Below are 111,085 nucleotides of genomic sequence, written 5' to 3'. Positions count from 1 at the left end.
CCGTGGCCCGCATGACGATGCGGCAAATGACGGAAGCGGAGCTTACGGCCTATCTCGACGCCGCCGGCGCTGCCGTGACCACCAGCGTTGGCGCCTACCAGCTCGAGGGTCTCGGCATCCATCTGTTCGAGCGCATCGAGGGCGACCATTTCACCATTCTCGGCCTGCCGCTACTGCCGCTGCTTGCGTTCCTGCGCCGCGAGAGGCTAGTTGCGGTGTGAACGACAGACAGGCTGGGCGCTGATGCGGATCCTGGGATTGACCGGCTCGATCGGGATGGGCAAATCCACCACCGCGAAATTGTTCGCGGAGGCTGGTGTTCCCGTCTACGACGCCGATGCCGCAGTTCATCATTTGTATGAGGGCGAAGCGGCTCCCGCGATCGAGGCTGCCTTCCCCGGCACGACCATCAACGGCAAGGTCGACCGGTCCAAACTGTCCGCGCGCGTGGTGCACGATCCGGCCGCGATCAAGAAGCTCGAGCAGATCGTTCATCCGATGCTCGGCGCCTCCCGGCAAAAATTCTTTGCCGATGCGGAAGCGGCCAAGGTCCCCGTCGTGGTCCTGGACATTCCCCTCCTGTTCGAGACGGGTGGCGAGAAACGGGTCGACGCCGTGGTCGTGGTCTCGACCTCGCCGGAACTTCAGCGCCAGCGGGTGCTGGCGCGGGGAACGATGGACGAAGCAAAACTCGATGCCATCATCGCCAAGCAGATGCCCGACGCCGAAAAGCGCAAGCGCGCCGATTTCGTAGTGGATACGTCACACGGACTTGAGCCGGTGCGGGCGCAAATCAAGCACATCCTGGCCGAGGTCGTTAAGATGCCGCAGCGGCGAGCCTGATTCGCCGATTTTACACGGCCATCTCGATCATGCGCGAAATCGTTCTCGATACCGAAACCACCGGCCTCGATCCGCTCCGCGGCGATCGCCTGGTCGAAATCGGCTGTGTCGAGATCTTCAATCGCATGCCGACCGGACAGACCTTCCACCGCTACATGAACCCTGAAAGGGACATGCCGGCCGAGGCCTTTGCAGTGCACGGGCTGTCGGCCGAATTTCTGGCGACCAAGCCGCTGTTCCACGAGATCGTCGACGAGTTTCTGGAATTCATCGGCGATGCGCCGCTGGTGATCCACAACGCCTCGTTCGACATTAGCTTCATCAACGCCGAGCTCGACCGGATCAAGCGCGCAGCGATCCCGCGCGAGCGGCTGGTGGACACGCTGCTGCTGGCACGGCGCAAGCATCCCGGCGTGTCCAACCGGCTCGACGATCTCTGCTCGCGTTACGCGATCGACAATTCACACCGCACCAAGCACGGTGCGTTGCTCGATGCCGAGCTTCTGGCCGAGGTCTATGTCGACCTGGTCGGGGCGCGGCAGTCGCAGTTGCTGCTGGCCTCGGAAACCGAGGAAATTCGCGTCAGTGCAAGTGGCGAAGCGCCGCGGCGACAGCGCCTGGTGCCGCTCGCGCCGCGGGTTTCTGCTGCCGAACGCGAGGCCCATCGCACCTTCATCGCAACGCTCGGCGACAAGGCGATCTGGAACGAGTACCTGCCCGCTCCAGTTGCCGTGGCGGCCGGTCAGGCCTGACCGGCTTGGCCCTGAGCGGCCATCTGCCGCTCCATGTTCTGACGATACAGACCGACGAAGTCGACCGGATCTAGCATCAGCGGTGGGAACCCGCCGTCGCGGACCGCGGTCGCGATGATCTCGCGGGCGAACGGGAACAGCAGGCGCGGGCACTCGATCATGACCAGCGGATGCAAATTCTCCTTCGGCACATTGGCGATCCGGAACACGCCGGCATAGGCGAGCTCGAACGAGAACATCACCTTGCTCGCGGCCTCGGCCTTGCCCTCGACCGACAACGTCACCTCGAACTCATGTTCGCTGAGATTGTTGGCGCTGACATTGATCTGGATGTTGATCTGCGGCGGCTGGCTCTGCTGCTGGAGCGAGCTCGGCGCGTTCGGATTTTCGAACGAGAGGTCCTTGGTATATTGCGCCAGCACGTTGAGCTGGGGAGCCTGGGCCGCCTCGGGAGGGGTGCCGTTACCGTTGGTCATGAAAGTCTCTCCTTACCCGATTTGGGCTGAATTTCGCGGCGGTTGGCTAACATAGGGCCGCCTCATTCCACAAGGACGAACGACCCCCAGGTGAGGGATCGGAGTCGCGCCCGCAACTGTGACGTTCACCCCGATCTTTTGCGCGAAATTGCGCCCTAAACGATTGAAGAAGCGCGATTTCCGGGCAGGATCGGGTTTCCCCTTGGGCATAAAACGCGCTACACTCGGCACTGTGCCAAAAGGCGCCATTGGCCGGGCAAGATTTCGTGCCTACATCCCAGGGACCAGACGCGCGGACCTGAAATGGTGATGTAGACTTGCCGTTCCCCTATGGAACGGTCTACTGGCCGGATCGATTTTTCCCGGCAAGGACCTCTGATAAAGAGACCCTCGGAAAAGACCAGAAAGCGAATACGACGTGGACATCTACACCATCATCTTCCTGGCGCTGGCGGTCTTCATCTTTCTGCGGCTGCGCAGTGTGCTGGGGCAGCGCACCGGCAGCGAACGGCCGCCGTTCGACCGCAACGCGCTCCAAGGTGCCCAGGACAAGAACGTCGTGACCATGCCGGGCAAGGTGATCGACCAGGCCCCGCTGGCGCCGACGGCCGAGCCGACCCCGCCCACCGACCGCTGGAAGGGCCTGGCCGAGCCGGGCACCCCGCTCGCGCAGGGTCTCGACGCCATCGTCGACAAGGATTCCACCTTCGACCCACGCCATTTCATCTCGGGTGCCCGTGGCGCCTATGAGATGATCGTGCTGGCCTTCGCCAATGGCGACCGCCGCGCGCTGCGCGATTTGTTGTCGTCGGAAGTCTATGAGAGCTTCGAGGCCGCGATCAAGGAGCGCGAGAAGAACGAGCAGAAGACCGAGACGCGTTTCGTCTCGATCGACAAGGCCGAGCTCGTCGGCGCCGAGCTGCGCGACCGCACCGCCCAGCTCACCGTGCGCTTCGTCTCGCAGATGATCTCGGTCACCCGCGACAAGGCCGGCAACATCGTCGACGGCAGCGCCGACACGGTCGCCGACATCACCGACATCTGGACTTTCGCCCGCGACACCTCCTCTCGCGATCCGAACTGGAAGCTGGTTGGTACCGGAAGCGCGAATTAAGATCTTCTTGAAGACCAGCGCGACGGCGCTTTGCGCAGGTGTCGTCGTGCTGTCGTCGTTTTCGCTCGGCGCCGAGGCGGCGCGGCGCCACTACCGCAGTCACCACCGTCATCTTCCAACATTGCCTGCGGCCCCGCCGCGCGCCTTGCCCTATCCGCAGCTTTCGCTGCCGTTCGAGATTCCCGGCGCGCAATATCTGCCGCTGGCCTGGGCGGACGTGAAGGGCTGGAGCGACGATAATCATCTCGCCGCCTACAAGACCTTCCGCGCGAGCTGCCGTTCGATCAACACGCAGACCGGCGCGTCCGAGCCGAAAGCCGAAGCCAAAGCACTCGGCGCTTCGCTGAGTGAGCCCTGCCGGGTCGCCAAATCGCTCGAACTCACCGACGACGCCAGAGCCAAGACCTTCTTCGAGCAGAATTTTGCGCCGCTGCGCATCTCCCGTCTCGGTGAGCCCGACGGCTTCGTCACCGGCTATTACGAGCCCGTGCTCGAGGGATCGCGCACCCAGACCGACGTTTACAACGTTCCGGTCTATCGCCGGCCCTCCAACCTGTTCGTGCGTGGCTACAAGCAGGACTCGGTCAGCCTGCCCAACAAGGGCCCGGTCTATCGCAAGATCGGTCGCCGCAAGCTGGTGCCCTATTACGACCGCGGCGAGATCGAGGACGGCAAGATCGCCGGCCGCGGGCTGGAGATCGCCTGGCTCAAGGACCCGACCGATCTCTTGTTCGCACAGATCCAGGGTTCGGCACGGATCAAGTTCGACGACGGCGGCACGGTCCGGCTCAATTACGACGCCTATAACGGCTATCCTTACACGGCGGTAGGTCGCATCCTGATCGAGCGCGGCATCATTCCGAAGGAGGAGATGTCGATGCAGAAGATCAGGGAATGGATGGCGCAGAATCCGGATGGGGCCGAGGAATTGCGTCGCCAGAACCGCGCCTACATCTTCTTCCGCGAGGTCAATCTCTCCGACAAGGAGGAGGCGGTGGGCGCGCAAGGGATTCCGTTGACGGCCGGCCGCTCGATCGCGGTCGACAAATCGCTGCACGTCTACGGCACGCCGTTCTTCATCGAGGGCGAGCTGCCGATCGAGTCCGAACGCGCCAAGACGCCGTTCCACCGGCTGATGATCGCCCAGGACACCGGCTCGGCCATCATTGGACCTGCGCGCGCCGACCTTTATTTTGGCGCGGGCGCGGATGCCGGCCGCGTCTCCGGGCGGTTGCGCCATCCCATGCAATTCGTGATGCTGGTGCCGAAGAGCCTCGATCCCAGTGTGCGCGGCGCGCGATTGCCGGTGCCGGATCCGCGGCCGTCGGAAAAGATCGCAAAGCTGTTTCCGCAGCCCGATCCGGCGAAGCCCGCCTCTCCTGCTGCTGAGGCGACGGTCGACAAAAACGAAACGGTCGCCACTGCCGGTTCCGTCCCGCTACCGGTGCCGCGTCCGGCGATCGAGCCCGTTCGCGAACCGCAGCGGCCGGTGAAGAATCGCTCGCATCGGCAGCAATGAAGCGATCATCCCGTCCGCCCGTGCTGGAGCCCCGCCCCGTGCCGCGTCGCCGCGCCCTGAGCGAGGAGGAGCGCGAGCTGTGGGAGCTCGTTGCAAAGCAGGTGAAGCCGCTGAGGAAGCTTCGGGCGCCGAAGGCGCCCGCCGCGCCGCGCGCTGAATCCTCGCTTGCCGCCGAGGCGGCCAGACCTGCGTCAGCGTCAAGGCCGGTCGCGGCTGTCCCGGCGCCGCGCGTGGCAAAACCGTCCGTGCCGCCCTTGGCGCCGCTCGGCAAGCGCGAGCGCGCAAAGCTGTCGCGCGGACGACGCGAGATCGAGGCGCGGCTCGACCTGCATGGCATGACCCAGACGCGTGCCCATCGTGCGCTGACCGGCTTCCTGCACCGCGCCCATCACGACGGCCTGACCTTCGTCCTGGTCATCACCGGCAAGGGCCGCAGCGGCGGCGAAAGCGGCGTGCTCCGTCGCCAGGTGCCTGAATGGCTGAGCCTGCCGGAATTCCGCGCCTTCGTCGTCGGCTTCGAGGAGGCCCATATCGGGCACGGCGGCGAAGGTGCGCTGTATGTGCGAATTCGGCGGGCGAGGCACTAAACCTCTCCCGCTCGCAGCGGGAGCGGGAGCGCAGCTCCTAAAACGGCCGGATGATTCCGACGCGCGGGATCAACGTGATGATCAAACCGAAGATGTTGGTGTTGCGATCCTCCGCCTGAATCGGCGGCGCCTTCCGTGCGGCGGGCAGCATCTTCACCGCATGCAGGATCAGGAACATGCAGACCGCCCAGTTCGAGATCCAGCGCGAATAGTCGAACACCATGGCGAACATCACGAGATAAGCGAGACTGACGCCGATCAGCGCCGCGATCACGAGACGGCGATGCGTTTCGCTGGCGAGCGCGTTGATCAGGTTCGCAAAGAAGCGCCATAACGGCGTGTGCAGCCAGATCAAAAGTGCGAAGACCGGCACGCCGAGGATGTTGTGCGGCAGCCGGCCCCAGGTGTCGGCAACCTCCTTCGCCAGCGGCTGATACCAGATGTAGCTGAATTGCAGCAGGTCGGTGCGGGATGGATCGGCCATCCGGCTCTTGAGATGGGTGACGAATTCCGCCTCCGGGATCGGCATCGTTCCCAGAAATTGCGCCGCGAAGAACAATCCGGAGACGACCGCGAAGGCGGCGACACCGAACGCGACGTTGGTGCGACGGCAGCCGCAAGCCAGGTAATGTCTGATCACGACGATGGTGATGATCGTCGGCACATACATCAAGAGATGGATGTGGTGGATCAGGACGAGCATGATCGAGAACAGCGCAGCCGTCGCCACGAACAGCAATGAGCCCGCCGGCATCAGCAGCAGGACGATCGCCAGCGCACAGCCATAGATGTCGAAATGGCCGAGCGTATGCATGAAGTTCTTGAGGAAGAACGGCGAGCCCGCAGTGAAGACGAACAACGGCAGCGTCCTCGCGGTGAAGCCGAACGTGTTCTGGAACAGTCTTGCGTAAAGGCCCAGCGTTACCAGCCACGTCGCGCCGCCGAGCGCGAACACCAGCCATACCGGTACCTTCGCCGTGAACAGCGCGACGATCGCCCCGATCAGCGCGCGCTTGATGAAGCCGAAATGGTAGTCGACGAGAAGGTGGATATAGGGGACGTAAGGCGGCAGCTGGATCTTGTGGACGAACACGCCGACGAGGACGGCGGCGTTGATCGCGAGCAGCAGACGCCAGGGGTTTTGCAGGACGCTAGCGCGCATATGGCACTCGACGCGCGTCAATCTCCGCGGTCCCTCCGGACAAGCGCGCATAGCGAGCGCTGATCCCGGGCCCAAAACCACAGAAGGTCGTTTGAGCCGAAATCGGAGTCGCCATCTGTTTCAACAAGGACCGCCGGGGGTAATGGGTCCTGGCCCTCGCCAGGACGACAGCGGGATAGATAGCCGACCCCGACCGAATTACAAAATGAACCGGCTCAAATCCGCATTTTTGGCGAGGTCGCCGACGTGCTTCTGCACGTAATCGGCGTCGACCCGGACCGTCTCGCCATTGCGGTCGGGAGCGGTGAAGGAGATCTCGTCCAGCACCCGCTCCATCACGGTCTGGAGCCGCCGCGCGCCGATGTTCTCGACGGTGGAATTGACGGCGACCGCGACGTCGGCCAGCGCATCGATCGCGCTGTCGGTGATGTCGAGCGTCACGCCTTCGGTCAGCATCAAGGCGACATATTGCTTGATCAGCGAGGCTTCGGGCTCGGTCAGTATCCGGCGCATGTCGTCGCGGGTCAGCGCCTGCAATTCGACGCGGATCGGCAACCGGCCCTGCAACTCCGGCAACAGGTCGGACGGCTTTGCGACATGGAAGGCGCCGGAGGCGATGAACAGGATGTGGTCGGTCTTGACCGCGCCGTGCTTGGTCGAGACCGAGGTGCCCTCGATCAGCGGCAAGAGATCGCGCTGCACGCCCTCGCGCGAGACGTCGCCGCCGACGCGGCCGTCGCGCGCGCAGATCTTGTCGATCTCGTCCAGGAACACGATGCCGTTGTTCTCGACCGCGCTGATCGCCTCCAGCGTGAGCTGCTCGGTGTCCAAGAGCTTGTCGGATTCCTCGTTGACGAGAATTTCATGCGAGCCCTCCACCGTCAGCCGTCGCGTCTTGCTGCGGCCGCCCAGCTTGCCAAAGATGTCGCCGATCGAGATCGCGCCCATCTGCGCGCCCGGCATGCCGGGGATCTCGAACATCGGCATGCCGCCGCCGGACGACTGCGTCTCGATCTCGATTTCCTTGTCATTGAGCTCGCCGGCACGCAGCTTCTTGCGGAACGACTCCCGCGTCGCGGAAGAGGCATTGGCGCCGACCAGTGCATCGAGCACGCGCTCCTCGGCCGCGAGCTGCGCCCGCGCATGCACGTCCTTGCGCTTGCGCTCGCGCACCTGGACGATCGCGACCTCGACGAGATCGCGCACGATCTGCTCGACGTCGCGGCCGACATAGCCGACTTCGGTGAACTTGGTCGCTTCCACCTTCAGGAAGGGTGCATTCGCGAGCTTGGCGAGCCGCCGCGCGATTTCCGTCTTGCCGACGCCGGTGGGGCCGATCATCAGGATGTTTTTCGGCAGCACCTCCTCGCGCAAGGAGCCTTCGAGCTGCTGTCGCCGCCAGCGGTTGCGAAGCGCGATCGAGACGGCGCGCTTGGCATCGGCCTGGCCGACGATGAAACGGTCGAGTTCAGAAACGATTTCGCGGGGGGAGAAGTCTGTCATGGCACCTTAGCTAGGGTCAGATTCAGGCCGGGACAAGCCGCTTTTTTCAGCCATCAGATGATCGGCGGGCCGGATTGCCATTGCTTCACGGCCTCGATCGGATGGATCAGCATCAGAATATTCAGCGTCAGATTGTCGCGAATGTGGAGCGCCAGCATGATCTCGAAGGCGAGCCCGATCGCCACCGTTGCCGGCACCGGCAGCAGGCGTGCGGCGAGGAAGCCCAGCACCATGAACAGCGTGTCAGAGACCGAATTGACGATGCTGTCGCCGTAATAGTCCAGCGAAATCGTACCGGCACGGTAGCGTTCGATGATGAATGGCGAGTTCTCGACGATTTCCCAGGCGCCTTCGATCAGCATGGCGATGATCAGCCGCGCCGGCCATGACAAAGGCAGCGCGGGCAGCCGCGCGAACAGCAGCCAGGTCAGGCCGTAGAACAGGAAGCCGTGCAGGACGTGGGAGAAGCTGTACCAGTCGGCGACCTGTTGCGAATTCTCCGAGCTGTTCACCACGCCATGCCACAACTTCACATAGCCGCAGGTGCAGATCGGCACGCGCCCCGCCGCGAACAGGATGGAGGCCTGCAACGCCACCAGCAACAGCGCGATGCCGAGCCAGGCTTGCGGGGGTACGGCGAGCTTGCTCCGTTGCGTGTTCGCCAGCGTCACGGTTGACGCACCATCAACAGCGCCGGTCCGTCCGGCGTCTCGACCATGCGGTCGCGGACGAAGCCGGCCTTCGCATAGGCGCGTACCGCGCGTGCGTTGAGCGGATCAGGATCGGTCACGATCCGCGGCAGACCGGCGCGCAGCTGCGCGTCGACGAATTGGCGAATGAAGGCCGAGCCATGGCCGCGCGCGATCATGTCGCTTTCGCCGATGAACTGGTCGATCCCACGCGTGCCCTCCGGTTGCGGCCCAAAGCCCGTATTCCAGGCCGTCAGCCGGTAACACTGAAGATAGCCGAAGGGCTTGCCGTCGGCCAACACGATGAACTGGTCCATCGCCGGCTCGTCAAGATCGCCGCTGACCAGCTCAAGCTGCTCGTCCGGATCGCCCCACCATTCCCGCACATGCGCTTCGCCCAGCCACCGCCGGATCAGCGGCAGATCGGCCGTTGTCATCGAGCGGAAGGCGTAGGTGGGCGTCATCTAGCAGCCGCGGTGGCATTGCGCTCCCTCTCCCGCTTGCGGGAGAGGGTCGGGGAGAGGGTGCTTCCGCAATGGGACAATCCCCCAGAGGAGAGAGCCCCCACCCGGCGCTTCGCGCCGACCTCCCCCGCAAGCGGGAGAGGTTGCACCGAGCATCCGGACAAGCCTTCGGACAAATGACACTCCGCCTACCCGCTCGCGAGGCTCTCGATCGTCACATTCCGGTTGGTGTAGACGCAGATGTCGGCAGCGATGTCGAGGGAGCGGCGGACGATGGTCTCGGCGTCCTTATCGGTGTCGAGCAGGGCGCGGGCCGCCGCGAGTGCATAATTACCGCCGGAGCCGATCGCCATCACGCCGGCCTCAGGCTCGAGCACGTCGCCGGTGCCGGTCAGGACCAGGGAGACGTCCTTGTCGGCCACGATCATCATGGCCTCCAGCCGCCGCAGGTAACGGTCGGTGCGCCAGTCCTTGGCGAGCTCGACCGCGGCCCGGGTCAGCTGCCCCGGATATTGCTCCAGCTTGCTCTCCAGCCGCTCAAAGAGCGTGAAGGCGTCGGCGGTGGCGCCGGCAAAGCCGCCGATGACGTCGCCCTTGCCGAGCTTGCGGACCTTCTTGGCGTTGGACTTGATCACGGTCTGGCCGATCGAGACCTGGCCGTCGCCGCCAACCACCACCTTGCCGCCCTTGCGGACCGTCAAAATCGTGGTGCCGTGCCAGCTAGGGGAGCTGTTCTGGGAATCCTGCATGAATGACCCTCGTTGTCGGCCTGATTTAGGCGGTCGGGGCCAAAGGGACAACCGGCGGACAACCGGCGCACAACGGCCGCTCCGGGCCTAATTCGCTCACCATAGGCAGAAGTAGAGGCCCGGCGAGCCGTTCCCGCAGTAGCGAAGGCGTCATTTGGCTGGTAAAAGACCGGCGTTTTCGGCCCCGAACAGCATGATTTGGAAAAGCGGATATCGCTTTTCCGACCGAGATCATGCTGAAATGAAAGCGAAAGCCTTCAATGCGCACCGCGACGATCAAGCGCAAGACCAAGGAAACCGACATCGAGGTCACCGTGAACCTCGATGGCACCGGCGTGGCCAATATCGCGACCGGCATCGGCTTTTTCGACCATATGCTCGATCTCCTCGCCCGCCATTCCCGCATCGACCTCACGATCAAGGCGGTAGGCGACCTGCACATTGATCATCACCATACCACCGAAGACACCGGCATTGCGCTCGGCCAGGCGGCCAAGCAGGCGCTCGGCAACATGGCGGGTATCACCCGCTATGCCAGCGTGCACATGCCCATGGACGAGACGCTGTCGCGCGTGGTCATCGACATCTCGGGCCGCCCGTTCCTGGTGTTCAAGGCCCACTTTCCCCGCGACAAGATCGGCGAGTTCGACACCGAGCTGGTGCGCGAGTGGTTCCAGGCCTTCGCCATCAACGCCGGCGTGACTCTCCACGTCGAGACCCTATATGGCGATAACAGCCACCATATCGCCGAGTCCTGCTTCAAGGGTCTGGCGCGGGCGCTGCGCACCGCTGTCGCGATCGATCCGAAGGCTGTGGGCGAGATCCCGTCCACCAAGGGCTCGCTCGGCGGCTGACATCTTCGGCCGGCGGCACGCGCCGCTTGCGGTATCACTGAATTTAGAGAACGGGGCATCACCATGCCTGTCTACACAGTTCATGCTCCCTCCCCTGCCGGAGCCGATTTGCGCGCGACCGACAAGTTCGTCTTCGTGCGCGACGGCTTCCACTTTTGGGCGATGATCTTCGGCCCGCTCTGGCTGCTGTGGAATCGGCTGTGGCTGGCGCTGATCGGCTGGGTGATCTTCGTGGCCGCGTTCAATGCGGGGCTGTCCAGCCTGGGTGTTGGACGCAGCTCGATCTTCTTCGCCAATATCATCGTCGCGCTGCTGATGGGCTTCGAGGCCTCGAGCCTGCGCCGCTGGACTCTCTCACGCGGCAAATGGCGGCAGCTCGACGTCGTGATTGCCGACAAGGAAGACACTGCCGAGCATCGCTTCTTCGAACGTTGGAGCCAGAAGCAGCACGGCATCGTCAACGATCAATGGGCCGTCGATCGCGGCGGCCCGCCGCCGACCCGTAGCGTGCCGGGTCAGCAATTCTCGAACCCGCCGCCGTTGCCGGCGGGCGGCATCATTGGGTTGTTTCCAGAACCGGGAGGGTCAAGATGAGCGTCGCCATCATCGATTACGGTTCGGGCAATCTGCATTCCGCCGCCAAGGCCTTCGAACGTGCCGCGCGCAGCCTGGAGGACCCGCAAAAGGTATTCGTTACCAGCGATCCGGACCAGGCCTACAGCGCCGACCGTCTGGTGCTGCCGGGCGTCGGCGCTTTCGCCGATTGCCGGCGCGGACTTGACGCCGTCAACGGCATGGTTGAGGCCATCACCGAAGCGGTGCGCGTCAAGGCGCGGCCGTTCTTCGGCATCTGCGTCGGCATGCAATTGATGGCGAGCCGCGGCAAGGAGCACGTCACGACGGAGGGGCTGAATTGGATCGGCGGCGACGTCGAGAAGATCACGCCGCGCGACGAAAACCTGAAGATCCCGCACATGGGCTGGAACACGCTCGAGGTGCTGCGCGAGCATCCGGTGCTGAACAAGCTGCCGCTTGGCCCCAAGGGCCAGCACGCCTATTTCGTGCACTCCTATCACCTCAACCCCGCCAACGAGGCGGACGTGCTGGCGCGCGCCGACTATGGCGGGCCCGTCACCGCGATCGTCGCGAAGGACACCGCGATCGGCACGCAATTCCACCCCGAGAAGAGCCAGCGGTTCGGGCTGGCCCTGATCTCGAACTTTTTGCGATGGAAACCGTGATGAATTCGACGGCTTTCACCTCGTCATTGCGAGCGAAGCGAAGCAATCCAGCGTCTTTGCGCGGCGGCAGTCTGGATTGCTTCGCTGCGCTCGCAATGACGGAGTGCATAGCTGACAGGTCCGTTCCTACGATGGGGACGGGAGCAGGTGCAACATGATTCTCTTCCCCGCGATCGATCTCAAGAACGGCCAGTGCGTGCGTCTCGAGCAAGGCGACATGGCGCGCGCCACCGTATTCAATCTCGATCCCGCGGCGCAGGCGCAGAGCTTCGCCGCGCAGGGCTTTGAGTATCTCCACGTCGTCGATCTCGACGGCGCCTTTGCCGGCAAGCCGGTCAATGCGCAGGCCGTCGAGGTGATGCTGAAGACGATCAAGATTCCGGTGCAGCTCGGCGGCGGCATTCGCGATCTCGCGACGGTTGAAGCCTGGCTCGGCAAGGGCATCACCCGCGTCATCATCGGCACCGCCGCGGTGCGCGACCCTGAATTGGTGAAGGCGGCGGCGAAGCAATTCCCCAGCCGCGTCGCGGTCGGGTTAGACGCCCGCGACGGCAAGGTCGCTGTCGAAGGCTGGGCCGAGACCTCGCAGGTCACAGTGCTGGAGATCGCGCAGCGGTTCGAGGACGCCGGCGTTGCCGCCATCATCTTCACCGACATCGCACGCGACGGTCTGCTCAAGGGCCTGAATCTGGACGCGACCATTGCGCTGGCGGACGCGATTTCGATTCCGGTGATCGCCTCCGGCGGCCTTGCTTCGATCGAGGACGTCAAGGCGATGCTGACGCCGCGCGCCAAGAAGCTCGCCGGCGCGATCGCAGGCCGCGCGCTCTATGATGGCCGGCTTGATCCCGCCGCCGCCCTCGCTTTGATCCGTAACGCGCGCTAGGAGGCATCCAATGTTCAAGGTGCGCGTGATCCCCTGCCTCGACGTCAAGGACGGAAGGGTCGTCAAGGGCGTGAATTTCGTCGATTTGCGCGATGCCGGCGACCCTGTCGAGGCCGCAATCGCCTATGATGCCGCTGGGGCCGACGAGCTTACCTTCCTCGACATCACTGCGACCCATGAGAACCGCGGCATCATGCTTGATGTGGTCCGGCGCACGGCAGAAGCCTGCTTCATGCCTGTCACCGTCGGCGGCGGCGTGCGTGAGGTCAACGACATCAAGACGCTGCTGCGCGCCGGCGCCGACAAGGTCTCGATCAATAGCGCCGCGGTATCACGGCGGGAGTTCGTCAAGGAAGCGGCCGAAAAATTCGGCGAGCAATGCGTGGTGGTGGCGATCGATGCCAAGCGCGTCAAGCGTCCGGGCGGCGACCGCTGGGAGATCTTCACCCATGGCGGGCGCAATTCGACCGGCATCGATGCCATCGAATATGCCCAGGAAGTGGTCTCGCTCGGCGCCGGCGAGATCCTGCTCACCTCGATGGATCGCGACGGCACCAGGCAGGGCTTTGACATTCCGCTGACCCGCGCGATCGCCGACAGCGTCTCCGTTCCGGTGATTGCCTCGGGCGGCGTCGGCAATCTTGACCATCTCGTCGACGGTATCCGCGACGGGCACGCCACCGCCGTGCTGGCGGCCTCGATCTTCCACTTCGGGGAATTCACCATCCGCGAAGCCAAGGAGCATATGGCACGGCGCGGGCTGCCCATGCGCCTCGATGCCTGACGACTCCCGTTCGTAAAAGTGCTACACGAGCCGTGTGGGACGGCTCGTTCGGCCGTATCGCGTTTTCCGAGTATTCCGTATGCCGCGTTTCACGATCCATGATCTGGCCGAGACCATCGATGCCCGCGCGGCCGCCGGTGGCGAGGCCTCCTATACCCGCAAGCTTCTGGACAAGGGCGCCGAGCATTGCGCCAAGAAGTTCGGTGAGGAGGCAGTCGAAACCGTAATCGCAGCAGTCGAAAACGATCGCGCGCATCTGATCGCCGAGAGCGCCGATCTGCTCTACCATTTCCTTGTGCTGCTCAAGGCCCGCGGCGTAAAGCTGGAGGAGGTCGAGGCCGCGCTGGACAAGCGGACGTCGATGTCAGGGTTGGAAGAAAAGGCGTCGCGCAAGAGCGGCAACTAGCCGAGGTGGAAAGATCGCGTCATGGATATCCGCGCACCCGAGCAGCAGTATAATCCGTACCGCGTCTATACGCGCGAAGAATGGGCGCGCCTGCGCGACGACACGCCGATGACGCTGGAGCCGGGCGAGTTCGACCGGCTGCGCTCGCTGCACGACCGCCTCGACCTCCAGGAGGTCGAGGACATTTACCTGCCGCTGTCGCGCCTGCTCTCGATCTACGTCGATGCGATGCAGCGCCTGTATTACGCCGAGCGGCAATTCCTCAACATCCGCGACCGCAAGGTGCCCTATATCATCGGCGTTGCCGGCTCGGTCGCGGTGGGCAAATCCACCACGGCCCGCGTGCTCCAGGCCCTCTTGGCGCGCTGGTCGCCGCGCCCGAAGGTCGAGCTGATCACCACCGACGGGTTTCTCTACCCCAACGCGGTGCTCGATCGGCAGGGCATCATGCAGAAGAAGGGTTTTCCCGAGAGCTACGACCTGCCACTGCTGCTCAGCTTCCTCTCCGACATCAAGTCCGGACGTCGTCATGTGCGCGCGCCGGTCTATTCGCATCTGACCTACGACATCGTGCCGAACCAGTGGGCCGAGATCGACCAGCCCGACATCCTGATCGTCGAAGGCGTCAACGTGCTGCAGACGGGCAAGCTGCCGCGCGACGGCAAGGCGGTGCCTGTGGTCTCCGACTTCTTCGATTTCTCGGTCTATATCGACGCCGACGAGGCGGCGCTGCGGCAATGGTACATCAAGCGCTTCCTGGCGCTGCGCGACACCGCCTTCACCAACCCGAAATCCTACTTCAACCGCTACGCGCTGTTGTCGGATGAGGAAGCCACCGCCACCGCGATCGCGATCTGGGAGCGCACCAATCTCGCCAATCTCGAGGACAACATCCTGCCGACCCGGCCCCGCGCGACGCTGATCCTGAAGAAGGGCGCCGACCACACGGTGGAGAGCGTGGCGCTCAGGCGGCTGTAATCGCGCCGGTGAACATGGCCCCCCTGGCTGGTTGGGCTGAGTGTCTTTTGTTGCAGACCTAAAATCGGTATTCCGCTATGCCTTCAAGAACGGCGGAGAGGCACTATGGTTGATCGTCTCAGAAGCGCTGCGGAGCAGCTTGAAGCTCCGATCTGCCCGGACTGCCACATCGAGATGAAGTGGTTTCGCTCCGAACTGCTGGCGGACGAGCCGACGCCGATCATCGCGCATCTTTTCGTGTGCCCACATTGCAAGCGCGCGGCAAAAGCGGACACCATCTTCAAAGCCGACCGAGCGCCGCCTGATAAGCTCACTGCGCCGCGTTTTCTTTCGCATGCCGACGGACTGAGTCCCGCCCGACGGCACGGGGCATGCTCGGCTCCCGACCTGGCCGTTACCCTAGCTGGCACGCCGCCGCTGGTTGGCTCACTTGCCTACCTTCGTATTCCAGTCCGCTAGCCTGATGCGCCCCGCAAAGATGGCGGGGCCGGAGCTGCTGGCCTTGTAGACGAAGGCTTCGCCTTCCTGCACGTCGCCGGCCTCCTTGCCGAAGGCATCGGCGATGTTCGTCTTATGGGTGATCAGGAACGTGTTGGTGCTGGCCTTCGGCGGCGTATCGACGAGATGACGCACGGCTTGGCCCGCCTTTGCATTTGCACCCGTCGGGTTGGCCATTCCCGACGCACTGGCGTTGCTGCTGTCCGTTAGCGCATCGACCGGCTTGACCTCGCGGCCGGAGATCAGCTTGCCCGCCTCGACCGCGCGGTTCAGCCGGCTGGTGTAGACCTCGCCGATCGGAATCGCGAGATCCTTGACCGCTGTCCCGATCTGACGCGCCATGTCCCTGCCCTTTTCACTGAGCTGGCGCTGCGCGCTCATGTCGTCGAATTTGAAAGGGTAGACGTCCTTTTGGCTGTCATCGGTGGCGGTGTGCCGAAACACCAGCACGTAGCCGCCTTGCTTGAGCGATGTGATGAGTTCCGGCGTATCGGCCGCGGTGTGTCGGGAAATTCCAGCGATAAGGACAATGAGTGCGAGGCGGCAAGCACGTTCATGCGCAAAGTCCCCTATTGCAAAACGTCCCCTCGGGGATGGTGACGCGCAACGAGGCCGATTTCAATTATCGACTGCCGGTCGGGCCGAGGTTTTCGTGAAATTCTGGATCAGACACTCAGGTGGCGGGACGCGGCCAGCCCCGCCAGCGCCTGATCCAGCTTCTCGCGGTCGAGCGGCTTGATCAGGAATCCATTCATGCCTGCCTCGAAGCAAGCGTAGCGGTCCTCGACCAGCGTATTGGCGGTGAGCGCCAGGATCGGCATGCGCTGGCGACCCATGGCCGCCTCATGCGCGCGAATGCGCTTTGTCGTCTCAATGCCGTCGAGCTGCGGCATCTGGATATCCATCAGCACGAGATCATAGGGCGTGCCGGCCGATGAGGCGGCGAGCCAGGATTCCAGCGCCGCCTCGCCGTGGATAGCGATGACGACGCGGTGGCCGAGTTTCGTCAGCAGCGAGCGCATCAACAGCGCATTGATCTCGTTGTCCTCGGCAACGAGGATCGACAGCCCTTTCGCCGGCGTTGCAGTTTTGGATTCGGCCAATGGCTGCGGTGCGAGCTCGGGCGAGGCGACCTCCGGCGTCAGCGAAAGGCGTGTCGCGAGCGAGGCGGCGCGCAGCGGCTTCACCAGGAATCCGGTGAAGGCCGGGGACAGTTCCTCATGGCGCGAGCTCGAGGTCAGCAGCACCAGGCGCTGCATCGCATGCGCCCGCGCGGTTTCGCCGAGATGGTCGGAAGCGGCGGGACCGATCGCGCGATCGACCAGCATGGCGTGCCATGAACGCTCCGGCAGCAGCGCTTGAGCCACGGCGGCGTCCGCCACCATGCAGGTCTGACCGCCCCAGCGCTCCAGGCGCCGTGCGATCAGCGACGCCTCGATGCCCTCGGCGACGAGGAGAATCGGCTTGCCGGCGAGTTCGGGGCAGGCGAATGCCGTCTGTCCGCTACCTGCTTGTGACGGGGCTAGCGGCACCGCGACCTCGAAGGTCGACCCCCTGCCCGGTTCGCTCTCGAGCGTGATCCGGCCGCCCATGCGCTTGACGATGCGCTCGCTGATGGACAGGCCGAGTCCGGTGCCGCCATAGGTGCGCGCGACGCGCTCGTCCGCCTGCTCGAACTCCCGGAAGATGCGCGATTGCGCTTCCGGCGCGATGCCGATGCCGGTGTCGCGGACCAGGAAGCTGATCTCGTTCGGCCGGATGCCGGGCTCGACGATCAGCGCGACGCCGCCGCTCGCGGTGAACTTGATGGCGTTGCCGGCGAGGTTGAGCAGCACCTGGCGCAGCCGCGCGGCGTCCCCCACCACCTCGAGCGGCAGGCGCTCGTCGATATAGGACGCGATCTCGAGAGTCTTGGCCTGCGCACGCGGCGCCAGAAGCTCGGTGATCTCCTCGACCAGCGTGGACAAGGCGAACGGACGCTGCTCGAGATCGAGCTTGCCGGCTTCGATCTTGGAATAATCGAGCAGCTCCTCGATCAGCGCCATCAGTGCTTCGCCCGAAGTTTTCACCGCCCTGGCGTAGGTCGTCTGCTCCGGCGTCAGCGTGGTGTCGAGCAAGAGGCTGCCCATGCCGATGATGCCGTTGAGGGGCGTGCGGATTTCGTGCGAGGCCATCGCGAGGAAACGCGACTTCGCGCGGTTGGCGGCATCGGCCTGATCGCGCGCGTCGGACAAAGCGCGCTCGGTCTCGGTGCGGTCGGTGACGTCGCGCCCGACGCTCTGCAATTCGGCGGGCTGGCCGGCATCGCGGCGCACATAGCCCTCGCGCCAGGCGATCCAGCGCGCACCGAGCGGGGTTGCGATTTTCTGGTCGTGAACGCGCGTGCCGCTGCTCTCGCGCGCGCTGTCGCCCTGCTCCAGCACGTCGAAGTCGAAGCGTGTGCCGACCAGCGCGCTCCGGGCCTGTCCGGCCAGCGCGCAATAGGCGTCATTGGCAAAGGTGATGCGGCCGCTCGTGTCGCGCAGCACGATCAGGTCGCCCTGCTGCTCGAACAGGCTGCGGGCGCGCTCTTCGGCTTCCTTGAGCTCCCAATTGCGGTCGATCAGCGCCTCGTTGTGGGCGGCGAGCGAACGCAGCCGCTTGTTGACGAAGCGCAGCCGCATGCTCAGCGTCGCAAGACCAAGGCACGCCAGCGCGAACAGGAAGCTCGCGCCGATCGCAAAGGCGTTGGGATCGTAGCCGGAATTCTCGGACCGGCTGCCGGAGACGAAGCCATAGGCGGCGCCGAACGTCGCCGAGAAGATCATGAAGGAGCGGAGCGCGAAGGCGATACGGGGATGCTGTCGCCTGAAGCGGCGCATGCGCACCTTGATCCGGAACGTCCGACCCATCGCCACCGACCCTTGTCCGAAACCCCGTGCCCGCCGTGTGCGACGATGTCGCGTCGACCTTGCGAACAGCTTGAGGCTTTGGCGCCGCCTCCAAACAGGGTTGACGAGGTGTTAACGCTTCAGAGCATGATCCGCAAAAGTGTGCAGCGATTTTCCAAAAAGGTCATGCGCAAACAAGAAGCTAAAGCGCGATCGTGATCTCACCGCGGTTTAGAGTGAGGCGGCCTGCAGGCGGCCATGGCCGCCGCGGGCGCCGACGATCAGCGCCGCGGCCTCGCGCTGCGAGAACGTCTTCGAGCGCACATAGATGCGGTAATCGGCCGGCCCTTCGGTGGAGAGATAGATTACCTGGCCGCCGTCGACGGGCTGCGCGGCGATTGAGACCAGGCGTGTCCACGGATTGCCCTGGCAGGATTCCGATTCCGAGCCGAGGCCGTCGTCGACCACCGCGAAGTCCGCAGCGTCCGCATTGTCGGTGACCTGGACCCGTACCGTGGCCTGCGCGGGATCATCGGTGAAGGCGACATGCACGCCGGCGGTCCAGAACAGGGAGGTGAGCTCGACCGAGGACTCGCCCAGGGCAATGCAGGGATGCGAGACCGATCCGATCTCGCCGCGGGCGAACACCGCCGCCGCCAACAGGGGAACAACCGAGGCCAGGATCTTGAAACGCAACATGACACTCTACTCGCCCGCCCCTCGGGAACTCGAGTTGGAAACACATGGGGCTTATGGTTTGCAGAGCGTAAAGGAAACTCGTTACCGCCGGGTTGATGCGCGTGTGCTTCACGCCATCTGCCGCACATCCTCCGCGAGTGCGCGGTAGGATAGCGCTTCGGCGAGGTGCAGCCGGCCGATCTTGTCCGCGTTGTCGAGATCGGCCAGTGTGCGCGCGACCCGCAGCACGCGGTGATAGCCGCGCGCCGACAGCCGCATGGTCTCCGCCGCGTCCCGCAATAGCTTGGCGCCTTGCGCATCCGGTTTTGCGATCTCTTCGAGGACCGAGGCCGGCGCCTCGGCATTGGTACGGACGTTCGGCAGGCCGGCATCCGCATAACGCGCAAGCTGGATGTCGCGTGCCGCCGCCACGCGCGCGGCGACTTCGGCGGAGCCTTCCGCCGGCGGCGGCAGAATCAAATCGGCCGCGGTCACCGCCGGCACCTCGATGCGCAGATCGATGCGATCCATCAACGGACCGGAGATGCGCGCCTGGTAGTCGCCGGTGCAGCGGTCGATGCGGCCGCGCTTGCAGGCATAGCCCGGCTCGAACGCGTTGCCGCAGCGGCACGGATTCATCGCGGCCACCAGCATGAAGCGGGCAGGGTAGGTGACGCGATGATTGGCGCGCGACACCGCGACCTCGCCGTTCTCCAGGGGCTGGCGCAGCGAATCCAGCACGCGCGGATCGAACTCCGGCAGCTCGTCGAGGAACAGCACACCCTGATGCGCCAGCGAGATCTCGCCGGGTTTGGCGCGCACGCCGCCACCGGTGAGCGCGGCCATGCTGGCGGAATGATGCGGCGAGCGGAACGGCCGCCGCGCGGTCAGCGCGCCGCCCTCGATCTCGCCGGCGACGGACGCGATCATCGAGACTTCGAGCAGTTCGCCGGGCGACAGCGGCGGCAGGATCGAGGGCAGGCGCGCCGCCAGCATCGATTTGCCGGCGCCGGGCGCGCCGATCATCAGCAGGTGATGTCCGCCCGCGGCTGCGATCTCCAGCGCCCGCTTGGCGCTCTCCTGGCCCTTGATATCGCGCAGGTCGAGGGACGAGGCGGCGGCCTCATGCACCTTCGGTGAGGGCCGCGACAGCACCTGCGTGCCCTTGAAATGGTTGGCGATCTGAATGAGTGATTGTGCGGCCATGATCTGGATGTCCGGGCTCGCCCAGGCCGCCTCCGAGCCGCAGGCTGCCGGGCAGATCAGGCCCTCCTCGCGCGCATTGGCGCCGATCGCGGCGGGCAGGACACCTGCGACCGGCGCGATCGATCCGTCGAGGCCGAGCTCGCCGAGAACTGTGAAGCCGGTCAGTGCATCGGGCGGGATCGCGCCGATCGCCGCCATCAGCCCGAGCGCGATCGGCAGGTCGTAATGGCTGCCCTCCTTGGGCAGGTCGGCCGGGGCCAGATTGACGATGATCCGCCGCGCCGGCAGCGCCAGCCCCGAGGCGATCAGAGCCGAACGGACCCGCTCGCGTGCCTCCGACACCGCCTTGTCCGGCAGGCCGACGATGGCGAAGGCCGGCAGCCCCGGGGCGACCTGCACCTGCACGTCGACCGCACGGGCCTCAATCCCCTCAAAGGCGACGGTAGAAACCCGCTGAACCATGCTCGAACCAGCCTGCCCTTTCGCGCAATTAGGGGTAGCAGAGCCTAGCGCCTTTCGCAAGAACAATACGGGAACATGCCCTAGGACCGAGAAAATCCTACCCGATCGTAAACGTGAAGCGGACACTACACCTCGAATGCGAGCGGCTCTCCTCAGCACATTCCAACGAATGTCCGCTACTCCTACCCTTGCGGGATGGGCCGTGGTCTAACGGGTGAAGAATTCAAATGCTTGCAAATCGCCGGAGAAGCGAACGTCGGGTATGCAGCCGGCTCGCCAAAATCCACTTTGGCGCGGGCTCGCTGCCGCGCGACTGCACGATCACGGATATCTCGGATGGCGGCGTGAAAGTGGTGGCGGAATTCCTGGAAGTGCCGCCGCAATTCACCATCATCTTCGCGCCCGATTATTCCCGCCAATGCCGCCTGCGCTGGCGCATCGGCTGCGAGTTCGGCGCGGAGTTCGTCGATTAGGCCTTAATGGCCGCGCCTCCTTAACGGGGCTTTAGCGTTAATGGGTAAGCATCTCTGATCAGTCGCCGAGTGATCAGAGTATGTCCAAGCGTCCGTCTCCCGCCTCTCCTTCGGCGAAATTCCTGCTTCCCGCGTTGATGGTGCTTGTCCTCGCCGGCTGCCAGACCAATGGCATCGAGGATGTCACCGGCGCGCTCGGCGTTAGATCTGAAGCCAGTGTGAAGGCCGACGCCAAGCCGGACATGGACACCTTGCGCGAACGCTATCGCGCCAAGCCCGGTGATCCCGGCGTTGTGCTCGCCTATGGCAAGGCGCTGCGCGAGAGCGGCCAGCGGGCGCAGGCGGTCGCGGTGATGGAGCAGGCCGTGCTCGGCCATCCCAGCAACAAGGCATTGCTCGCCGGCTATGGCCGCGCGCTCGCCGACAACGGCAATTTCCAGCAGGCCTTCGACGTCCTCGGCCGAGCGCATACGCCCGAGGATCCGGACTGGCGCATCCTGTCGGCGCAAGGCGCGGCGCTCGATCAGCTCGGCCGCAATGAGGAGGCGCAGCAATATTATGCGACCGCCTTGAAGATCGTGCCCGACGAGCCGCAGGTTTTGTCCAATCTCGGCCTGTCTTACATGCTCCAGAATAATCTGCCGCGGGCGGAGGAAACGATGCGCCGCGCGCATGAGCGCAATCCCGCCGATTCCCGCGTGCGCGCCAATCTCGCGCTGGTGCTGGGGCTGGAAGGAAAGCAAGCCGAGGCCGAGGCCATCGTGAAGGCCGACCTGCCGCCGGACCAGGCGGCGGCAAAGGTCACGGCGCTGCGGCAATTGCTGGCGAAGAAGCAGCAGCGGGCGGACAAATAGCTCGCGCCGTTTGGATTCTCGTTTTTGGCGCGCTTTCTTGACGCGAACCGGGATCCGTCGCTCGAAAACGCTTGCCGCCCCTACGACGCCTTGCGATGCGGGGCGGATCCGCGGCCCGACCTGCCCTTCAGCTTCTTCAGCAGCGGGCCGAGCAGCGAGCGCTTCGGCTTCTTCACCTCGCCGCGGCCGGCGAGGCGGTTGGCCATGTTCTGGAACAGAAGGGTGGTGCGGTGGCTCTTGGAGACCTCCGCGATCATCTGGCCGTTGTTGGCGGCGGTCGAGAACAGCTTCGAATCGAACGGGATCACCGCGAGCGGCTGGCTCTCCATGGTCTTGGCGAAAGCTTTGACCTCGATCTCCGCGCGCTTGTGCATGCCGACCTGGTTGAGACAATACAGCGGCGGCCGGTCGTTCGGGCGCGCCGCCTTGAGCACGCTCAGCATGTTCTTGGTGTTGCGCAAATTGGCGAGATCGGGCTCGGCCACGATCACGATGTCGTCGGCGTTGACCAGCGCCCGCCGCGTCCAGCCCGACCATTGGTGGGGTACGTCGAGCACGATGCAGGGCGTGGTCATGCGCAGCGTGTCGAACACCGCATCAAAAGCTTCGGCGCCGAAATCGTAGACGCGGTCGAGCGTCGCGGGGGCGGCCAGCAGGCTGAGGCGCTCGGTGCATTTGGCAAGCAGGCGCTCCATCAGCGCCGTGTCCGGCCGGTCCTGCGATAGCACCGCGTTGGCGATGCCCTGCAGCGGATCCTGATTGTAGTCGAGGCTCGCAGTACCGAAGGCGAGGTCGAGATCGATCACGACGGAATCGAGCGCGAGGTCGCGGGCGATGGTCCAGGCCACATTGTGCGCGACGGTGGACGCGCCGACGCCGCCCTTGGCGCCGACCACCGCGATGACGCGGCCGGTGATGATGGCTTCGGATGCCGAGAACAGGCTACAGATCGAGCGGACGACGTCGAGGGTTTCGACTGGCCCGACCACGTAGTCGTTGACGCCGCGGCGGACCAGCTCGCGATAGGGCGCGGTGTCGTTGGGATTGCCGATCACCACGACGCGGGTGCCGGGGTCGCAGACGCCGGCGAGGTCGTCGAGCCCCTCCAGGATGTCACGCGTGCCGTCGGATTCGATCACGATCACGTTCGGCGTCGGCATCGTTTCATAGACTTCGATTGCCGCAGCGAGACCACCGTCCCTGGCAGTGAGATGCGCCTTGGCGAGCCGCCGATCCTCCCCCGCCGCGGTCACCGCGGCGAGCGTCTGCTCGGTCTCGCAAAAAGCCTGCACCGAGATGCGAGGAACCGGTGCAATGTGTTCGTCGGGGTGCCGCGGATCGTCCGCTTCTTCGTCGTGGATGCCAGTCATTTGCCGGTGTCGCTGAGTTTGGCCTTGTCGGCCTCGGGATAGGAGGTCGCGGTCGTCGAGCCCTTGCGATAGCGGTCGAAGGCGATGTCGCGCCGTGCGGTGTAGGCGGGCGTCTCGGCGCGCGGCTGCTCGAGGTCGGCCGGATTGTCGATCATGGCCGCGAGGTTGCGCTGGCTGGCGCAGCCCAGATTGAAATACGGCCGGTTCTCATTGTAGCCGGGGTCGAGGATGTTCGGACCAACGTCTTCCGGCCACAACCCGCAGGGTCCGGCCACTGCGCTGAGTTTGGAATAGCTCAGCCGGATCGTCGGCAGGAGGCCGGGGTCTTCGGGACGATAGGGATGCTGGAGGATGGCGCGCGAGGGCACGTCGCCGGATGCGAGCACGGAACGGATTTCTCGATAAGTCGCCGCCGCGGCACGCGAATTCGCGGTGTCGACGGGCACGTCGACGACGACGGAGCCGGTGCCTTCGCGCATCCAGTCCCGGGCAATGCCTGCGACATCCGCGTGCTGCGCGGCCGAGAGGCCGCCGCGCGCCTTGCCGACGAAGATCACGATCGAGCGCCTACCCTCCTGCACCGCGATCGGGTGGCGCTGGCGATAGTCGGTCGGCACTGTCTGAGTGACGATTTCACCGGTGGTGTTGCACGCGCCCAGCATGACGGACAGCCCCGTCAGCACCAGCGCGACGCTCAAAGGGCGGCGTCGGTCGGCTATCGTCCTCGTCATCGCTTGATTCCCCTCTTGCCCCGTTTCTGCTCCGGTCCCCAGGCCGTCCGCTCGTCGTCAATCGATGATGAAGCCGAAATCGCCGGGCGTGCCGTTGATGGGATCGACGCGGCGCGTGATGCCATAAAGGCGGTTCATGCGGCCGAGCAGCGCCGTCTGCGCGTCGGAGGCCGGCGCGAAACCGTCGTCGGGCCGCGACAATTCCTTCTGGGCGACGGCGCGCACCACATAGGGCGTCACGATCACCATCAACTCGGTTTCGTTGTTGACGAAGTCCTGGCTGCGGAACAGCGCGCCGATGATCGGCACCTGGTCGACGCCGGGCAGGCCGTTGATCGCCTGCTTGGTCTGCTGCTGGATCAGGCCGGCCATCGCCATCGAGCCGCCGGAGGGAATTTCCAGTGTCGTTTCGGCTCGGCGGGTCTGAACCGAGGGGATGGTGATCGAGTTGCTCGAGGTCGAGGACACCGCCTGCGTCAGTGTGATCGCGTTCGTATTCGACAGCTCCGAGACCTCGGTCATGACGCGCAGGCTGATGCGGCCTTCGCTGAGCACGACCGGCGTGAAGTTCAGGGAGATGCCGAACTTCTTGTAGGTGACCTGGGTGGTACAGACGTGGGTGACCGGATCGCAGGAATAGCCGGCCGGAATCGGGAATTCGCCGCCGGCGATGAAGGTGGCGGATTCGCCCGAGATCGCGGTCAGGCTCGGCTCGGCGAGCGTACGCATGACGCCGGCGCTTTCCATCGCACGCATCGTGGCGCTGACGGTGGCGACGCCCTTGGCGAGACCGGCGACTCCAAGTCCGTTGCTCGCGACGATCGGTCCGCCAGACACCGAGAACGGGTTGGAATTGTTGAAATTCACCACCGCGGTGCCGGCGTTCAGGCTGGCGCTGAGATCCACGCCCAGCTGCTTGACGATATCGCGGCGCACTTCGCCGACCACGACCTTGAGCATCACCTGGTCGCGGCCGCGAACGACGATGTTGTTGACGACCTTGTCCGAGCCGCCGACGAGCTTTGCGGCGACGTCGCCCGCCTGCTGTGCCTCGACCGGGCTCGAGACCGAGCCGGTCAGCATCACGCTGTCGCCGATGCCTTCGATCTGCACGCCCGGCAGCGACTGGCGCAGCGCGGCGCGCATGCCGTTGAGGTCGCGCTTCACCGCGATGTCGTAGGAGGCGACCTGCTGGCCGTCGGCGGTGAAGAACACCACGTTGGTCTGGCCGACTTGGCCGCCGATGATATAGGCGCGCTGCGCCGAGCGGATTATGGCATTGGCGATCTTGGGATCGGCCACCAGCACGTCCTTGACCTCGCGCGGCAGGTCGATGACGACGGACTTGCCGACGCCGAGCGACAGAAAGCGCGTCCGCGCCGGCGCGATCGTCGCGACCGAGGACACACCGAGATCAGGCGCCTGCATCGGTGCTTGATCGCCGACCGGGGCATCCGCGGCACTGAGCCGGTCGGAGGCTGCGAGCAGCCCCAGCAGCAGCATCGTCCCCGCCAAGACCGAGCGCGCGCGCTTCCCCCGAATGCGCAGGCCCGTCCGATCATCCCCGTAGTTCATACTGTCCCCATCATCACTTCTGTGACGTCAGTTGGCGCGCCTGCACGCCATAACGAATTACGTTCACGCCACCGGGACGCTTGACCGCCTGGTCCTCGGGCGACCCGTCGACTGCGTTGGCATCGACGATGCTCCGCAGCGCGAGCTGGAGCGTGCCGCCCTGGCGCGCAGCCGACAGCGTGGCGACCTGGTCGGGCTTGAGCTCGAGCGTGACGGTCTTGCCGATCACGGCGGTCTGGCCGTCCTTTTCCTTCGGCGCCTGGTCGATCGCGAGCACGCGGATGTTGGTCAGAATGACCTCGGACACGATGAGGTCGTTGCCGCCGGTCGATGCGTTGGTATCGGGATTCTTCAGGCGGCGGGTCAGCACGATGTCGACGCGGTCGTTCGGCAGGATGAAGCCGCCGGCGCCGGTCTCGGCTGAAATTTCGGTGGACACGGCCCGCATGCCGGAGGGCAGGATGGCAGCCATGAAGCCGGAGCCTTCGGCCCTGACCAGCTTCTGCTCGCGGATCGGCTCGCCCTGCATCAACGGCACGCGCGCGATCGAGCCGGCGATCTGGGTCTGCGCCTCGGGCCTGCTGTCGCGGCGAATGAACGCGTTGCTTGCCGTCGCCGCCGGCCAGACCTGCCATTGCAGATCCTCGGGCTTCACGGCCTGGCCGAGCCCGATGTCGGTTTTCGCGACGAGAACCTCGACGGTCGGCAGTTTCTCGGTGACGGGCAGAACGGGCGCGGGCCCATTCTGATAGCCGCTCGCCAGATACGCAGCGACGCCCCCGGCGGCGAGCGCGATGACGAGAACGACAAGGCGTGCGGTATTCATACGCTTCTACTCATACGCGGGGCACTCGAACCGCACGTGGCGGGTCCCCCGTGTCGATGAGTAGGGAGGAAAAGTATAAGGGGTGTTGCGAGGCCGGATGTGATGGCCAGTGACGGTGGTGGTTTTCGGCTGATGGTGAACGCGGCGTTATTCAACCGGCCAACGGCCCCGTAGATTTACGCAAGCCAGCCTATTCGTTCGCATGACAGGCGCGGCGTCATGGTGAACGGGTGGTTAGTGATGTGGGGGCGTGCAGCGGCGGGGCTGCCTACGAGATGGGCCGCGCACAACACCAAAGGATGTCGTCCGTCCTTCCGGGACGAGCTGGGAGAGATTGCGCGTCCTCTAAATTTCCGCAGCGCCCTTACTTCGCCCGCTTCTGCTCGATCGCGTCCCAGATCTTCGCCGCCACGTCGGGCCCGCCGAGCCGCGCGATGGCGCGGATGCCGGTCGGCGAGGTGACGTTGATCTCGGTGAGATTGCCGTTGATGACGTCGATGCCGACGAACAGGAGGCCGCGCTCGCGCAGCGCCGGGCCGACGGCGGCGCAGATCTCGCGCTCGCGCGGGGTGAGCTCGGTCTCCTGCGCCGCGCCGCCGCGTACCATGTTGGAGCGGAGGTCGTCCGCGGCCGGCACCCGGTTTACGGCGGCGGCGAACTCGCCGTTGACGAGGATGATGCGCTTGTCGCCGTGCTTCACCTCGGGAATGAACTGCTGGATCACCCAGGGCTCTTTGAACGTCACCGAGAACATGTCGAACAGCGAGCCGAAATTCATGTCCTGCGGCATCACGCGGAACACCGCGGCGCCGCCATGGCCGTGCAGCGGCTTCATCACGACGGCGCCGTGCCTGTCGCGAAAGGCGTTGATCTCATCTAATTCGCGCGAGATCAGGGTCGGCGGCATCAGCTGCGGAAAGTTCATCACGAACAGCTTTTCCGGCGCGTTCCGTACCGAGGCGGGATCGTTGACCACCAGCGTCTTCGGATGAATGCGCTCCAAAAAATGCGTCGAGGTGATGTAGGCGAGATCGAACGGCGGGTCCTGGCGGAGCAGCACCACGTCAAAGCCGTTGAGCGCTTCGCGCCTGGGCTCGCCGAGCGTGAAATGGTCACCCGGCTCGTCGCGCACGGTGAGGAGCTGAACCGGAGCGACGATCTCGTCGCCGACCATCGAGAGCTTGTCGGGGGTGTAATAGGACAGGCCGTGGCCGCGCTTCTGTGCCTCCAGGAGCAGCGCAAAGGTGGAATCGCCCTTGATGTTGATGCGGGCGATGGGGTCCATCTGGACGGCGACGTTGAGTTTCATGGTCTGCCTTTCAGGTCGAGGCGTCGAATGCCGCCAACACATGGCGTGGAAGTGATCGCGGCGCAATCAGCATGGCGTCGAATCGCAATTCGAATTCGGCATGCTCGGGATGCGCCACGAGCCAGCCTTGCGCGGCGTCGATGATGCGCTGCTGCTGGCGCGGCGTCACCGCGAAGGCGGCGTCATCCAGCGTCGCCCGCGCCTTGACCTCGACGAAGGCGATCAAATTGCGGCGGCGCGCCACGATGTCGATTTCGCCATGCGGGGTGCGATAACGTTTGGCGAGGATGCGGTAGCCCTTGGCCATCAGATAGGCGGCGGCGCGGCTCTCGGCGGAGATGCCGGTCCGGAACGCGGCGATGCGCTCGGGCGAGGCGACTTTCGGTTCCGCCGGGACCTCAGTCTTCGCCATCGCCGCCCCGCAGGTCTTTTGCGAGCTCGAGCGCGCGGGCATAGACCTCGCGCCGCGGGCGGCCCGAGAGTGCGACCGCATGTGCCACGGCATCCTTGACGCTGCGCGCGGCCAGCTGCTCGCGCAGGAGCTGGTCTAGCGCATCCGACGTCAGCACCTCGGCGTCGGCCGCAGGTGGGGCGATCACCAGCACGAACTCGCCGCGCGTCTCCAGCGTATCCGCCTCGCGAGCCAGCTCGCTCAATGTTGCGCGCGAGATCTCCTCATGAAGTTTGGTCAGCTCGCGGCAGATCGCGGCGTCGCGCGTCCCCATGATCTCGGCGAGATCGGCGAGCGCGTCCTGCACGCGGTTGCCGGATTCGAACATCACCAGTGTCGCATCGATGCGAGCCAGCTCAACAAGGCGCGACCTGCGCGCCGCCGATTTCGACGGCAAGAAGCCCTCGAAGAAAAAGCGGTCGGTCGGCAGCGCTGCGACCGATAGCGCCGCCAGCACCGAGGAGGGGCCGGGCAGCGCATAGACCGCATGGCCGGCGGCGCAGACCTCGCGCACCAGCTTGAAGCCGGGATCGGAGATCAGCGGCGTCCCGGCATCCGACACCAGCGCGACCGAGCCGCCTGCCGCAAGCGCCTCCAGGATCTTCGGACGCGCGGCTTCCGCGTTGTGCTCATGATATTGCTTGAGCTGCGCTGCGATGGCGTAACGCTCGGTCAGGCGCCGCGTGATGCGGGTGTCCTCGCAGGCGATGACGTCGACGCCGGCGAGCGTCTGAAGCGCACGCAGGGTGATGTCGCCGAGATTGCCGATGGGGGTCGCGACCAGATGCAGGCCCGGCGCGGCCTTCGCCACCGCAAGCCGATGGGCGTCGATGGAGAAGCCGCGCAAGGTGGCGTCTTGAGCTTCAGGCGTATTTATCGGGGCCGGCTTTGCGCGCATAATGAAGTCAACTTAGGCACGATCCGCAGGGCTGGGAACCAGCTCTTCGAAAAAGATCGGGCCGAGGTGAGGGGCGAGGAACGGACGGGAATGTGATCGATGCGGGGTCACGTTGCGCGGGAGCAAGGCCCTCGCGCCATATTCGCGACGGAAACCTCCCTTGATGCTGCGTAAGTGACGGCCAGCGGTGGGCCAGGATAGGAGGGTGGTCGCGTTAAGTGGCGATTATCCTTTTGTTTTGGTTAACTGTTTGCCGACAATATGCCTGAATCCGCGGCTTGCGTCGTGGAGCAATGTGGTGACCGGCTGGGCGACGGCCGGTCGGAAGAGAATCTGCGATGGTGGGCCCGTCTAGTTCGAAGTCTTCCGGTCCGGCGCCCCGATGGCCCGGGGCAACCCGCCGGAGCGCGCTTGGCCTGTTGCTCGGCGCCCCCTTGCTGTCGGCCTGCGCCGGCGTGCAGCAGAGTCTCAGCCAGTTCTCCAGCTCCGCGCCACCGGCGCAGCCGGCTGGTCCGCCCCAACAGGGCACGACCGCTGGCACCGGTGGGGTCAAGGTCGCCGTGATCCTGCCGCTGTCGGCGGCTGGCAATGCAGGCCTCGCGGCGCAATCCATGCGCAACGCCGCCGAGATGGCGCTGGCCGAGTTCCAAAACCCGAACATCCAGCTCCTGATCAAGGACGACAATGGCAGCCCGCAAGGCGCGCAAGCTGGTGCGCAGCAGGCGGTCGACGAGGGCGCCGAAATCATCCTGGGACCACTGTTCGCACAATCGGTGCCGGCGGTGGCGCAGGTCGCGCGCACGCGCGGCATCTCGGTGATGGCATTCTCGACCGATTCCAGCATCGCCGGACGCGGCGTCTATCTGCTCAGCTTCCTGCCGGAGTCCGACGTCAACCGCATCGTCGAATATTCCGCCAGCATCGGAAAGCGCTCCGTTGCCGTGCTCGTGCCCGACAACGCCTATGGCAACGTGGTCGAAGCCGCCGTGAAGGCGGCAGTGCCGCGGCGTGGTGGGCGCATCGTCGCGTTCGAGAAATACGGCGCCGACCGCGCCACCCCAGCTCGAACCGTGGCGCAGCAGCTCGGCAGTGCGGACGCGCTGTTCATTGCCGACGACGGCGATGCCGTGGTTTCAGTGGCGGATGCGATGACTGCGGCGGGTGCGAATTTGCGCAACATCCAGCTGCTCGGCACCGGCCTGTGGGACAATCCGCGCGTCTATGCCAGCGCAGCGTTGCAAGGCGGCCTCTATGCCGCGCCGGATCCGGCCGGCTTCCGCGCCTTCTCCGGCCGTTACCGCACCAAATATGGCGCCGAGCCGGTGCGCACTGCGACGCTCGCCTATGACGCAGTCGCCCTCGTCGCCGCACTGGCGCGCACGCAAGGCACGACGCGCTTCTCGCCCGACGTGCTGACCAACCCCTCAGGCTTTGCCGGCATCGACGGCCTGTTTCGCTTCCGCCCCGACGGCACCAACGAGCGAGGACTTGCGGTGATGAAGGTGACGACCGGCGGCGGGGTTGCGGTGGCAGGCTCGCCGAAGAGTTTTGGGGCGTAGCGCTTACGCCGCCAGATCCGCAACCACCGCATCCAGCACGGGGAAGCCACTGCTCGTCACGCGCAGCCGGCCCGTGGCGTCCACCGTGATCGCGCCTTCCTCGCGCAGCAGCGCAATGCGGCGGGGGTCGAGCGGGCGGCCCGAGAGGGCTTTGTAGCGCTCAGGGTCGATTCCCTCGGCGAGCCGCAATCCCATCAGCAAAAATTCGTCGGCGCGCTCCTCGCTGTTGAGGAGCTCGTCGGTGACGACGCCGTCGCCGTTGGTCTCGACCCGCATCAGCCAGGCTTCGGGGCGCTTTTCGGTGGCGGTGGCGTGCCTGATACCATCGATGTCGAGGCGGCCATGCGCGCCGGGACCGATGCCGGCATATTCCTCGCCGCGCCAATAGACCAGATTGTGCCGGCACTCGGCGCCGCGCCGCGCGTGATTTGAAATCTCGTAGGCGGGCAGGCCGAGCTTGTCGCAGGTCTCCTGCGTCACGTCGTAGAGCGCGCGCGCGACGGCTTCGTCCGGCGTCTTCAATTTGCCGGCCTGGTGCAGGCCGAAGAACGGCGTGCCTTCCTCGATCGTCAATTGATAGAGCGACAGATGCTCGGCCGCTTCATCGATCGCGAGACGCAGCTCGTCCGCCCACATCGCCGGCGTCTGGTCGGGTCGGGCGTAGATCAGGTCGAAAGAATAACGGTCGAACGAACGGCGCGCGATGGCGACGGCATCGAGGGCCTCGCGCGCACTGTGCATACGGCCGAGCGCCTTCAAGGAGGCATCGTCGAGCGCCTGGACGCCGAGCGAGACGCGGTTGACGCCGGCGGTGCGATAACCGGCAAAGCGTGTGGCTTCGACGCTGGTCGGGTTTGCCTCCAGCGTCACTTCGACGTCGCCTGCAACATGCCAGTGCTTGCCGATCGCATCGAGCACCGCGCCGACGGTTGCGGGCTGCATCAGCGATGGCGTGCCGCCGCCGAGGAAGATCGAGGTCACTTCACGGCCGGGTGCGCGCTCAGCCGTGGTTGCGATCTCGCGGGCGAAGGCGGATGCAAAGCGCGCCTCGTCGATCGCGGCGTGGCGGACATGGCTGTTGAAGTCGCAATAGGGGCATTTCGACAGGCAGAACGGCCAATGCACGTAGACGCCGAAGGCTTCCTTAGCGCGGCTCAAGGCAGATCTCCGCCAGTTTTACGAAGGCGCGGGCGCGATGCGACAGGCCGAGGCCGAGGGGCGGCAGGCCGTGCTTCTCGATGCTCTCCATCTCGCCGAAGGTGCGGCTATGGCCATCGGGCAGAAACATCGGATCGTAGCCGAAGCCGGCGGTGCCGCGCGGCGGCCAGACCAGCGTGCCGTCGACGCGCGCCTCGACCTCTTCGCGATGATCGTCGGGCCAGGCGACGCAGAGCGCCGAAACGAAATGGGCCTTGCGCTTGTCGGGCGTGGTCGCGCCGCGCTCCTGGAGCAGGCGCTCGATCTGCGCCATCGCCGCTGCGAAGTCTTTGTTCGGCCCGGCCCAGCGCGCGGAGAAAATGCCGGGCGCGCCGTCGAGCGCGTCGACCACGATGCCAGAATCGTCGGCGAAAGCGGCAAGCTTGGTCGCCTGCGCCGCCGCGATCGCCTTGATCGCGGCGTTGCTGCGGAAATCGTTGCCGGTCTCTTCGGGCTCGGCCAAGCCGAGCTCACCAGCCGACACCGCCTCGATGCCGTACGGCGCAAGCAGCTCCCGCATCTCGGCGAGCTTGCCGGGATTGTGGGTGGCGATGACGAGCTTGTCCGTGATTCGGCGGTGCATGGCCTATTGACTACGCCACAGCCAGTTTCTGCAAGTCCGCCAGACGCGCGACGCCCTTGCGGGCCAGCGCCATCAGCGCCAGGAACTCGGTTTCGGTGAACGGCTCGCGTTCCGCGGTGCCCTGCACCTCGATGATGCGCCCATCGCCGGTCATGACGAAATTGGCGTCGGTTTGGGCTTCCGAATCCTCGGCATAGTCGAGATCGAGCACCGGCGTGCCATTATAGATGCCGCAGGAGATCGCGGCGACGTTGTCGCGCAGCACATTGGCCTTGATCATGTTGCGCGCCTTCATCCAGTTGATGCAATCGGCAAGTGCGACCCAAGCGCCGGTGATCGCAGCCGTGCGGGTGCCGCCGTCGGCCTGGAGCACGTCGCAATCGACCGTGATCTGCCGCTCGCCGAGCGCTTCGAGATCGACGATGGTACGGAGGCTGCGGCCGATCAGGCGCTGGATCTCGACGGTACGGCCGCTCTGCTTGCCGGCGGAGGCCTCGCGGCGGGTGCGTTCTGAGGTCGCGCGCGGCAGCATGCCGTATTCGGCGGTGACCCAGCCGCGCCCCTGGCCCTTCAGCCACGGCGGCAGGCGGTCTTCCAGCGTGGCGGTGACCAGCACATGAGTATCGCCGAATTTCACCAGGCACGAGCCTTCCGCATATTTGACCACGCCGCGCTCCAGCGTCACGGGGCGCAATTCGTCGGGCGCACGGCGGCTTGGCCGCATGGGAAGTCCTCCAAAAACTCACGGGAAAGGCTATTCGCGGTGCTTGTAGGTGGGGTGAGGGTGGGCGGCAAGGTTTTTTCACCCCTGATTTCGGGCCCGCAAACGCCACGCTTGTCAGAAGCGTCCGGGATGGACAAATTATGAGTATCTGAGAGGAGTTACCGTCTGTGGCCCATCACGATCCGATGCATCTGATCGCGCCGCGCGCAGGCCTTGCCCAGCTCAACGAGCGTTCCCGCGACATCTTTCGTCAAATTGTCGAAAGCTATCTCGCGACCGGTGAGCCGGTGGGCTCGCGCAATATCTCGCGCCTGATCGCGATGCCGCTGTCGCCGGCCTCGGTCCGCAACGTCATGGCCGACCTGGAACAGCTCGGCCTGATCTATGCGCCCCATACGTCCGCCGGCCGGCTACCGACGGAACTCGGACTGCGCTTCTTCGTAGACGCCCTGATGCAGGTCGGCGACCTCACCGAGGCCGAACGGCAATCCATCCAGAGTCAGCTTTCGTCGGTCGGCCAGGCGCAATCGGTCGAGGCGGCGCTGGACCAGGCCTTGATGCGGCTGTCGGGCCTGACCCGTGCCGCCGCGGTCGTGCTGACGCCAAAATCCAACGCCCGGCTCAAGCACATCGAGTTCGTTCGTCTGGAACCGGAGAAAGCGCTGGTGATCCTGGTCGGCGAGGATGGCCAGGTCGAAAACCGCGTGCTGACGCTGCCGCCCGGAGTTCCCTCCTCGGCGCTGACCGAAGCCGGCAATTTCCTCAATGCACGGATTCGTGGCCGCACGCTGGCCGAAGCGCGGCTCGAGCTTGAGACCGCACTCGGCGAGGCCCGGGCCGAGCTCGATCAGCTGACGCAAAAGGTGATCGCGGCCGGCATCGCGAGCTGGTCCGGAGGCGAGAACGAGGACCGCCAGCTCATCGTCCGAGGCCACGCCAATCTGCTGGAAGATCTGCACGCGCTGGAGGACCTCGAGCGGGTGCGCCTGTTGTTCGACGATCTCGAGACCAAGCGCGGCGTGATCGACCTGCTCGGCCGGGCCGAGACCGCGGAAGGCGTGCGAATTTTCATCGGGAGTGAGAACAAGCTGTTTTCGCTGTCGGGCTCCTCCACGATCATCTCGCCCTATCGGGATGCCGCCGGCCATATCGTCGGCGTTCTCGGCGTGATCGGCCCGACGCGGCTGAATTATGCCCGTGTGATCCCGACGGTGGACTACGCCGCCCGCATCGTCAGTCGGCTTTTGGGGGGCTGACCGGCGTTCCCGATCACGGGCGCTTGATTTTCGTACGCTTAGGCACGATATCCGGGCCAACAATCCCTGGAAACGAGTTCGAGATTAGAGCCGATGACCGATCAAGACCGGCAACCCGAAGACACGACCGCGCCGACCGGCGAGCCGGTAGTGTCGAAGCCTTACATCATGCCCGACGATCCCGAGCCGGGCTCGGTCGAGACGTTGCAGAAGGAAGCGGCCGAGGCGCGTGACCGCATGCTGCGGACGCTGGCCGAGATGGAGAATTTGCGCAAGCGCACCAGCAAGGAGGTCGCCGACGCCCGTCTCTACGGCATTACCGGCTTTGCCCGCGACGTGTTGGACATCGCCGACAACCTCCAGCGCGCGCTCGATGCCGTACCGGCCGAGGCGCGTGCCGCGGCCGATCCCGGCCTGATCTCGCTGATCGAAGGCGTCGAACTCACCGAGCGCTCGCTGCTCAACGCGCTGGAAAAGCACGGCGTCAAGAAGTTCGATCCGCAGGGCCAGAAGTTCGATCCTAATTTCCAGCAGGCGATGTTCGAAGTCCCCGATGCGTCGGTGCCATCGGGCACCGTGGTGCAGGTCGTGCAGGCCGGCTACACCATCGGCGAGCGCGTGCTGCGTCCCGCCCTGGTCGGTGTCGCCAAAGGCGGCGCGAAGGCCGCGCCCGCGGCCAACACCAACGAGCCGAACAGCGCGGCAAACTGAACCTTGGCCTCATTCCGGGTTCGGCTCTTCGGGCCGCCCCGGAATGACTGCGCGAAATTATTACGCGGTCACCGCGATATCCGCAGACTGAATCCGCTTCACGCCGGCCTTGGCCATATCAGCCCAGGCCTTTGCCAGCGAACCCTGCGTGTCGATGCCGCGGCAGGCGTCCTCCACCACATAGACCTCGAAGCCCGCCTTGCGCGCATCGAGCGCGGTCCAGGCGACGCAGAAATCCGTGGCGAGACCGGCGACGAAGACGCGCTTGATCTTGCGGCCCTTGAGATAGCCGGCAAGGCCCGTCGAGGTCTTGCCGTCGGCTTCGAGAAAGGCCGAGTAGCTGTCCACCTCCTTGTGAAAACCCTTGCGGATGATCAGTTCGGCGTGCGGGATCGCAAGATCCTTTGACAGCGCGGCGCCGTCGGTGCCCTGCACGCAATGGTCCGGCCACAGCACCTGCTTGCCGTAGGGAAGATCGACGGTCTCGAACGGATTCTTGCCGGAATGCACCGAAGCGAACGAGATGTGCCCGGGCGTATGCCAGTCCTGCGTCATCACCACGTTCGCAAACGCTTTTGCGATCTTGTTGATGACGGGCACCACCTGCTCGCCTTCCTTCACCGCGAGGCTGCCGCCGGGCAGGAAGCAATTCTGCACGTCGATCACGAGCAGCGCGGAGGCTTCGTCAGGCTTGATTGACGCGGCCGCAAACAGCGCGGTTGGTGCGAGGCCCGCGAGCGCCGTGGTCGCAAGCGCCGCCAAGATGTGTCGCCGATCCAGCATCGTTCGTCTCCCCTCCAGGAATGAACCCAATGGAGGCCAAGCCTAGTTCCGCTTGTGTGCGAACAGAAGCCCGAAAATGCAGTCGGTCTTGGCGAGGGGTTGGGCTTGGGTCGGCGGATCCTCACCGCTCCCGCGTACGGGAGCTAGCCCTTCGGCTGAATGCCGTCGCGCACGGCGCGGAAGCGGGTGAAGGCGCTTGGCCATTGGTCGCGCGGGGCGCTGGCGATGATGCGCAGCGAGGTGCCGCCGCTTGAAAAGCGGATCCACTGCACCACCGTCACCGGAACCTTGTCCTTGCCGCTGACGCCGTCGATCCGGGTCTCGAAACCCTGCTGGCCGTTGATGCGGATCGGCTCGGACATGGTGACGCGCGACTCGCGCACGCCGGGGATCTGGAGCGCCGCTTCCTGGGCGAAGCGGGCGCGGTCGTCGGTCTGCTGGGGGGTGGCGCCAATCAGGCCGAGGATCATGAACGGCTTCGATTCATAGCCCGTGCTCTCGTCGCCGTCGGCCAGGATGATGCTCGAGCCCGGCGCCAGCGTACGGATGTCCTTGAAGTCGGCGAGATCGGTGATCTTGAACGGCATCAGCGCGATCTGCTCTTCGGCCGAGACCTGCTTGCGGGTGACGGCGGTCGCAAACATCTGGCGCACCGCTTCATCGCTGTAGATCTTGGTCGCATTCTCCGGAATCTGCACCGCGACATAGCCGGAGAAGCCGGCGCCCGGCACAATCATCGAATAGCGCCTCACCGGGGTATCGCCGGCCTTGCCGCTTTCGGTGGTGAAATAGGCAAGGCCCGCGGGGGTTTCGATCTTGTCCTGCTTGACGCCGTTCGCACCGGCCGGATTGGAATTGAAGGCGCTCACGACCTCGCCATAGGCCGCCGGCGGCAGCTCGGTGATCAGCACCTTGACATTGCCGTCCTCGCTCTCGAAGCCCGGAAAGGTCTTGGCCGTGCTCAGCCCGATCAGCGGCACCATGCCGAGGCGCAAGCCAGGCGGGTAAACGGCGTCGGCGGCAAGGGCCGGAAGCGCCGAGGCAATGAGGATGGCGAGCGCGGCGAGGGGACGGGTCAGCTTCATGGGCACTCTGATTGGTTCACATTGAGGCCGTTCGATGGTCGGCCACCGGGCCGCATTGTCGCGCGGAGCAGCTGTGCTGCGGCTGCCCGGCCGGTCCGCCTTTTAGCGGGTTTGGCCTTGTCGTAACAGGGTGGGGCAGATTGCGCTGGCGGGGCTTGCTGAGACCCGAACCTGTTAATATTTCCTCACCCGCAAGGGCGGTTGAGCCCGGATATGATCTTCCAAAACCCAATGTTTTCACGGCCGAAACTTGCGTTCGGTCCTTGCGGGCCCCTCCCCCCCTCCTATATGAGCCTCAATCATCGCAATATCGCGGATGTTTGATCTTAGGGGGTTTGGATCGGGTGCCTTCTGGGCCCAAACCAACCTGCCGCAAAAAGAAGGATATCAGGACCATGGGAAAGGTCATTGGGATCGATCTCGGCACCACGAACTCGTGCGTCGCCGTGATGGATGGCAAGAACGCCAAAGTCATCGAGAATTCCGAAGGCATGCGCACGACGCCTTCGATCGTCGCCGTCACGGATGACGGCGAGCGCCTCGTCGGGCAGCCGGCCAAGCGCCAGGCCGTCACCAATCCCGAGCGCACCTTCTTCGCAGTGAAGCGCCTCATTGGCCGCCGCTACGACGATCCGATGGTCGAGAAGGACAAGAAGCTCGTTCCGTACAAGATCGTGAAGGCTTCCAACGGCGACGCCTGGGTCGAGGCCGACGGCCAGACCTACTCGCCCTCGCAGGTTTCGGCGTTCATCTTGCAGAAGATGAAGGAGACCGCGGAAGCCCATCTCGGCCAGAAGGTCGATCAGGCCGTCATCACCGTTCCCGCCTACTTCAACGACGCCCAGCGCCAGGCAACCAAGGACGCCGGCAAGATCGCGGGCCTCGAAGTGCTGCGCATCATCAACGAGCCGACTGCGGCCGCGCTCGCTTATGGCCTCGACAAGACCAAGGCCGGCACCATCGCGGTGTACGACCTCGGCGGCGGCACCTTCGATATCTCCATTCTCGAAATCGGCGACGGCGTGTTCGAGGTGAAGTCGACCAACGGCGACACCTTCCTCGGCGGCGAAGATTTCGACATGCGCCTCGTGGGTTATTTGGCCGACGAGTTCCAGAAGGAGCAGGGCATCAATCTGCGCAACGACAAGCTCGCTTTGCAGCGCCTGAAAGAAGCCGCTGAAAAGGCCAAGATCGAGCTGTCCTCGACGACGCAGACCGAGATCAACCTGCCCTTCATCACCGCGGACCAGACCGGGCCGAAGCATTTGACGATGAAGCTCACCCGCGCCAAGTTCGAGGCGCTGGTTGACGACCTCGTGCAGAAGACCATCGAGCCCTGCCGCAAAGCGCTGAAGGACGCCGGCATCACCGCCGGTGAGATCGGCGAAGTCGTGCTGGTCGGCGGCATGACCCGCATGCCGAAGGTCCAGGAGGTCGTGAAGCAGCTGTTCGGCAAGGAGCCGCACAAGGGCGTCAACCCGGACGAGGTCGTGGCGATCGGTGCTGCGATCCAGGCCGGCGTGCTCCAGGGCGACGTCAAGGACGTGCTGCTGCTCGACGTCACCCCGCTGTCGCTGGGCATCGAGACGCTGGGTGGCGTGTTCACCCGCATCATCGACCGCAACACCACGATCCCGACCAAGAAGAGCCAGGTGTTCTCGACCGCCGAGGACAACCAGAACGCGGTCACCATCCGCGTCTTCCAGGGCGAGCGCGAAATGGCGGCCGACAACAAGATGCTCGGCCAGTTCGACCTGATGGGCATTCCGCCGGCGCCGCGCGGCATGCCGCAGATCGAGGTGACCTTCGACATCGACGCCAACGGCATCGTCAACGTCTCGGCCAAGGACAAGGCCACCGGCAAGGAGCAGCAGATCCGCATCCAGGCCTCGGGCGGCCTGTCGGAAGCCGACATCGAGAAGATGGTCAAGGACGCCGAGGCCAATGCCGAGGCGGACAAGAAGCGCCGCGAGGCGGTGACCGCCAAGAACGAGGCGGATGGCCTGGTGCATTCGACCGAGAAGGCGCTGGCCGAGCACGGTTCGAAGGTCGCCGAGAGCGAGCGCCGCGCCATCGAGGATGCCGTCAGCGACCTCAAGGAAGCGCTGAAGGGCGACGATGCCGAGGCGATCAAGGCCAAGACCCAAACGCTGGCCCAGGTGTCGATGAAGCTCGGCGAGGCCATGTACAAGCAACAGGCCGAGGCCGACGCCAAGAAGGATGCGGCCAAGGACGACGTTGTCGATGCGGAATTCACCGAGGTCGACGACGACAAGAACAACAAGAAGTCCGCCTGAACCCCGAGAGGGTAACGATGCGGACGGCTTGGACCCCACACGCGCTACCGACCTCCCCCCTCGCGGGGGAGGCCGCCGCGTCGGGACGGGCGGGCAAGGCGCCCGTTACGATCGATCAATTCTCAGCCGTTATGCTGAACGCCGCTGTGCCGTCTTCCGCCGTAAGGCGGAGGGACGCTCATGTCGTCGCGCAGCGGCGTCGTTTCGCTCCGACTTGATACGCGATTGGATAGACCGAGCTCATCATGTCCACGTCCACCAAGCGCTGCTACTACGAGACCCTGGAGGTCGATCGCGACGCCGACGAATCCAAGCTGAAATCGTCGTTTCGCAAGCTGGCGATGAAATTCCATCCCGATCGCAATCCGGGGGATCAAACCAGCGAGGTCAAGTTCAAGGAAATCAACGAGGCCTACGAGATCCTCAAGGACAAGGACAAGCGTGCCGCGTACGATCGCTACGGCCATGCCGCGTTCGAGCAGGGCGGCGGTTTCGGCGGCGGCGGTGCCGGTTTCGGCGCGGGCTTCGCCTCCTCCTTCTCTGACATTTTCGAAGACCTGTTCGGCATGGCTGGACAGCGCGGCCGCGGCGGTCGCGAGCGTGGCGCCGACCTGCGCTACAACATGGAGATCACGCTCGAGGAAGCCTTTGGCGGCAAGAACGCGCAGATCGAGATTCCGGTCTCGGTCACCTGCGAGGCCTGCTCGGGCATCGGCGCCAAGGCCGGGACCAAGCCGAAGACCTGCTCGACCTGCGGCGGCGCCGGGCGCGTGCGGCAGTCGCAGGGATTCTTCACCCTCGAGCGCACCTGTCCCGGCTGTCAGGGCCGCGGCCAGATGATCGAGGATGCCTGCCCGTCCTGCTCGGGACAGGGCCGGGTCACCCGCGAGCGCACGCTGTCAGTCAACATTCCGCAAGGCGTCGAGGACGGCACGAGGATCAGGCTCGCCGGCGAGGGCGAGGCCGGGGTCCGCGGCGGCCCGCCCGGCGACCTCTACATCTTCCTGTCGCTGGCCCAGCACCAGTTCTTCCAGCGCGACGGCGCCGATCTGCATTGCCGCGTGCCGATCTCGATGGTGACAGCCGCCCTTGGCGGCGAGTTCGAGGTGCCGACGATCGAGAAGAGCAAGGCCAAGGTGAAGGTGCCCGCCGGAACCCAGTCGGGCCGCCGCTTCCGCATCGCATCAAAGGGCATGCCGGTGCTGCGCTCGCGCCAGATGGGCGACATGTACGTCCAGGTCGTGGTCGAGACCCCGCAGAACCTCACCAGGAAGCAGCAGGAATTGCTGGCCGAGTTCGAAAAGCTGTCCTCCGGCAATACGCAGCCGGAATCAGAGGGCTTCTTCGCCAAGGTCAAGGATTTCTTCGGTAATCGGGCGAGTTGACGCGTCTTGACCGTGCCGCCTTCGGCCTATACGTCTTTATGACCATTTTCTGACACGCCGCGTCCTGCGGTCCCGTCCGGTCCAGACATGCCATTGCCATCGTCCGCGCGTGCGTTGAAGAAGCCTCGTCTCGATGATGAGGTACGCTTTCTCAGATCGTGGATCGAAAAGCCGCTGCACATGGGCGCGGTGATGCCGTCGGGCAAGCTGCTGGCTCGGACCATGGCCCATTACGTCGATATCGACTCCGACGCTCCGGTAGTCGAGCTCGGGCCCGGCACGGGTGCCATCACCTCGGCTTTGATCGAGCGCGGCATCGACCAGAAGCGTCTCGTCCTCGTCGAATACAATCCTGGCTTCTGTGCGCTGCTGCGCGACCGCTACCCGCAGGCCAAGGTGGTGCAGGGCGATGCCTATCGCTTGCGCGATACGCTCTGGAACGTCTTGAGCGAGCCGGCCTCCGCGGTCGTCTCCGGCCTGCCGCTCGTCACAAAACCGATGCTGACGCGGCTGCGGCTCGTCCGCGACGCCTTCACGGCGCTGGCGCCCGGTGCGCCCTTCATCCAGTTCACCTATGCGGTGGTGCCGCCGATCCCGAAATCACTGCCCGGCGTGTCCACAGAGGCCTCTGAACGGATCTGGATGAACCTTCCGCCGGCCCGCGTCTGGGTGTATCGCAAGGATTAATTCCGCCGGCTCCTCGTTTTGCGCGGCGGGCTCTTTTCGCCGAACGCATTGGATTGGATGTCAGCTCCCAAGATCCTGATCATTCCCGGCTCGCTGCGCACCGGCTCGCATAACGCGAAGCTGGCGGCGGTCGCGGCGTATGAATTCGCCCAGGCCGGCGTCGAAATCACCCGCATCTCGCTCGCTGATTTTCCGCTGCCGATCTATGACGGCGACCTCCAGGCCAAATCCGGCGTGCCCAAGCACGCAATCAATCTCAAGCGCATGATCGGCGCGCATCACGGCGTGCTGATCGTCACGCCCGAATATAATGCTTCGGTGCCGCCGCTGCTGAAGAACGCGATCGACTGGGTCAGCCGCGTACACGATCTGCACGAGGCGCGCGGCGACGTGTTCCGCAATCGCGTCTTCGCGCTCGCCGGCGCCTCACAGAGCCGGCTGGGCGCGGCCCGTGCGCTGCAGGCGTTGCGGCTGATCCTGACCTCCTGCCATGCCAATGTGATTGCCAACCAGCTCACGCTTGCCTTTGCCGACCAGGCCTATGACGATATGGACAGGCTGAAGAACGAGGGCGATATCGCCGCGTTGCAGGCACTGGTGCGGCAGTTGATCGACATTTCCCAACGCATGATGTGAGGTGACATGACGCCAGCCGAGATCGCCCCGAAGGACCGCTTGATCGTTGCGCTCGATGTGCCGAGCGTCGATATCGCGGAAGCGATGGTCAACAGGCTCGGCGATAGCGTCAATTTCTACAAGATTGGATACCGGCTCGCCTATGCCGATGGCTTGCCGCTGGTCGGCCGGCTCGCCGACAAGGGCAAGAAGGTCTTTCTCGATCTCAAGCTGCACGACATCGGCAACACCGTGACGCAAGGCGTCGAGAGCATCACCAAGCTCGGCGCAACCTTCCTCACCGTGCACGCCTATCCACAGACCATGAAGGGCGCTGTCGAAGGCCGCGCCAATTCGAACCTGAAGATCCTCGCCGTCACCGTGCTGACGTCCTACAATGAGGATGATCTGCACGCGGCCGGCTATCGGCTCGGCGTCTCCGAACTGGTCGAAGCGCGCGCGCAGCAGGCGCAGGTGCTCGGCGTCGATGGTCTCGTCTGCTCGCCGGAAGAGGTGGGTGCCTTGCGCAAGATTGTTGGCCATCAGATGAGCCTCGTCACGCCCGGCATCCGCCCGGCGGGTTCGGCAAGCGGCGACCAGAAGCGCATCATGGCGCCCGGCCGCGCCATCGTTGCCGGCGCCGACTACCTCGTCGTCGGGCGGCCGGTGGTGGAAGCCACCGAGCCCAAGGCAATCGCGGAAGCCATTCAAGCCGAGATCGCGCAGGCGCTCGGCTGATTAACAAGAGGGAGAACAACAATGGCAAAAGGCTACTGGATCGGGCGCGTCGATGTGAGCAATGACGAGGGCTACAAGCCCTATGCCGTCGCCAACGGTCCGATCTTCAAGAAATGGGGTGGCCGCTTCGTCGTTCGCGCCGGCAAGTTCACCGCCGTCGAAGGCGCCAGCCGCAACCGCAACGTCGTGATCGAATTCCCGGACTACGAGACCGCGCTCGCCTGCTACAACTCGCCGGAATACCAAGCCAACATCAAGGTGCGCCAGCCGCACTCCATCGCCGATCTCATTATCATCGAGGGCTATGACGGCCCGCAGCCGTCGGACGGCTGAAGCACGCCGTCATTCCGGGATGGTCCGAAGGCCCAGGCCTCAGGTGCGCAATTGCGCACCGGGGAATCTCAAGATTCCGGGTTCGATGCTGCGCATCGCCCCGGAATGACGATGGTGTCAGGCCCCTCGGTTGCCGGAACTGTCTGCCCCCGCTACAACGGCAGCGGAGAGGATCACACCATGTCCGACATGCGCTTGATTGTTGCTGGGGCCGGCGGCCGGATGGGCCGCGCGCTGACGCGGGCGATTGCCGAGAGCAAAGGCGCAGTGCTGGCCGGCGCGCTGGAGGCGCCGGGCTCGGAGCTGCTCGGCAAGGATGCCGGCGTGCTCGCAGGCCTCCCGGCCAACGGCATCAAGCTCTCTGCCGACCTATGGGCGATGTCCAAGGATGCCGACGGCATCCTCGATTTTACCGTGCCGGCCGCGACCATCGCCAATGTCGCGATCGCCGCCGAGCGCGGCCTCGTCCACGTCATCGGCACGACCGGGCTGTCGGGCTCGGATAACGCCGTGATCAAGAGCGTGACCAACCGCGCTGTCGTGGTGCAATCCGGCAATATGAGTCTCGGCGTCAACCTGCTCGCGGCCGTGGTCAAGCGCGTCGCCAAAGCGCTCGACCCGAGTTTTGACATCGAGATCGTCGAGACCCATCATCGCATGAAGGTCGACGCGCCCTCGGGCACGGCACTGATGCTGGGCCAGGCGGCCGCGAGCGGCCGCGGCATACCGCTCGATGAGCACGCCGCGCGCGGCCGGGACGGCCTCACCGGCACGCGCCGCCCGGGCGACATCGGGTTTGCCTCGCTGCGGGGCGGCACCGCGGCCGGCGATCACAGTGTTAGCTTCCTCGGCCCGTTCGAGCGCCTGACGCTGTCGCATCACGCCGAGGACCGCATGCTGTTCGCCCATGGCGCGCTCAAGGCGGCGCTGTGGGCGCATGGCAAGAAGCCGGGGCATTACTCCATGGCCGACGTGCTCGGCCTGTCTGACATCTGAACGAAACGGAAAGCAGTGAATGAGCGAACGTCTTCTCGTGCTCGTACGCCACGGCCAGAGCGAATGGAATCTGAAGAACCTGTTCACAGGCTGGAAGGACCCTGATCTCACCGAGCTAGGCGTGACTGAAGCGAAGGAAGCCGGCCGTAAGCTGAAGGCGCAGGGCCTGGTGTTCGACGTCGCCTACACCTCGGTGCTGACGCGCGCGCAGCACACGCTCGACCTCATCCTCGGTGAACTCGGGCAGGAAGGCCTGCCGACTTCGAAGAACCTCGCGCTGAACGAACGCGACTATGGCGATCTCTCCGGCCTCAACAAGGATGACGCCCGCAAGAAATGGGGCGAGGACCAGGTGCTGATCTGGCGCCGCTCCTACGACGTGCCGCCGCCCGGCGGCGAAAGCCTGAAGGACACCCTCGCGCGGGCGCTGCCGTACTACGTGCAGGAGATTCTGCCCAGCGTGCTCAATGGCAAGCGCACGCTGGTCGCCGCCCACGGCAACTCGCTGCGCGCGCTGATCATGGTGCTGGAAAAGCTTTCACCTGAAGGCATTTTGAAGCGCGAGCTCGCGACCGGCGTGCCGATCATCTACCGCCTCAATGCGGATTCAACCGTGGCGTCGAAACTGGATCTGGCGGGGTAGGCCGCGATCGTGCGAGGTGCGGTGAGACCGCGCCCTCACATTCGGTGTCGTCCCGACCTTGCGCGATTGCCGACCAGGCCGGGATGACAATAGCTACTGCATTCCCAGCCGCCCCGCCTCCCAGCCCAGCATCGCCTGCTTGCGGGTGATGCCCCAGTGGTAGCCGGTGAGCGTGCCGCTCTTGCCGAGGGCGCGGTGGCAGGGCACCACGAACGAGACCGGGTTCTTGCCGACCGCGGCCCCGACGGCGCGCGAGGCCTTCGGGCTGTTGATGTTGCAGGCGATGTCGGAATAGGACACCGCGCGTCCCATCGGAATCTTCAGCAGGGTCTCCCACACCCGCACCTCGAAATCAGTGCCGATCAGGACCACGCGTAGCGGCTGGTCCGGCCGCCACAGCTTCGTGTCGAAGATGCGCTGCGCCAACGGCGCGGTGCCTTCGTGATCTTCCACATAAGTCGCTTTTGGCCAGCGTCGCGTCATGTCGGCGAGCGCGATCTTCTCCTCGCCATGGTCGGCGAAGGCCAGCCCCGACAAGCCGCGGTCGGTCGCGATCACGATCGCGGTGCCGAATGGCGAGGGATGGAAGCCGTAGCGCAGCGTCAATCCCACGCCGCCGTTCTTCCATTCGCCCGGCGACATCGCTTCGTGGGTGACGAAGAGATCGTGCAGGCGGCCGGGGCCTGACAGGCCGGAGTCGAGCGCCGCATCGAGGACGCTCGCAGAATCCCGCAGGAGCCCCTTGGCATGGTCGAGGGTGAGCGCCTGCATGAATGCCTTCGGCGTGATCGAGGCCCAGCGGCGGAACAGATGGTGCAGCTCATCGGGCGTGACGCCGGCCGCATCTGCCATCGCCTCGATGGTCGGCTGCGTCCGCCAGTTTTCGGAGATGAACGCGATCGCCCGGCGCACGGAATCATAGTCGCGCAGCGCGGCGTTCTGGGGGCCCGGCTTGGCCAGGCGCTGGTCATGTATGGCGAGTGTCATCATGACCGAAATGTAGGAGAGGGAAGGGTGCGAAACCACCCGATTTCCGATCTGGAATCAGCTGACCGGGTTGTAGGTCGGGCCGCGCTTGGCGGCGTTCAATGCCTCAAACAAGCCTTTGTAAAAGCTTGCCTTTTCGTCCGGCCCGAGGAAGCGGGCGATCTGGATCTGGTGGCCGCGCGAGATGAGGTAGAGATGCTCGATGCCAAAGTCCTCGTCGATTTCCATGTCGAGCCGGACCCAGAGCGGATTGAACGTCCATTCGGCGACCTGGCCGCGATCGCTGACGCGACGCACGCGCAATTCGGAAGGGGTGACCATGATCTCCTCGCTGGCCCGCGCGGCGCGGAAATTGGCCTTGAAGGCCCACCAGATCACGAGGACGTCGAGCCCGAAGAAGCCGAACACCGGCCAGGCGCCCATCATCAGAAAGGCGAGCCCCGTGACGAAGCTGACCACGCTCAGGAACAGCATCACGGCGAGGAAGCCGGTGCGATTCAGCGAGCGATGTGGCGTCAGCAGCGCGGAGAAGATCTGCACTTCGCGCGGATCTTCAGAAGGCTTGCGCTCAATTTCGTTGCCTGTGCTCATCGTCGCTCAGTATATCCCAATCATGGCGAAAATCACCCGCAAGCCGGTCCCGCGCAAAACTCCCGGGCTGAAGAAAAAGCCAAAGCCGGCCGTTGCGAAGCCGAGGGCTCCCGCGAAGAAATCGCTCAAAGCGACAAAACCCTGGACGCCCGCCGAAATTCACGAGGCCTTCAGCCGTTTCCGCAAGGCCAATCCGGAGCCGAAGGGCGAGCTCGAGCACGTCAACCCGTTCACGCTGCTGGTCGCCGTGGTGCTGTCGGCGCAGGCCACCGACGCCGGCGTGAACAAGGCGACGCGCGCGTTGTTCGAGGTGGCCGACACCCCGCAGAAGATGCTCGATCTCGGCGAGGAGCGCCTACGCGAGTACATCAAGACCATCGGCCTCTATCGCACCAAGGCGAAAAACGTCATTGCGCTGTCGGCAAAGGTGCTCAGCGAATTCGGTGGCGAGGTGCCGCGGACGCGCGCGGGGATCGAGTCGCTGCCCGGCGCGGGACGCAAGACCGCGAATGTCGTGCTCAACATGGCCTTTGGCGAGCACACCATGGCGGTCGACACGCATGTCTTCCGCGTCGGCAACCGCACCGGGCTTGCGCCCGGCAAGACGCCGCTCGAGGTCGAGCTCGGTCTCGAAAAGGTGATCCCCGCCGAGTTCATGCTGCACGCCCATCATTGGCTGATTCTGCACGGCCGCTACACCTGTCTCGCGCGCAAGCCGCGCTGCGAGGTTTGCCTGATCAACGATCTCTGCCGCTGGCCGGAGAAGACGGTCTGAGTGCCGCGCCGGGCGCGTCACCGCATCTGCCGCGCCGGCTCGATCAGTTCGGGCCGCGGACCGGATAGCCGCTTGTGCATGTGGACCATGAAGGCCATGCCGAAGATCGGCGTCGCCAAATTCACGATCGGAATCGAGACGAAGGCGGCGATGAAGAGACCGGCGGTGAAGATGGTTGCGGCGTTGTCGCGCCGCATCGCCTTGGCTTGCTCCGGCGGGCGGAAGCGCATGGCCGCGAGCTCGAAATATTCTCGGCCGAGCAGCCAGGCGGCAGCGAGGAAGAAGATCAGGAAGCCGGCGCCGGCGAAGAGTACCAGCGGCAACGCGATCAGATAAACCACAATCGTCAGCAGCGCGGTCTTGATGCCCTCGAGGATTGCCTGGCCGAATGGCAGCGCAACGCCCGGCCGCTCGGCGGGATAATGCTCACGCTCGACGACGTCGGCGACGTCGTCGACGAACAGGCTCGCCACCAGCGAGGTGATCGCGGGCATCAGGAAGACGCCGCCGAACACGACGCCGAGGCCCGCTGCGATCGAGACGATCCACGAGAGGACTTCAAGCGAGGAATGCCAGCCGGGCCCGAGCAGGCCCTCCAGCCAGACCTCGCCAGAGGTCGCAAACCAGCTGAGGAGCCGCTGCAGGCCGATCGCCAGGATGGTGATCAGCACCAGCGCAAGCCCGATCGATCGCCACAGGATCGAGCGCATCGGCGGCGAGATCATTTGCGACAACGCCTTCACGGCGGCATCCAGCATGGGGACCCTCTGAAATAAGCAACACGCGAGAGGTAGACACCCAATGTGGCATCGGCAAGGGCGGCTTCATTCTTACCTTCTCCCCTTGTGGGAGAAGGTGGCGCGAAGCGCCGGATGAGGGGTTGTTTCGCATTCAAATGAGAGTTGGATGTGCGGAGACATACCCCTCACCCGTCTCACCGCTCCGCGGTGAGCCACCCTCTCCCGCAAGGGGAGAGGGGTCGGCACCGCGTGTGCGGCTAGTTGCTACTCATGCCGATGGCCCTGCCTGTGCTTGCGCGCCTTTACGTGCTTGGCTTCGCCGGTCGGGATCATCACCACGCGACCGTAGCGCACGCCGCGTTCGGCGATGATGTGATCGGCGAAATGCTTGACCTCGGAGGCGGCGCCGCGCAGCGCCGTCATCTCCATGCAATTGTCGTCGTCGAGATGGACGTGCAGGGTCGCCAGCGCGAGGTCGTGATGGCCATGGAATTCCTGCACCAAGCGTTTTGAGAGATCTCGGGCGGCGTGGTCATAGACGTAGACGAGCCCCGCGACGCAGGAGCCGGTCTGCGTGGTATCCTCGCTGCTCTTCTGCAGGCCGGCGCGGGCGAGATCGCGGATGATCTCGCTGCGGTTCTGGTAACCGCGCGCTTCCGCCGCCGCGTCGATCTCCGCCAGCAGATCATCCTCGATCGTGATCGTAATTCGCTGCATCAGATATCTCTCCTCGCGTGTCGCTTGGCCTGTCCGGGCTACCTATATCTTGCCTGGCCGCGCAAGCGATTCACAACCTGGTCGCACGCAGCCGTAGCGCATTCCCGACCACGCTCACCGAGGACAGCGCCATCGCCGCCGCAGCGATGATCGGCGAGAGCAGCAGGCCGAACGCCGGATAGAGGATGCCGGCTGCGATCGGGATGCCCGCGGCGTTGTAGATGAAGGCGAAGAACAGGTTCTGGCGGATGTTGCTCATCGTCGCCTGCGACAGTCTTCGCGCGCGCACGATGCCGACGAGATCGCCCTTGAGCAGGGTCACGCCAGCGCTCTCCATTGCCACATCGGTGCCGGTGCCCATTGCGATGCCGACTTCGGCGGCCGCCAGCGCTGGCGCGTCGTTGACGCCGTCGCCGGCCATCGCGACGCTGCGGCCGGCCTTTTGCAGCTTGGCGACCACCGCGCTCTTCTGGTCCGGCAGCACCTCGGCCTCGACCTCGGCGATGCCGAGCCGGCGCGCCACCGCTTGCGCCGTGGTGCGGTTGTCGCCGGTCAGCATGATGACCTTGATGCCTTCGGCCGCGAGTGCCTTCAGCGCCTCCGGGGTCGACGCCTTGACCGGATCGGCGATCGCGAACAGGCCGGCGAGCCGGCCGTCCACGGCCATGTTGATCACCGTCGCACCGTCGCCGCGCAGCCGCTCGGCTTCGGCGTCGAGCAGCTTGGTGTCGATTCCGATCGACGACAAATATCTGGCATTGCCGAGCACGATGCTCTTGCCCTCGACCTTGCCGGTCGCGCCCTTGCCGGTCGGCGAGTCAAAATGCTCGACTTGCTCAAGAGTGAGCTGCTTCTCCTTTGTCGCGCGCACGATCGCGTCGGCCAGGGGATGCTCGCTGGCACGCTCGACGCTGGCGGCGAGGCGAAGGACGTCATTCTCGGCAAAGCCGGCAGCCGGCACGATCGCCACCACCTTGGGCTTGCCCTCGGTCAGCGTGCCGGTCTTGTCGACCACCAGCGTGTCGATCTTCTCCATTCGCTCCAGCGCCTCGGCGTTCTTGATCAGCACGCCTCCTTGTGCACCGCGGCCCACACCGACCATGATCGACATCGGAGTCGCAAGCCCGAGCGCACAGGGGCAGGCGATGATCAGCACGCTGACGGCTGCGACGAGACCGAAGGCGAGACGCGGCTCTGGTCCAAACCAAGCCCAGGCAGCGAAGGCCGCGAGCGCGACAACGATCACGGCCGGCACGAACCAGCCGGCGACCTGGTCGGCCAAGCGCTGGATCGGCGCGCGCGAGCGCTGTGCGTCGGCGACCATCTGCACGATCTGCGACAGCAGCGTCTCGCGCCCGACCTTGTCGGCACGCATGATGAAGCTGCCGGACTGATTCAGCGTGCCGGCGATCACCTTGGCTCCGCTCTCCTTGGTGACCGGCATGGATTCGCCCGTGACGAGTGATTCGTCGAGCGAAGAGCGGCCTTCGAGAAGGATGCCGTCGACCGGCACCTTCTCGCCGGGGCGGACGCGCAGACGGTCGCCAGCATGCAGCGTATCGATCTCGACCTCGTGCTCGCTGCCATCAGGCTCGACGCGTCGTGCGGTCTTCGGCGCGAGCTGGAGCAGCGCCTTGATCGCGCCCGAGGTCGCATCACGTGCGCGCAGCTCCAGCACCTGGCCGAGCAGCACCAGCACCGTGATCACGGCAGCTGCCTCGAAATAAACGGCGACCGCACCCTCATGGCCACGGAAGGTATCAGGGAATATTTGCGGCGCGACGGTGCCGAGGACGCTGTAGACATAGGCCACCCCTGTGCCCATCGCGATCAGCGTGAACATGTTGAGGTTGCGCGTCCGCAGCGACTGCCAGCCGCGGACGAAGAATGGCCAGCCGGCCCACAGCACCACCGGCGTGGCGAAGAAGAGCTGGAGCCAGTTCGACAATGTCGGATCGATCCAGCTGTGCGGGCCGGCGAGGTGGCCGCCCATCTCCAGCACCACGGCCGGCAGTGCCAGCGCCCCGCCGATCCAGAACCGCCGTGTCATGTCGGCGAGCTCGGGATTGGGACCGGCCTCCAGACTCGCGACTTCCGGCTCCAAGGCCATGCCGCAGATCGGGCAGCTACCGGGGCCGACTTGGCGGATCTCGGGGTGCATCGGGCAGGTGTAGATCGTGCCCGCGGGCATCTCGGGCTCGGGCGCCTTGTCCTTGGCGAGGTACTTGGCGGGATCGGTGGCGAACTTGGTGTGGCAGCCGGCCGAGCAGAAATGGAACGTCTCGCCGTGATGTGTGAGGTGGTGCTTCGAGGTCGTGGGATCGACCGTCATGCCGCAGACGGGATCGAGGACCTTCGTCGCGACACCGCCATGGTCATGCCCGTGATGATGATCGGCGTGGCCGGCATGATCGCCGTGGCCGCCGCAGCAGGAGGATGCCGGCTTTGCGGCCGGCGCGGCTTTCCTGGAACAGCCGCATCCGGCATGTGTTTCCTGCTTGTGATGGTCCCCGTGGTCGGCGTCGTTCATGGCGAGGCTCCGCCCTTGCAATTGATACCCTAGGGGGGTATATAGGCCCCATGCGCATGGACATCAAGACATCTGTCGGAAAACGTCTCGGCCGGATCGAGGGTCAGGTTCGCGGCCTCTCGAAAATGGTGGAGGAAGATCGCTACTGCATCGACATCGTCACGCAAATCTCGGCGGTGCGCGCCGCGCTGCGCCGGGTCGAGGAGGAGATCCTGAAGGATCACGTCGCCCATTGCGTCGAGCACGCCATCGCCAGTGGCGACAAGGCCGATCAGCGCGAGAAGATCGCGGAGCTGATGGCAGTGATCGGACGGGCGGAGCGGTAGGTTCCTACTTTCGCGATTGCAAGCCAACGGTCCGCGCGAAGCGCGGCCCGATGACAGGCTCCGCGAAGCAATCCAGAATCTCACCGCGGCGGCAGTCTGGATTGCTTCGCTGCGCTCGCAATGACTGTAGAATGACTTTGCAAAGGGACGCGCGAGATACGCCCCAGCGTCGTCCTGGCGAAAGCCAGGACCCATACCGCGGAATCTCTCGGCTGCGCGCGGTAATCGTACCCAACGCGGAGCCTTCGTCAAACTGCACTCTGGGGTAACGGGTCCTGGCTTTCGCCAGGACGACAGCGGGGAGGCGGTCTACGCCACCCTCTCCCTTGCCCGTCCCCGCCGCCGCGGGCGGTACATCGCCAATCTCTTTAGCAGCGGGAAATGCTCCGACATTCGTTCGGCCATCTCGGCAGGTTGCTTGCTCACTTCTTCAGCCGAAATTTCAGCCGGCGTCGCTTCGTCAGACGCCTCAGGAACGAGCGGCGGCGCACGGAGCGTTTCTGGAAACACACTGAATGTGCCCGCCACCTCCTCGAGCGGCTTCTGCTTGTCGGCCCAGTGCAAGGCTGTGTAGTCGAAGCCGTGCACGATGGTGGGTTTCACGACTTCGAAATAGGGCGAGATGTCGAAGTCGCGGGGCATGTAGAGCGAGGAATCGCGGATGTGCAGAATTTCGCGGCGAGCGGCGCGGCTGCCGGCCTTGGTGATCTTCGGCAGGATCGGGTAGCGCACGGCGTCGAACGCCTGCGCGATCAGCGCCGAGCAGATGATCTTGGTGGGATCGCCCGATCCCAGCGCGATCATGCGCCGCCGCCAGCGCTGTGGTATCGGCAGCGGGAACAGGAAGCGCATGAGGTCGACGATGTTTTTGGTGTCGTAGCCGAAGCCGATGCGGTTGATCGCATAACGGCAGACGGTGGTACGGTCCTCATAGGACAGCCCGACCGGGCGGCAGAGGCGGGTGTGATAGGGAAAATATTTCGACAAAGGCGCAGAGGTGACGCCCTCGCCGATATTGGCCTCGATCAGCACATGCGGCTCGCCGTCAGCCTCCTCCGCGCCCTCGATCGGACCGACATAGAGCGCAGCGTGCGACCAGGTCGACTGCGTCAGATATTTGATGATACCGGAGATGCGGTTGTTGCCTTCGACCAGCAGCACGTCGCCAGGCTCGATGACGCCGCGCAGGTGCTCCGGGTCGCTCGGCGTGAACGGCTCGTAGCCCGGCACCTCCTTCGAGAGGTACGCGGCAATCAGCTTGCCGACCGAGTCCAGGACCGTCCCCATCTCAAACTCCCCCCAGGGCCTTTTCCGGCCGTCTTTTTCCCTTCTCTATCATGGTCCAAACGTGTTGCAATTCGGTTCATCACTCTGTGAGATCAAGTACGATTGATTCACCATGATGGTTGCTGCGCAACATCAGATACGGCAAGGTTCGCGGGCTGTTCCCATACGTCGCAAGTCCCCGGAAACCATGACATGACTATCACGCGCCGCGGCTTCCTTTCGGCGTCGGCGGGCCTTGCCGCGATGCCTGTGCTGCGCGCGACCGCCGCGACCCCGCCGCGGGAGGCCGATGTCGTCGTGATTGGCGCGGGGGCTGCGGGGATTGCCGCAGCGCGGCGCATCATGGCCGCCAACCGCAGGGTTGTGGTGGTGGAAGCGGCGGCCCAGATCGGCGGCCGTTGCATCACGGATAGCACGATTTTCGGCACGCCGTTCGACCGCGGCGCGCGCTGGATGCACAATCCCGACACCAATCCGATGATCCGGCTGGCGCGCAGCGCCGGGCTCGACGTGCTGCCGGCGCCATCGGGCCAGAAAATGCGCATCGGCCGCCGCAATGCGCGCGCCGGCGAAACCGAGGAGTTCCTGGCCGCGCTGGTCCGCACCAACCGTGCCATCGACGACGCCGCGCGCGGCAAGCTGGACACCTCTTGCGCCTCCGTGCTGCCGAAGGATCTCGGCGACTGGGCTGGCGCGACCGAGTTCATGCTGGGCGCGGGCTTCGCGGGCAAGGATCTGAAGGAGCTTTCGGCCATCGACAAGGCCCGCGCGCAGGACCGCAATGGCGCGATCGCCTGCCGCCAGGGTCTGGGGACGCTGATCGCGAAACTCGGCGAGCAGGCGCCGGTGGTGCTGTCGACGCCGGTGAGCCGGATCGTCTGGAGCAATCGCGATGTCGGAGTGGAGACCCCAAGCGGCAAGATCGCGGCCCGCTCCGCCATCATCACCGTCTCGACCAACGTACTGACCTCTGGCGCGATCAAGTTCGGACCCGACATTCCGAAACGCACGCTGGACGCGGCATCGAAGCTCACCCTCGGCAGCTACGATCGCATCGTGCTGCAACTGCCGGGCAACCCGCTCGGACTGTCGCGCGACGACACCCTGATCGAGCAGAGCAATTCGACGCGTACGGCGCTGTTGTTCGCCAATATCGGCGGCTCCGTGCTGTGCTCAATCGACGTCGGCGGCTCGTTCGGCCGCGATCTCTCCGGACAGGGCGAGCAGGCGATGACGGCTTTCGCGAAGGAGTGGATCACCAAACTGTTCGGCAGCGAAGCTGCGGCCGCCGTGCAGAAGACCAGCGCGACGCGCTGGAATGCCTCGCCTTATGTCATGGGCGCGATGTCGGCGGCCGCGCCCGGCGGTCACCTCTCGCGAAAGGTTTTGACGGAGCCGATCGGCAACATGTTCCTTGCCGGCGAAGCCACGCATGAGACGCTGTGGGGCACCGTCGACGGCGCCTGGGAAAGCGGCGAACGCGCCGCGGACGCCGCGCTGCGCAAGATCGGCGCGCTCAAAGACGAGCCGGCGGATGTCCCGACGCAGTCGACCAAGAAGCGACGCGTGCCGCGGCAGTGAGGCAATCAGTCCCCAAACACTCCGCTGTCGTCCCTGCGAACGCAGGGACCCACAAACCACAGGGAGAGCTTGGCGAAGACCAGCAGATAAAAGATCTTCGTCGGGGCGGTCACTCGTGCCTAATCGATAGATCACGCGGTATGGTTCCCCTGCATTCGCAGGGGACGACAGCATTGGTTTACCGCAATATCCCATCCAGCACCGGCAGCCCGGCAATCACCGCCAGCGCGATCAACGCGTAGCAGATGCCGCGAAACACCTTCTCACTCGCGCGGCCGAACAGTGATGCACCGAACGCGACGCCGATCGCATAGACCGGGCCGACGATCAGCGAAAGCGCGAGCGACTCGCGCGAGATCAGGCCCGTGCTCGCGTAACTCACCATCGAGAAGAAATCCGACGCGCCGAAGAACAGCACGATGTTGGCGCGCGCGACGATCGGCGCAATCGGACGGCCGAGCCAATACCCGACGATCGGTGGACCGCCGGTCTGCGCCAGCCCGCTACAGAAGCCGGAAAGGCCGCCGATGCCGACCGAGAGCCAGGTGTGGTCCTTGCCGCGATAGCGCCAGCCCGACAGCAGCAGGAGCAGCAGCGCGGCGACGAAGCAGGAGATGATCCAGCGCGTGGTGACGGGCTCGAGTACGCTGAGGAAATAGGTCCCAAGGGGCACGCCGATCAGCGCGCCCAGCACGATCACGGCCGTGGCCTTGCAGTCCGCCTTGCGCCAGGCGTCGGGCAGGAGCGGCGCGGCCGCGACGAAATCGATCACGAGCAGCAAGGCAGCCACGAGCCGCGGCGCAGCGATGCTGCTCGCCAGCGGCATGAAGATCAGCGCCGAACCGAACCCGGAGAAGCCGCGGGCGGTGCCCGAAACGAACGCGACAGCGCAGAGCGCCATCGCAATGGTGAGGCTGACGTCCTTCGGCAGAAAGTCCGTCAGGCTCATCCGCGAAGAGTGCCGCCGGTCTTCTTCGTCACCTCGGCCACGACCTTCGCGGCCACAGCCTCGATCTCCTGGTCAGTCAGCGTCTTCTCGCGCGGCTGGATCGTGACCGCGATCGCGATCGACTTCTTGCCGTCATCGATGCCCTTGCCCTCGTAGACGTCGAAGACGCTGACCCCCGTGATCAGCTTCTTGTCGACGCCTTGCGCCGCGCGCACGATGTCGCCGGCCTTGACTGTGCGATCGACGATAAAGGCGAAGTCGCGCATAACAGGCTGGAACGCCGACAGCTCGATCGCAGGCTTGGCGCGGGTCGGCTTCTTCTTCGCCTCCGGAATGCGGTCGAGGATCACCTCGAACACGATCAGCGGGCCGTCGGCCCCGAGCGCCTCGAGCGCGCGCGGGTGCATCTCGCCGAAATAGCCAAGCACGTTCTGCGGACCGATCTGGATCGTGCCCGAACGCCCCGGATGCAGCCAGCCGGGGCCACCGGCGACGATCTGAAGCGCCTGCATCGGCGCGCCGGCAGCGGCGAGCACCGCCAGCGCATCGGCTTTGGCGTCGAACACATCAGCCTGCGCCGAGCCGGACCAGTGCCGGCCGAGACCTTCCGAGGACGCAAAGCCGCGGCGTACGCCGCTCGCCGCCATGAACTGATCTTGCGGGCGGTCTCCCCTGAACAGCTGCCCGACCTCGAACAGCGCGACGTCGCCAAAGCCGCGATCGGCATTGGCCTGCGCCGCCGCGAGCAGGCCCGCGAGTAGCGTCGGGCGCATGTCGGAAAGGTCGGATGCGATCGGGTTCGCCACCTCGAGCTCGCGCTGGCCGCCGCCGAACAATTTTGCCGCGGGTTTTGCGATAAACGACCACGTCACGGCCTCGACCATGCCGCGGCTCGCCAGCGCGCGCCGCGCGCGCCGGGTGCGCAGCTGAAGCGGGGTCAGCACAGGCTTGCGTGCGTCTTCGCCGCGCTCGAACGGCGTCATCGGCACTTTGTCGACACCGAAGATGCGCACGATCTCTTCGACGATGTCGGCCTTGCCGTGCACGTCGGTGCGCCAGGAGGGGACTGCGACCTTCACCACCGGGCCTGGGCCCGCCATCATGAAGCCGAGATGGGACAGGATGCGCTTCATCTCCGGCTGGGGCACCTCGATGCCGGACAGACGCTTGACTTCGGTGACCGGGAAATCGATCACGCGGTCGTCGCCGAAGGCCTTGCCGACCACGGCGGTCTCGGACGGCGTGCCGCCGCACAACTCCATCACCAGCTTGGTCGCGAGCTCGAGCCCCGGCACCATGAAGGCCGGATCGACGCCACGCTCGAAGCGGTAGCGCGCATCCGAATTCACACCGAGCTTGCGGCCGGTCTGGGCGATGTTGATCTCGTTCCACAGCGCCGATTCGATCAGAACGTCGGTGGTGTTCTCGTCGCAGCCCGAGGCCTCGCCGCCCATGATGCCGGCAAGCGATTCGACGCCGTGCTCATCCGCGATCACGCAGATATTGGGATCGAGATTGTAGGTGCGGCCGTCGAGCGCCAGCAGGCTCTCGCCCTCGCGGGCGCGCCGTACGACGAGATTGCCGCTCACTTTCTTGGCGTCGAACACATGTAGCGGCCGTGCGCGATCGAACGTCATGAAATTGGTGATATCGACCAGCGCGTTGATCGGGCGCAGCCCGATCGCGGTCAGCCGCTTCTGGAGCCATTCCGGCGACGGGCCGTTCTTGACGTCGCGCACGAGGCGCAGCGCGAAGCCCGGGCACAGCGTGGCGTCTTCGACCGTCACTTTCACCGGGCAGGGGAATTCGCCCTTGATCGGCTTGATCGTGGGGTCCTTGAACTTGCCCATGTCGGCAGCGGCAAGATCGCGCGCGATTCCGTGCACGCCTGTGCAGTCCTGCCGGTTCGGGGTCAGGTTGATCTCGATCACGGGATCGCCAAGCGCGGCCCATTCGGCGTAGCCGGCGCCGATCGGCGCGTCCGCAGGCAATTCCATGATGCCGTCATGGTCGTTGGATATCTGCAGCTCGGCCGCCGAGCACAGCATGCCGCGGCTCTCGACGCCGCGGATGGTGCCGACCCCGAGCGTGATGTCCTTGCCGGGAATGTAGGTGCCGGGCGGCGAGAACACGCTGACGAGCCCGGCCCGCGCATTCGGCGCGCCGCACACGACCTGCACCGGCGCGCCACCGTCACCGGTGTCGACCATGCAGACCCGCAGGCGATCCGCATTCGGATGCTGCTCGGCCGAGATCACCTTCGCAATGGTGAAGGGCTTCAGCGCCTTCGCCTTGTCCTCGATGTTCTCGACCTCGAGCCCGATCATGGTGAGCTTGTCGGCGAGCCTTTCCAGGGGCTCGTCGGTGTCGAGATGATCCTTCAGCCAGGAGAGGGTGAATTTCATGGCTGTGTGCCTCGGTTCTTGTCGGTGTTTACGAATTGATCTTGGTCGGTGCCAGTGTTCCCTCCCCCCTTGTGGGGGAGGGGCAGGGAGGGGGTAAGCCGCGCGCTCTGACGGAAGCTGCCTGGCGGATTGCCTCGACAACTCCCTCAAGGTTTGACATCACCTGCTCATTCGTGAAACGCAGAACCTGAAATCCTTCCGCGACGAAGAACGCATCACGACGCTGATCTGCCTTCTGCCGTTCCTCGAAATTGTGAGATTCTCCATCGAGCTCGATAATTAGCTTCGATGAGAAGCACACGAAATCGGCGATGTAACTCCCGATCGGTGTCTGACGTCGGACGCCCAGGCCATCCATGCGATTAGCTTTCAGATATCGCCATAGCAGTGTCTCAGCGCGCGTCATCGTGCGGCGAAGTTGCTTCGCTCGGCTGCGCTGACGGTCGCTCACCACTGTGTGCGGCATCTGCGGCTACCCCCCTCCCTGACCCTCCCCCACAAGGGGGGAGGGAACGGAAAGGGTCTTTGTGGAATTGCTCCCAGCGCTGACCATCACGAGCTCAGCCCCCCAGCCAGCGTCGGTACCTCCAGCGGCTTGAAGCCGTAATGGGACAGCCAGCGGACGTCGCTGTCGAACAGCTGGCGCAGATCGGCGATGCCGTATTTCAGCATGGCAATGCGGTCGATGCCCATGCCCCAGGCAAAGCCCTGGTACTCGTCGGGATCGATGCCGCAGGCGCGCAGCACGTTCGGATGCACCATGCCGCAGCCGAGAATCTCCAGCCAGTCCTCGCCCTCGCCGAAGCGGATCTCGCCCTTGTCGCGACGGCACTGGATGTCGACTTCAAGCGAGGGCTCGGTGAACGGGAAGAACGAGGGACGGAAGCGCATGTTGATGTGGTCGACCTCGAAGAACGCCTTGCAGAACTCGTGCAGGATCCATTTGAGGTGGCCGAGATGCGAGTGCTTGTCGATGACGAGGCCTTCGACCTGGTGGAATTGCGGCGTGTGGGTCGCGTCCGAATCGATGCGGTAAGTGCGACCCGGGCAGATCACGCGAATGGGCGGCTTCTGGCTCAGCATGGTGCGCACCTGCACCGGCGAGGTGTGGGTCCGCAGCAGCATGCGCGAGCCGTCTTCCTTCGGATGAAAGAAGAAGGTGTCGTGCATCTCGCGCGCGGGATGGCCTTCCGGAAAATTCAGCTTGGTGAAGTTGTAATCATCCGTCTCGATATCGGGGCCTTCGGCGACCGAGAATCCCATGTCGGCGAAGATCGTGGTCAACTCGTCCCAGACCTGGCTCAGCGGGTGGATTCGGCCGGCCTCGGCCGCGGCATCGCGCAAGGGCAGCGTGACATCGATGGTCTCGGCGGCCAGCCGGGCATCGAGCGCCGCCGACTTCAAGACGTCGCGCTTTGCTGCGAGCGCCTCGGTGACCTTGTCCTTGGCCTGGTTGATCGCGGCGCCTTGCGTCTTGCGCTCGTCCGGCGACATCTTGCCGAGCGTTGCGAGCAGTGCGGAGATCGAGCCCTTCTTGCCAAGGGCTGCGACACGCACGGCTTCGAGCGCCGCCTCGTCCGCCGCGGCGGTGATGTCGGTGATGATCTGGGCTTCGAGCTGGGCAAGATCGGTCATGGCAATCCCTTTTGGCCAGGATGCTGAGCCGATGATCCTAGCCCGTCACACCCGGCGCGCTGCCGGGCATCCACGTCTGAGAAGTATGCTTGCGCAAGAGATGACGGCCGGGGCAGTAAGGCGGCAAGACGCGCCTCTGCCCGGGCCATCACAAGCTGAACGCTGTGCAGAGCACAGTGGAGGACGGCTACGCCGCCAGCGCGGCGTCGGCCCTGTTACGCCGCAAGCGCGGCCTTGGCCTTCTCGGCGATCGCCTGGAACGAGGCGGGCTCGTTGATCGCGAGATCCGACAGCACCTTGCGGTCCACGGTGACGCCAGATTTGGCGAGGCCGTCGATAAATCGGCTGTAGGTCAGGCCGAACGGACGGACTGCGGCGTTGAGGCGCTGGATCCAGAGCGCGCGGAATGTCCGCTTTTTGCGCTTGCGGTCACGGAAGGCATATTGCATGGCCTTCTCGACCGCCGGCTTGGCGGCGCGGATGGTGTTCTTGCGGCGGCCATAGAAGCCCTTGGCGGCCTTGTAGACTTTCTTGTGCTTGGCGTGGGCGGTCACACCGCGTTTGACGCGAGACATGACAAAAATCCTTCAGAGATGACTTCGGTTTCGGATCGCCGCGCGAACGCGGCGCGAGGTGGCAGTGATCGTGGACGCGATCAGGCGTTCGGCAAGAAGTACTTCTTGACGTTGTCGCCGTCGGTCTTGAACAGCACGCGGGTGCCGCGCAGCTGACGGATCTGCTTCTTCGTCCGCTTGATCATGCCGTGACGCTTGCCGCGCTGGGCGTGCATCACTTTGCCGGTGGCAGTCACCTTGAAGCGCTTTTTAGCGCCCGATTTGGTCTTCAGCTTGGGCATTTGGCTCTCCTATGGCCGCAACAGAAATCCGCCCGTGAAGGCGGCTGGCCGTCTAAAATGCTCGTTAGAGCGTTGATTGTGCTCAGGTTTTGCGAACGAGCGCGAAACCCGCACGAAACACCGCCACGGCAGCCCTTAATCAGCCGGGCGATGAAGGCTGGGCTTATGACAGAGCGGGAGCCAAATGGCAACGATGAACCGCCGGAACCTAGCCGCCGACTATTTGGGGTTGCTACCCCCAATGTCCACGCCTCATGTCCGGAGCAGGACCCAATGGCCCATTTCCCGCGATCGATTTCCTCTTTCTCCAGCTTTGCGCGCCCGCGCCGCCTGGGGCTGCTCGCCGTGCTGGCCGCTGCCATGGCGCCTTCAACTGCCGATGCCCGGGTCAGCGGCTATGACGGCATCTGGAATGTCACCTTCGCCACCACACGGGGCAATTGCAGCTCCGGCTACAGCGTCCCCTTCACCATCACCGGCAGCCGGGTGTCGTCCGCCGGCGGCGGCCGGGTGTCCGGCAAAGTCAATCGCGGCGGCGCTGTGGCGGTCCAGGTCTGGGTCGGCGCCACCCACGCCAGCGGCGGCGGCCGGCTCGCCGGCATGAACGGCGCCGGCTCGTGGAACGGCATCATTTCCGGCGACCGCTGTAGCGGCACCTGGCAGGCGACGAGAACCTGACAAACAAAACGGCCCGCCGGAGATCCGGACGGGCCGTTGAATTCTCAGTCCCAAAGAGCCGGCGTCAGCGCGGCGCCAGAACCATCACGACCTGGCGACCCTCGAACCTTGCGTCCTGCTCGACCTTGGCGAGCTCGGCGACGTCGGTTTTGATCTTGTCCAGAAGCTTGGTGCCGATCTCCTGGTGCGCCATTTCGCGACCACGATAGCGCAGCGTGATCTTGACCTTGTCGCCCTCTTCGAAGAACCGCTGCATCGCGCGCATCTTCACGTCGTAATCGTGATCGTCGATCATCGGACGGAGCTTGATCTCCTTGATCTCGACGGTCTTCTGCCGCTTGCGGGCTTCGGCGGCTTTCTTCTGAGCGGAATACTTGTACTTCCCGTAGTCCATGATCTTGCAGACGGGAGGGCTGGTATTCGGCGAAATCTCGACCAGATCCATGCCGGCTTCCTGAGCCATCTTGATGGCCAGGACCGTCTCGACCGTGCCTTTGTTGTCACCGGTTTGATCGATCAGCTGGATTTGCGCATTGCGGATATCATCATTGATGCGCGGCCCGTCTTTGCTGGCAGCGGGCGGAGCTTTATTAGGACGGCGAATGGGTGGTTCTCCAAAGTTGTGAAGGAAGCGGCTATCTTGAAGGAAGATGCGTTTGCCGGCAAGCAAGTCGCTCGTGCGAGAGGCGAAAAACCCTCAAATGCGAGGCATTTTGGCCACGCCCGTTGGCACGCAGACGACATAGACACCTTGGTTCTGTTCCGCAAGCGTCCCAAACGGCCAATGCCGAGGTCGGATTGTGCTGGCGGACGTGTCCAAACAGCTCAAACAGCACAGCCAGAGTAAACGTTCCATGACCGATGCAATTTCCGATACCGTGCTCGACTTCATCACCGTGGGCGAAGGCCCGTTGGCGCGCAGAATTGCGGTGCGCCGCCGCGCCGGAAAAGGCCCCGGGCTGGTCTGGCTCGGCGGATTCAAATCGGACATGCAGGGCAGCAAGGCCATGGCGCTGGATGCCTGGGCCGGGGAGCACGGCCGCGCAATGGTCCGATTCGACTATTCCGGTCACGGCGAATCCTGCGGCGATTTCGCCGATGGAACCATCGGACGCTGGCTGGAGGAGAGCGTAGCAGTGTTCGAGCGCTTCTGCGCCGGCCCGCAAATCCTGATCGGCTCGTCCATGGGCGGCTGGATGGCACTGCTGCTCGCGCGCGAGATCAAGAAGCGCCAGGAGACGCAACAGGCCGTGGCCTCGCTGTCCGGTCTCGTCCTGATCGCGCCGGCGCCCGACTTCACCGAGGAGCTGATGTGGAAGAACTTTTCGCCGGCGGTGAAGAAAGAGATCGAGACCAAGGGCCTCTGGCTGCGGCCGTCGGACTATGGCGACGGCTCGCCCTATCCGATTACGCGAAATCTGATCGAGGAGGGACGCAATCACCTGGTGCTCGGCAGCGCCATCGATCTCGGCTGCCCCATCCGCATCCTGCAGGGCGCGAAAGATCCCGACGTGCCATGGCAGCACGCCTTCGCGCTGACACATCGCCTGCCGGCTGACGACGTCGTGCTGACCATGATCCAGGACGGCGATCACCGCCTCTCCCGCCCGCAGGACATCGCGCGCATTCTTGCCGCCGTGGCGGAGATCGGGTGAAACTGCCGCTCAGCACTCGATGTCATCGTCCGACTTGAGCGGACGATCCGGTATTCCAGAGGCCGTCATACCTAAGCCGAGAAGCCGCGGCGTACTGGATGCGCCGGCAAGCCGGGGCATGACAGAGAACGGGGAGGGAGAAATGCCAATGACCACCGTCGCCATGCTGCGTGCGTTCTGCGACGCGGTCGAGCAGCGCAACGGCAAAGCGTTCGCCGCCTCTTCACTGAGGACGGCATCTACCACGACGTCTTCTACGGTGTCTTCACCGGTCGCGAGAAGATCGCCGAGCTGATCGACGACTGGTTCTATCGCACGGCGACCGATTTCCGCTGGGACATGCACGATCCCGTCACCGACGGCACCACGCTCTATGCGCGCTACACCTTCAGCTATCGTTCGACCCTGCTGGACGCGAATGGCGCGCGGGCGATGTTCGAGGGCGTGGCGATAATGACGCTGCGTGAGGGCAAGATTGCCAGCTATCACGAAGTTGCCAACACTGCGCCGGCGTTCGTCGACCTGAAGTTTGCGCCGGAGCGGATCGCGAAGATCGTGGCCAAGCAGGGCGCCGAGCTGAAGGCGCGCCCGGAAATGCAGCGGCATTTGGCGTAACTGTCTCCACTCGTCATTCCGGGGCGCGGCCCTTGGCGCGAGCCCGGAACGACGAGTAGAGAGAGCGCTACCGCTTCGACGGATTCGCCATCGGCTTGCGCTGCGCCAGTGCGGCGACCGTGGCGGTCCCGATCGGTCCCTGTTCATCATAGAGCCAGCATTCGCCGATCGCGACGCCATCAGTGGCGTGATGGTTCACCACCTCGAATCCGATCCAGTTTGTGATCGGCAGGCGATGCAGATAGATGGTGACGTCGCTGTTGATGTAGCCGAGCCCCCTGTCGCCGGCATTGGCAAACGGGCTGGCGAAATCGGCGCCGGTGGCGACACGGACGAACGGCGTCATCGCCACGCCCGCGACGAGCTCGCGCACCTCGCTCATCCAGAGCCGGCGCGGGCCGAGCGAGCCCATATGGCCGACGATCGGGCGCGTCGTCCATTTGCCGTTCATGCCGAGCCTGGGATCGGTGGGCTTGGGAATGTCGGCCGGCTTCGGCACGTCCCAGTTCGGCGGTGACCAGACATTGCCTTCGGGATTTTGCGTCTTGCGCAGCAGCTGGCAAGACGCCCGCGCCATGCTGACGCCACCGGAGACAAACTCCGCCTCGACCACGCGGATGCGCAGGCCGTCGCGCACCAGGCGCGTCGTCACTTCAATCGGCTTGTCGATGGTCGGTAGCCGAAACATATCGACGGTGAGCCGCGCCGGCACCAATTCGGGGCCGGAATGACGCTCCTCGATGACGAAGCCGAGCAGGCCGATGATGACGCGTCCGTGCAGCGATTTCGGATCCCAGGGACCGTTGGCGACTTCCGTCGGATGGAATGTGTCGCCGTCGCGGGTAAAGAAAGGCATGTTTGTCATGAGGCGCGAGATTGAAGAAAGGCGCGGGGAAATCAAGGCCCTCAACCCTCATGGTGAGGAGGCGCGAAGCGCCGTCTCGAACCATGCAGGCTCCGCTGCGGCAGCTCGGCCTCGATCCTTCGAGATGCCGCTGCGCGGCTCCTCAGGATGAGGAGCTAACCGTGAATTCTGCGCGCCACTCCTCACGAACACTCTCGTCGGGCTCGCGATCGAGAACCTGCAGCCTCACCTCGGCAAACGCCTCGCGCTCCACCAATTGCCCCAGCGCCCACACCGCCGCCCCACGCACCAGTGGGCTTGCATCGTCGAGCAATCGCCGCGCCTCCGCAGCCAGCGCTAGCTCCCCGGAGTTGCCAATCGCGATCAGCACGTTCCGTACGAAGCGATTGCGGCCGATGCGCTTCAGCGGCGACTTCGTGAACAGCGTGCGGAATGAAGCATCGTCGAGCCGGGCCAGCGCCGCGAGCGCAGGCGCGCGCAGCTCGTCACGCGCCGCGAGCTTGGCCTCGCGACCCTCCTGCGCGAACTTGTTCCAGGGGCAGGCGGCAAGACAATCATCGCAGCCATAGATCCGATTGCCCATGGCCTTGCGAAATTCGCGCGGGATCGGACCCTTGTTCTCGATGGTGAGGTACGAGATGCAGCGCCGCGCATCGAGCTTGTAGGGCGCAGGGAACGCCGCGGTCGGGCAGATGTCGAGACAGGCCCGGCACGAGCCGCAATGGTCGATCTCTGCGTCGTCACGCGGCAGCTCGAGCGTGGTGTAGATCGCGCCGAGGAACAGCCAGGAGCCGAACTCGCGCGAGACGAGATTGGTGTGCTTGCCCTGCCAGCCCAGATGCGCGGCTTGCGCCAAGGGCTTCTCCATCACGGCCGCGGTGTCGACGAACACCTTTACGTCCGACGGCGCGGTCGCAATTAGCCAGCGCGCCAGCGCCTTCAGCCGCTTCTTGATCAGATCGTGATAATCGTCGCCTTGCGCATAGACCGAGATCGCCGCATGCGTGCGCTGCTTGAGGATCGCGAGCGGATCCTGGTCGGGGCCGTAATTGACGCCGAGCATGATCACCGAGCGCACATCCTGCCACAGTCCGCGCGGATCGACGCGGCGCTCAGGGCTCGCGGCCAGCCAATCCATGTCGCCATGGCCGCCGGAGGCGATGAATTCAAGGAAGTATTTTCCGGCGCTCTCGATCGTGCCGGGTGCAGTGATGCCGATGCAGTCGAAGCCGAGCGCGCGTGCTTCGTGCGCCAGCTGTGTCTTCAGTTCAGTCGGATCGCAATTCAGAAATCCAGGTCCACGTAAGTCCGCGACGCCGGCACCCCGGCCAGCCATTCGCTGAGGAGCGGACGGAACGACGGGCGGGATTTCACCCGCGCGTACCACGCCTTTGCTGCATCGTCCTCGCTCCATGGCACGTCGCCCAGATAGTCGATCGCCGAGAGATGCGCCGCGGCGGCGAGATCCGCGTAGGTGAGTCGGTCGCCCGCGAGGAAGTTACGCGTCTGCGCCAGCCAGCCGATATAGGCCAGATGATAGCGCACGTTTGCCTTGGCCGCGCGCATCACGTCGGCCGAAGGCGGGCCGCCACCGTCCTCCTCGCTCATGAACCGCTTGTAGATGCGCTCGGTGACGAGAGGGTGCGAGACCTCCTCGAAGAATTTTTCGTTGAACCAGGCCATCAGCCGGCGCACCTCGACGCGCTCGGTGATGGTTTCCGGCATCAGGCGCTTGGGGCCCATCGCGGCGCCATAGGCCTCGTCGACATATTCGGCAATGATCGCCGCGCCCGGTATGGGCGGCTGCTCGTCGTCCACCAGAACTGGTGTCGTGCCGGCCGCATTGAGCAGCAGAAACGCCTCGCGCCGCTCCCAGCTGCGCTCTTCGACCAGCTTCAGGTCGAGCCCGTATTCGCCCACGATCAAGCGAATGAAGCGCGAGTGCGGACAGAACGGATGATGAAACAGCGTAAACATGAAGCCTTTGACTATTTGATGGTGCTTAAGAATCCATCAATATTTGTGCGGCGCCACACTAGTCCTTCAAAACCGCGAAGCAAGGGCGTGACGTCGCATTTTGCGATTGCGGCATGGGGGCGAATAGGCGAGAAGAGCCCCGCTTTTCCAGCCGAAATGGACCGTAATATGTCAGACGCAATACGGGCAGTGATCCTCGGCATCATCGAGGGGGTGACCGAGTTCCTTCCCGTGTCCTCGACCGGCCACCTCTTGCTCGCGGAGCGCTTCTTCCAGCTTGGTGAAGGTGCCTTCTGGGATTCGTTTACGGTTCTGATCCAGCTGGGTGCGATCCTCGCGATCGTCGGGCTCTATTTCAGGAAGCTGTGGGACGTCGCGATTGGCCTGTTCACGGGCGATGCCTATGCGCGCCGCTTCGTGATCGGCGTGCTGGTCGCCTTCCTGCCGGCCGTGATCGTCGGCCTCCTCGCCGGCAAGTACATCAAGAGCATGCTGTTCAATCCGTGGGTCGTCTGCTTCACGCTGATCGTCGGCGGCGCCATCCTGCTCTGGGTCGACAAGCTCGAGCTCAAGCCGCGCGAGCATGAAGCCACCAAGTTTCCACTCTTGATGTATCTCTATATCGGCATCGCGCAGTGCGTGGCGATGATCCCGGGCGTGTCGCGCTCCGGCGCCAGCATCGTGGCCGCCATGCTGCTCGGTGCGGACAAGCGAGCGGCGGCGGAGTTCTCGTTCTTCCTCGCCATCCCCACCATGATCGGCGCGTTCGCCTACGACTTCTACAAGAACCGCGCCGAGATGACGATGGACCATATGAACATCGTCGCGATCGGCTTCGTGGTGTCGTTCATCACCGCGATCATCGTGGTCAAGACGTTCTTGACCTACGTCACCCGACACGGTTTCGTGGTGTTCGCCTGGTGGCGCGTCATCGTCGGCACGCTCGGCCTGATCGCGCTGGCGCTGGGGCGGTAAAGCCAGAAACCCTCGATCCAAATCAGCTCGCGCTGAAGTGCTCCGACGCACCTCTCCCCGCTGGGGAGAGGTGGGCATCGAGACACCCGGTTGCTGGTGTTTTCAACGCAAAATAAGCTTTTGATCGCTAATCAGTCTCCAGCCCAGGGCGGCGTGCCCGGCACAGGAGCTGAACCATGACCCTCGTCAGCGGCTGGGGGCGTTTTCCGGTCGTCGATAGCAACGTGCTGCGGCCGCGCTCGTTCGCGGCCGTCGGCGAGGCTGTCTCGGCCGGCACCGTCGCGCGCGGCAATGGCCGCGCCTATGGCGATGCCGCGATCGGCGCCGCCAGGACCGTCGCGATGACGGGGTTCGACCGGGTCAGGTGGTTCGATCCGGCGAGCGGGCGCATCCGCCTCGAGGCCGGCATGCTGCTGTCGGACCTGATCGAGACATTCGGCCCACGCGGCTTCCTGCCCTTCGTCGTGCCCGGCACGCGCTTCGTGTCGATCGGCGGTGCAATCGCTGCCGACGTGCACGGCAAGAACCATCATGGCGAGGGCGGCTTCGGTCGCTACCTCGACAGCATTTTGCTGCGCACCGGGCAGGGCGAGGTGATCGAAACCTCGCGCGAGCAGAATTCCGATGCCTTTTTCGCGACCGTCGGCGGCATGGGCCTGACCGGAATCATCCTCGAGGCGACGATGCGGTTGCGGCCGGTCGAAACCGGATGGATCCGCGAGCGGGTGATCTCTGCGTCCGATCTCGATGCCGCGATGCGAGCGCTCGACGCGGGCGATGCTGCGACCTATTCGGTGGCCTGGCTCGATTGCGCGGCGCGAGGACGCGATCTCGGCCGCGCGCTGATCTATCTCGGCGAACACGCCGGCAGAGACGAACTCGCCGCTGGCGCCGCTGCGTTTCCCGTCGGCAAAGATCCCGGCCTCGGCGTCCCCGTCGATCTGCCCTCGATCACGCTGAACCGCCTCAGCATTCGCGCCTTCAACGAGCTGTACTACCGCGTGGGCGCGCGGCGCGCCGGCGGCAGCCAAGTGGTCTCGCTCTATCCGTATTTCTTTCCGCTCGACGGCCTCAAAGACTGGAATCGCATCTATGGCAAGCGCGGCTTCCTTCAGCATCAATGCGTGATTCCGGAGCAGGGCGCGCGCGAGGTGCTCGGCGATATCCTCCAGCGCGTCGCGCATCGCGGCGATGCCTCCTTCCTCGCCGTGCTCAAGAAGCTCGGCCAGGGCGACGGCATCCTGTCGTTTCCGCTGCCCGGCTACACGCTGGCGCTGGATTTCCCGCTGAAGGGCGACATCCTGAATTTCCTCGACGAGATCGATCGCCTGGTCGTCGCTGCCGGCGGGCGGCTGTACCTCGCCAAGGATGCGCGCCAGTCGCGCGCGACGTTCGCGGCCGGCTATCCCGCCTTGCAGCGGTTCAACGCGATCCGCAGATCGCTTGATCCCACAGGCAACATCCGCTCGAAGCTTTCACAACGCCTGTTTGATGAGGTCTAGCCCGTGACGTCACGCAAGTCCGCAATTGTGCTGGGTGGCTCCTCCGATATCGGCCGCGCCGCCGCGCGCGCCTTCGCCAAGGCGGGATACGACGTCGCCCTCGCCGGCCGCGACGTCGCCACGCTGGAGCGGGATGCCGCCGATCTGCGCGCGCGTTACAATATCGAGGTCGGTCTTCACAAATTCGATGTGCTCCACACCGCGTCATTCGAGAGCTTTGTCGGCGGCCTGCCGGCGTTGCCTGATGTCGTGGTCTCGATCGTCGGCCTTTTGGGCGTGCAGGAGAACGCGCAATCCGATCTCGCCCACGCCACCACGATCATGCGCTCCAACTACGAAGGCCCGTCGCTGATCCTCGGCCTGTTCGCCGAAAAATTCTTGGGCCGCGGCACTGGCACGATCGTCGGCGTGTCCTCCGTTGCCGGCGATCGCGGCCGCGCCTCGAACTATGTCTACGGCTCGGCCAAAGCGGGCTTCTCCGCCTTCCTGTCCGGCCTGCGTGCCCGCGCCAGCCGCGGCGGCGTGCATGTCGTCACCGTCAAGCCCGGCTTCGTCCGCACCAAGATGACGGAAGGCATGAAGCTGATCGGCCCGCTCACGGTGGAGGCGCCGGTGGTCGGCGATGCGATCCTTCAGGCGGTCGAGAGGAAAATCGACGTCGTCTATGTCAGCGGCAAATGGCGCCTCGTGATGCTGATCATCAAGACGCTGCCGGAAGCGGTGTTCAAGAAGCTGAAGTTTTGACGTCTCGCCGCGCTGACGGTGCGTCCTCTGGCCCTGCTCGTCCTCCAAACTCGTCATGCCCGGGCTTGACCCGGGCATCCACGTCTTGCTGCGACCGCTGATCTGAGTGGATGGCCTCGCATAGTCGAGCAGAGCGACGCCGTTCTCCGAACGGCCCGGCCATGACGACGGAGAGAGAGTCTTTAGGCGCTCTTGCGCTGGAACTGGCCGGCCGCGCGGAAACGCCAGAGATATTGCGGGGCGATCGCCTCCAGCGAATCCGGCGTGATGCCGAGCCCTTCCAGCGTCAGGCCAGCGGCCTTCGCCGCATCCGACACGACATTGTCGCGTTCGAGCATCGTGACCTGGTCCGGCGTCAGCTTCAGTGCACCCGGCGCGAATTGCAGGAAGGCGGCCTTGAAGCGGGCGAGCCCAAACGGCAGCGGGATCAGCATTCGCTCGCGGTCCGTGATCTCGAGGATGGTCTCGATGATCTCGCGCATGGTCAGCACCTCCGGCCCGCCGAGCTCATAGGTCGCGCCGGCCTTGGCCTTGCCGTCGACGGCATCAGCGATCGCGGTGGCGACGTCGCCGACATAGACCGGCTGCATCCTGGTCTCGCCGCCGATCAGCGGCAGCACCGGCAACATTCGCCCCAGCGCGGCAAAGCGGTTGGTGAACTGGTCCTCGGGCCCGAACATCACGGAAGGGCGGAAGATCGTCGCCGACGGTACGGCGGCCAAGACCGCGGCTTCGCCGGCCGCCTTGGCCTTGGCATAGCGCGAGGGCGATTCCGCGTCGGCGCCGATCGCGGAGACATGCACCAGGCTGGCGCCGGCGGCGGCCGCCGCCTTGGCGACGGTCTCGGCGCCCTTGGCCTGGACGGCGTCAAAGGTCTGCTCGCCGCTCTCGGTGAGGACGCCCACGAGGTTGATCACGACATGCGAATCGCGCAGCGCCGCCTCGACCGAGGCCGGATAGCGCAAATTGGCCTGCACGGTGTGGACCTGCCCGACCTTGCCGGAGGGCTGGAGATATCCGGCGAGTTCCGGCCGCCGCACCGCGACCCGGATGCGGTAATCGCGCTTGCACAGGGCGCGGACGACGTTCCGGCCCAAAAACCCAGATCCGCCGAAAACCGTGACGAGCGTGTCCAGATTCGATGCCATGGGGTCGGTTCCTGCAGGTGGGTAAGGGGTTGTCAGGCTTGTATCGGGCCGGTTTGCGATGCGCAATCGGCATCCCGCAACAGGCTTCACGCATGAATTGACAACGGCGTCACCGAACCGTAGTAACCGCCTCCGTGCCCCAAACGGCATGCCCAGGTGGTGGAATTGGTAGACGCGCTGGCTTCAGGTGCCAGTGGCTTAACGGCCGTGAAGGTTCGAGTCCTTTCCTGGGCACCATTTGCAAGATTTGACGCAAAATGGGGCTGCTTCCGATCAGTCGCGATGGTAGCCGACGATCCAAGCACCGAGGTGGCATGGGTCCCTTGATGGGACAGATCAGCCCGTCCGCTCTCACACCACCCGCTTTCCCGCCCGCTCCGCCACCGCCTTCTGCACAAAGTACATCGCGCCCAGCGCGACGATCGTCGTCGCGACCACGACGTAGCCGAGCCGGTCGAAATGGATCAGCGAGCCGTCCGCCGCTTGGGCGATGATGGCGGCGGCGAGCACTGAGCCGAGTCCTCCGGAGAGCTGCTGAAGCGAGGCGCTGACCGCGCTGAACGAGCCGCGCTGGCTCGGATCGGGGATCGCCGACATCAGCGCCTGCGACGGGATCATGCGCGAGAAAATGCCGACGAACATCAAGACGTTGACGAGGATCGCGGTCGCGAGCGAGACGTGGCCGAGACGGGTGTAGACCAGCACCATGATCACCGACACGACGCTGCCGAACGCGAAGGTCGGGTATTTGCCGAACGCGTCGCTCGCCCTGCCGACCAGAGGCCCCGTGACGATGCTGAACAGGCCGGAGACGAGATAGATCGTCGGCAGATGCGCAATGTCGATGCCGAGATTGTGCACGGTGAAGGCGCTGGAGAACGGCATCAGCATGTACCCGCCGGTCGCCAGCAGCGTCGTGACGGCGAAGGCCAGCGTATAGCGCTTCTGCCCGACGGTCGCGATCAAGTGCCGGAACGGGTTTCTGTCCTGCTTCAATTTCAGATGCGCATCGACCGGCTCCATGGTGAAAGCGATGACCGCGATCGCTGCGATTGACACCACGACGATCGCGGCGAAGCAGACATGCCAGCTCCAGTGATTGGCGAGGAACAGCCCGGCGGGAATGCCGAGCACCTGGCTTGCGGCAAACGCCGTCTGGATGAAGCCCATCACGCGGCCGCGCAGGTGCAGCGGGAACAGATCGGTGATGATGGCGAGCACAACCGAGCCGATCACGCCACCGAACAATCCGGTCACGATCCTGCCGAGCAGCAGCACATGGTAGTTCTGCGCGGCGGCGCAGAGCATGGTCCCGAGCGTGAAGCCGACATAGAAGAACAGCAGCAGGCGCTTGCGACGAACCGATCGGCAAAGCCGGCGGCCAGGATGCCCGAGATCCCCGCGCTGAACGCGTAGGCCGAGACCGCGACGCCGAACTGCCCGGCCGTGATGTCGAGCGCAGGCATCAGGATGGCGCCGAGCGGCGACATGATGACGAAGTCGAGGATGATCGTGAATTGCGTGAACGCGAGCAGCGCGATGAGCAGCGCCTGATAGCGCGAAAAGCCGCGTTGGCGCTCCTGTGGGTCGTCGACGGCCGCGGCGAGCGTCTGTTCGGTCATGGCACCTGATTCAGGGTAAGCGCGGCGGGGCGCGCGAAACTGGCAGATAGGGTGGACGGCGACGATGTCCACCGGCGGCAAGGTAAAAGCTCTGCCGCAACAGGAAGCGCGGGGCGGGTTGTGGGATCCGGGCAACAGGGCGCCCGCGCGAACCCGCTCCTGTCCGGGGGAATTAAGCCGCCCTTAGCGAATGCCCTCTAGGCTCGCGACCATCCCTTTCCCCTGCTCCCCGGCCTTTGGGCCGGTCATTTTGCGTCAAGTAAGAGTGTTTCCGGATGGAGCAGCCTGCCTGGCAACATGATTCTGGCGCCCCCGCACCGTCGGCAATTGCGGCGGCTGGGCGGACGCTTGTGATCGATCTGGAAGGCGCGCTGCTGCGTTCCGAACTGCTGATGGAAGCGCTGTTCAGTGCGCCCGGCCGCATGCTGGCCCGCTTCGGCGCCGGCGGACGCCCGGGTATGGCCGCGCTCACGGATATCCTGGCGCGGGCCGAGATCGACTATGCCCATCTGCCCTATGATTCCGATGTGCTGAATCAGGCGCTGGCGGCGCGGGCGCAGGGCGCGAAGATATATCTTGTCGCCGGACGTTTCGCCGATCATGCGGCGGGCATTGCCGCACATCTTGGCTTTGACGGCGTCGTGACGCCGGCCGATCTTGCCGCGGGCCATACGCTGCCGTTCGATCGCGGCGCGATCGAGCGCATCGAGAGCCGCGGCCACAGCCACGTCAGCTGGAAAACCTGGGCCAAGGCCCTGCGCGTCTATCAATACGCCAAGAACACGCTGGTGTTCGTGCCGGCGCTCACCGCGCATCAGATGAACCTTCCAACGCTCGGCTATGCATTGCTGGCGTTCATGGCGTTTTCCGCCTGCGCGTCGGGCGCCTATCTGATGAACGATCTCCTGGATCTTTCGGCCGACCGGCAGCATCCGACCAAGCGCCATCGCCCGCTCGCGGCCGGCGATCTGCCGATCTCCGCGGCGCTAGCAGCGATTCCTGCGCTGTGGCTGTTCGCGCTTGTCGCCAGCCTCTGCATCTCGCCTCTCTTCCTGGGCGTGCTCGGCGCCTATCTCGTCACCACGATCGCTTATTCGCTCGCGCTCAAGCGCAAGATGCTGGTCGACGTCGTGACGCTGTCTGGTCTCTACAGCTTGCGCATCATCGCCGGCGCCGTCGGCGTCGGCGTGGTGCTGTCGGAATGGCTTTTGATCTTCTCGCTGTTCGTGTTCACCTCGCTGGCGCTGATCAAGCGTTTCAGCGAGCTCAGCATGCGCGAGAGCGCGGGCCTCGCCGATCCCTCCAACCGCGATTACAGGATCACTGATCTGCATGTCATCGCCGCGATGGCGGCGGCGAGCGCGATGAACGCGGCAACGGTGTTCTCGCTCTACGTCTCCTCCTCCGCGGTGACGCCGCTCTACAGCCGTCCCTGGATGCTGTGGCTGCTCAACCCGCTGCTGCTCTACTGGTTCGGCCGCGCCCTGATGATGGCGCACCGCCGCGAGATGCCTGACGATCCGATCATCTACGCTTTCCGCGACGGCCCCAGCCGCATCACGGTGGCCGCGATGATCTGCATCATGCTGGCGGCGATCTGACCGGACCCGTAAGGTCACGGCCGGCGCTTGCGCGGCCCGCCGTGAGTGGATACATCGCGGGGAATCCCGATTAGCCTATTCTGCCGACACCATTCGAGGTTTTGAAACGCCATGACCGTGCGCCTGCATCGCGGCGACCTGCCCGACCTGTCCCGCTACACCGCAGCGGTGGCGATCGACACCGAGACCATGGGCCTGAACCCGCACCGCGACCGGCTCTGCGTGGTGCAGCTCTCGCCCGGCGACGGCAGCGCCGACGTGGTGCAGATCCCCAAGGGGCACACCGACGCGCCGAATTTGAAGGCGCTGCTGGCCGATCCCGCCATCACGAAGATCTTCCACTTCGCGCGGTTCGATATCGCGGTGCTGTACCAGACCTTCGGCGTCATGACCGGGCCGATCTACTGCACCAAGATCGCCTCCCGCCTGACCCGCACCTATACCGACCGCCACGGTCTGAAGGACCTGGTGCGCGAGGTGCTCAACATCGACCTCTCCAAGCAGCAGCAGTCCAGCGACTGGGGCTCCGACAGCCTGAGCGAGCCGCAGCTCGCCTATGCCGCCTCCGATGTGCTGCATCTGCACGGCCTGCGCGAGCGGCTCGATGCCATGCTGGTGCGGGAAGGCCGCTCCGCGCTGGCGCAGGCCTGTTTCGACTTCCTGCCGACCCGCGCCCTGCTCGACCTCCAGGGCTGGGCGGAAGAGGACATTTTCGCGCATTCCTGATGCCGCTCGTGGCCGCTAGGGTCAGGGCTGCCGCCCCGTTTCGGACACTTTCGTAACGGCCTGTCGCCGGCTGCATATTTTGGCGGCGCCGGGTACAATGGGGCGTCCTTCCACCGGACAAGGCGAGCGCCACTTCAGGAGTGAATCAGGAGTCCAGGTGAATTCGGCCCAGAATCCCACCTACGACGCCGCGCTTGCGGCGAAGTTTGCCAGCGCGGCGCGCCACAGCCGCCTGGTGCGGATTCTGCGTGTCGCGGTGCCGGGCGCGGTGCTGCTCTCCATGGCCGCCATCGTCGGCGTGTCGGTCTTCAATCCGTTCCGCATGCTGATGCCGAAACTGCCGCTCGATTCCGGAAACCTGGTGGTGTCGGGCACTAAGATCACCATGGAAACGCCGCACCTCGCCGGCTTCACGCCTGACCAGCGGCCCTACGAGCTCTGGGCCAAGACCGCGACGCAGGACATCACCGACCCCGATCATGTCGATCTTTCGGATCTGCGTGCAAAGGTGCTGATGGAGGATCAATCCACCCTGTTCCTCGACGCCCGCACCGGCCGTTTCGACAACAAGCAGCAGCAGCTCGATCTGCACAAGGACATCTTGCTGCGCACCTCGACCGGCTACGAAGCGCGGCTGAACTCGGCCTTCGTCGACATGAACAAGGGCACGGTCACCTCCGACGAGCGCGTCGACGTCAAGCTGACCAACGGCACGCTGACCGCGGACCGGCTGCGGATCACCGAGGGCGGCGATCTCATCCGCTTCGAAGGCAATGTGGTGATGCACCTGGACAAGCTGGACGACCCCGCCGCCGCACAGCCTGCGCCCCCGGCCGAGCCTGCGCCACCTGCAAAGACGCGTACGCCTCAGAACAAGTCTGCCAATTCAAAGTGATTTCCATGATCAGTTTTTTTTCGCGCAGCGACTACATGCGGAGTGCCGTCCTCGGCACAGCCGTGCTTGTCGCCGCCGTCGTTGCGGTGGTTGCTGGCGGGGCCGCCATTGCACAGAGCACGATGCAAGGCGTGCCCAACGCGATGCAGGGCTTTTCGCAAAACCGCGACCAGCCGATCCAGATCGAGGCCGCCTCGCTCGAAATGCGCGACAAGAAGAAGGAGGCGACCTTCGCCGGCAATGTGAAGGTCGTGCAGGGCGACACCACCATGACCTCGAAGACGCTGGTGGTGTTTTATGAATCGGGCGGCGGCGACAAGCCGGCCGTGCCGCAGCCGGCGGCCAAGGGCGCGAAGGCGGCACCGATGCAGTCGACAACGCCCGGCCCGGGCGGCAGCTCCGCGATCAAGCGGCTGGAGGCGCGCGGCAATGTCGTGGTCACTCAGAAGGACCAGGTGGTAACGGGCGAGACCGCCGTGTTCGACACCAAGACCAACCTCATCACCATGCTCGGCGGCGTGGTCTTGACGCAGTGCAAGAACGTGCTGCGCGGCGACCGCCTGATGGTCGACATGACCACGGGCGTGTCGCGGGTGGAATCCGAGAGCGGCCGGGTCCAGGCCCTGCTGCCGCAGGGCGGCAGCAATGATTGCGGGCAAGGCGCCAAACCCGGCACAGCACCGCCTCTGCAGTTGCCCGGCGCAAGTAAACAAAAGTAAATTCAATAACTTGCTTTGGTTGCTCCCGATCCGAGGTTGAAGCTTGCCCGGCAAGACTGTATCTAGCGCGAAGGGCTTTCGAAGCGGGGTTCGCCGCTTTTCGGGCGTGTTTCACTGGGCATGAGACATCCCTCACTCAGGCTGCACCGGCGGATCGCAAAGACCGGGGCGGCAGATCGCGGGATCACGCGCGGACCATCGTGCAGGATTGTCGTGCAGGATCGTCGTGAAAGGCTAGAAGGCGGGGATGGTCGATCTCTTCAGCATGTTCCGTCGGCGACCCGCCAAACGCGGCCGGCCAGGATTTGCGCGTCAGGACATCAGCGCGCTCGGTGACGATGTCGGCGGTCTCGTCACCAGCCCGGTGCGGGATGCGCCGCCGACCGCCCGGAGCCAGCCGGTGCGTGCGCCCGACCAGTTCCAAGGAGACCATCACGCCGACTATCAGGCGGACTATCGAGCCGAGCCGCCGCGTCCGCAGGCGGTTCACCCGGTCAGGGCCGGCAGCAGATCCAATGGTACAGGCGGGCAGCTGCTGCGGCGGCCCGGCTTCCTGGCTGTGCACAGTGTGGAAAAGGCCTTTGGCAGTCGTCAGGTGGTGCGCGGCGTCAGCATCTACGTGCGCCGCGGCGAAGCGGTCGGTCTGCTCGGCCCGAACGGCGCCGGCAAGACCACCGTGTTCTACATGATCACCGGCCTGATCAAGGCCGATCGCGGCGCGATCGAGCTTGACGGGCACGATGTCACCAAGCTGCCGATGTATCAGCGCGCACGGCTCGGCATCGGCTATCTGCCGCAGGAGGCCTCGATCTTCCGCGGCCTCACCGTCGAGCAGAACATCCGCGCGGTGCTCGAAGTGGTCGAGCCCTCGCGCAAGAAACGCGAGCACCAGCTCGATTCGCTGCTCGACGAGTTCAACATCACGCGCCTCAGGAAATCGCCGTCGATCGCGCTATCAGGTGGGGAGCGCCGCCGCGTCGAGATTGCGCGCGCGTTGGCGACACGGCCGAACTACATGCTGCTCGACGAGCCCTTCGCCGGCATCGATCCGATCGCGGTCGGCGACATCCAGGACCTCGTCCGCCATCTGACCAATCGCGGCATCGGGGTCTTGATCACCGACCACAATGTGCGCGAAACGCTCGGCCTCACCGATCGTGCCTACATCGTCTATGCCGGTGAAATCCTGACCGAGGGTACCCCGGATGAGATCGTCGCCGATCCGGACGTGCGCCGGCTTTACCTTGGCGAGGAATTCCGCCTCTAGCCTGTTTTTGCGCGGCGTCAAGGCGTGTACATCGGGCCCGGACTAGGATAAGCAAAAATCGGACCAATTTTGGGAACGGTTCTTGCTTCATGGCGCTTACGCAGAGATTAGAGTTCCGGCAATCGCAGTCGCTGGTCATGACGCCGCAGCTGATGCAGGCGATCAAGCTGCTGCAATTGTCCAATCTCGATCTCACGACTTTCGTGGAGGAGGAACTCGAGCGTAATCCCCTGCTGGAGCGGGCCAATGACGAGGCCGGCGGCGCTGAAGCGACCGCGGAGGCCAGCCAGTTCGGTGATGGTGACGAAGGCGGCCACGGTGATGGGGTTGGTGACGACGGCTTTGGCGGCAGCGCCGAGGCGTTCGAGCCCGGACAGGAAGAATGGATGAGCAAGGATCTCGGCACCCGCGCCGAGATCGAGCAGACCCTGGACACCGGCCTCGACAACGTCTTCTCCGAGGAGCCGGCCGAGGCGGCCGCGCGCAATGCCCAGGACGCCGCGCCGACCACTTACACCGAGTGGGGCGGTGGTGCCTCCGGCGATGAACCCTACAATCTCGAAGCCTTCGTCGCGGCAGAGAGGACCCTGTCGGACCATCTTGCCGAGCAGCTCTCGGTTGCCTTCACCGCGCCGGCGCAGCGCATGATCGGCCAGTACCTGATCGACCTCGTCGACGAGGCCGGCTATCTGCCGCCGGATCTCGGCCAGGCCGCCGAGCGTCTCGGCGCATCGCAACAGGACGTCGAGGACGTTCTTGCCGTGCTGCAAAAATTCGATCCACCCGGCGTCTGCGCGCGCAACTTGAGCGAATGCCTGGCGATCCAGCTCCGCGAGCTCGACCGCTATGATCCGGCGATGCAGGCCCTGGTCGAGCATCTCGATCTTCTCGCCAAGCGCGACATCGCGTCCTTGCGCAAGGTCTGCGGCGTCGACGACGAGGACATCGCCGACATGATCGGCGAGATCCGCCGCCTCAATCCCAAGCCCGGCATGAAGTTCGGCTCGGCGCGGCTCCAGACCATGGTGCCCGATGTCTATGTCCGCCCCGGTCCCGACGGTGGCTGGCATGTCGAGCTCAACAGCGACACCCTGCCGCGCGTGCTGGTCAACCAGACCTACTATTCCGAGCTGTCGAAGAAGATCGGCAAGGACGGCGACAAATCCTACTTCACCGATGCGCTCCAGAACGCGACCTGGCTCGTGCGCGCACTCGACCAGCGCGCCCGCACCATCCTGAAAGTTGCAACCGAGATCGTGCGCCAGCAGGACGGCTTCTTCACCCATGGCGTGGCGCATTTGCGGCCGCTCAATCTGAAGGCTGTCGCAGACGCCATCCAGATGCATGAATCCACGGTGTCGCGCGTTACCGCCAACAAATACATGGCGACCAATCGCGGCACGTTCGAGCTGAAATATTTCTTTACGGCCTCAATCGCCTCGGCTGACGGCGGCGAGGCGCATTCCGCCGAAGCGGTACGTCACCACATCAAGCAGCTGATCGATTCGGAAGCGCCCACGGCAATCCTGTCGGATGACACCATCGTGGAACGCTTGCGCGCTTCGGGCATTGATATTGCCCGCCGCACGGTCGCGAAGTACCGCGAAGCCATGCGCATTCCCTCTTCGGTGCAACGCCGCCGCGACAAGCAGAGCGCTCTTGGTAACGTCCTCGCCACCGCAATGTCCGATCGCCCCCGCAACACCGAGCCGGCCTGATTGCGCTGGCGCGAAATCGCGCTACTCTCGATGTCCCATCGAGACCGATCCAAGCTAGGCACTTGAACCAAGCGAGGCATCACATGACTCTTCGAATTTCGGGAAAGAGCATCAGCGTCGGCGAGGCCCTGCGCGGCCGCGTTGCCGACCGCACGGATGAGGTGCTGCGCAAATATTTCGACGGCAATTATTCCGGTCACATCACGCTGAGCAAGGACGGCTTCGGCTTCCGCACCGATTGCGCGCTGCATCTCGATTCGGGAATCACGCTGGAGGCCGATTCGAACGCGCCGGACGCCTATGCCAGCGCCGACCAGGCGCTGGTGATGATCGAGAAGCGGCTGCGCCGCTACAAGAATCGCCTCAAGGACCGTTCCGCCCGCAAGGCCCATGTCGCCTCCGAGGCGATGGCTGCGCTCGATGCCACGAGCTATGTGCTCGAGGCGCCCGAAGGCGAGGACGAGGTCGCCGGCTACAGCCCCGTCATCATCGCCGAGCAAACCACCTCGCTGAAGCGCCTCTCGGTCAGCGAGGCCGTCATGGAACTCGACCTCAGCGGGGCGCCCTGCCTGGTCTTCCAGCACGGCTCCTCGGGCCGGGTGAACATCATTTACCGCCGGGCGGATGGCAATGTCGGCTGGATCGACCCTCCGGGGGCCAAGGTGGACGGTAAGTCCGATGGTTAGGTCCGAGACCCGGGCTCCGTACCATCCCGGGCCTTTAACAATGTCCGTGGCAAAGCCGCACGCGGGAGTTGGCACCGGGATTGCGTTGGAGTAGAAGCGCCCCACATCAGGACCGGGGCTAAGTCCGCCTCCTGCTTCATGTTATTGACGTCGGCGCAGCTTGGTCTATCAAGCTGGCCAAATCGGAACCTGACGGCTTAATTCACCTCGGAAAGCTTCCATGCCGATTACCGATCTGGTCGCACCCGAGGCGATTCTCCCGGCATTGAAAGTCAACAGCAAGAAGCAGGCGTTGCAGGAACTCGCGGCCAAGGCCGCCGAGCTGACCGGGCAGAACGAACGCTCCGTGTTCGAGGTCCTGCTTCAGCGCGAAAAGCTCGGCACCACCGCAGTCGGTTACGGCGTCGCCATTCCCCACGGCAAGCTGCCCAAGCTGGAAAAGATCTTTGGCCTGTTCGCGCGCCTCGATCGCCCGATCGATTTCGAATCGATGGACGGCCAGCCGGTCGATCTCGTCTTCCTGCTGCTCGCCCCCGAAGGCGCCGGCGCCGACCATCTCAAGGCACTCGCCCGCATCGCTCGCCTCTTGCGCGACCAGGACATCGCCAAGAAACTCCGCGCCTCGCGCGACGCCCAGGCGATCTATTCGGTGCTGGCCCTGCCGCCGGCGACGGCGGCTTGAGCGTCATTGCCGACTCTAAGGGCGCGTGCCCCGGACGCAGCGCAGCGCTGGGCGTTGCAGCTTGTCCGGGACACGAGAGTTAAGCCGCACTCCGCCGCGTTCGCAGTGACGACGCGCGAGACTGCATCTCCCGAAATGAAAACGGGCACGCCTTCTCATGAAGGCATGCCCGTTTGAAACCCTGTTCGCGCGACGCGCGTGCTCAGTGCACGCTCACCGCTTGCAGCTCGTTGCTCCAGGCATTGGCGATCGCGGCTTCGCGGCTGTCGGTCAGCATGATCGGCGTGCCGTCGGCGGCGTGGAGCGCGAAGAGTTTTAAGCCCGGCGCGATTTTCGGTGCTTCGGGAAACAGGCCCGGCACGTCCTCCGAGCGGATCTGCTTCACATAGGCGATATGGCCTTCGCCGAGGGTTGCCAGCGTCTCGGGCGAGACATTCTTGGCTTCGTATTCGAACGCAACGTGACCTTCACTCATGGTCTCGACTCCTCTGGAACACTAAGCGGTCGAGTCCGCTACTCGTTCCATTATTCGTGTTCATTGATAGCGATTGTCTTAACGATCCTCTCCGGTTCAGGCCGGGCCAGATCGACCGACAACAGCCCGTTCTTCAGATCCGCACCCAGCACCAGCATCCCCTCCGCCAGCACGAAGGTGCGCTGGAAGTGGCGGGCGGCGATCCCGCGATGGATGTATTGCCGGGTCTTGTCGTCCTGCTGCCGCCCGCGGATCACGAGCTGGTTTTCCTCAATAGTTACATCGAGTTGGTCGCGGGTGAAGCCGGCGACCGCCAGCGTGATGCGCAAACGCTCGGGCTGGCCGTCCGACCGGTCGCACCTCTCGATATTGTAGGGAGGATAACCGTCGGCACCTTTGACGACCCGATCGAGCACGCGCTCGATCTCGTCGAAGCCCAGCAGGAAGGGACTGGAGAGCGTTGGAACACGAGACATAGTTTACAAAGTCCTCGCAGAAGCGACTTTGGTGTGTCGGAGCCCGCAAGCGGCACCCCTTGGTCAGCAATATGGGCATATCCCCGTGTGGGTTCAAGCAGGTAGCAGGAGCCCTGCACAGGTGGCATTCCCGCATGTGATGCGCTTTGCTTCGCGCCGGGCGTTTCCACATCGTCATGGCCGGGGCATGGCCGTCCGTAGGACGGCGTCGCTACCGCTCGCCGATATCCCCCACGACCTTTCTCTCGACAGCCAGAGCAACGCCCGGGACAAGTTCGGGGACGGCAAATTGCAGGCCGATTTATGTCAATGAAAACAAGGCCCCGCTACTGTGCATGGGGTTGTTTTCGCACTTTTTGTTAGCTGTCCCTTCGGAACCCGGTCAGGCTTCCAACCGCTTCCGCCCATCGCCGCTGAACAAATGCAGCTTTTGGCGAACCGCTGCGACGCGGATCTGCTGGCCGATGGCTGGCGCCTCGGTTCCGGGAAGGCGGACGATGACCTCGCCGGGCGGCAGCTCGCCGGGCGTGGCGGCGACGCGCTGGTCTTCCTGAGCCCGCGAGCCGTAGACGAAGGTTTCGGCGCCGACGCGTTCGATCGCTTCAACGGTAAGTGGCAGCGCGACGCCGCCGGCGGGCGTCTGGTCGGTGATGACGAAGTCTTCGGGACGGATGCCGAGGATGCCGGCTTCGCCCGCGCTGCCGCCGAGCTGCGACTTGATCTCGTCGGGACGGGTGGACATCAGGTTCATCGGCGGCGCGCCGATGAAAGAGGCGACGAAGGTCGTGGCCGGCTTTTGGTAGATCGCGAGGGGATTGCCGACCTGCTCGACCTGGCCGCCATTCATCACCACCAGAATATCGGCGAGCGTCATCGCCTCGAGCTGGTCATGGGTGACGTAGATCGACGTCGTGTTGAGCCGGCGCTGCAATCTGCGGATCTCGACGCGCATCGCGATGCGCAGCTTGGCATCGAGATTGGAGAGCGGTTCGTCGAACAGAAACACCTTCGGCTGGCGCACGATGGCGCGGCCCATGGCGACGCGCTGGCGCTGGCCGCCGGAAAGCTGGCGCGGCTTGCGCTCCAGCATGGCGGAGAGCTCGAGCACGCGCGCCGCTTCCCCGACGCGGGTCTTGATCTCGGCTTCCGCCATTCCGCGGTTGCGCAGGCCATAGGCCATGTTGTTGTAGACGCTCATATGCGGATAGAGCGCGTAGTTCTGAAACACCATCGCGATGTCGCGATCGGCGGGCTCGATCTGGTTGACGACGCGGCCGCCGATGTCGATCTCGCCGCCGGTGACAGTCTCCAGCCCCGCGACCATGCGCAGCAAGGTCGACTTGCCGCAGCCGGACGGGCCGACCAGCACGCAGAACTGGCCGTCGCCGACATCGACGTCGATGCCCTTGATGGCTTCGAAGCCGCCGGGATAGGTCTTGCGAACGTTGCGCAGGGTGACGTTAGCCATGAAAACTCACTTGCAAGAACCTACTTCTCCGTCTCGACCAGGCCGCGCACGAACAGCTTCTGCATGGCGACGACGACGAACACCGGCGGCAGCATGGCCAGCACGGCAGTTGCCATCACGATCGGCCATTCGGTCAGCGCGTCGGTGGTGGTGATCATCTTGCGGATGCCGATCTGGATCGTCTGCATGTCGTCGCGGGTGGTGATCAGCAGCGGCCAGAGATATTGATTCCAGCCGAGGATGAACAGGATGACGAACAGCGCCGCCATGTTGGTGCGCGACAGCGGCAACAGCGTATCCCAGAAGAAGCGCAAGGGACCGGCGCCGTCGATCCGCGAGGCTTCCAAAAGCTCGTCCGGCACGGTCATGAAGAACTGGCGGAACAGCAGCGTTGCGGTGGCCGACGCGATCAGCGGCAGCGACAGGCCGGCATAGCTGTCGAGCATGTGCAGATCGGCGACGATCTTGTAGGTGGGATAGATGCGCACCTCGACCGGCAGCATCAGGGTGATGAAGATCAGCCAGAAGATCGGCATCCGGAACGGAAAGCGGAAATACACGATCGCATAGGCCGAGATGATCGAGATCGCGATCTTGCCGACCGCGATCAAGAGCGCCATCACCAGCGAGTTCAGCATCATGTTGCCGACCGGCTCCCGGGTCGAGCCGCTCGTGCCGATGAAGATCGTCTGGTAGTAAGTCTTGAAGAAATGACCGCCTGGCAGCAGCGACATCTGTCCGTTCGCGATCAGCGCGTTGTCCTGGGTCGAGGCGACGATCGCGATGTAGACGGGGAAGGCGACGATCGCGATCCCGATCCAGAGGATGATATGAGCGACGTAGCGCCGAAAGCCTTCTTCCTCGACCATCAGTAGGTCACCTTGCGTTCGACGAAGCGGAACTGGATTCCCGTCAGCACGATCACCATGATCATCAGGATCACCGATTGCGCCGCGGAGCTGCCGAGATTGCCGCCGAGCAGGCCGTCGGAATAGACCTTGTAGACCAGCGTCTCCGTCGACTTGCCGGGACCGCCGCGGGTCATGGTGTCGATGATGCCGAACGTGTCGAAGAAGGCGTAGACGATGTTGACGACCAAAAGGAAGAAGATGGTCGGCGACAGCAGCGGGAAGGTCACGGTCCAGAACCTGCGCATCGGGCGCGCGCCGTCGATCGCGGCGGCCTCCAGCACGCTTCGCGGGATGCTCTGCAGGCCCGCGAGGAAGAACAGGAAATTATAGGAGATCTGCTTCCAGGCGGCGGCGAGGATGATCAGCGTTGCGGCCTGGTCGCCGTCGAGCAGCGGATTCCAGTCGATGCCCAGGACGCGCAAATAACGCGAGAGCACGCCCAGCGAGGGATGCAGCATGAAAATCCAGAGCACGCCGACGACCGGCGGCGCCACCGCATAGGGCCAGATCAGCAGCGTGCGGTAGAGCATCGAGCCGCGCAGCGGCTTGTCCGCCATCACGGCGAGGAGCAGCGCAAAGGATAGCGATGAGACCGCGATGGCGAACGAGAAGAAGAAGGTCCGCACGATCGCTTCGAAATAGGCGCGGTCCTGCAGAAGCTCGAGATAGTTGTCGAACCAGACCAAGCTCGTCGAAAGACCGAAGGCGTCCTGGAGCAGGAAGGACTGGATCACTGCCTGCAACGCCGGCCAGTAGAAGAAAATCAGGACGATCGCGAGCTGCGGCGCAACCAGCGCGTAGGGCAATAGCTTCGATTGGAAAATGGCTTGCTTTTGCATGATGCGCGCAGGAGCGGCAGGCCGGGTTACCGGCCTGCCGCCGATCGCCTCACTTCACGGCGGTCTTTTCGAACTGCCGCAGCATCGTGTTGCCGCGTTCGACCGCGGCATCGAGCGCCTGCTTGGCGGTCTTCTTGCCGGCGAGCGCCTGCTCGATCTCTTCCGACCAGACGTCACGGAGCTGCACCATGTTGCCAAGGCGCAGGCCGCGGGAATTCTCGGTCGGCTCCTTATTGGTCAGCTCGAGCAGCGGGGTCTCGAGATAGGGCTGGTCCTTGTAGAAGCCTTCCGCCTTGGCCTTCTCATAGGCCGCCTTGGTGATCGGCAGATAGCCGGAGGCCTTGTGGATGTAGACTTGGCGGTCGGTGTCGGACAGGAAGCCCAGGAATTTCGCGACGCCCTTGTACTCGTCGGCCGACTTGCCGCCCATCACCCAGAGCGAGGCGCCGCCGATGATCGAGTTCTGCGGTGCGCCCTTGACGTCGGGATAATAGGGCATCGGCACGGCGGTGAAGGCGAACTTGGCTTGCGCCTTGACGTTGCCGAAGAACGCCGAGGAGGTCAGATAGAGCGGGCATTCACCTGACGTGAAGCGGCCTTCGCCGGTGTTGGTGCGGCCGGCATAATCGTAGGTCTTGTCCTTCTGGAGCTCGACCAGCTTCTCGAGGTGCTTGACCTGAAGCGGGCCGTTGAATTCGAGCACGGTGTCGAAGCCGTCGAGGCCGTTGGCCTTGGTCGACAGCGGCACGTTGTGCCAGGCGGAGAGCTGTTCGAGATTGACCCAGGTGACCCAGGAATTGGAGAAGCCGCAGGTGGGGTGGCCGTTGTCGTGCAGCTTCTTGGCGACATCGAACACTTCAGGCCAGGTCTTCGGGATTGCGACGTTCGCCTTCTTCAGCTCGTCGAGGTTGACCCACATCACCGTCGACGACGAGTTGAACGGGAAGGACAGCATCTCGCCCTTCGAGGTCGAGTAATAGCCGGTGATCGCGGGCAGGTAGGCCTTCGGATCGAACTTCTCGCCGGTCTCGGCCATCAGCTTGTAGACCGGCTTCACCGCGCCGGTCGCCGCCATCATGGTGGCGGTGCCGACCTCGAACACCTGCATGATGTGCGGCGCATTGCCGGCGCGGAAGGCCGCGATGCCGGCGTTCATCGTGTCGGGGTAGTTGCCCTTGTAGGTCGGGATTACCTTGTAGTCGCTCTGCGACGCGTTGAAGTCGGTGGCGAGCTTGACGATGACGTCGTTGTTGGCGCCGGTCATCGCGTGCCACCACTGGATGTCGGTCACGGCCAGGGCCGGCGAGGCCATCATGCCGACCGTGACTGCGACAGCCGCAGCCGCACCAAAATGTCGAAGAGCCATCAAGAAAACCTCCCTTGCCCGTCAATAAAGAAGCGCTTGCGCTAGCAGTGCCACATGACGTTCACATGACTGTGTAAGCGGCCGAAACGAAAGCGGCAAGCGCTGGAAAAGGGAAGCCGGAAAATAGGCGAAGGCGTGCGGGAGACCGCGCCGTGCGTTCGCGCTGCACACGCGTGCTCGCGCCGCAGTGCGGCATTGGATGACGTGAGTTGTCCATCAGGCGGCGATCTCGAACACCTCTCCCGCTTGCGGGAGAGGTCGCGCCGAAGGCGCGGGTGACTGCTCTCTCCGCTTGGGGATTGTCCCGTTCTGGAGACGCCCTCTCCCCAACCCTCCCCCGCAAGCGGGGAGGGAGCGCACCGCCGTTGCGGCAACGCTGAAGTCTATTTCACGAGGCCTCAGCGCTTACGCTCGGGGCCGCAGACCACGCCCTTTTCGACCATCGCGTCGATGTCCGCCCGGGAGTAGCCGAACTCGCCCAGCACCTCAGCCGCGTGCTGGCTGAATTTCGGCGGCAGGCGGCGCAGGCTCGGCTTGCTGCGGTCGAGCCGGATCGGCGAGGCGACGCCCTTGTACCAATCCTTCTCGATGATATCGCCGCGCGCGATCGTGTGCGGATTCGTGAGTGCCTGGTCGATCTTCTGCACCGGGCCAGCGGGCAGGCCCGCCGCGAGCAGGCGGTTGCAGAGCGGCTCGGCCTCGTGCTGGCTGAACACCGCGGCGAGTTCGGCGCGCAGCGCCTCGCGATTGGCGATGCGGTCCTTGTTGCGGGCAAAGCGCGGATCGGTGCCGAGCTCGGGCTTGCCGATCTCCTTGGCGAGCTTGCGGAACGTGCCGTCGTTGCCGACGCCGATGAAGATGTTGTCGGTTTTCGTCGGGAAGATCGCGTAAGGCACGAGGTTGGGATGCTCGTTGCCAGTGAGCGCGGGTGGCTTGCCATGCATGAAATAATTGGCGGTGTGCGGATGCATGATGGCAAGGCCGGTCTCGTACAGCGTCGTCTCCAGGAACTGGCCCCTGCCGGAGCGCTGGCGCTCCGACAGCGCCATCAGGATGCCGATCGCCGCGTACAGGCCAGTGGTGATGTCGACCAGCGGCACGCCGATCCGCATCGGGCCGCTCTCCGGCGAGCCGGTCGCCGCGATCATGCCGGTCATGGCCTGGATGATGGCGTCATAGCCGGGATTGCCGCCGCGCGGGCCGTCGGCGCCGAAGCCGCAGATCCGACAGTGCACGAGGCGCGGGAATTTTGCGCGCAGCACCTCGTTGCCGATGCCCCATTTCTCCAGCGTGCCTGGCTTGAAGTTCTCGATCAGGACGTCGGCCGTCTCCAGCATCTTCAGCAGCACGGCGCGGCCGCCTTCGGAGGCGAGGTCGAGGCCGATCGAGCGCTTGTTGCGGTTGATGCCGACGAAATAGGCCGCATCCTCCTCATGGAAGGGAGGGCCCCATTCGCGCACCTCGTCGCCCGCGGGCGGCTCGACCTTGATCACGTCGGCGCCGTGGTCGGCGAGGATCTGGGTGCAGTAGGGACCGCCGAGCACGCGCGTGAGATCGATGACGCGCAATCCGCTCATGGCACCTGTGGCGGCTTCAGAACTCATGCCTTCGCTTCCCCTGTGTCGATGCTTGATCACAGGCCTAGCGAGGTTCGTGCATCCCAGCAATGGCTTCGCGCGTAGGGCCGCATGCGCCGCCGCGGCGCAATCCCAGAATGGCAAACCAATGGGAAGCGGCCAGCCCGAGGGGGATCTCGGGCCAGCCAATCCGCAATTGCGGTCAGACGACCGTCAGACGAACGTCGACATTGCCGCGCGTGGCGTTGGAGTACGGGCACACCTGGTGCGCCTTCTCGACCAACGCCTCAGCCTCGGCGCGAGCCAGGCCCGGCAGCGAGACGGCGAGATCGATCTCGAGACCGAAACCGCCCTCGGAGCGCGGGCCGATGCCGACGGTCGAAGTGACGGACGCGTCATTGGGAACCTTGGGGCCGCCCTGCGACGCCACGAACTTCATCGCGCCGATGAAGCAGGCCGCATAGCCCGCCGCAAACAGCTGCTCGGGATTGTTGCCGGCGCCGCCTCCGCCGCCGAGCTCCTTCGGCGTGGTCAGCTTGACGTCTAGGGCGCCGTCGAGCGTTGCAGCATGGCCGTCGCGGCCGCCGGTCGCCTTGGCACTGGTCTTGTAGAGGACGTTCACGGACATTTTCATCTCCCTGGGGGTTCGGGTGGACGCGATCTGTATCGCTTCAATTAGATCGCGCACAACTGAAATTACAGTGCCTCACATTTAATTGTTTGCAATTGAATTTACGGCCGCCCGACCCCACAATACGGGCAAATCCCGTGAGAGTCCCCATGGCCCGGAAACCATCGGCAGCGGACGCGCCGCTGCGGCTCGACAATCAGATCTGCTTTGCGGTCTATTCGGCCGCGCATGCTTTCAATCGTGTCTACAAGCCGCTGCTCGGTCGGCTCGGCCTGACCTATCCGCAATATCTGGTGATGCTGGTGCTATGGGAGCGCGACGACGTACCGGTGAGGGACATCGGCGAGAAGCTGTTCCTGGATTCGGGCACGCTGACGCCGCTGCTCAAGCGGCTCGAGGCCGCCCATCTCGTGAGGCGCACCCGCTCGAGCGAGGACGAGCGTCAGGTGCTGATCGCCCTGACGCCGCAGGGCCAGGCGCTGAAGGACAAGGCACGCAGCGTGCCGCAATCCATTCTGGCGGCCTCGGATTGCTCGGTGCCGGAACTGGTCGCAATGAAGGACGAGATCGTCGCATTGCGCGACCGGCTCAATGCGGTGATCGGGGAGTAGGGGAGTTCGTCAGAGCCTAGGAAAGCCGCTTCTTCGTGAAGGCGCGGCCGGAATGAGACTTCAGGTACTTTTCAAACGCCAGAGCTTTGTACTTGTCGGGGAAGGCGCAGTACCAGATCAGTTTCCAAGGCTTATATTTAGCGGTGTGGCTAGATTTGCCGGCATTGTGTTCCGGAATTCGCCGCTTCAAATCTTCCGTGGCGCCGATGTATTCCTGATCAGGAAAGTCAACGCTTTGGAGAATGTAGACGTACCACATTGACGCCTATCGCCTGGGTAGTCGTTAGGTGGGCGTCGCACCAGTCCGTCTTCGCCCTTCGGGCTACGCCGGACACCACGCTTTACCCTTCGGGCTCTGCGTGGCTGCGCCACGCGAAGCCCGAAGGGCGAAGCGTGGTGGAGCCAGGCGGGATCGAACCGCCGACCTCTTGCATGCCATGCAAGCGCTCTCCCAGCTGAGCTATGGCCCCTTAACTTAGACCGGATGAACCTGGTGGATCACCCCAACCGGCGAGCCCTGGTGACTCGCGCGGTGCACCCTTTTTCACAGATCAGGGCTGATCTCAAGTCTCTTCATCACCTCCGACATCACCAATGATGTCGGTTACGTCCTCATCGCCTTCTTCGTCGTCGGCAATGAAGGTCGAATCGTCGTCATCGTCATCCTCGATGGTCTCGTCGACCTCGATGTCGTCCTCGGACTCCGGAACGACGGCCTTGACCTTGCCGGTGTTCTCCTCGGCGTCGGCCTCCTCGAGCGAGACCAACTCCTCGGCCTCTGCCGGCTCCGGCGTCGTGTCCGGGGCCACGTTGCGGGCTTCGGCGCCGCGGGACGCACGTGCGGGCGCGACCGGGGCGATCGGCACCACTTCGCCGGTATAGGGCGAGATCACCGGATTCTTGTTGAGGTCATAGAACTTCTTGCCCGTGGTCGGGCAAATACGTTTAGTTCCGAGTTCGGACTTGGCCACGGCAGGAATCCTGGGAATGTCTGAAAAGCGGTGCTTCACTTGGCTAGTTGGCGGCCCGCTGTCAATAGCGCATTACAGGAGAACGACATGCCCGTGACGGGGCGCGGACCATGTGGTACCTGCGCCCCAGCCCCTTAGGGCGCATCCAAGGACACAATCTTGACCCATTCCGACCAACCGAGGCCGCTGCAGTCTCGCGCCAGCGGCCCCCTGACCGGGAAAGTACGGGTACCCGGTGACAAGTCGATCTCCCACCGCGCCCTGATCCTGGGGGCGCTCGCGGTCGGCGAGACCCGGGTTTCGGGACTGCTCGAGGGCGAAGACGTTCTCAACACCGCCAAATCCATGCAGGCGCTGGGCGCCAGGGTCGAGCGCACCGGTGATTTCGCCTGGACGGTGAACGGTGTCGGCGTCGGTGGCTTCGCCCAGCCCAAGGCGGCGCTGGATTTCGGCAATTCCGGCACCGGCTGCCGCCTGGTCATGGGCGCCGTCGCGGGTTGCCCGATCTCGGCGGTGTTCGACGGGGACGCCTCGCTGCGCAGCCGCCCGATGCGCCGGATCCTCGATCCACTCGAACAGATGGGCGCCAGGGCCTTGTCGGGCAGCGAGGGCGGCCGTCTGCCGCTGACCCTGCAGGGCGCGCGCGATCCGCTGCCGATCACCTACATGACCCCGGTCGCCTCGGCCCAGATCAAATCGGCCGTGCTGCTCGCGGGCCTGGCTGCGCCGGGCACAACCACGGTGATCGAGACCGAGGCGAGCCGCGACCATACCGAGCTGATGCTGCAGCATTTTGGTGCCGCCATCACCTCCACGAAGGAAGGCCAGCACGGCCGCCGCATCACGCTTCAAGGCCAGCCAGAGCTGCACGGTGCCAACGTCATCGTGCCGGCCGACCCGTCCTCGGCGGCCTTCCCCGTCGTTGCCGCGCTGATCGCCGATGGCTCCGACGTCGTCCTGTCCGACGTAATGACCAATCCGCTGCGCACCGGCCTGTTCACCACGCTGCGCGAAATGGGCGCCTCGATCGAGGAGAGCGACGTACGACGCGACGCCGGCGAGCCGATGGCCCAGCTGCGCGTGCGCGCGTCGAAGCTGCGCGGCGTCGAGGTGCCGCCGGAGCGCGCGCCCTCGATGATCGACGAATACCTCGTATTGGCCGTCGCGGCCGCTTTCGCCGAGGGCACGACCATCATGCGCGGCCTGCAAGAGCTGCGCGTCAAGGAATCCGACCGGCTCGAGGCCACGGCCGACATGCTTCGCGTCAACGGCGTCAAGGTCGAGGTCTCCGGTGACGATCTGATCGTCGAAGGCCGCGGTCACGTGCCCGGCGGGGGCGTTGTTGCCACCCACATGGACCATCGCATCGCGATGTCCGCGCTGGTGATGGGTTGCGCGTCCGACCAGCCGGTCGGCGTCGACGACACCGCCTTCATCGCCACCAGCTTTCCGGATTTCATTCCGATGATGCGTTCGCTAGGGGCCGAGTTTTCATGATCATCGCCATCGACGGGCCCGCAGCCTCGGGCAAGGGGACGCTCGGCAAGCGCCTCGCCCACCATTACGGTTATCGCCATCTCGATACCGGCGTCATCTATCGCGCAGTGGCTTACGAGCTGATGCAGTCCGGTCATGATCTCCGCGACGAGGCAGCCGCGGTCGCGGCGGCGCTGGAACTCGACCCCGAAAAGTTCGGCAATCCCGTCCTCAAGACCCAGACGGTCGGCGAGGGGGCCTCCATCGTCTCGGCCATTCCGAGAGTCCGCGAAGTCCTGGTCAATTTCCAGCGGCAATTCGCCGCCGATCCGCCCGGCGCCGTGCTCGATGGCCGGGACATTGGAACCGTGATCTGCCCCCATGCCGACGTGAAGATTTTCGTGGTCGCCGACCCCAGGGTCCGCGCTCACCGCCGGACCATGGAGGCGCGGGCGCGGGGCGAGGAGGCGGACGAGGCGGCCGTGCTTGCCGACATCATGCAGCGCGACGAGCGCGACAAGAACCGGCCGATTGCGCCTTTAAAGCCGGCGCCGGATGCTTACTTGCTTGATAACTCCCAACTGGATATAGAAGGCGGCGTCCGGGCTGCCATCGACATTATCGAGGCCGTCCGAGCGGGCCGGTCGCGGGGTTAAGCCGCAGCCGTCATTGGAGGAAGCGCCCGCTCCCGCTCTTTGAGGTCGATAACCTTCGGTCCCTATTTGGGGCCGACGCGATCCAGGCTCCGGACAAGAATTTCCACGTATCGAACGCGCGGGCCTCAGCCGGCCCGCTTCCGCTGCTCCAGCACCGAGCCGGAGCCGCGAGCGGTCGCTCGAAGGTCTTGCGGACCTTCCGACACTGCGTGTGCGATGCGCCCATGAACCCAACGGCCGGCAAGACTTCCGCAACTGGAGAACAAATGGCTTCGACTTCTGCTGATACCTATAGCCCCTCGCGCGACGATTTCGCCGCGATGCTCGACGAATCCTTCGCAGGCGGCAACCTGCAGGAAAGCTCCGTCGTCAAGGGCAAGGTGGTTGCAATTGAAAAGGACATGGCCGTCATCGACGTCGGCCTGAAGACCGAGGGCCGCGTTGCCCTGCGCGAATTTTCCGGCCCCGGCCGTGACAGCGAGATCAAGGTCGGCGACGAGGTGGAAGTGTTCCTCGATCGCATCGAGAACGCCCTCGGCGAAGCCGTGCTGTCGCGCGACAAGGCGCGCCGCGAAGAGAGCTGGGGCAAGCTCGAGAAGGCGTTCCAGAACAACGAGAAGGTCAACGGCGTCATCTTCAACCAGGTCAAGGGCGGCTTCACCGTCGACCTCGACGGTGCCGTGGCCTTCCTGCCGCGCTCGCAGGTCGACATCCGTCCGATCCGCGACGTCGCGCCGCTGATGAACAATTCGCAGCCGTTCCAGATCCTCAAAATGGATCGCCGTCGCGGCAACATCGTCGTGTCCCGCCGCACCGTGCTGGAAGAGACCCGCGCCGAGCAGCGTCAGGAGCTGGTGCAGAATCTCGAAGAGGGTCAGGTCATCGACGGCGTGGTCAAGAACATCACCGACTACGGTGCGTTCGTTGATCTCGGCGGCATCGACGGCCTCCTGCACGTCACCGACATCGCCTGGCGCCGCGTCAACCATCCGACCGAGGTGCTCTCGATCGGCCAGACCGTGAAGGTCAAGATCATCAAGATCAACCACGAGACGCACCGCATCTCGCTGGGCATGAAACAGCTCTTGGATGATCCGTGGCAGGGCATCGAAGCCAAGTACCCGCTGGGTGCCCGCTTCACCGGCCGCGTCACCAACATCACCGACTACGGCGCGTTCGTCGAGCTCGAGCCGGGCATCGAAGGCCTGATCCACGTCTCCGAGATGTCGTGGACCAAGAAGAACATGCACCCCGGCAAGATCGTTTCGACCTCGCAGGAAGTCGACGTGCAGGTGCTGGAAGTCGATTCCGTCAAGCGCCGCATCTCGCTCGGCCTCAAGCAGACCATGCGCAACCCCTGGGAGGTCTTCGTCGAAGCTCACCCGACCGGTTCGGTGGTCGAAGGCGAGGTCAAGAACAAGACCGAGTTCGGTCTGTTCCTGGGTCTCGAAGGCGACGTCGACGGCATGGTCCACCTCTCCGACCTCGACTGGAAGCTTCCGGGCGAGCAGGTGATCGACAACTACAAGAAGGGCGACATGGTCAAGGCCGTGGTGCTCGACGTGGACGTCGAGAAGGAGCGCATCTCGCTCGGCATCAAGCAGCTCGAAGGCGACCCCTTCGCCGAGCCGGGCGATGTCAAGAAGGGCGCGGTCGTGACCTGCGAAGTGCTCGAAGTGAAGGAGAGCGGCATCGAGGTGAAGATCGCCGGTACCGACTTCTCGACCTTCATCAAGCGCTCGGAGCTCGCCCGTGACCGCAACGACCAGCGCGCTGAACGCTTTGCCGTCGGCGAGAAGGTCGATGCCCGCGTGATCCAGTTCGACAAGAAGGCCCGCAAGGTCCAGGTGTCGATCAAGGCGCTCGAAGTCGCCGAAGAAAAGGAAGCCATCGCGCAGTACGGCTCCTCCGATTCGGGTGCAACGCTCGGCGACATCTTGGGCACCGCGCTCAAGAACCGCGACAACAAGTAAGCGAAACGCACGTTTCGCTGCATCGAAGCCCCGGCGCGAGCCGGGGCTTTTTGTTGCGTGCTCGCGGCCCGGATGGAGCGCAGCGTCATCCGGGAAAGTCCTTGCGCCGCCAATCCCGGATTGCGCTTCGCTCCATCCGGGCTAGGACGGGCCTTGTTTTCTTCAAATTGCGCCGCAATTGATGTATCGAGAATAAGCCGACGGTCACGCTGTGACGGCACAACGCGCTCCGTCTTTCATTTTGGAGATATTCCGATGTCGCTGGATTCGGACATCATCGTCGATCGCCGCAGGATCCGCCGCAAGCTGACGTTTTGGCGCGTGATGGCCGCGCTGATCGCGATCGCGGCGATCGCGAGCTTTGCGCTGATCGCGACACCAGGTGCGCGCGGCACGTTCGCGTCTGCTGGTTCGATCGCGCGCGTCCACATCGAGGGCCTGATCCGCAGCGATTCCGATCGCACCCAGGCGCTGGAGCGGCTGGAGAATTCGCAGGCCGCTGCCGTCATCGTTCACGTCAACTCGCCGGGCGGCACCACCGCCGGCTCCGAGCAGCTCTACGATTCGCTCACCCGACTGAAGGCGAAGAAGCCGCTCGTCGTCGTGGTCGAGGGCCTTGCCGCCTCCGGCGGCTACATCACCGCGATCGCCAGCGACCACATCATCGCCCAGCAGAGCTCGCTGGTCGGCTCGATCGGCGTGTTGTTTCAATACCCCAATGTCTCCGAGTTGCTGAAGACCATCGGCGTCAAGGTCGAGGAGGTGAAGTCGTCGCCGCTGAAGGCCGCGCCCAATGGTTTCGAGCCCACCAGCCCCGAGGCGCGGGCCGCGCTCGATGCGCTGGTGAAGGATTCCTACGCCTGGTTCAGGGGCCTGGTGAAGGAACGGCGTGGCATGGATGACACGCTGCTCGAGAAAGTGGCCGATGGCCGCGTCTTCACCGGCCGCCAGGCGATCGATCTCAAGCTGATCGACCAGATCGGCGACGAGAAGACGGCGGTGACCTGGCTGGTCGAGCAGAAGGGCGTCAAGAAGGGGCTCAGCGTGCGCGATTACAAGCTCGAGCCGCGCTTCGGCGATCTGCCCTTCCTCAAGACGGCCGCCGCCGTGACGCTGGAAGCGCTGGGTTTGAGCTCGATTGCGCATCAAATCGGGCAAACCGGCGTCGCACAGGCGGTCGATCGGTTCGGAATGGATGGAATGCTGGCCCTGTGGCAGCCGGCCGCGTCAAACTGACCGGAACCGAGGCGAGCGTGCGGGGGTTTTCCCGCGTGACGGGTGCCGGCACAGCCTGCTTTTTCGGCATTTGTCACGTATTTTCACGACGCTCAATCTTGATTTAGCGTCTTGACAGATCAAGGTATTTTCACGGAAATGGTCATCCGCACGCTCCCGGGTCCTATCTCTCGATGATCAAATCCGAACTTGTTCAGCGTATCGCCGAGCACAACCCGCATCTGTACCAGCGGGATGTCGAGAACATTGTGAATGCGATTCTCGAAGAGATCGTAGCGGCCCTCGCACGCGGTGATCGCGTCGAGCTGCGCGGCTTCGGTGCCTTCTCGGTCAAGCATCGCCCTGCACGCGCCGGACGTAATCCGCGCACCGGCGCTCATGTGCCTGTCGACCAGAAGAGCGTCCCGTTCTTCAAGACCGGCAAGGAAATGCGCGAGCGGCTGAACCGCGACCATCCGGATCCCGGCGCGGCAGATTGAGCCGGGCATCAGGATTTTCTGCGGTCGCGCATGATGCGGCCGCAAGCTTGATTCAAGGCGAGCGAAGCGAGATGCGAAAGTTCCTGACCGCGCTGATCGTGATTCCGCTGGGCCTGCTCCTGCTGGTTTTCGCCGTCGCCAACCGGCATTTCGTCACCGTCTCCTTCGATCCCTTCATGTCGGCCGACCCCTCGCTGTCGGTCACCTTGCCGCTGTTCCTGCTTTTGATCCTGGTCGCTGCCCTTGGCGTGCTGACGGGTGGATGCGCAGTCTGGCTCGGCCAGTGGCACTGGCGGCGCGCGGCGCGCCGCAATGAGGCGGATGCACGCGCTGCCAGGGGCGAACTGGCCGATCTGCGGGCCCAAATGGCGGCGGCAAGGCCCGAGTCCCAGCGCCTCCCAGTCCCTTCGGGGGTCGGCCTTTATGGGCCCATCGGGCGAGACAAGCAGCGCGCGACGTTGTAGAAGCGGCCGCAATCGAAAGCCCTGTTTTCCGGCCGCGGGCCCGCGGCCTCCATCCGCTTTGAGACCATGTCCCTGCTCGTCAAAATCTGCGGTCTGTCCACGCCCGAGACGCTCGAGGTGGCGCTCGAGGCGGGTGCCGACATGGTGGGTTTCGTGTTCTTTCGGCCGTCGCCGCGGCACCTGTCGCTGGAAGCGGGACGCGATCTCGGGCGCCAGGTGAAGCGCCGTGCGCTCAAGGTCGCGCTGATCGTCGATGCCGACGATGCCATGCTCGACAACATCATGGACGCGCTGGCGCCGGACATTCTTCAGCTCCATGGCAAGGAGAGCGTGGCGCGGCTGCGCGACATCAAGCAGCGGTTCGGCCGTCCGGTGATGAAGGCGGTGCCGGTCGCCACATCTGCCGATCTCGCGGTGCTGCCCGGCTACGCCGCAGTCGCCGACCGCATCCTGTTCGATGCGCGCGCACCGAAAGATGCAACCCGCCCCGGTGGTCTCGGCGCCCCCTTCGACTGGCACCTGCTCCAAAATCTCGATGTGAGCCTGCCCTATATGGTCTCGGGCGGGCTTCACGCCGACAACGTTGCGGAAGCCCTCCGCGTCACCGGAGCCGGCGGCGTCGACGTCTCCTCCGGTGTCGAGAGCGCTCCGGGCGTGAAAGATCCGGAGATGATCAAGGCCTTCATCCGCGCCGCGCGCGCCAGCCAAGATACGAGCCAAGAGTTGAGTGTCCGATGAACGTCGCCAAACCCAATTCCTACCGTAGTGGCCCCGACGAGCGCGGCCATTTCGGTATTTTCGGCGGCCGCTTCGTCGCCGAAACCTTGATGCCGCTGATCCTCGATCTGGAGAAGGCCTATACCGAAGCCAAGGCCGATCCGGCGTTCCAGGCCGAGATGAACGGCTACCTCAAGACCTATGTCGGCCGGCCCTCGCCACTCTATCTCGCTGAGCGCCTGACCGAGCATCTCGGCGGCGCCAGGATTTATCTCAAGCGCGAGGAGCTCAACCACACCGGCTCACACAAGGTGAACAATGTGCTCGGCCAAATCATGCTGGCGCGGCGCATGGGCAAGAAGCGCATCATCGCCGAGACCGGCGCCGGCCAGCACGGTGTCGCCACCGCGACGCTGTGCGCGCGCTTCGGCCTCGAATGCGTGGTCTATATGGGCGCCGTTGACGTCGAGCGGCAGCAGCCCAACGTCATCCGCATGGAGATGCTGGGCGCCAAGGTGATGCCGGTGCAGTCAGGCACGCGCACGCTGAAGGACGCCATGAACGAAGCGCTGCGCGACTGGGTCACCAACGTGCACAACACGTTCTATTGCATCGGCACGGTGGCGGGCCCGCATCCCTATCCGACGCTGGTGCGCGACTTCCAGTCGATCATCGGCAACGAGACCAAGACGCAGATGCAGGAGATCGAGGGCCGCTTGCCGGACTCGCTGGTGGCCTGCATCGGTGGCGGCTCGAACGCGATGGGCCTGTTCCATCCGTTCCTCGATGATCCCTCCGTCGAGATCTTCGGCGTCGAAGCCGCCGGCCACGGACTCACGCAGCTGCACGCCGCCTCGATCGCGGGCGGCCGTCCCGGCGTGCTGCACGGCAACCGCACCTATCTTCTCATGGATGCGGACGGTCAGATCCAGGACGCGCATTCGATCTCGGCCGGTCTCGACTATCCCGGCATCGGCCCCGAACATTCCTGGCTGCACGAGGTCGGGCGCGTCAAATATCTCTCCGCGACGGACGACGAAGCACTCGCTGCGTTCCAATTGCTGTCGCGGCTGGAAGGCATCATTCCGGCGCTCGAGCCGGCGCACGCCATCGCCAAGGTGATGGAGCTCGCGCCGAAGCGGCCTCGGGATCACCTGATGGTCGTCAATCTGTCCGGCCGGGGCGACAAGGACGTCCCGCAAGTCGGCGACATCCTGAGGGGCAAGAAGTGAGCACGCGTATCGACACCCGTTTTGCCGAGCTTGCGAAGCAGGGCCGCCCGGCCTTCGTGACCTTCCTGATGGCCGGCGACCCTGATGCGGCGACGTCGCTCGAGATCATCAAGGCGCTGCCGCGGTCGGGTGCCGACGTGATCGAGATCGGCATGCCCTTCACCGATCCGATGGCCGATGGTCCGTCGATCCAGGCCGCGGGTCTCCGCGCGCTCAAGGCCGGCATGACGCTGAAGAAGACGCTAGAGCTCGTGCGCGGCTTCCGCAAGGACGATAACGCGACGCCGATCGTGCTGATGGGCTATTACAATCCGATCTACATCTACGGCGTCGACAAGTTCCTGGCTGACGCGAAGAGCGCAGGTGTCGATGGCCTCATCATCGTCGATCTGCCGCCGGAGGAAGACGACGAGCTGTGCCTGCCGGCGATGAAGGCCGGCCTCAACTTCATCCGCCTGGCGACGCCGACCACCGACGACAAGCGCCTGCCGGCCGTGCTCGCCAACACATCGGGCTTCGTCTACTACGTCTCGATCACCGGTATCACCGGAGCGGCGGCTGCGGACTCCTCGGCGGTGAGCGAAGCCGTTGCGCGCATCAAGCGACATACCAAGCTGCCGGTCTGCGTCGGCTTCGGCATCCGCACGCCGGAGACAGCCAAGGCGATCGCCTCGCACGCCAATGGTGCGGTGGTTGGCACAGCACTGGTGGATGCGCTCAAGAACAGCCTCGATGCCGAGGGGCGAGCGACCGATAAAACCGTTGACGCCGTCGCCGAGCTGACGGCGGCCCTGGCCCAGGGCGTCAAGGGGGCGCAGCAAGCGGCGGAATAGGCCATAGTTCCGCTTTCCGGGCAGGCGACACGGCAGCTTGCCGGGCAGCGGCCCGGCCGCCATATATTCTACAGGCGACCCGCGAGGCGGGTTCGCGCATCGGAGCAAAGCATGAACTGGCTTACCAATGTGGTCCGGCCGAAGATCCGCAACATGCTGCGGCGGGAGACGCCGGAGAATCTGTGGATCAAGTGTCCGGATTCCGGACAGCTCGTGTTCTACAAGGACGTCGAGGCCAACCAGTTCGTCATCCCCGGCTCGAACTACCACATGCGCATGGGCGCGGTGGCGCGGTTGAAGTCGATCTTCGACAACGAGACCTGGTTCGACGTCGCGCTGCCCGAGGTCACGCCCGACCCGCTCAAGTTTCGCGACGAGAAAAAATACGTCGACCGCATCAAGGATGCGCGCGCGCGCACCAACCTCAACGACGCGATCAAGGTCGGCTACGGCAAGCTTGAAGGCTCCGCCGTCGTCGTCGCCGTGCAGGACTTCGATTTCATGGGTGGCTCGCTCGGCATGGCCGCGGGCGAAGCCATCGTGCGTGGAATGGAGCTCGCGGTCGAGAAGAAGTCGCCATTCATCGTGTTTGCCGCATCGGGCGGCGCGCGCATGCAGGAAGGCATTTTGTCGTTGATGCAGATGCCGCGCACCACGGTGGCGGTGCAGATGCTGCGTGAGGCAAAACTGCCCTATATCGTCGTGCTGACCAATCCGACCACCGGCGGTGTCACCGCGTCCTACGCCATGCTGGGCGACGTGCACATTGCCGAGCCCGGCGCGTTGATCGGTTTCGCCGGCGCGCGCGTGATCGAGCAGACCATCCGCGAAAAGCTCCCCGAGGGGTTCCAGCGCGCCGAGTATCTGAAGGAGCACGGCATGGTCGACATGGTCGTACATCGCCACGAATTGCGTCCGACCCTGGCGCGGCTCTGCCGCTTGCTGACCAAGGCGCCGCCGCAGGAAGGCGCATCGAGATCGGTGCAGCCGGTCGCGAGCCCCGCGCAGATCGTATCGGCCGCCGAGACGGCGCCGGCTGCGCCCCACGCGTGAACGCCTCCTCTGACAGCACAAAGCCGCCGCTCGGCGAACTGATCGGGCGGCTGTCGGCCCTGCATCAGAAACGCATCGATCTCGGGCTCGAGCGGATGCATCGTCTGCTCGCGCGGCTCGGCCATCCCGAACGCAAGCTGCCGCCGGTGATCCACATCGCCGGGACCAACGGCAAGGGCTCCACGCTCGCCTATCTGCGCGCGACGCTGGAGGCCGCAGGCTTGCGCGTCCACGCCTATACCTCACCCTATCTCGTCCGCATCAACGAATGCTTCCGGCTCGGTCGCGTCGGCGGCGGCGTGCTCGTCAGCGATGATGAACTGCGCACCGCTCTGGAAGAGATCGAGCGCGCCAATGCCGGCGAGGCTGCGACATTGTTCGAGCTGAAGACCGCCGCGGCCTTTCATCTGTTCGCGCAAAATGCGGCCGACGTGGTGCTGCTCGAGGTTGGTCTCGGCGGCCGGCTCGATTCGACCAATGTGGTCGATGCGCCGGCGGCCTGCGTGATCACGCCTGTCAGCATGGACCACATGGACTTCCTCGGCGACACCCTGGCATCCATCGCCGGCGAGAAGGCCGCGATCATCAAGCGTGGCGCGCCCGTGATTTGTGCCGAGCAGGCTGCCGAGGCGATGACCGTGATCGAAGCACAGGCCAGGCGCATGCGTGCGCCGCTGTTTGCGGCGAACGAAAGTTGGCACGTCAATGTCGAGCGCGGACGTCTGGTCTATTCTGACGATCGCGGCCTGATGGATCTTGCGGCGCCGCGCCTGTTCGGCCGCCACCAGTTCGACAATGCCGGCCTTGCAATCGCGACGCTGCGCGCCGTCCCGGCGTTCAAGGTCAGCCAGACGGCGTTCGAGGCCGGTATCGTCGGGGCGGAATGGCCGGCACGAATGCAGCGCATCACCTCGGGGGAGCTGCTCTCTTGGGGACCGCAGGGCTCGGACATCTGGCTCGATGGTGGGCACAATGCTGAAGGCGGCCGCGTGGCCGCCGCCGCGCTCGGTGATCTCGAAGAGCGGGTGTCGCGGCCGCTGGTCGTCATCGCCGGCATGATGGCCAACAAGGATGCGCAGGGTTTTCTTGCCAATTTCGCCGGGCTTACCCGTCACATCATCGCGGTGCCGATCCCTGATACCGAGAACGCGATGCCGGTCGACCGCCTAGCGGACGCCGCGCGCAGCCTCGGCATGCGTGTGGAGCCCGCGCCCGGCATCGAAGCTGCGCTGCGCGCATTGGCGAAGCTCGCCTACGAGGTGCCGCCGCGCATCCTGATCACCGGCTCGCTGTATCTGGCCGGCCACGTGCTCGCAATCAACGGCACGCCTCCTGCATAGCGACTACGGTGACCACGATGCGTTTTGCTGCGATTGCCGACGTCCACGGAAACTACCTCGCGCTCGAAGCGGTGCTCGCCGACATCCGCACACTCGGCATTGCCGACATCGTCAATCTCGGCGACATGCTGAGCGGGCCACTCGATGCTCGCAGGACGATCGAGATCCTGATGAGGATCGACGCCGTGCACGTGCTTGGCAATCACGATCGCTATCTGCTCGACCGCGCTCCGGAAAAGATGGGCTCGTGGGATCGCCCCGCCCATGCGCAGATCGACGCCGCGCAGCTCGACTGGCTGCGCGCGCAGCCGATGACACGGGTCTTCCGAGAACAGGTGTTCCTTTGCCATGCGACGCCCGGCAGCGACGAGGTGTACTGGCTCGATACCGTGCGTCCCGACGGCACGGTCGCGCTATCGCCGCTCGATCGCATCGAACCATTCGCGCAAGGCATCACGCAATCCTTGATCCTCTGCGCCCACACCCACCTTGCGCGGGCCGTGCGCCTGCCCGACGGGCGGCTGATCGTCAATCCCGGCAGCGTCGGCAGTCCCGGCTTTCGGGACAAGCATCCATTCCCGCATGCCGTCGAAGCCGGCACGCCGCACGCGCGTTATGCCGTTCTCGAACTCGCTGACGGCGCTTGGCAGGTGACGTTCCGCCACGTCGCTTATGATCACGAGGCCATGGCCGCGCTGGCGCGACGCAACAATCAGCCCGAACTGGCGAATGCGCTGGCGACGGGGTGGATCAAGTAGCTGCGGCTACGTTCACTTCAATAATTTCATCGGATCGGCCACTTTCTGCATCAACTGCTCGAATGTGCATTGCCGTGGTGCCTTGTCGGGACGCCAGCGCAGGATCGAGGTGCCGTGGCGAAAGCGTTCTCCGCTGAAATGGTCGTAGCAGACCTCGATCACCAGCTTCGGCTTGAGCGGACACCATTTGGCCGAGCGCTCGGTGGACCAGCGGCTCGGTCCGCCCGGGGCGTTGCCGGTGAAACCGGGCTCGCCAATCAATGGCTCCAGGCGATCGGTCAGCGCCGGCTTCTCCTGCGCCTTGATGGCCGAGGTGAAGCCGACATGGTGCAGCAAGCCATTGTCGTCATAGAGCCCGAGCAGCAGCGAGCCGACCACGTTGCGTCCGCCGATCTTATTGCTGGCATAGCGGAAGCCGCCGACCACGCAATCGGCGCTGCGAAACTTCTTGATCTTCTGCATGCCCTCGCGCGTTCCCGCCTGGTAGGGCAGGTCGATGCGCTTGGCGATGACGCCGTCCGAGCCGCCGCCCGACTGCGCCAGCCATTTTTGGGCGGTGGCGTAGCTCGTCGTCGCCGGCGAGAGATGGAAAAGGCTGTTCTTCAAATGGTCTTTCGCAAATGCTTCCAGGAGCGGGCGCCGCTCGCTCAGCGATTTTCCGGCAAGCTGCTTCTCCTTGGCCGTTTCGAGCAGGTCGAAGACGAGGTAGAGCGCCGGCGTATCCTGCGAGAGTTTCTTCACGCGGCTTGCGGCAGGATGGATTCGTTGCAGCAATGCGTCGAAGGAAAAGCCTTTACCGTGCGGCACGACGATCTCGCCGTCGAGCGTGAAACGATCCGCTTTCAGGCTCAGCGCGGCGGCGACGATCTCAGGAAAATAGCGCGCGAGATCCTCGCCGGACTTCGAGCGAAGATCGACGTTGCTGCCACTGCGCGCCAGCAAGCAGCGGAAGCCATCCCATTTCGGCTCGTACTGCCATTCCTTGCCGCGCGGGATCGCCTCGACCGACCTCGCCTCCATTGCTACGAGAGAGGCCGATTTTCGGGCGCGTTTTGCGGGAGGGGCTGGCAAGGGCTGGGACTCGTCCTACGCTGAACATGTCCCGTCAACGCAAAGCGGCCGGCTTTCGCCGGCCGCTTTCGAAAATAATCCTGCGCGAGGCGGATCAGACCGCGGAGGTGATCCACTGCTGAAGCTTCGCCTTCGGCGCCGCGCCCACTTGGCGGGAAGCCATCTCACCGCCCTTGAAGATCATCAGGGTCGGGATCGACATGACGCCGTACTTGGACGCGGTCTTCGGACTCTCGTCGACGTTGAGCTTCACGATCTTGACCTTGTCGCCCATCGCGCCGGCGATCTCGTCGAGCGCGGGCGCGATCATGCGGCAGGGGCCGCACCATTCGGCCCAGAAATCGACGACCACGGGGCCGTTCGCCTTGAGCACTTCGGTTTCGAAATCGGCGTCGGAAACCTTGCTAACGGCCATTGGAGTACCTCACTCGGTTGAAAGAATCGGCGCGACCTGGAATCGCGCTTGGGATCATGAGGTCAACCTATGAACGGCCCCTTGCCGGGTCAAGGACGCTCACACCGAGATGAAGGGATGCCAGCGCCGCGTCCAGCGCGGGGGCCGAAATCTCCATATATTCAAGGGCCTCGGTCCAGAGCAGGACGGCGCGGACCAGCTTTTGGGGATAAAGCCGCGATAGCACCGCCCGGTACAGCGCGAGCTGCCGCACATAGGCGGCGGGTGCCTCGGCCGCGCTTCCGGGCGCCGCCCGGTTGGTCTTGAAGTCGACGATCAGGACCTCCTCGGGGCGAACGACCAGCCGGTCGATCTGCCCCGACACCAGCGCCGGGGCGCGGCCCGGCCGCTCCAATTTGCCGGCGATGGCAACCTCGGCCCTGCTGCCGGCGGCAAATACCGGGGCGAAGCGCGGCTCAGTGATCAAGGCGAGCACCTTGTCGGCCAGCGCGGCGCGGTCGGCCTCCGGCCAGTCCGAGGCGTTGCGGGCCATGAAGTCGCGTGCGGCCTCGCGCCGGCGCTCGGCGGCAATGTCGGGCAGCGATTGCAGCAGGCGGTGCACCAGCGTGCCGCGCTGCAGCGCCAGCGCGCGCGACTGCACCGATTCGCCTGATCGTACGCTGCGGCCCTCTTCGGCCGACTGGCCCGAGGGGCGCAGGGCATCATCGTCGACGATCTCGCGCGGAGCCGGCGCCCGCAGCCAGCCCGGCAGCGTGATCGTCTGGCGGACCGATGCCGCCGGTGCGCCCAGTGCCACGATATCCTCCGGCCGCGAGAACCGCGTCACCTTGCCGAGCGGCGTCTCGATGACCTGCTTGTCCAGGCCCGAGCCGGCGAGACCGGTGTCGACCAGATCGTACCAGCTCAGCTTGCGGACGGTCTTCATGTTGCCGGGCATGCAGCCGCCGACGATCAGGCGGTCGGCCGCGCGCGTCATCGCGACATAGAGCAGGCGGCGATACTCGTCCTCGGTCTCCTCCAGCATCGCCTTGCGCGCCTCGGCGACCGGCTTCGGGTCGTCCGCCTTGCGGCCGGCCCAGACCACCACCTCGCCGCCATTGCCGCGCGGCACATGGATCAGCCGCAGCCGCTGCGAGTCCGCGGGCGAGGACGTGGTGTCCACCATGAACACGACCGAAGCCTCCAGGCCCTTGGCGCCGTGCACCGTCATCACCCGCACCTCGTCGCGCGAGATTTCCATGTCGCGCTTCACCTCGGTGTCGGCCGAACGCAGCCAGGCCATGAAGCCTTGCAGCGAGGCCGGCGCCTTGCGCTCGTAGTTCAGTGCCAGCTCAAGAAATTCGTCGAGCGCATCGTTGGCCTCAAAGCCGAGCCGGCGCAGGATGCGCGCACGGCCGCCATCGCCGCCGAGCAGCCAGGCGTAGAACGCGAACGGCGTCTCCTCGCGCGCGCGTGCCTCGCAGGCTTCCAGGCGCCGCAATGCCGTGGCGAACTTCTCGCGTGTGGCTGCATGCTCGCGAAGCGCACGGCGCAGCGATGCCTTGCGATCCCAGGCGAGGGTAAAGAGGTCGTCGTCGTCGAGCCCGAACAGCGGGCTCTTCAGCGCCACCGCGAGCGCGAGATCGTCCTGCGGCAGCAGCAGCGCATCGGCGAGATTCATCAGATCGATGATGGCGATGTGCTCGGTGAGCTTGAGTCGATCGGCGCCGGCGACCGGCACGTTGGCATGCTTCAGCGCCTGGATCACGGCATCGAATGCGTTGCCGCGTCGCCGCACCAGGATCAGCATGTCGCCATAGCGCAGCGGCCGGCGTTCGCCTTCGTGCCCCGTCAGCGTGCCGCTCTCGACCAGCCGCTTGATTTCGGCCTGGATGCGGTGAGCGAGCTTTACTTCGGGGCTGGTGACGGCGACGCCGTCGAAGGGGGCGCGCCAGCCTTCGATATCCTGCCGATCGTCGGCCTCCGCGAGATCCCACAGCTCGATCACGCTCGGCCCTGCATCGGCGAGGGCGTTGTGCAGGGGGTGGCCGATCTCGACCGAATGGATGCTCTTGTAGATCTGGGGATCGCGGAAGACGTGATCGACCGAGTGCAGGATCGTGGCGCCCGAGCGAAACGAATAGGTGAAGGCGACCGGGTCGAATTTCAGCCCGGCCGCGGTGAACTTGCGGTGCAGCTCGCGCCGTCGGGCATCGAATTCGTGGGGAGCCGCGCCCTGGAACGAGAAGATCGATTGCTTCTCGTCGCCGACGGCGAAGATGGTGCGGTTCAGCCCCTCGCGCGCGCCTTCGCCTGCGGTGAACTCGGAGATGATGTGCGCGACAATGTCCCATTGCCGCGGGCTGGTGTCCTGGGCCTCGTCGATCAAGACGTGATCGACGCCGCGATCGAGCTTGTAATGCACCCAGCCCGCGGAGACGCGGTCCAGCATCGCCAGGGTCTTGTCGATGAGGTCGTCGTAGTCGAGCAGTCCGCGCTCCTGCTTCTCGCGGCGGTAGTTTTGGGCAGCAGCGGTCGCGATATGTAGCAGGGCCGCGGTGCGGTCGCGCATGGTCACCGCGCGGCGCTTCTCGATCAGCCCACCGAGCCGCTGCGCCTCGGCCTCGAACAGGCGGGCCACGGACGGGTTGTGATCGCAAAGCTTCTTGGTCAGCACCACCTTGCGCGGCAGCTTGTCGTCGGTAAGGAAGACGCAGAGATAGGCATCGACCTGCGCGCTGCCGGAAAAGACTTTTGCTTCGCGGAGCCGGCCGGCCTGGTCCTTGTCCGACTTGCTGCCGTCCTCCAGCGCAAGCGCGATATCGTCCCAGCGCGACCGCGGCAGGAAAGGGCCGTCGAGAATCTCCGTCTCGACATCCTCGATCTGGTCGCCCGCGTCGACTCCCAGCACAGCCGCCATCTGTTCGACCGCCGCTCCGGCATCGCCAGCTTGGTCGGTCCAGGCCATGAAATGATCGCGGCTGAGGCACGCCTCGCGTACGACCTCCTTGAAGGTGACGTCGGCGGCGCTCGCCATTGCCGTCAACAGTGCGCGGCCGGTGAGGCTCTCGGGATCACGCGCGGCCTCCAGCAGCACCCTCAGATTGGCGCGTTCCATCATGTCGGTCTGGTCGCGCTCGTCGATCACGGCGAAGCGTGCCGGCACGTTGGCTTCGAACGGGAACTGCTGGAGCAGGCGCGTGCACAGCGCGTGAATCGTTTGCACCTTCAGCCCGCCCGGCGTTTCCAGCGCGCAGGCGAACAGCTTTCGCGCCTCGCGCCGCAGCTTTGCACTGGGATGCGGGATGCCGACCGCGCGAATGGCTGCGTCGAGCGCAGCGTCGTCCAGCGTCACCCAATGACCGAGCGTGGTGAACACGCGCTCGGCCATGTTGGCGGCCGCGGCCTTGGTGAAGGTGATGCAGAGGATCTTTTCCGGCGGGACGCCCGCGAGCAGCAGACGGATGACCCGCTGCACCAGCACATGCGTCTTGCCCGAGCCGGCGTTGGCCGACACGAAAGCCGATGCGGTCGGATCGGATGCACGCGCCTGCCGCGCGCGCACCTCGTCGGGGATGGGGCGCGGTGCCTTCACCATTCCTCGATCCCCAATCCGCCGGCCGCCGACCATTCCTTGATCCGGGCGAGATCGTCATAGGTGCCGTAGCGGTTCGCCCACATCGGCAGGTTCAGCGAGGTATAGGCCTGGTTCTCGTCCTCGAAGGCGCGGATCAGCGCCTCCAATTTGGCGCGCGCCTCGGCCGCCGCGGTGTCCGGTGGTTGCGGCTCGTCGCCTGGCTTGAACTTGAGTTCGAGAACGCGCTCCTCGCCCGGTGGATTGTTGCCGCTGAGGCGGACATAGACGAGCTGGCTCACGGACGCGCCGGCCTCGATGTCTGGGAAGCCTCCCTCGCGCAGGATCGCAGCTTCCAGCGTGAGCTGGGGCGACAGGCCCATGCGGACCTGCTTGCCGGTGGGCGGCTGCCCGGTCTTGTAATCGAGGATGGCATAGCGGCCGCCCTGGCGCCGTTCGATGCGGTCCGCGCGCGCGGAGAGGCGGAAGCTGCGCGCGTTGTCGAGCGCGATCGAGATCTCGCCGTGGGTCTCTGCCGTGATGGCCTCGATCGCGTCGCGCCGCGCCGTCTCCCATTCGCCGAACCAGCGCGCGATGCGCTGGAAACGCGGCCACCACAGCGCCCGCGCCTCGGGCCGCTCCATCAGCGGGGCAAAATGTTTTTCGCCAATCGCGCGCAGCACGCGCGCGGGATCGTCGGGCAGGCGTGCCGCATAGGTTTCCGTGAACTCGCCGAGCGCGCCATGGATCGCCGAGCCGCGGTCGGCAGCCGAGAGCGGCATGTCGACCGGATCGAGTGCATCCAATCGCAAGATGCGTTTGGCGTAGATCGTGTAGGGATCGCGCAGCCAGTCTTCGATTTCGGTGACCGACATCTTGAGCGGCCGCGTCGCGCGCGGCGGTCGCGGCTCCGGCTGCTTGATCGGCCTGACCTCGTCGGGCTGGTCCATTGCGCCGGCGAACTGCACGTATTTCTCGCCGGCGCGAACTGCCGCGTTCCAATGATGGTCGCCCGCAACCGCCTCTAACCGGTGCAGGAAGCGCGACGCCACCGCCGGCGCGCCGCCGGCCTTGGCGGAATGGGTGAGGATCACCTCGTCGGCGCCGAGCAGCTGTGCGAAGTCATGCGCGGAGAGGCCGATGCGGCGCTCCGGCAGATCGAGACCGAGCTCGTGCCGCATCGGCCGGCTCAGCCAGGGATCGATGCGTGGTGCCGGTGGCCAGACGCCCTCGATCAGACCGCCGACGATGATGCGGTCGGCCTGCATCAGGCGCGATTCCAGGGGGCCGTAGATCTGCAGCCGCGCGCCGGGCCTATCCCGCCGCCGCACCGCGCGGTCGCCGAACGCGGTCTGGAAGACATCGGGATAGTCAGGCAACGGCACCATCAACCCGCTGGTCGTTCCGCCGCGCAGCAGATCGTCGAAGGCGCTGGCGAGGGCGAGGCCCTCGCGATCCTCGAAGGCGAGCGGAATGCCTTGCTCATCGCGCGACAGCTCGATCAGGATTTCGCGATGCCGGTGCGCGAGCTCGGCGAAGTCATAAGGTTTTGATGAGGCCAGGCTCTCGATCGGCGCCAATGCGTGTCGCAAAGCATCGATCAGCGCCTGGATGCGATCGAGATCCTCCGCCTTGAGCCGCGCGCGGGGCTCCGCGCGATGGAGCGCGGAGACTTCGCTGCGCCACAGCTTTGCCAGCTCGTCGCGAAAGCGGTTGAATTCGCGCAACAGGCCGGCCGTGCCGGCGGGTGGGCGTGTGCCGCGCAAGACCGCGAGCTCGAGTCCCTCGATCGCCGCCTTCCATGCGCCAGGTAGCCGGCCGAGCCGGCACAGCGGATGTTTCAGCATCGCCAGGAGCGTCGGCGGCTCCAGGCCCTTGGTCGCGACCTCTGCTGCGAGGCGGGCAAAGACACCGGCCGACGTTTCCATCAACACGTCGCCGCCGGAATCGTCGAAGGCGAGGTCCCATCGGGTCAGCGCAGCCATTACCCGCCGCGCCAGCGCGCGATCGGGCGTCACCAGCGCCGCCGATTTGTCGAGATGCCGCGCCTCGCGCATCGCGATGGCGATCGCGAGGGCTTCCATTTCGGGGTTGGGGGCTTCCACGACCGCCAGGTTCTTCATGCCGCCAGCGATCTTTGCGGCGACATCCGGCTGCTTCAGCCGGTCATGCCAAACTTCCGTCTTGGCCGAGGGCCGCATCGATTCCGATGCGAGCAGATCGCGCCCGCCTTCTGCCGGCGGCTGGAGAATGTCGACGTCGCTGCGCTTGATGCCAAAACGCTGCAACAGCGCATGCATGGCATATTGCGGATGGTTCGACGCCGGATGCTCCGCGAACTTGCCGAGCGCATCGCGCACGCCGCCGATGGTGCGCCAGGCGTCCTCGTCGAGATCGGTGTCGAGGCCCGGCAGAACCACGGCGCCATGCGGCAGCAATGCGACCGCATGGAGGAATTTAGCGGTGGCCGGCATCGAGCCGGTTGAACCGGCCGCGATCACCGGCCCGTTCGGATGCGCGGTCAGCCGCCTGGCTTCCGCCGCGATGAGGAGATCGCGCCGTGCCGCCGGCTCGATCCGTTTGATCTCGGCGAGGTGGCCGGGCCAGGCAACGCGCGCGATGCGCAAGAATTCGAGCGAGTGCTGCCAGTAGCGGTCGAGATTATCAGGCACGAGCCCATCGAGCGCGCTCCAGTCGACACCGCGCGTCACCATGTCGTCGATCAGCCGTGCAAGATCGGACGCCAATGCAAGCGTCGAGGCGGGGCCGCCGACCACCAGCGGGGACAGCACCGGGCGCTTGGCCCAGGCCGCCACCAGTTGCGCAAGTGTCAGCCGCCGTTCGAGCTCGCCGAGCCGGGGCGGAATGTCGAGCGGCGTCGCGCCGGAGAACTGTTCGCCCTCGTCGGCAAAGGCGAGCTCGTCCTCGTCGATGTCGCCGAGTGCGACGATGCGCGGCAGCACCACAGCATCCGCCTTCATCTCGTCGAGGAAGATCTCGCGGACCACGCGCATCGCGCGTCGGGTCGGCAGGTACAGAGTCGCATCCGCAAGCCGCGCCGGTTCCTTGCGCGCCTCGAAGCCATCGGCCAGCCGGCCGTCGAGCAGGCTCGCGACGACCGTGCGCAGGAACGGAACTGAGATGGGAACGCTGAAAACGCGCATGGGCTGCCTGATTCGATCAGGCGCCAATATAGGGAGACAAGGTCAAATGGTCATGGGCCGAGGTGACGTCTTCCCCGCCGTTTGCGCGGCATCACCGTTCTCGTGCCCCGGACGCAGCGCAGCGCTCCTTCGATGCGCTGCAGAGCCGGGGCCCATCTCGCCGCCTTGCCTGTAGCTTTCTGGATCCCGGCTCAGCGGCGCACCGCTACGCGCTGCACCGCGTCCGGGACATGGAAGCAGCCCTAGGCCACGCTCTCCAGAAACGCCTCTTCAGCCGCATGCACCGCATCAGGCGTGCCGACATGCATCCAGACGCCGTCGAGCCGCAGGCCGAACAGCCGCTCCTGCTCGTTGGCGCGATCGAACATTTTTGTCAGCGAGAACTCGCCCCTGGGCGCATCGGCAAAGATCGCGGGCGACATGATCGCGGCGCCGGCATAGACGAACGGAACGACCTCCTTTTCCTTGCGCTTGCGCAAGGCCCCGTCGGGCAGCATGCCGTAATCGCCGCGGCCGCTATAGCCGATGCTGGTCGCGGTCGGCGCCATCAGCAGCAGAATGTCCATGCGCGCGGGGTCGAAGTTTTCCGCAAGCCGCGTCAGGTTCGAGCGCACGCCGTCGATCCACAGCGTGTCGGAATTGACGTGGAAGAACGGCGCGTCGCCGAGCAGCGGCAGCGCCTTCACGACGCCGCCGCCGGTGCCGAGCACTTGGTCGCGTTCGTCGGAGATGGTCACGCGCGGATGCTGGCGCGATGCGGTGTGATTGATGATCTGGTCCGGCAGATAGTGCACGTTGACCACCGCCTCGGTCACGCCGGCATGGCCGAGCTTGTCGAGCACGTGGTCGAGCAGCGGCTGGCCGGCCACCGGCACCATCGGCTTCGGCATCTTGTCCGTCAGCGGACGCATGCGCAGGCCGAACCCTGCGGCAAGCACCATGGCTTTGGTCGGTTTGACGGACATTCTCGCTTTCTCAAATCCCTTGATTTCGCTTTCGCGGCAATCCTAGCATGAGCCTCGGCCAGCCGCACCGCATCCCAACCGCCTTAATCGCCCGCCGTGACGGTTGTACGACGGGTGTTGC

General features: G+C 64.9%; 110 protein-coding genes, 2 tRNA genes and 2 pseudogenes (1 of these 114 cut by a window edge). 58 read left to right on the top strand and 56 right to left on the bottom strand.

Going from position 1 to position 111,085, the window contains the following annotated elements:
* The 3 genes in view from IVA92_RS14635 to dnaQ are tightly spaced (at most 29 nt apart) and all read left to right on the top strand, a layout consistent with a single transcriptional unit that may run on beyond the window.
* Positions 1-221, top strand: the end of a protein-coding gene (locus IVA92_RS14635; RefSeq protein ID WP_247276607.1) for a Maf family nucleotide pyrophosphatase. The gene continues 388 nt to the left of window position 1, outside the view; the window shows 221 of its 609 coding nt (coding positions 389-609); the start codon falls outside the window, past its left edge; it ends in the stop codon at positions 219-221.
* Between the two features lie 22 nt (positions 222-243).
* Positions 244-843 (top strand): dephospho-CoA kinase, encoded by a 600-nt coding sequence (gene coaE, locus IVA92_RS14630; RefSeq protein WP_247276606.1) that lies wholly within the window; start codon positions 244-246, stop codon positions 841-843.
* A 29-nt stretch (positions 844-872) separates the two neighbouring features.
* Positions 873-1,595: a DNA polymerase III subunit epsilon gene (gene dnaQ / locus IVA92_RS14625; RefSeq protein WP_247276605.1), complete on the top strand. Its 723-nt coding sequence runs from the start codon at positions 873-875 to the stop codon at positions 1,593-1,595.
* On the opposite strand, the gene secB is transcribed toward dnaQ, so the two are convergent.
* On the bottom strand, positions 1,586-2,071 hold the full coding sequence (secB, locus tag IVA92_RS14620; protein WP_247276604.1) for a protein-export chaperone SecB: 486 nt from the start codon (positions 2,069-2,071) through the stop codon (positions 1,586-1,588). The two genes, dnaQ and secB, sit on opposite strands and share 10 nt — an antisense overlap.
* Positions 2,072-2,489: 418 nt before the next feature.
* Here secB and IVA92_RS14615 point away from each other — a divergent pair, with 418 nt between their 5' ends.
* From IVA92_RS14615 to IVA92_RS14605, 3 genes are read left to right on the top strand one after another with little or no spacing between them, the layout of a single operon-like run.
* Positions 2,490-3,185, top strand: coding sequence for a Tim44/TimA family putative adaptor protein (locus tag IVA92_RS14615; protein WP_247276603.1), 696 nt, complete (start codon positions 2,490-2,492; stop codon positions 3,183-3,185).
* Positions 3,163-4,704, top strand: a complete 1,542-nt coding sequence (locus tag IVA92_RS14610; RefSeq protein WP_247276602.1) for an MltA domain-containing protein — start codon at positions 3,163-3,165, stop codon at positions 4,702-4,704. Before IVA92_RS14615 ends, IVA92_RS14610 begins: the two co-directional genes overlap by 23 nt.
* Positions 4,701-5,291 carry a Smr/MutS family protein gene (locus tag IVA92_RS14605; RefSeq protein WP_247276601.1) on the top strand — a complete coding sequence of 197 codons (591 nt, stop codon included), beginning with the start codon at positions 4,701-4,703 and terminating at the stop codon, positions 5,289-5,291. Before IVA92_RS14610 ends, IVA92_RS14605 begins: the two co-directional genes overlap by 4 nt.
* 37 nt (positions 5,292-5,328) lie before the next feature.
* Here IVA92_RS14605 and IVA92_RS14600 read toward each other — a convergent pair whose 3' ends face one another.
* The 5 genes from IVA92_RS14600 to hslV all read right to left on the bottom strand — a co-directional run bounded on the left by IVA92_RS14600 (position 5,329) and on the right by hslV (position 9,858).
* The gene (locus IVA92_RS14600; protein WP_247276600.1) at positions 5,329-6,453 is read right to left on the bottom strand and encodes a hypothetical protein; all 1,125 of its coding nucleotides are present in this window, start codon (positions 6,451-6,453) and stop codon (positions 5,329-5,331) included.
* A gap of 198 nt (positions 6,454-6,651) precedes the next feature.
* A complete protein-coding gene (gene hslU, locus IVA92_RS14595; RefSeq protein WP_247276599.1) occupies positions 6,652-7,956 on the bottom strand; it encodes an ATP-dependent protease ATPase subunit HslU in 1,305 nt (434 codons plus the stop codon).
* A gap of 53 nt (positions 7,957-8,009) precedes the next feature.
* Positions 8,010-8,627 (bottom strand): DUF2585 domain-containing protein, encoded by a 618-nt coding sequence (locus IVA92_RS14590; protein WP_247276598.1) that lies wholly within the window; start codon positions 8,625-8,627, stop codon positions 8,010-8,012.
* Positions 8,624-9,109: a GNAT family N-acetyltransferase gene (locus IVA92_RS14585; RefSeq protein WP_247276597.1), complete on the bottom strand. Its 486-nt coding sequence runs from the start codon at positions 9,107-9,109 to the stop codon at positions 8,624-8,626. Before IVA92_RS14585 ends, IVA92_RS14590 begins: the two co-directional genes overlap by 4 nt.
* 188 nt (positions 9,110-9,297) lie before the next feature.
* On the bottom strand, positions 9,298-9,858 hold the full coding sequence (gene hslV, locus IVA92_RS14580) for an ATP-dependent protease subunit HslV (RefSeq protein WP_247276596.1): 561 nt from the start codon (positions 9,856-9,858) through the stop codon (positions 9,298-9,300).
* A gap of 260 nt (positions 9,859-10,118) precedes the next feature.
* Here hslV and hisB point away from each other — a divergent pair, with 260 nt between their 5' ends.
* The 8 genes from hisB (at position 10,119) to IVA92_RS14540 (ending at position 15,466) form a co-directional block, all read left to right on the top strand.
* Positions 10,119-10,712, top strand: coding sequence for an imidazoleglycerol-phosphate dehydratase HisB (gene hisB / locus IVA92_RS14575; RefSeq protein ID WP_247276595.1), 594 nt, complete (start codon positions 10,119-10,121; stop codon positions 10,710-10,712).
* Between the two features lie 63 nt (positions 10,713-10,775).
* Complete coding sequence (locus IVA92_RS14570; RefSeq protein ID WP_247276594.1) at positions 10,776-11,306, top strand: DUF2628 domain-containing protein; 531 nt, start codon at positions 10,776-10,778, stop codon at positions 11,304-11,306.
* Positions 11,303-11,953 carry an imidazole glycerol phosphate synthase subunit HisH gene (hisH, locus tag IVA92_RS14565; protein ID WP_247276593.1) on the top strand — a complete coding sequence of 217 codons (651 nt, stop codon included), beginning with the start codon at positions 11,303-11,305 and terminating at the stop codon, positions 11,951-11,953. Before IVA92_RS14570 ends, hisH begins: the two co-directional genes overlap by 4 nt.
* 154 nt (positions 11,954-12,107) lie before the next feature.
* The gene (gene hisA / locus IVA92_RS14560; RefSeq protein ID WP_247276592.1) at positions 12,108-12,839 is read left to right on the top strand and encodes a 1-(5-phosphoribosyl)-5-[(5-phosphoribosylamino)methylideneamino]imidazole-4-carboxamide isomerase; all 732 of its coding nucleotides are present in this window, start codon (positions 12,108-12,110) and stop codon (positions 12,837-12,839) included.
* 10 nt (positions 12,840-12,849) lie between these two features.
* Positions 12,850-13,623, top strand: coding sequence for an imidazole glycerol phosphate synthase subunit HisF (gene hisF, locus IVA92_RS14555; protein ID WP_145630398.1), 774 nt, complete (start codon positions 12,850-12,852; stop codon positions 13,621-13,623).
* Positions 13,624-13,702: 79 nt separating this feature from the next.
* Positions 13,703-14,029, top strand: a complete 327-nt coding sequence (locus IVA92_RS14550; protein WP_247276591.1) for a phosphoribosyl-ATP diphosphatase — start codon at positions 13,703-13,705, stop codon at positions 14,027-14,029.
* A 21-nt stretch (positions 14,030-14,050) separates the two neighbouring features.
* The gene (coaA, locus tag IVA92_RS14545; RefSeq protein WP_200497031.1) at positions 14,051-15,007 is read left to right on the top strand and encodes a type I pantothenate kinase; all 957 of its coding nucleotides are present in this window, start codon (positions 14,051-14,053) and stop codon (positions 15,005-15,007) included.
* Between the two features lie 105 nt (positions 15,008-15,112).
* Entirely contained in the window at positions 15,113-15,466 is a 354-nt protein-coding gene (locus IVA92_RS14540) for a hypothetical protein (RefSeq protein WP_247276590.1), read from the top strand.
* Here IVA92_RS14540 and IVA92_RS14535 read toward each other — a convergent pair.
* The 4 genes from IVA92_RS14535 to IVA92_RS14520 form a co-directional block, all read right to left on the bottom strand.
* Positions 15,434-16,078, bottom strand: coding sequence for a histidine phosphatase family protein (locus IVA92_RS14535; protein WP_247276619.1), 645 nt, complete (start codon positions 16,076-16,078; stop codon positions 15,434-15,436). The two genes, IVA92_RS14540 and IVA92_RS14535, sit on opposite strands and share 33 nt — an antisense overlap.
* Positions 16,079-16,170: 92 nt before the next feature.
* Positions 16,171-18,396 carry an ATP-binding protein gene (locus tag IVA92_RS14530; protein WP_247276618.1) on the bottom strand — a complete coding sequence of 742 codons (2,226 nt, stop codon included), beginning with the start codon at positions 18,394-18,396 and terminating at the stop codon, positions 16,171-16,173.
* 210 nt (positions 18,397-18,606) lie between these two features.
* Positions 18,607-19,074, bottom strand: a complete 468-nt coding sequence (locus IVA92_RS14525; RefSeq protein WP_247276589.1) for a hypothetical protein — start codon at positions 19,072-19,074, stop codon at positions 18,607-18,609.
* 108 nt (positions 19,075-19,182) lie between these two features.
* Entirely contained in the window at positions 19,183-20,721 is a 1,539-nt protein-coding gene (locus tag IVA92_RS14520) for a YifB family Mg chelatase-like AAA ATPase (RefSeq protein WP_247276588.1), read from the bottom strand.
* Between the two features lie 227 nt (positions 20,722-20,948).
* On the opposite strand from IVA92_RS14520, the gene IVA92_RS14515 reads away from it, so the two are divergent.
* Both IVA92_RS14515 and IVA92_RS14510 read left to right on the top strand, forming a co-directional pair.
* Positions 20,949-21,194 (top strand): PilZ domain-containing protein, encoded by a 246-nt coding sequence (locus IVA92_RS14515; protein WP_018644993.1) that lies wholly within the window; start codon positions 20,949-20,951, stop codon positions 21,192-21,194.
* An 80-nt stretch (positions 21,195-21,274) separates the two neighbouring features.
* On the top strand, positions 21,275-22,048 hold the full coding sequence (locus tag IVA92_RS14510; RefSeq protein WP_247276587.1) for a tetratricopeptide repeat protein: 774 nt from the start codon (positions 21,275-21,277) through the stop codon (positions 22,046-22,048).
* An 80-nt stretch (positions 22,049-22,128) separates the two neighbouring features.
* Here IVA92_RS14510 and IVA92_RS14505 read toward each other — a convergent pair whose 3' ends face one another.
* The 7 genes from IVA92_RS14505 to rsmI form a co-directional block, all read right to left on the bottom strand.
* Positions 22,129-23,418, bottom strand: coding sequence for an AAA family ATPase (locus tag IVA92_RS14505; protein ID WP_247276586.1), 1,290 nt, complete (start codon positions 23,416-23,418; stop codon positions 22,129-22,131).
* On the bottom strand, positions 23,415-24,149 hold the full coding sequence (locus tag IVA92_RS14500) for a CpaD family pilus assembly protein (RefSeq protein WP_247276585.1): 735 nt from the start codon (positions 24,147-24,149) through the stop codon (positions 23,415-23,417). The genes IVA92_RS14505 and IVA92_RS14500 overlap by 4 nt, the downstream gene beginning before the upstream one ends.
* 57 nt (positions 24,150-24,206) lie before the next feature.
* Positions 24,207-25,724, bottom strand: a complete 1,518-nt coding sequence (locus IVA92_RS14495; protein ID WP_247276584.1) for a type II and III secretion system protein family protein — start codon at positions 25,722-25,724, stop codon at positions 24,207-24,209.
* A 13-nt stretch (positions 25,725-25,737) separates the two neighbouring features.
* On the bottom strand, positions 25,738-26,550 hold the full coding sequence (gene cpaB / locus IVA92_RS14490; protein WP_247276583.1) for a Flp pilus assembly protein CpaB: 813 nt from the start codon (positions 26,548-26,550) through the stop codon (positions 25,738-25,740).
* A 364-nt stretch (positions 26,551-26,914) separates the two neighbouring features.
* Complete coding sequence (gene gshB, locus IVA92_RS14485) at positions 26,915-27,859, bottom strand: glutathione synthase (protein ID WP_247276582.1); 945 nt, start codon at positions 27,857-27,859, stop codon at positions 26,915-26,917.
* Between the two features lie 10 nt (positions 27,860-27,869).
* The gene (locus tag IVA92_RS14480) at positions 27,870-28,271 is read right to left on the bottom strand and encodes a YraN family protein (protein ID WP_247276581.1); all 402 of its coding nucleotides are present in this window, start codon (positions 28,269-28,271) and stop codon (positions 27,870-27,872) included.
* The gene (rsmI, locus tag IVA92_RS14475; protein ID WP_247276580.1) at positions 28,258-29,208 is read right to left on the bottom strand and encodes a 16S rRNA (cytidine(1402)-2'-O)-methyltransferase; all 951 of its coding nucleotides are present in this window, start codon (positions 29,206-29,208) and stop codon (positions 28,258-28,260) included. The genes IVA92_RS14480 and rsmI overlap by 14 nt, the downstream gene beginning before the upstream one ends.
* A 338-nt stretch (positions 29,209-29,546) precedes the next feature.
* Here rsmI and IVA92_RS14470 point away from each other — a divergent pair, with 338 nt between their 5' ends.
* A complete protein-coding gene (locus tag IVA92_RS14470) occupies positions 29,547-30,767 on the top strand; it encodes a penicillin-binding protein activator (protein WP_247276579.1) in 1,221 nt (406 codons plus the stop codon).
* A 3-nt stretch (positions 30,768-30,770) separates the two neighbouring features.
* Here IVA92_RS14470 and hemW read toward each other — a convergent pair whose 3' ends face one another.
* From hemW to rph, 3 genes are read right to left on the bottom strand one after another with little or no spacing between them, the layout of a single operon-like run.
* Positions 30,771-31,925 (bottom strand): radical SAM family heme chaperone HemW, encoded by a 1,155-nt coding sequence (hemW, locus tag IVA92_RS14465; protein ID WP_247276578.1) that lies wholly within the window; start codon positions 31,923-31,925, stop codon positions 30,771-30,773.
* Positions 31,912-32,547, bottom strand: a complete 636-nt coding sequence (gene rdgB, locus IVA92_RS14460; protein ID WP_247276577.1) for an RdgB/HAM1 family non-canonical purine NTP pyrophosphatase — start codon at positions 32,545-32,547, stop codon at positions 31,912-31,914. The genes hemW and rdgB overlap by 14 nt, the downstream gene beginning before the upstream one ends.
* A gap of 10 nt (positions 32,548-32,557) precedes the next feature.
* On the bottom strand, positions 32,558-33,271 hold the full coding sequence (gene rph / locus IVA92_RS14455; RefSeq protein WP_247276576.1) for a ribonuclease PH: 714 nt from the start codon (positions 33,269-33,271) through the stop codon (positions 32,558-32,560).
* A gap of 167 nt (positions 33,272-33,438) precedes the next feature.
* Between rph and hrcA the strand changes: the two genes are divergently transcribed.
* Both hrcA and grpE read left to right on the top strand, forming a co-directional pair.
* On the top strand, positions 33,439-34,527 hold the full coding sequence (gene hrcA / locus IVA92_RS14450) for a heat-inducible transcriptional repressor HrcA (RefSeq protein ID WP_247276575.1): 1,089 nt from the start codon (positions 33,439-33,441) through the stop codon (positions 34,525-34,527).
* Positions 34,528-34,620: 93 nt separating this feature from the next.
* The gene (gene grpE / locus IVA92_RS14445; RefSeq protein WP_247276574.1) at positions 34,621-35,238 is read left to right on the top strand and encodes a nucleotide exchange factor GrpE; all 618 of its coding nucleotides are present in this window, start codon (positions 34,621-34,623) and stop codon (positions 35,236-35,238) included.
* 60 nt (positions 35,239-35,298) lie between these two features.
* Here the strand turns inward: grpE and pncA are convergent, their stop codons facing one another.
* Together pncA and IVA92_RS14435 are read right to left on the bottom strand one after the other, a co-directional pair.
* Positions 35,299-36,021, bottom strand: coding sequence for a bifunctional nicotinamidase/pyrazinamidase (pncA, locus tag IVA92_RS14440; RefSeq protein WP_247276573.1), 723 nt, complete (start codon positions 36,019-36,021; stop codon positions 35,299-35,301).
* A gap of 143 nt (positions 36,022-36,164) precedes the next feature.
* Positions 36,165-37,106 (bottom strand): hypothetical protein, encoded by a 942-nt coding sequence (locus IVA92_RS14435; protein WP_247276572.1) that lies wholly within the window; start codon positions 37,104-37,106, stop codon positions 36,165-36,167.
* Between the two features lie 395 nt (positions 37,107-37,501).
* On the opposite strand from IVA92_RS14435, the gene dnaK reads away from it, so the two are divergent.
* The 8 genes from dnaK (at position 37,502) to IVA92_RS14395 (ending at position 44,800) form a co-directional block, all read left to right on the top strand.
* Positions 37,502-39,403 (top strand): molecular chaperone DnaK, encoded by a 1,902-nt coding sequence (gene dnaK, locus IVA92_RS14430; protein WP_247276571.1) that lies wholly within the window; start codon positions 37,502-37,504, stop codon positions 39,401-39,403.
* A gap of 245 nt (positions 39,404-39,648) precedes the next feature.
* Positions 39,649-40,788 (top strand): molecular chaperone DnaJ, encoded by a 1,140-nt coding sequence (gene dnaJ / locus IVA92_RS14425; RefSeq protein WP_247276570.1) that lies wholly within the window; start codon positions 39,649-39,651, stop codon positions 40,786-40,788.
* An 87-nt stretch (positions 40,789-40,875) separates the two neighbouring features.
* Positions 40,876-41,475: an rRNA adenine N-6-methyltransferase family protein gene (locus IVA92_RS14420; RefSeq protein WP_247276569.1), complete on the top strand. Its 600-nt coding sequence runs from the start codon at positions 40,876-40,878 to the stop codon at positions 41,473-41,475.
* A 57-nt stretch (positions 41,476-41,532) separates the two neighbouring features.
* Entirely contained in the window at positions 41,533-42,111 is a 579-nt protein-coding gene (locus tag IVA92_RS14415) for an NAD(P)H-dependent oxidoreductase (RefSeq protein ID WP_247276568.1), read from the top strand.
* Between the two features lie 6 nt (positions 42,112-42,117).
* The gene (pyrF, locus tag IVA92_RS14410; RefSeq protein ID WP_247276567.1) at positions 42,118-42,828 is read left to right on the top strand and encodes an orotidine-5'-phosphate decarboxylase; all 711 of its coding nucleotides are present in this window, start codon (positions 42,118-42,120) and stop codon (positions 42,826-42,828) included.
* Positions 42,829-42,849: 21 nt separating this feature from the next.
* The gene (locus IVA92_RS14405; protein WP_247276566.1) at positions 42,850-43,161 is read left to right on the top strand and encodes a DUF1330 domain-containing protein; all 312 of its coding nucleotides are present in this window, start codon (positions 42,850-42,852) and stop codon (positions 43,159-43,161) included.
* 180 nt (positions 43,162-43,341) lie between these two features.
* Entirely contained in the window at positions 43,342-44,157 is an 816-nt protein-coding gene (gene dapB, locus IVA92_RS14400) for a 4-hydroxy-tetrahydrodipicolinate reductase (RefSeq protein WP_247276565.1), read from the top strand.
* Positions 44,158-44,176: 19 nt separating this feature from the next.
* Entirely contained in the window at positions 44,177-44,800 is a 624-nt protein-coding gene (locus tag IVA92_RS14395) for a 2,3-bisphosphoglycerate-dependent phosphoglycerate mutase (RefSeq protein ID WP_247276564.1), read from the top strand.
* A 93-nt stretch (positions 44,801-44,893) separates the two neighbouring features.
* Here IVA92_RS14395 and IVA92_RS14390 read toward each other — a convergent pair whose 3' ends face one another.
* The gene (locus tag IVA92_RS14390; RefSeq protein ID WP_247276563.1) at positions 44,894-45,790 is read right to left on the bottom strand and encodes a bifunctional helix-turn-helix domain-containing protein/methylated-DNA--[protein]-cysteine S-methyltransferase; all 897 of its coding nucleotides are present in this window, start codon (positions 45,788-45,790) and stop codon (positions 44,894-44,896) included.
* Between the two features lie 54 nt (positions 45,791-45,844).
* On the bottom strand, positions 45,845-46,378 hold the full coding sequence (locus IVA92_RS14385; protein ID WP_247276562.1) for a DUF2244 domain-containing protein: 534 nt from the start codon (positions 46,376-46,378) through the stop codon (positions 45,845-45,847).
* 22 nt (positions 46,379-46,400) lie between these two features.
* Between IVA92_RS14385 and nth the strand changes: the two genes are divergently transcribed.
* Entirely contained in the window at positions 46,401-47,153 is a 753-nt protein-coding gene (nth, locus tag IVA92_RS14380; RefSeq protein ID WP_247276561.1) for an endonuclease III, read from the top strand.
* Between the two features lie 17 nt (positions 47,154-47,170).
* On the opposite strand, the gene IVA92_RS14375 is transcribed toward nth, so the two are convergent.
* The 3 genes from IVA92_RS14375 to IVA92_RS14365 all read right to left on the bottom strand — a co-directional run bounded on the left by IVA92_RS14375 (position 47,171) and on the right by IVA92_RS14365 (position 51,140).
* Complete coding sequence (locus IVA92_RS14375) at positions 47,171-47,911, bottom strand: sulfate transporter family protein (protein ID WP_247276560.1); 741 nt, start codon at positions 47,909-47,911, stop codon at positions 47,171-47,173.
* Positions 47,912-48,157: 246 nt separating this feature from the next.
* The gene (nikR, locus tag IVA92_RS14370; protein WP_247276559.1) at positions 48,158-48,610 is read right to left on the bottom strand and encodes a nickel-responsive transcriptional regulator NikR; all 453 of its coding nucleotides are present in this window, start codon (positions 48,608-48,610) and stop codon (positions 48,158-48,160) included.
* Between the two features lie 70 nt (positions 48,611-48,680).
* Positions 48,681-51,140: a heavy metal translocating P-type ATPase gene (locus tag IVA92_RS14365; protein WP_247276558.1), complete on the bottom strand. Its 2,460-nt coding sequence runs from the start codon at positions 51,138-51,140 to the stop codon at positions 48,681-48,683.
* Between the two features lie 50 nt (positions 51,141-51,190).
* Between IVA92_RS14365 and IVA92_RS14360 the strand changes: the two genes are divergently transcribed.
* Positions 51,191-51,466, top strand: coding sequence for a metal-sensitive transcriptional regulator (locus IVA92_RS14360; protein WP_247276557.1), 276 nt, complete (start codon positions 51,191-51,193; stop codon positions 51,464-51,466).
* Between the two features lie 309 nt (positions 51,467-51,775).
* On the opposite strand, the gene IVA92_RS14355 is transcribed toward IVA92_RS14360, so the two are convergent.
* Positions 51,776-52,753 (bottom strand): YiiX/YebB-like N1pC/P60 family cysteine hydrolase, encoded by a 978-nt coding sequence (locus tag IVA92_RS14355; RefSeq protein WP_247276556.1) that lies wholly within the window; start codon positions 52,751-52,753, stop codon positions 51,776-51,778.
* A gap of 192 nt (positions 52,754-52,945) precedes the next feature.
* Between IVA92_RS14355 and IVA92_RS14350 the strand changes: the two genes are divergently transcribed.
* On the top strand, positions 52,946-54,334 hold the full coding sequence (locus IVA92_RS14350) for an NAD(P)/FAD-dependent oxidoreductase (RefSeq protein WP_247276555.1): 1,389 nt from the start codon (positions 52,946-52,948) through the stop codon (positions 54,332-54,334).
* 178 nt (positions 54,335-54,512) lie between these two features.
* On the opposite strand, the gene IVA92_RS14345 is transcribed toward IVA92_RS14350, so the two are convergent.
* The 6 genes from IVA92_RS14345 to rpmI all read right to left on the bottom strand — a co-directional run bounded on the left by IVA92_RS14345 (position 54,513) and on the right by rpmI (position 60,179).
* Complete coding sequence (locus IVA92_RS14345; protein WP_247276554.1) at positions 54,513-55,283, bottom strand: sulfite exporter TauE/SafE family protein; 771 nt, start codon at positions 55,281-55,283, stop codon at positions 54,513-54,515.
* The gene (pheT, locus tag IVA92_RS14340) at positions 55,280-57,688 is read right to left on the bottom strand and encodes a phenylalanine--tRNA ligase subunit beta (protein WP_247276553.1); all 2,409 of its coding nucleotides are present in this window, start codon (positions 57,686-57,688) and stop codon (positions 55,280-55,282) included. The genes IVA92_RS14345 and pheT overlap by 4 nt, the downstream gene beginning before the upstream one ends.
* A gap of 28 nt (positions 57,689-57,716) precedes the next feature.
* Positions 57,717-58,154 carry an endonuclease domain-containing protein gene (locus IVA92_RS14335; RefSeq protein ID WP_247276552.1) on the bottom strand — a complete coding sequence of 146 codons (438 nt, stop codon included), beginning with the start codon at positions 58,152-58,154 and terminating at the stop codon, positions 57,717-57,719.
* Positions 58,155-58,240: 86 nt separating this feature from the next.
* Positions 58,241-59,323 carry a phenylalanine--tRNA ligase subunit alpha gene (gene pheS / locus IVA92_RS14330; RefSeq protein ID WP_247276551.1) on the bottom strand — a complete coding sequence of 361 codons (1,083 nt, stop codon included), beginning with the start codon at positions 59,321-59,323 and terminating at the stop codon, positions 58,241-58,243.
* Positions 59,324-59,538: 215 nt separating this feature from the next.
* Positions 59,539-59,898, bottom strand: a complete 360-nt coding sequence (gene rplT / locus IVA92_RS14325) for a 50S ribosomal protein L20 (protein WP_247276550.1) — start codon at positions 59,896-59,898, stop codon at positions 59,539-59,541.
* Positions 59,899-59,978: 80 nt separating this feature from the next.
* Positions 59,979-60,179, bottom strand: a complete 201-nt coding sequence (gene rpmI, locus IVA92_RS14320; protein WP_008539890.1) for a 50S ribosomal protein L35 — start codon at positions 60,177-60,179, stop codon at positions 59,979-59,981.
* A gap of 273 nt (positions 60,180-60,452) precedes the next feature.
* Here rpmI and IVA92_RS14315 point away from each other — a divergent pair, with 273 nt between their 5' ends.
* Positions 60,453-60,857 (top strand): hypothetical protein, encoded by a 405-nt coding sequence (locus IVA92_RS14315; protein ID WP_247276549.1) that lies wholly within the window; start codon positions 60,453-60,455, stop codon positions 60,855-60,857.
* Positions 60,858-60,921: 64 nt separating this feature from the next.
* Here the strand turns inward: IVA92_RS14315 and infC are convergent, their stop codons facing one another.
* On the bottom strand, positions 60,922-61,461 hold the full coding sequence (gene infC, locus IVA92_RS14310; RefSeq protein WP_247276617.1) for a translation initiation factor IF-3: 540 nt from the start codon (positions 61,459-61,461) through the stop codon (positions 60,922-60,924).
* A 250-nt stretch (positions 61,462-61,711) separates the two neighbouring features.
* On the opposite strand from infC, the gene IVA92_RS14305 reads away from it, so the two are divergent.
* On the top strand, positions 61,712-62,512 hold the full coding sequence (locus IVA92_RS14305; RefSeq protein ID WP_247276548.1) for an alpha/beta hydrolase: 801 nt from the start codon (positions 61,712-61,714) through the stop codon (positions 62,510-62,512).
* A gap of 148 nt (positions 62,513-62,660) precedes the next feature.
* Positions 62,661-63,127, top strand: a pseudogene (locus IVA92_RS14300) (nuclear transport factor 2 family protein).
* Between the two features lie 67 nt (positions 63,128-63,194).
* On the opposite strand, the gene IVA92_RS14295 reads toward IVA92_RS14300, so the two are convergent.
* The 3 genes from IVA92_RS14295 to IVA92_RS14285 all read right to left on the bottom strand — a co-directional run bounded on the left by IVA92_RS14295 (position 63,195) and on the right by IVA92_RS14285 (position 65,969).
* A complete protein-coding gene (locus IVA92_RS14295; RefSeq protein ID WP_247276547.1) occupies positions 63,195-63,992 on the bottom strand; it encodes an acyl-CoA thioesterase domain-containing protein in 798 nt (265 codons plus the stop codon).
* A gap of 142 nt (positions 63,993-64,134) precedes the next feature.
* Entirely contained in the window at positions 64,135-65,328 is a 1,194-nt protein-coding gene (gene queG, locus IVA92_RS14290; protein WP_247276546.1) for a tRNA epoxyqueuosine(34) reductase QueG, read from the bottom strand.
* Positions 65,277-65,969: a glutathione S-transferase family protein gene (locus IVA92_RS14285; protein WP_247276545.1), complete on the bottom strand. Its 693-nt coding sequence runs from the start codon at positions 65,967-65,969 to the stop codon at positions 65,277-65,279. The genes queG and IVA92_RS14285 overlap by 52 nt, the downstream gene beginning before the upstream one ends.
* A 168-nt stretch (positions 65,970-66,137) precedes the next feature.
* Between IVA92_RS14285 and IVA92_RS14280 the strand changes: the two genes are divergently transcribed.
* From IVA92_RS14280 to IVA92_RS14270, 3 genes are all read left to right on the top strand, one after another.
* Positions 66,138-66,944 carry an undecaprenyl-diphosphate phosphatase gene (locus tag IVA92_RS14280; RefSeq protein ID WP_247276544.1) on the top strand — a complete coding sequence of 269 codons (807 nt, stop codon included), beginning with the start codon at positions 66,138-66,140 and terminating at the stop codon, positions 66,942-66,944.
* Positions 66,945-67,120: 176 nt separating this feature from the next.
* Positions 67,121-68,446, top strand: coding sequence for an FAD-binding oxidoreductase (locus IVA92_RS14275; RefSeq protein ID WP_247276543.1), 1,326 nt, complete (start codon positions 67,121-67,123; stop codon positions 68,444-68,446).
* 3 nt (positions 68,447-68,449) lie between these two features.
* Positions 68,450-69,190: an SDR family oxidoreductase gene (locus tag IVA92_RS14270; protein ID WP_247276542.1), complete on the top strand. Its 741-nt coding sequence runs from the start codon at positions 68,450-68,452 to the stop codon at positions 69,188-69,190.
* 182 nt (positions 69,191-69,372) lie between these two features.
* Here IVA92_RS14270 and IVA92_RS14265 read toward each other — a convergent pair whose 3' ends face one another.
* A complete protein-coding gene (locus IVA92_RS14265; protein ID WP_247276541.1) occupies positions 69,373-70,338 on the bottom strand; it encodes a complex I NDUFA9 subunit family protein in 966 nt (321 codons plus the stop codon).
* Positions 70,339-70,488: 150 nt separating this feature from the next.
* Here IVA92_RS14265 and IVA92_RS14260 point away from each other — a divergent pair.
* Positions 70,489-70,575, top strand: a tRNA-Leu gene (locus IVA92_RS14260).
* 114 nt (positions 70,576-70,689) lie between these two features.
* Here IVA92_RS14260 and IVA92_RS14255 read toward each other — a convergent pair.
* Positions 70,690-71,960: pseudogene (locus tag IVA92_RS14255) on the bottom strand (MFS transporter).
* A 350-nt stretch (positions 71,961-72,310) separates the two neighbouring features.
* Between IVA92_RS14255 and IVA92_RS14245 the strand changes: the two are divergent.
* The 8 genes from IVA92_RS14245 (at position 72,311) to ptsN (ending at position 80,254) form a co-directional block, all read left to right on the top strand.
* The gene (locus IVA92_RS14245; protein WP_247276538.1) at positions 72,311-73,561 is read left to right on the top strand and encodes a UbiA family prenyltransferase; all 1,251 of its coding nucleotides are present in this window, start codon (positions 72,311-72,313) and stop codon (positions 73,559-73,561) included.
* Between the two features lie 111 nt (positions 73,562-73,672).
* Positions 73,673-74,287, top strand: a complete 615-nt coding sequence (locus IVA92_RS14240) for a ribonuclease D (RefSeq protein ID WP_247276537.1) — start codon at positions 73,673-73,675, stop codon at positions 74,285-74,287.
* Between the two features lie 157 nt (positions 74,288-74,444).
* Positions 74,445-75,182 carry an LPS export ABC transporter periplasmic protein LptC gene (gene lptC / locus IVA92_RS14235; RefSeq protein WP_247276536.1) on the top strand — a complete coding sequence of 246 codons (738 nt, stop codon included), beginning with the start codon at positions 74,445-74,447 and terminating at the stop codon, positions 75,180-75,182.
* 5 nt (positions 75,183-75,187) lie between these two features.
* Positions 75,188-75,901, top strand: coding sequence for an LptA/OstA family protein (locus IVA92_RS14230; protein WP_247276535.1), 714 nt, complete (start codon positions 75,188-75,190; stop codon positions 75,899-75,901).
* 247 nt (positions 75,902-76,148) lie between these two features.
* Positions 76,149-77,168, top strand: a complete 1,020-nt coding sequence (gene lptB, locus IVA92_RS14225; RefSeq protein WP_247276534.1) for an LPS export ABC transporter ATP-binding protein — start codon at positions 76,149-76,151, stop codon at positions 77,166-77,168.
* Between the two features lie 89 nt (positions 77,169-77,257).
* Positions 77,258-78,886, top strand: coding sequence for an RNA polymerase factor sigma-54 (rpoN, locus tag IVA92_RS14220; RefSeq protein ID WP_247276533.1), 1,629 nt, complete (start codon positions 77,258-77,260; stop codon positions 78,884-78,886).
* An 83-nt stretch (positions 78,887-78,969) separates the two neighbouring features.
* Positions 78,970-79,572, top strand: a complete 603-nt coding sequence (raiA, locus tag IVA92_RS14215; RefSeq protein ID WP_247276532.1) for a ribosome-associated translation inhibitor RaiA — start codon at positions 78,970-78,972, stop codon at positions 79,570-79,572.
* 220 nt (positions 79,573-79,792) lie between these two features.
* Positions 79,793-80,254, top strand: a complete 462-nt coding sequence (gene ptsN / locus IVA92_RS14210) for a PTS IIA-like nitrogen regulatory protein PtsN (protein ID WP_027514736.1) — start codon at positions 79,793-79,795, stop codon at positions 80,252-80,254.
* 202 nt (positions 80,255-80,456) lie between these two features.
* On the opposite strand, the gene IVA92_RS14205 is transcribed toward ptsN, so the two are convergent.
* The 8 genes from IVA92_RS14205 to IVA92_RS14170 form a co-directional block, all read right to left on the bottom strand.
* Entirely contained in the window at positions 80,457-80,729 is a 273-nt protein-coding gene (locus IVA92_RS14205; RefSeq protein ID WP_007598581.1) for a DUF1150 domain-containing protein, read from the bottom strand.
* A 50-nt stretch (positions 80,730-80,779) separates the two neighbouring features.
* Entirely contained in the window at positions 80,780-81,205 is a 426-nt protein-coding gene (locus tag IVA92_RS14200; protein ID WP_014438749.1) for an Hsp20 family protein, read from the bottom strand.
* Positions 81,206-81,587: 382 nt separating this feature from the next.
* Positions 81,588-82,673 carry a sn-glycerol-3-phosphate import ATP-binding protein UgpC gene (locus tag IVA92_RS14195; protein ID WP_247276531.1) on the bottom strand — a complete coding sequence of 362 codons (1,086 nt, stop codon included), beginning with the start codon at positions 82,671-82,673 and terminating at the stop codon, positions 81,588-81,590.
* Positions 82,674-82,693: 20 nt separating this feature from the next.
* Positions 82,694-83,542, bottom strand: coding sequence for a sn-glycerol-3-phosphate ABC transporter permease UgpE (ugpE, locus tag IVA92_RS14190; protein ID WP_247276530.1), 849 nt, complete (start codon positions 83,540-83,542; stop codon positions 82,694-82,696).
* Positions 83,542-84,423 (bottom strand): sn-glycerol-3-phosphate ABC transporter permease UgpA, encoded by an 882-nt coding sequence (gene ugpA / locus IVA92_RS14185; protein ID WP_247276529.1) that lies wholly within the window; start codon positions 84,421-84,423, stop codon positions 83,542-83,544. Before ugpA ends, ugpE begins: the two co-directional genes overlap by 1 nt.
* A gap of 49 nt (positions 84,424-84,472) precedes the next feature.
* The gene (ugpB, locus tag IVA92_RS14180) at positions 84,473-85,789 is read right to left on the bottom strand and encodes a sn-glycerol-3-phosphate ABC transporter substrate-binding protein UgpB (protein ID WP_247276528.1); all 1,317 of its coding nucleotides are present in this window, start codon (positions 85,787-85,789) and stop codon (positions 84,473-84,475) included.
* Positions 85,790-86,187: 398 nt separating this feature from the next.
* Positions 86,188-87,393, bottom strand: a complete 1,206-nt coding sequence (locus tag IVA92_RS14175; protein ID WP_247276527.1) for a CaiB/BaiF CoA-transferase family protein — start codon at positions 87,391-87,393, stop codon at positions 86,188-86,190.
* A gap of 175 nt (positions 87,394-87,568) precedes the next feature.
* Positions 87,569-87,994, bottom strand: a complete 426-nt coding sequence (locus tag IVA92_RS14170; RefSeq protein ID WP_247276526.1) for an organic hydroperoxide resistance protein — start codon at positions 87,992-87,994, stop codon at positions 87,569-87,571.
* A 152-nt stretch (positions 87,995-88,146) separates the two neighbouring features.
* Between IVA92_RS14170 and IVA92_RS14165 the strand changes: the two genes are divergently transcribed.
* Positions 88,147-88,608 carry a MarR family transcriptional regulator gene (locus IVA92_RS14165; RefSeq protein WP_247276525.1) on the top strand — a complete coding sequence of 154 codons (462 nt, stop codon included), beginning with the start codon at positions 88,147-88,149 and terminating at the stop codon, positions 88,606-88,608.
* A 16-nt stretch (positions 88,609-88,624) separates the two neighbouring features.
* Here the strand turns inward: IVA92_RS14165 and IVA92_RS14160 are convergent, their stop codons facing one another.
* From IVA92_RS14160 to IVA92_RS14150, 3 genes are all read right to left on the bottom strand, one after another.
* Positions 88,625-88,867, bottom strand: a complete 243-nt coding sequence (locus IVA92_RS14160) for a GIY-YIG nuclease family protein (RefSeq protein ID WP_247276524.1) — start codon at positions 88,865-88,867, stop codon at positions 88,625-88,627.
* Positions 88,868-89,002: 135 nt separating this feature from the next.
* Positions 89,003-89,078: transfer RNA gene (locus tag IVA92_RS14155), tRNA-Ala, on the bottom strand.
* Between the two features lie 93 nt (positions 89,079-89,171).
* Positions 89,172-89,579 (bottom strand): TIGR02300 family protein, encoded by a 408-nt coding sequence (locus IVA92_RS14150; RefSeq protein WP_247276523.1) that lies wholly within the window; start codon positions 89,577-89,579, stop codon positions 89,172-89,174.
* Positions 89,580-89,738: 159 nt separating this feature from the next.
* On the opposite strand from IVA92_RS14150, the gene aroA reads away from it, so the two are divergent.
* From aroA to IVA92_RS14090, 12 genes are all read left to right on the top strand, one after another.
* Positions 89,739-91,076, top strand: a complete 1,338-nt coding sequence (gene aroA, locus IVA92_RS14145) for a 3-phosphoshikimate 1-carboxyvinyltransferase (protein WP_247276522.1) — start codon at positions 89,739-89,741, stop codon at positions 91,074-91,076.
* Complete coding sequence (gene cmk, locus IVA92_RS14140) at positions 91,073-91,711, top strand: (d)CMP kinase (RefSeq protein WP_247276521.1); 639 nt, start codon at positions 91,073-91,075, stop codon at positions 91,709-91,711. The genes aroA and cmk overlap by 4 nt, the downstream gene beginning before the upstream one ends.
* A 266-nt stretch (positions 91,712-91,977) precedes the next feature.
* Positions 91,978-93,684 (top strand): 30S ribosomal protein S1, encoded by a 1,707-nt coding sequence (gene rpsA / locus IVA92_RS14135; protein WP_247276520.1) that lies wholly within the window; start codon positions 91,978-91,980, stop codon positions 93,682-93,684.
* A gap of 255 nt (positions 93,685-93,939) precedes the next feature.
* Complete coding sequence (sppA, locus tag IVA92_RS14130) at positions 93,940-94,920, top strand: signal peptide peptidase SppA (RefSeq protein ID WP_247276519.1); 981 nt, start codon at positions 93,940-93,942, stop codon at positions 94,918-94,920.
* A gap of 173 nt (positions 94,921-95,093) precedes the next feature.
* Positions 95,094-95,399: an integration host factor subunit beta gene (locus IVA92_RS14125; RefSeq protein WP_008539997.1), complete on the top strand. Its 306-nt coding sequence runs from the start codon at positions 95,094-95,096 to the stop codon at positions 95,397-95,399.
* A gap of 71 nt (positions 95,400-95,470) precedes the next feature.
* Entirely contained in the window at positions 95,471-95,863 is a 393-nt protein-coding gene (locus IVA92_RS14120) for a lipopolysaccharide assembly protein LapA domain-containing protein (protein WP_247276518.1), read from the top strand.
* Between the two features lie 66 nt (positions 95,864-95,929).
* Positions 95,930-96,601, top strand: coding sequence for a phosphoribosylanthranilate isomerase (locus IVA92_RS14115; RefSeq protein WP_247276517.1), 672 nt, complete (start codon positions 95,930-95,932; stop codon positions 96,599-96,601).
* Positions 96,598-97,812 carry a tryptophan synthase subunit beta gene (gene trpB, locus IVA92_RS14110; protein ID WP_247276516.1) on the top strand — a complete coding sequence of 405 codons (1,215 nt, stop codon included), beginning with the start codon at positions 96,598-96,600 and terminating at the stop codon, positions 97,810-97,812. The genes IVA92_RS14115 and trpB overlap by 4 nt, the downstream gene beginning before the upstream one ends.
* A complete protein-coding gene (trpA, locus tag IVA92_RS14105; RefSeq protein ID WP_247276515.1) occupies positions 97,809-98,645 on the top strand; it encodes a tryptophan synthase subunit alpha in 837 nt (278 codons plus the stop codon). The genes trpB and trpA overlap by 4 nt, the downstream gene beginning before the upstream one ends.
* A gap of 111 nt (positions 98,646-98,756) precedes the next feature.
* Positions 98,757-99,698 (top strand): acetyl-CoA carboxylase, carboxyltransferase subunit beta, encoded by a 942-nt coding sequence (gene accD / locus IVA92_RS14100; protein ID WP_247276514.1) that lies wholly within the window; start codon positions 98,757-98,759, stop codon positions 99,696-99,698.
* Positions 99,695-101,038, top strand: coding sequence for a folylpolyglutamate synthase/dihydrofolate synthase family protein (locus IVA92_RS14095; protein ID WP_247276513.1), 1,344 nt, complete (start codon positions 99,695-99,697; stop codon positions 101,036-101,038). Before accD ends, IVA92_RS14095 begins: the two co-directional genes overlap by 4 nt.
* Positions 101,039-101,055: 17 nt before the next feature.
* Positions 101,056-101,796 (top strand): metallophosphoesterase family protein, encoded by a 741-nt coding sequence (locus tag IVA92_RS14090; RefSeq protein ID WP_247276512.1) that lies wholly within the window; start codon positions 101,056-101,058, stop codon positions 101,794-101,796.
* 12 nt (positions 101,797-101,808) lie between these two features.
* Here the strand turns inward: IVA92_RS14090 and IVA92_RS14085 are convergent, their stop codons facing one another.
* The 5 genes from IVA92_RS14085 to IVA92_RS14065 form a co-directional block, all read right to left on the bottom strand.
* The gene (locus IVA92_RS14085) at positions 101,809-102,816 is read right to left on the bottom strand and encodes an ATP-dependent DNA ligase (RefSeq protein ID WP_247276616.1); all 1,008 of its coding nucleotides are present in this window, start codon (positions 102,814-102,816) and stop codon (positions 101,809-101,811) included.
* A gap of 145 nt (positions 102,817-102,961) precedes the next feature.
* Positions 102,962-103,282 (bottom strand): thioredoxin, encoded by a 321-nt coding sequence (gene trxA, locus IVA92_RS14080; protein WP_074121876.1) that lies wholly within the window; start codon positions 103,280-103,282, stop codon positions 102,962-102,964.
* A gap of 67 nt (positions 103,283-103,349) precedes the next feature.
* Positions 103,350-106,859, bottom strand: coding sequence for a double-strand break repair helicase AddA (addA, locus tag IVA92_RS14075; protein ID WP_247276511.1), 3,510 nt, complete (start codon positions 106,857-106,859; stop codon positions 103,350-103,352).
* The gene (gene addB / locus IVA92_RS14070) at positions 106,853-109,999 is read right to left on the bottom strand and encodes a double-strand break repair protein AddB (RefSeq protein WP_247276510.1); all 3,147 of its coding nucleotides are present in this window, start codon (positions 109,997-109,999) and stop codon (positions 106,853-106,855) included. Before addB ends, addA begins: the two co-directional genes overlap by 7 nt.
* 242 nt (positions 110,000-110,241) lie before the next feature.
* On the bottom strand, positions 110,242-110,964 hold the full coding sequence (locus tag IVA92_RS14065) for a nucleotidyltransferase family protein (protein WP_247276509.1): 723 nt from the start codon (positions 110,962-110,964) through the stop codon (positions 110,242-110,244).
* Positions 110,965-111,085: the final 121 nt, after the last annotated feature.

The organism is Bradyrhizobium sp. 154 (assembly GCF_023073875.1).
Classification (GTDB): domain Bacteria; phylum Pseudomonadota; class Alphaproteobacteria; order Rhizobiales; family Xanthobacteraceae; genus Bradyrhizobium.
The sequence above is the reverse complement of the archived record's forward strand: the minus strand, read 5'-3'. Positions and strand labels throughout refer to the sequence as shown.

What these genes read in the sequence shown, in the direction of transcription:
- coaE (WP_247276606.1), top strand. Translation starts at nt 244, where the DNA reads ATGCGGATCCTGGGATTGACCGGCTCGATCGGGATGGGCAAATCCACC.
- dnaQ (WP_247276605.1), top strand. Translation starts at nt 873, where the DNA reads ATGCGCGAAATCGTTCTCGATACCGAAACCACCGGCCTCGATCCGCTC.
- secB (WP_247276604.1), bottom strand. Translation starts at nt 2,071, where the DNA reads ATGACCAACGGTAACGGCACCCCTCCCGAGGCGGCCCAGGCTCCCCAG.
- IVA92_RS14605 (WP_247276601.1), top strand. Translation starts at nt 4,701, where the DNA reads ATGAAGCGATCATCCCGTCCGCCCGTGCTGGAGCCCCGCCCCGTGCCG.
- IVA92_RS14600 (WP_247276600.1), bottom strand. Translation starts at nt 6,453, where the DNA reads ATGCGCGCTAGCGTCCTGCAAAACCCCTGGCGTCTGCTGCTCGCGATC.
- hslU (WP_247276599.1), bottom strand. Translation starts at nt 7,956, where the DNA reads ATGACAGACTTCTCCCCCCGCGAAATCGTTTCTGAACTCGACCGTTTC.
- IVA92_RS14585 (WP_247276597.1), bottom strand. Translation starts at nt 9,109, where the DNA reads ATGACGCCCACCTACGCCTTCCGCTCGATGACAACGGCCGATCTGCCG.
- hslV (WP_247276596.1), bottom strand. Translation starts at nt 9,858, where the DNA reads ATGCAGGATTCCCAGAACAGCTCCCCTAGCTGGCACGGCACCACGATT.
- hisB (WP_247276595.1), top strand. Translation starts at nt 10,119, where the DNA reads ATGCGCACCGCGACGATCAAGCGCAAGACCAAGGAAACCGACATCGAG.
- IVA92_RS14570 (WP_247276594.1), top strand. Translation starts at nt 10,776, where the DNA reads ATGCCTGTCTACACAGTTCATGCTCCCTCCCCTGCCGGAGCCGATTTG.
- hisH (WP_247276593.1), top strand. Translation starts at nt 11,303, where the DNA reads ATGAGCGTCGCCATCATCGATTACGGTTCGGGCAATCTGCATTCCGCC.
- hisA (WP_247276592.1), top strand. Translation starts at nt 12,108, where the DNA reads ATGATTCTCTTCCCCGCGATCGATCTCAAGAACGGCCAGTGCGTGCGT.
- hisF (WP_145630398.1), top strand. Translation starts at nt 12,850, where the DNA reads ATGTTCAAGGTGCGCGTGATCCCCTGCCTCGACGTCAAGGACGGAAGG.
- IVA92_RS14550 (WP_247276591.1), top strand. Translation starts at nt 13,703, where the DNA reads ATGCCGCGTTTCACGATCCATGATCTGGCCGAGACCATCGATGCCCGC.
- coaA (WP_200497031.1), top strand. Translation starts at nt 14,051, where the DNA reads ATGGATATCCGCGCACCCGAGCAGCAGTATAATCCGTACCGCGTCTAT.
- IVA92_RS14540 (WP_247276590.1), top strand. Translation starts at nt 15,113, where the DNA reads ATGGTTGATCGTCTCAGAAGCGCTGCGGAGCAGCTTGAAGCTCCGATC.
- IVA92_RS14530 (WP_247276618.1), bottom strand. Translation starts at nt 18,396, where the DNA reads ATGGGTCGGACGTTCCGGATCAAGGTGCGCATGCGCCGCTTCAGGCGA.
- IVA92_RS14525 (WP_247276589.1), bottom strand. Translation starts at nt 19,074, where the DNA reads ATGTTGCGTTTCAAGATCCTGGCCTCGGTTGTTCCCCTGTTGGCGGCG.
- IVA92_RS14520 (WP_247276588.1), bottom strand. Translation starts at nt 20,721, where the DNA reads ATGGTTCAGCGGGTTTCTACCGTCGCCTTTGAGGGGATTGAGGCCCGT.
- IVA92_RS14515 (WP_018644993.1), top strand. Translation starts at nt 20,949, where the DNA reads ATGCTTGCAAATCGCCGGAGAAGCGAACGTCGGGTATGCAGCCGGCTC.
- IVA92_RS14510 (WP_247276587.1), top strand. Translation starts at nt 21,275, where the DNA reads ATGTCCAAGCGTCCGTCTCCCGCCTCTCCTTCGGCGAAATTCCTGCTT.
- IVA92_RS14505 (WP_247276586.1), bottom strand. Translation starts at nt 23,418, where the DNA reads ATGACTGGCATCCACGACGAAGAAGCGGACGATCCGCGGCACCCCGAC.
- IVA92_RS14500 (WP_247276585.1), bottom strand. Translation starts at nt 24,149, where the DNA reads ATGACGAGGACGATAGCCGACCGACGCCGCCCTTTGAGCGTCGCGCTG.
- IVA92_RS14495 (WP_247276584.1), bottom strand. Translation starts at nt 25,724, where the DNA reads ATGAACTACGGGGATGATCGGACGGGCCTGCGCATTCGGGGGAAGCGC.
- cpaB (WP_247276583.1), bottom strand. Translation starts at nt 26,550, where the DNA reads ATGAATACCGCACGCCTTGTCGTTCTCGTCATCGCGCTCGCCGCCGGG.
- gshB (WP_247276582.1), bottom strand. Translation starts at nt 27,859, where the DNA reads ATGAAACTCAACGTCGCCGTCCAGATGGACCCCATCGCCCGCATCAAC.
- IVA92_RS14480 (WP_247276581.1), bottom strand. Translation starts at nt 28,271, where the DNA reads ATGGCGAAGACTGAGGTCCCGGCGGAACCGAAAGTCGCCTCGCCCGAG.
- rsmI (WP_247276580.1), bottom strand. Translation starts at nt 29,208, where the DNA reads ATGCGCGCAAAGCCGGCCCCGATAAATACGCCTGAAGCTCAAGACGCC.
- IVA92_RS14470 (WP_247276579.1), top strand. Translation starts at nt 29,547, where the DNA reads ATGGTGGGCCCGTCTAGTTCGAAGTCTTCCGGTCCGGCGCCCCGATGG.
- rdgB (WP_247276577.1), bottom strand. Translation starts at nt 32,547, where the DNA reads ATGCACCGCCGAATCACGGACAAGCTCGTCATCGCCACCCACAATCCC.
- rph (WP_247276576.1), bottom strand. Translation starts at nt 33,271, where the DNA reads ATGCGGCCAAGCCGCCGTGCGCCCGACGAATTGCGCCCCGTGACGCTG.
- grpE (WP_247276574.1), top strand. Translation starts at nt 34,621, where the DNA reads ATGACCGATCAAGACCGGCAACCCGAAGACACGACCGCGCCGACCGGC.
- pncA (WP_247276573.1), bottom strand. Translation starts at nt 36,021, where the DNA reads ATGCTGGATCGGCGACACATCTTGGCGGCGCTTGCGACCACGGCGCTC.
- IVA92_RS14435 (WP_247276572.1), bottom strand. Translation starts at nt 37,106, where the DNA reads ATGAAGCTGACCCGTCCCCTCGCCGCGCTCGCCATCCTCATTGCCTCG.
- dnaK (WP_247276571.1), top strand. Translation starts at nt 37,502, where the DNA reads ATGGGAAAGGTCATTGGGATCGATCTCGGCACCACGAACTCGTGCGTC.
- dnaJ (WP_247276570.1), top strand. Translation starts at nt 39,649, where the DNA reads ATGTCCACGTCCACCAAGCGCTGCTACTACGAGACCCTGGAGGTCGAT.
- IVA92_RS14420 (WP_247276569.1), top strand. Translation starts at nt 40,876, where the DNA reads ATGCCATTGCCATCGTCCGCGCGTGCGTTGAAGAAGCCTCGTCTCGAT.
- IVA92_RS14415 (WP_247276568.1), top strand. Translation starts at nt 41,533, where the DNA reads ATGTCAGCTCCCAAGATCCTGATCATTCCCGGCTCGCTGCGCACCGGC.
- pyrF (WP_247276567.1), top strand. Translation starts at nt 42,118, where the DNA reads ATGACGCCAGCCGAGATCGCCCCGAAGGACCGCTTGATCGTTGCGCTC.
- IVA92_RS14405 (WP_247276566.1), top strand. Translation starts at nt 42,850, where the DNA reads ATGGCAAAAGGCTACTGGATCGGGCGCGTCGATGTGAGCAATGACGAG.
- dapB (WP_247276565.1), top strand. Translation starts at nt 43,342, where the DNA reads ATGTCCGACATGCGCTTGATTGTTGCTGGGGCCGGCGGCCGGATGGGC.
- IVA92_RS14395 (WP_247276564.1), top strand. Translation starts at nt 44,177, where the DNA reads ATGAGCGAACGTCTTCTCGTGCTCGTACGCCACGGCCAGAGCGAATGG.
- IVA92_RS14390 (WP_247276563.1), bottom strand. Translation starts at nt 45,790, where the DNA reads ATGATGACACTCGCCATACATGACCAGCGCCTGGCCAAGCCGGGCCCC.
- IVA92_RS14385 (WP_247276562.1), bottom strand. Translation starts at nt 46,378, where the DNA reads ATGAGCACAGGCAACGAAATTGAGCGCAAGCCTTCTGAAGATCCGCGC.
- nth (WP_247276561.1), top strand. Translation starts at nt 46,401, where the DNA reads ATGGCGAAAATCACCCGCAAGCCGGTCCCGCGCAAAACTCCCGGGCTG.
- IVA92_RS14375 (WP_247276560.1), bottom strand. Translation starts at nt 47,911, where the DNA reads ATGCTGGATGCCGCCGTGAAGGCGTTGTCGCAAATGATCTCGCCGCCG.
- nikR (WP_247276559.1), bottom strand. Translation starts at nt 48,610, where the DNA reads ATGCAGCGAATTACGATCACGATCGAGGATGATCTGCTGGCGGAGATC.
- IVA92_RS14365 (WP_247276558.1), bottom strand. Translation starts at nt 51,140, where the DNA reads ATGAACGACGCCGACCACGGGGACCATCACAAGCAGGAAACACATGCC.
- IVA92_RS14360 (WP_247276557.1), top strand. Translation starts at nt 51,191, where the DNA reads ATGCGCATGGACATCAAGACATCTGTCGGAAAACGTCTCGGCCGGATC.
- IVA92_RS14355 (WP_247276556.1), bottom strand. Translation starts at nt 52,753, where the DNA reads ATGGGGACGGTCCTGGACTCGGTCGGCAAGCTGATTGCCGCGTACCTC.
- IVA92_RS14350 (WP_247276555.1), top strand. Translation starts at nt 52,946, where the DNA reads ATGACTATCACGCGCCGCGGCTTCCTTTCGGCGTCGGCGGGCCTTGCC.
- IVA92_RS14345 (WP_247276554.1), bottom strand. Translation starts at nt 55,283, where the DNA reads ATGAGCCTGACGGACTTTCTGCCGAAGGACGTCAGCCTCACCATTGCG.
- pheT (WP_247276553.1), bottom strand. Translation starts at nt 57,688, where the DNA reads ATGAAATTCACCCTCTCCTGGCTGAAGGATCATCTCGACACCGACGAG.
- IVA92_RS14335 (WP_247276552.1), bottom strand. Translation starts at nt 58,154, where the DNA reads ATGCCGCACACAGTGGTGAGCGACCGTCAGCGCAGCCGAGCGAAGCAA.
- pheS (WP_247276551.1), bottom strand. Translation starts at nt 59,323, where the DNA reads ATGACCGATCTTGCCCAGCTCGAAGCCCAGATCATCACCGACATCACC.
- rplT (WP_247276550.1), bottom strand. Translation starts at nt 59,898, where the DNA reads ATGTCTCGCGTCAAACGCGGTGTGACCGCCCACGCCAAGCACAAGAAA.
- rpmI (WP_008539890.1), bottom strand. Translation starts at nt 60,179, where the DNA reads ATGCCCAAGCTGAAGACCAAATCGGGCGCTAAAAAGCGCTTCAAGGTG.
- IVA92_RS14315 (WP_247276549.1), top strand. Translation starts at nt 60,453, where the DNA reads ATGGCCCATTTCCCGCGATCGATTTCCTCTTTCTCCAGCTTTGCGCGC.
- IVA92_RS14305 (WP_247276548.1), top strand. Translation starts at nt 61,712, where the DNA reads ATGACCGATGCAATTTCCGATACCGTGCTCGACTTCATCACCGTGGGC.
- IVA92_RS14295 (WP_247276547.1), bottom strand. Translation starts at nt 63,992, where the DNA reads ATGACAAACATGCCTTTCTTTACCCGCGACGGCGACACATTCCATCCG.
- queG (WP_247276546.1), bottom strand. Translation starts at nt 65,328, where the DNA reads ATGGCTGGCCGGGGTGCCGGCGTCGCGGACTTACGTGGACCTGGATTT.
- IVA92_RS14285 (WP_247276545.1), bottom strand. Translation starts at nt 65,969, where the DNA reads ATGTTTACGCTGTTTCATCATCCGTTCTGTCCGCACTCGCGCTTCATT.
- IVA92_RS14280 (WP_247276544.1), top strand. Translation starts at nt 66,138, where the DNA reads ATGTCAGACGCAATACGGGCAGTGATCCTCGGCATCATCGAGGGGGTG.
- IVA92_RS14275 (WP_247276543.1), top strand. Translation starts at nt 67,121, where the DNA reads ATGACCCTCGTCAGCGGCTGGGGGCGTTTTCCGGTCGTCGATAGCAAC.
- IVA92_RS14265 (WP_247276541.1), bottom strand. Translation starts at nt 70,338, where the DNA reads ATGGCATCGAATCTGGACACGCTCGTCACGGTTTTCGGCGGATCTGGG.
- IVA92_RS14240 (WP_247276537.1), top strand. Translation starts at nt 73,673, where the DNA reads ATGACCGTGCGCCTGCATCGCGGCGACCTGCCCGACCTGTCCCGCTAC.
- IVA92_RS14230 (WP_247276535.1), top strand. Translation starts at nt 75,188, where the DNA reads ATGATCAGTTTTTTTTCGCGCAGCGACTACATGCGGAGTGCCGTCCTC.
- lptB (WP_247276534.1), top strand. Translation starts at nt 76,149, where the DNA reads ATGGTCGATCTCTTCAGCATGTTCCGTCGGCGACCCGCCAAACGCGGC.
- rpoN (WP_247276533.1), top strand. Translation starts at nt 77,258, where the DNA reads ATGGCGCTTACGCAGAGATTAGAGTTCCGGCAATCGCAGTCGCTGGTC.
- raiA (WP_247276532.1), top strand. Translation starts at nt 78,970, where the DNA reads ATGACTCTTCGAATTTCGGGAAAGAGCATCAGCGTCGGCGAGGCCCTG.
- ptsN (WP_027514736.1), top strand. Translation starts at nt 79,793, where the DNA reads ATGCCGATTACCGATCTGGTCGCACCCGAGGCGATTCTCCCGGCATTG.
- IVA92_RS14205 (WP_007598581.1), bottom strand. Translation starts at nt 80,729, where the DNA reads ATGAGTGAAGGTCACGTTGCGTTCGAATACGAAGCCAAGAATGTCTCG.
- IVA92_RS14200 (WP_014438749.1), bottom strand. Translation starts at nt 81,205, where the DNA reads ATGTCTCGTGTTCCAACGCTCTCCAGTCCCTTCCTGCTGGGCTTCGAC.
- IVA92_RS14195 (WP_247276531.1), bottom strand. Translation starts at nt 82,673, where the DNA reads ATGGCTAACGTCACCCTGCGCAACGTTCGCAAGACCTATCCCGGCGGC.
- ugpE (WP_247276530.1), bottom strand. Translation starts at nt 83,542, where the DNA reads ATGGTCGAGGAAGAAGGCTTTCGGCGCTACGTCGCTCATATCATCCTC.
- ugpA (WP_247276529.1), bottom strand. Translation starts at nt 84,423, where the DNA reads ATGCAAAAGCAAGCCATTTTCCAATCGAAGCTATTGCCCTACGCGCTG.
- ugpB (WP_247276528.1), bottom strand. Translation starts at nt 85,789, where the DNA reads ATGGCTCTTCGACATTTTGGTGCGGCTGCGGCTGTCGCAGTCACGGTC.
- IVA92_RS14175 (WP_247276527.1), bottom strand. Translation starts at nt 87,393, where the DNA reads ATGAGTTCTGAAGCCGCCACAGGTGCCATGAGCGGATTGCGCGTCATC.
- IVA92_RS14170 (WP_247276526.1), bottom strand. Translation starts at nt 87,994, where the DNA reads ATGTCCGTGAACGTCCTCTACAAGACCAGTGCCAAGGCGACCGGCGGC.
- IVA92_RS14165 (WP_247276525.1), top strand. Translation starts at nt 88,147, where the DNA reads ATGGCCCGGAAACCATCGGCAGCGGACGCGCCGCTGCGGCTCGACAAT.
- IVA92_RS14160 (WP_247276524.1), bottom strand. Translation starts at nt 88,867, where the DNA reads ATGTGGTACGTCTACATTCTCCAAAGCGTTGACTTTCCTGATCAGGAA.
- cmk (WP_247276521.1), top strand. Translation starts at nt 91,073, where the DNA reads ATGATCATCGCCATCGACGGGCCCGCAGCCTCGGGCAAGGGGACGCTC.
- rpsA (WP_247276520.1), top strand. Translation starts at nt 91,978, where the DNA reads ATGGCTTCGACTTCTGCTGATACCTATAGCCCCTCGCGCGACGATTTC.
- sppA (WP_247276519.1), top strand. Translation starts at nt 93,940, where the DNA reads ATGTCGCTGGATTCGGACATCATCGTCGATCGCCGCAGGATCCGCCGC.
- IVA92_RS14125 (WP_008539997.1), top strand. Translation starts at nt 95,094, where the DNA reads ATGATCAAATCCGAACTTGTTCAGCGTATCGCCGAGCACAACCCGCAT.
- IVA92_RS14120 (WP_247276518.1), top strand. Translation starts at nt 95,471, where the DNA reads ATGCGAAAGTTCCTGACCGCGCTGATCGTGATTCCGCTGGGCCTGCTC.
- IVA92_RS14115 (WP_247276517.1), top strand. Translation starts at nt 95,930, where the DNA reads ATGTCCCTGCTCGTCAAAATCTGCGGTCTGTCCACGCCCGAGACGCTC.
- trpB (WP_247276516.1), top strand. Translation starts at nt 96,598, where the DNA reads ATGAACGTCGCCAAACCCAATTCCTACCGTAGTGGCCCCGACGAGCGC.
- accD (WP_247276514.1), top strand. Translation starts at nt 98,757, where the DNA reads ATGAACTGGCTTACCAATGTGGTCCGGCCGAAGATCCGCAACATGCTG.
- IVA92_RS14090 (WP_247276512.1), top strand. Translation starts at nt 101,056, where the DNA reads ATGCGTTTTGCTGCGATTGCCGACGTCCACGGAAACTACCTCGCGCTC.
- IVA92_RS14085 (WP_247276616.1), bottom strand. Translation starts at nt 102,816, where the DNA reads ATGGAGGCGAGGTCGGTCGAGGCGATCCCGCGCGGCAAGGAATGGCAG.
- trxA (WP_074121876.1), bottom strand. Translation starts at nt 103,282, where the DNA reads ATGGCCGTTAGCAAGGTTTCCGACGCCGATTTCGAAACCGAAGTGCTC.
- addA (WP_247276511.1), bottom strand. Translation starts at nt 106,859, where the DNA reads ATGGTGAAGGCACCGCGCCCCATCCCCGACGAGGTGCGCGCGCGGCAG.
- addB (WP_247276510.1), bottom strand. Translation starts at nt 109,999, where the DNA reads ATGCGCGTTTTCAGCGTTCCCATCTCAGTTCCGTTCCTGCGCACGGTC.
- IVA92_RS14065 (WP_247276509.1), bottom strand. Translation starts at nt 110,964, where the DNA reads ATGTCCGTCAAACCGACCAAAGCCATGGTGCTTGCCGCAGGGTTCGGC.